The organism is Saonia sp. (genome assembly GCF_056326165.1).
The window spans coordinates 20,396-135,738 of record NZ_JBWFBN010000007.1 but is presented as its reverse complement, the minus strand read 5'-3'; the positions used below and the strand labels follow the sequence as shown (position 1 = coordinate 135,738).

The following is a 115,343-nucleotide window of genomic DNA, read 5'->3' as shown; positions in this document are numbered from 1 at the left end:
TTTAATTCCGGCAATTACAATGAAAAGCTTTTCTGAAGAGAAAAAACAAGGTACCTTGGAATTGTTGTTTATAAAACCTCTAAGTCTATGGCAGACCGTTCTCGGTAAGTTTTTTGGTTCGGTCACTTTAACAGTTCTAGCAGTAATTCCAACTATTCTATATGTGTACAGTATATCTCAATTGGGTACCACAATTGGTAATTTGGATATGGGTGTGGTTATTGGCTCTTATTTTGGACTCCTATTTCTAATTACTAGCTATACAGCCATGGGGCTTTTTGCATCTACCTTATCAGAAAATCAAATTGTAGCTTTTATTATTGGGGTATTGCTCTGCTTTGTATTTTATTATGGGTTTGAAGGAGTCTCTACCTTATTTCAAAATGACACTAACTGGCTTACCATCCAGAAAATGGGTATGAAGTTCCATTTTGATAGTATTGCACAAGGTGTTTTAGACACAAGGGATTTAATCTATTTTATTGGCCTGACACTATTTTTTCTTTATCTGACTGTTGTTCAACTTAAAAACCACAATCGATAATGAAAAAGAACCTAGTATCATTTCTAAAGGCTTTGGTAATTCTTGTGGTCATTAATATTCTGGCAGGATTTGTCTATACACGTTTTGATTTAACCGAGGACAAACGCTACACCTTAACCGAGCCAGCAATTCATACTATTGAGGATTTTAATTCCCCTGTAATTATTGATATTCTTCTGGATGGGAACCTACCCCCAGAATTTGCCAAACTTAAATTAGAGACCAAAAACATTTTAGAAGAATTTACCGCTAAAAACAACAATATAAAATTCAGCTTTGTAAACCCATTGGAGGATACGTCCCAAACGGAAGCAACAATAGCAGAGCTGCAAGGTCTTGGATTAACGCCTGCCAATATAACGGTAGAAGATAATGGTAAAGTATCGCAAGAAATTCTGTTCCCTTGGGCCATGGTCACTTACAACAATACCACGGTAAAAGTTCCCTTGCTAAAAAATAAGCTGGGAGCCTCTTCCGAAGAACGCGTAAATAACTCCGTACAGAACTTGGAATATGCCTTTGCCGATGCTTTTACCAAAGTCAATATAAAAGAGAAAAAACAGGTAGCAGTTATAAAGGGTAATGGTGAATTGGATGATATTTATGTGGCCGATTACCTAACCACTATAAGGGATTATTATAACATTGGAGCCATTACCTTGGACTCAGTTGAAAGTAACCCCCAAGAGGTGCTAGAACAACTCAAGGTATTTGATTTGGCCATTATTGCAAAGCCTACGGAGACTTTTACAGATGCAGAAAAATATGTGTTGGACCAGTATATTGTAAATGGTGGTAAGTCCATGTGGCTTATAGATCAAGTTGATATAGAACTGGATAGTCTTTTTAACGAGAAAGGTAGTGCAATGGCTTTTCAGAGAGATTTAAATCTAACTGATTTCTTTTTTAAATATGGCATACGCATCAACCCAGTTTTGGTGAGCGATATGTATTTTACTCAAATTGTGCTGGCCACTGGCGATGAAAACAATTCGCAGTACAATCCCGTTCCATGGTTGTACAACCCAATGGTCTTTTCAAGGAACAACCACCCTATAAACAACAATCTAGAAGCACTAAGATTCCAATTTACAAGCGTAATTGACACCTTGCCAAACGCAAATAAAAAGACAGTTTTATACTGGAGTTCTCCTTTATCAAAAACCGAAGGAGTTCCAAAGGAAATAAACCTAAATAGTATTAATTCCCAACCTAACAAAGAAACCTATAACAATGGCAATAAACCTTTGGCCGTATTGATTGAAGGTGAGTTTAAATCGGCTTTTGAAAATAGAATAAAACCTTTTAAATTAAACGGTGCTTTGGAAAAAGGAAAGGCAAACAAGATGTTGGTAGTTGCAGATGGTGACATCATTAAAAACCAAACAAGAAATGGCAGACCGTTGGATTTAGGGTATGATAAATGGACCAATAACTTTTATGGCAACAAGGAGTTTCTACTAAATAGCATAAATTACCTTTTGGACGATGATGGACTTATAAACATTCGCAATAGGAAAGTATCTATTCCATTATTAGATCAAGAAAAAATTGTGAATCAAAAAAGTAAGTGGCAGTTGATTAACATTGGTGTTCCAATAGCCTTGACCCTTATTTTTGGGCTTGCTTTCAATTACATAAGAAAGAAAAAATACGGAGCTTAGGTGTTAATAAGTTTGTTTCCTTAAAAAGGTCAATTAAAATATCTTTGTTTCTAGGACTTAACATTAATAATGTTGTGAAGCAGGAGAAGAAATAGGTCCTTTTCTAACTCAGATTTATATAAAATAACTACGAATGAAATTTATAGTATCTAGTACTTATCTTTTAAAGCAATTGCAAATTTTAGGTGGCGTTATAAACAATAGCAACACCTTACCTATCTTGGATAATTTTTTGTTTGATTTAAAAAAGAACAAATTAACAGTTTCAGCATCAGATTTAGAAACAACCATGAGCTCTGTTTTAGATGTAGATTCTGATAATGAGGGAACTATTGCCGTACCTGCCAGATTATTATTGGAAACCTTAAAAACATTCCCAGAACAACCGCTAACATTTGTTGTGGAGGAAAATAGTACTGTAGAAATTAGTTCTAATCATGGAAAGTATGCCTTGGCATATGCAGATGGAGCGGAATTCCCTAAAGCTGTAGAACTTTCCAACCCAAGTTCTACAATTATTATTGGAGATATATTGGCAACGGCCATTAACAAGACCATTTTTGCCGCAGGTAATGATGATTTAAGGCCTGTAATGAGTGGGGTCTTCTTTCAATTTTCTCCAGAAAATTTAACGTTTGTTGCCACTGATGCCCATAAATTGGTTAAATACCAACGTACGGATGTTACGGCCTCTCAAGTAGCAGAATTCATTATGCCCAAAAAACCTTTAAATCTATTGAAAGGAATTTTGGCTGGCAGTGAAGATAATGTTACTATTGAATACAATGAAAGCAATGCTAAATTCACCTATGGCGATACCGAATTGGTATGTAGGCTAATTGATGGAAAATACCCCAACTATGAAGCGGTAATTCCAAAAGAGAATCCAAATAAACTAAGTATTGCCAGAAACCAATTGTTAGGTTCTGTAAGAAGAGTTTCTATCTTCTCAAATAAAACAACACACCAAATTAGATTAAAAATTGCTGGTGCAGAATTGAATATTTCTGCTGAAGATGTAGATTATAGTAACAAAGCAGAAGAGCGTTTAACGTGCTCCTACCAAGGAGATGATATGCAAATAGGCTTCAACTCAAGGTTTTTGGTAGAAATGTTAGGTAATTTAACTTCTGATGAAGTTTCGCTAGAAATGAGCTTACCCAACAGGGCTGGTATTCTTACTCCAGTAGATGGATTGGATGAAGGTGAGTATGTTACAATGCTAGTAATGCCCGTTATGTTGAATAACTAATTATCATAAGACATAAAAAAAGGGCAATGTTAAAAACCATTGCCCTTTTTTTATATTCTATTTTTCTAAACAAATTTTATTGATAATGGGTAATAGGGTGATTCTCCATTACTGGCCCTAACTGCATTTACAATTGGGAAAATAAAACCAATAAGACAAACTCCCAGTAAAGTCAATAATCCCAAGCCTAGCAATAAAATTGCAGGAATACTTAGTATGGCATATAACAACATACTCAATTGAAAGTTAATAATAGACTTTCCATGTTCATCCATATTTGCGATAGAATCTTTAGATGTGGCCCAAATAACCAAAGGAACTATAAGGCCTCCAAATCCTGTTACGTAATCTATTAATTGTGTAAGGTGCGCAATTGCAATTGTTTGATTGTCAACCCGCATTGATTTTTGATTGATGATTTCCATTTTCTATTATTTTAAGGGGTTATACTTATATGTAGCTATTTTATCCAAAATGTTACACTAAATAGAAAGAATTCAATCTAAATATTATTTCTTCAAAAGCTTTTTCAACTTTTCATTTTCCTTAACTAACGTAGCTTTTGTTTTAATGATTTTACTATTCAGTTTCTCAATGGCTACAGGAGATAGTTTTCCCTTAGCTTCACCACTCACTAATTTCTCCTCTAGTTTAGCCAATTTCTTTTCATTTTTGGAAATGGACTTCCTTTTTTCAGAAATAGTATTATTCAATTTTTCTTCCTTTTTGAGCTCTTTTTCTAATTTTTCTTGTTGTTTTTTAGCTTTTTTTGCCTCTTTTTCGGCTTTTTCAACCTTTTTCTCAACTGCTTCTTTCTCTTTTGTTTCTGCAATTTCCTTTTCAACCTGTATTGAATCTATAGGTTGCTCCATTTCTTGAGCATAAGAGAAATGCAGTACACATAAAAGCATTCCTAAAATGATAGCTGATTTTTTCATAATAATATTTTTATTTATAGTTAATGGTTAGACAATATATAAAATTAACAATAATGCATATTTGCCTATTTTTGCACTTAAACCGTCTGCATGATTCTTAATGACACTATTGTGGCCTTGGCTACCCCATCTGGCGCGGGGGCAATAGCTGTAATCCGAGTTTCTGGTGAAAATGCAATCTCCATATCGGCCTCTTTGTTTAAGTCCGTTACTAATAAGAAACTAAAAGAGCAAAAAAGTCACACCATTCATTTAGGTCATATCATTGATGGAGGTAGAACAATGGACGAAGTTTTGCTGTCCATCTTTAAAAACCCAAATTCGTACACAGGTGAAAATGTAGTAGAAATTTCATGTCATGGTTCTCCATATATTCAACAAGAAATAATCCAATTGTTTATTCGTAATGGTTGCAGAACTGCAAATCCAGGGGAATTTACCTTAAGAGCCTTTTTAAACGGAAAATTAGATTTGAGCCAGGCAGAGGCCGTGGCAGATTTAATTTCCAGTGATAATGAAGCTAGCCATCAAATTGCAATACAACAAATGCGGGGAGGGTTTAGTAATGAAATTAAAAAACTACGGGAAGAACTGCTCAATTTTGCTTCTTTGATAGAATTGGAGCTCGATTTTTCTGAGGAAGATGTTGAGTTTGCAGACAGAACCCAATTCAAAAACTTACTAAAAAGGATTCAAGAAGTCCTAAAAAAATTGATTGACAGTTTTGCCGTTGGCAATGTCATAAAAAATGGGATTCCAGTAGCCATTGTAGGTGAACCCAATGTTGGTAAATCCACACTTTTAAATGCTTTATTAAACGAAGAACGAGCCATTGTAAGCGAAATAGCTGGTACCACTAGAGACACAATTGAGGATGAAATATCCATTGGAGGTATTGGCTTTAGGTTTATTGACACTGCTGGAATACGTGATACCCAAGATGTGGTGGAGAGTATTGGTATTAAAAAAACATTTGAGAAAATAGAGCAAGCGCAGGTTGTTATTTATTTGGTTGATGGTTCTGATGGTGAGAAACTGAAACATGTACAGTTTGAAATTGAAAATTTAAAAAACCAATACCCGCAAAAACCACTTATTATTATCGCCAATAAAGTAGATATGCTTTCAGACAATGAAATAGAGAGCTTAAGAAATAAGATTGAAAACATCCACATCTTATCTGCAAAAACTGGTTTGGGAGTAGATGAATTAAAGAACAAACTACTATCCTTTGTAAATACGGGGGCTTTGAGGAACAATGAAACCATTGTTACCAATTCTAGGCACTACAACTCACTTTTAAAAGCCTTAGAAGAGGTAGAAAAGGTACAGTTTGGATTGGATGAAGATGTATCTGGTGATTTATTGGCAATTGATATTCGGCAAGCGTTGTACCATTTTGGGGAAATCACTGGAGAAATATCCAATGATGATTTATTGGGAAATATTTTTGCTAATTTCTGTATTGGGAAATAACGTATTAATTTCCGTATAGCTTAGGCTCCAACCACAAATATCCCATGCTCAATAAAAACAAAAGATAGAACCATATTGGGTTTATTTCTTGTTTGACTTTTACCTTTTTTATTTCGGAAATAGGTTTGTTAAAGTGCCTTCTATTTTGATTAATGGTATTATATGCGTACAGTGAACGCCACTTAGTTGAATCCATCACAAAAAACTCAAATACTTGTGAAGTATCATTTTGCAAAACCAGTTTGTTCCACCCCATATTTCTAGGATAGGTAGTTCCTTTCCATAAACTGGTAATATCTACATCCCTAATCAAAGGAACTCTATATTTGTCATTAATCATGACTTCCGGGTTTTCAATTTCCGTTCTAACATTAAAATGAAAGGGCTGGTCTTTGTAAGCAAATATTGAATTGGTATTCCATTGAGCTGCAGAAATAGTTTTCTTACTTACATCTTCAATAATACTCTTCCACAATTGCTGATAAACTTCTTTTTGGCCCTTTAGTACCAACTCATAGGTATTCTCCAAAATTGTAGTGCCAATTCTGCCTTTTCGCATTCGTTTATATCCCGCAAGAGTTTGTTTTGAAGAGCTATAACTTGTTTGAAGAGTTATATCATCTGCAAATACAAAGGGATGTTTATTAAATTTAGTGCCTGTATCATTGGCATTTACCTCAACGCTTTCATTTCTTCTAAAGTTAAAATGCGAAGTATTTCTGGGCAAACTAAAGTAATTAAGGTCTGGTTGAACAAATAGTCCCAAACCTGTTTCCCTAATTGATGTATTAAGTGCAGCTAAAGATTTTGAAGACAGATTCTTATATGAACTTGCATCAATAATCAATAAATCAAAATCATTTAAATTATCTTCTGAAAAGGTATAAATTGGCGTTCTATCTCTATTAAAATATTCAAATTTATATCGGTTTTTAGTAATCTGGCTTCTTACCAAAACCTGATGCCCCATCTCGGCTAGATAATTTTTTAAATATTTGGTTTCAAAAGTTGGGAAATTGTTTACTATCAACACCTTTAATGTATCTCTAGCCATCACTTTTATGGGCAAAGGTTCTGTGGAGAGGGTTTCCCCTAAAGAATCTTTTTCTTCCAAAGTATAGACATATTTTCCCTTTACCGATAAATTAGCTTCTAAATGAAATCTTTGTTGGTCTTCATCATTGAGAGTTATTGAATCCAATTTAGAACCTCCTACCTCCTTTAAAATAAGTCTATTTCCTATTTTGGGTTTATTATATAGGCCATCAACCACCAATTTGGAGCCAATCCTATTTTCTTGGTTATACTTTAGTCTGGAAATTCCTTTAGACACCCCTTCACCCAAATACACCGTAGGGATTGAATCTAGCTGCCACAAGTCAAACGATTTTAGTCCTTGACCTAAAACAAATAAAGAACTTAAAGAGTCCGTGTATTTTTTTAGTGGTTTGTTTGCTTGGTACTTAATTAATTTTATGCCTTTATGGGCACTTATAAGGCTATCGAGTTTTTTGGAATTATATCCTTTGGCTGTTATAATTCCCAATTTAGTATTCATCTCCTTTAACATTGTTGGCTTTAATGCAATTGCTGCTAAAGAGATTAACGCTAAAAATGATATAAGCACTTTAATAAGGAAACGAGGTTTTCCAGATTGTGACCATTCTTTCCATAAAAAAACAACCCAGAGTAATATGGAACAGATAACTACGGGCCAAAATACATTTTGGTTTAAAAAGTTGATTCCCATAATCATTCCAACTCCTTTAATACCAGTTCGTTTATTGATCCCATGGCTGTTTTACCTTTTCCAGGATTGGGGTTTTGTCTTTTAATTGCTCCCAGCAAGCCTTGCTGTACTTTTCTAAGTATTTCTTTTGACACATCAATATCTTCCGTGAGCCATTTTAGGCGTTGTAAAGTCTTTAAATACTTTCCTGGTTCTTGTATAGCCAAACTTGCCAATTCTGTTCCTGCTTGTTCAAAAAGAATTTTATCTTGCTTGGAAATTATACGCTCATTGCCCGTTAATTCTTCCAATCTTAATATAGTTTGGCGCATAAACGAATTTTCTTCTTCTACACCTATATTTTCTCTTTTTTGAAAATTATCTATCTCATCCAAATCTCCTGTTAAACGTACTTCCTCTTTTATAGGTGGAGGGTCAAAACCAATACGGTGAACATAAATACGAGCACTGTTCTTAATTTCCTGAATCAAATTCAACGCCCTATACTGGTATGGTAAAGATTCTTTGGGTGTATACAGACGTAAATAGAGTTCCGCATCCCACATTTCGCTCATAGCTTGCTGTAGCTTACTTTTTAAAGACTGAGTAAAAAGTGTGGATTCTTCTGGGTCATCATGGTTATGAAGGAAATCACTCAATGGGTCATGAGCTTCTTCTTCATTTTCTTCTTCTTCTTCATGCTCATGGTCAACCAAATTATGCTCATTATCACCATCATGGTCATGGGTATATTCAGACAAGGGGTCTTCAGAATCATCTGTAGTTTCATCCACAGAAACTTCTTGCGTTACCTGAATACCAGAATCAGCTTCATCACCCATAAACTCACCATATTTTAAGCGAAGCGCTTTTTGGTCAAAGCCCAGTTCATTACTGGTAGAATTAAATTCTTTTTTAGTTAGCTTAGATTTATTGGCAATGAGTTTTTCTGTATCTATAATGAGTTGACGCTGGCTTCTAAAATAATCGGGCATTAAATCCACCCCCATGGTCCCTTCAACGGCATACTGATTGGACACAGTATCCTTAATAACTGCAAAATAGGTTTCCCCTCTTTCAATATTTGGGTTCGGTTGTTTTGTATCAATAGCTTCCACATAAAAGTACAGCTCATCTCCGGGTTCCATTTTTAAATCATTCAAATCAATTTTCTTGGATAACTTCAAGTTTTTAGTCCCTCTAGAAATTTTATTATCAAAATTTAGTTTCTCTTCCCGGAATTTTACAGATTCTCCTTGACCTTTACTAACCGTAGCTATAATATGAGCCTCATTAATTCCATAATCATCGGAAATCAGGGTTATAAAGGATAACTCTTTTTTGTTATCAAAAGAAAAGGTAGTAAACTGATCCAAGTCTTGGATTTCTATAACTGGGCTTTGGTCCTTTGTTGCTACCATTGCATATAAGTCTGATATATAAGACCCTCCATCAATATCTGTAAACCTAAAATTATAAAAGCCAGATTCTTTTAAAGTCGCATTCCATACATACCCATCATTCTTTAATTGCATAGGAGAACTTTTTCCTGCACTTTCCAGAGCAACATTTTTAACCTCTCCCTTAAACTTTATTTTCCATGACAACTGCGAACCTTCTAAGGCTTTTATGTCCATTTTAGAAGTTGAAGTTGAAGGAATATTTGTGTATTTAGGATAAGAGATTGTAAGTTCTTGACTTTCCAATTCTGGTGGGGTGGCTTTCAACGCCAAAGAATCCGCAGGTTGTACTATGATGGTATTTTGTTGTTCAGAGTTTATAACTGAATTATTACCAAACCAATTAAAATAATATCCCAAACATCCAATGAGCATGAGCAACAAGGTCCAAATTGAGGCTCTTTTTAAATGATTAATGGGTTGAACATGCTTTATCTTGGCTCCAAGTTCTTCTGTTACCTTATGCTGCTGTAGAAGACCCAAAACGGACAGTTGTTCTTTTGGTTTGAGCAAAAGACCTGAACTATATTCCATGGTTTTTATCCTAGTATCTAGATAATGGCAAATTCTGTCCAAACTTAATTTCCATGGTTTAAGTAAAAGTGTTATTAAGCTTACTAAGCCAAAAAACACCATCAAAGAAATTGAAAGATTAGATGTTAAAAAGAAAATTAATACAGACGGACCAATGGCATACAAGAAAATCTCCAATCCTTGTGTCAAAAGCCATCGCTTTTTAAACCTCATCAATATATTCTTCCCTGTCACCATCATTGCTTTCTATATCTCGCTAAGATTCGTTCAACTATTAAAGTAAGAAATAGCATTATCCATAACAAAGGGGATAAGTCCATTCTATTAGAAAAACTTGCTTCATTCTTTATTCTAGATTTTATGGGGCGTAGCTCTTCAACATCAACTATACGTTTATCATAAAGCTTTACTTTTTCGTTAATGACAGGGTGTAAATTTAAAAGCCCGATCAAATGTTCAGCCAAATGCTCTTCAATAATATTCTCTGTTGTAATAGGCTTTGTCAAGTAGTATATATTTGGTGAAGCTCCCTGTTCAATCAATCTGCTAGAAAGGCTATCTTGCTTGTACTCCAACACATTAACCTTTGTTTCTTTAATTGATTCTTCACTTAAAGAAATAAGAGTATTAAAAGAAGATAGGTCCAGTTCACCAATCTCACGGACTTTTTTCACAATAATTTCCCTACCCAGATACTTTGAAATTGCCCTATATGTAGATTCTATATAGGTAACATTATTAGAAAGGCTATCATTATAAATCAATAGTACTTCCAGAGGTGTTAACGTACTTAGGGGTACCGTTTCCTTATTTCCATTGAATTGAATATAAACGCTATCCTTCTGTTGATTAAATTCAATCTGGGTATGGTCTGCCGGCATTATTTCCTTCTTAAAAGAAAGTTGTTTGCCAGAACTAATTATACTTAGCAATTGAACATCTTCTCCATTTAAATTTGCTTCTAGAATATTTTCAGATTGATTCTGAGAACCTATCACTATCCAATGTGTATTAGAATCTGTTCCTGGTCGCATTCCTTGTATTCCTGTCACCAATCCTTCACTAAAAACGACAATACTATCAGATTGCAAAGAGCCCATTTCCTGTGCTAATTTCCAATAATTAACAGAAGTAAGGCTTTTTTCTTTATATGTACTTCCGTCCCATTCTGGAAATCCTGATTGTAACAATCTTACATCTACTTCTGATAAAGAATCCAACACACGTACCATATTTTCATTGGAAAGAATGGAAGGCTCAATTAAGTACGTAATAGAACTGCTATTTTCTTCGGTTTTTATACTAGAACCAGAGATAATAAAAACAAGCAAAAATACTACTAGCAATCTTAATGCTAACAACCAAAGCTCATTAAGATTTATATCGCTTGTTTGTTTAGGATTGGTGTCCTTAATAAACTTAATACTACCTACTTTAATAGTCCTCACCTTCTTCTTACTCCACAGATGAATGGCGATTGGAATACCCAATCCCAATAAAGCCCATAGATATGTTGGGTGCAGCAAAGTCATACTATAATAACTTAGTTCGTTTTTTTAAAAATAATCGTAAAGCACTTTCTATAGGCTCATCTAGCCTAAACATTTCATAACTTATGTTGTTGGATAAAAGCATATTCTTTGTTTGTTCCATTGTTGCATTAAAAGCTTCCAAATATTGCTTCTTTGCTTCTCTAGGGTCAATTTTTAATTTGGCACCAGTTTCTAAATCTTCAAATACAACTTGTCCCTTATAATCAAATTCCAATTCGCTTTTACCCATTATATGAAGAACCACAACTTCGTTCCTTGAAGTCTTCAATTGTTTGATTATTTGCGTCAATTCATCATTGTACTCATACAAGTCCGTAATAAAGAATATCAATTCTTTATGGTTCCGATTATGAATTTCATTTAAAGAGTTAGAATTGTTTGGCCATTGCCCAGTAGATTCAATAGCTATCAATTCATGCAAAAATCGTTGGAAATGTTGTTTTTGAATCCTAGGATATAAATTTTTAATATACTGGTCATTTAGAGCTAGAAGCCCAATTGCATCTCCTTGGTTCTGAGCCAAATGTGCCAAAGAAGCTACCAATACCTTTGTAAAATCCATTTTTGTGAGTCCATCCTCTTTATGGAGCATAGACTTACTTGCATCTATTATAAACTTTACACCGATATGAGTTTCTATTTCTGATTGTTTGATATAGTATCTTCCTGATCGAGCCAGCATTTTCCAATCTAACAATCGCATATCATCCCCAGGCTCGTATCCCCTATATTGACTAAACTCCAATCCCAAACCCACTCTCCTACTTCTATTGAGACCAGAAAGATACCCATCCACCAGTACTCTTGAAATAAGAGCAAGCCCAGACACACTATTAATGATCTCTGGTTTAAGGATTTGATTGTAGTCTTGTCTCACTTAAAATGCTATTGCTTGCAAAAGATGTTGAGTTACTTTATCGGAAGATATTCCTTCTGCTTCTGCTTTGAAATTTACAAGTACCCGATGTCGCAATACTGGTAATGCAACATTTTTAATATCATCCATGGTCACGGACAAACGTCCTTGAGACAAGGCCCTAGCTTTTGCGGTTAATATCATTGCTTGCCCGGCGCGTGGCCCTGCTCCCCAACTTACCCATTCTTTTACATACATATTTTCTGTATTTTCTGGTCTGGTTGCACGAACTACTTTACTGACAAATTGTATTAAATCATCACTAATAGGTATCTCTCGCACCAAATGTTGCAATCTTAAAATTTCCTTTCCAGAAAGGATGGGTCTTATGGTTTCCTTTTTTATACCAGTGGTACTCTTCAAAATTTGAGCTTCTTCTGACTCATTGGGATAACCAATTTTTATATAGAAAAGAAAACGGTCTTGTTGTGCTTCTGGTAAAGGGAACGTTCCAGATTGTTCAATAGGGTTTTGTGTAGCAAGGATAAAGAAAGGTTTATCCAATGAATAGGTTTTACCAGAATAAGTCACCTCAAACTCTTGCATTGCTTCTAATAAGGCAGCCTGCGTCTTTGGAGGAGTTCGGTTAATTTCATCTGCCAAAATAATATTGGAAAAAATGGGCCCTTTATTAAACTCAAAAAACTTCTTTCCCGTACTATGGTCTTCTTCCAATATTTCTGTCCCAATAATATCAGAGGGCATTAAATCTGGTGTAAACTGAATCCTTCTAAATTTTAAATCAATGGCTTGGGCCAAAGTTCTAATCATCAATGTCTTTGCCAATCCCGGAACACCTTCCAACAACGCATGTCCGCCAGCCAAAAAAGTAATTAACAGTTGTTCAACGGTATCTTCCTGCCCAACGATAACCTTGCCAATTTCCCTCTTTAAATCTTCTAATTTTAATGTTAGTGTATCAACTTCTTGTTGAATCTCCATTAATTCTTTTTCCATCTATCTAAACTATATTTTATGATGTAAGTGCATACATCACGATATTTACACCAAAGCGTGTATTATCAATCTTATACCATCGTTTATTTCTAAAATCATAGTCCCATTCGCAACCGTAATCCTTATTGCTATACAAAACCCCTATTCTACCATTTACAATAATGGCCTTTAAGTATTCATGAACCAAATCATCTCCCCAGCCGTTAAGTTCCTGTGAGGTGGTAGGTGGACCATCTTCAAACTTAAAAAACACATTGTATATCTCATGATTGTTAGGGATTTTTTTAAGTTGTCCAACTCCAAAAATTTCTTCCATTTGGCGTTCAAAAGACTTGGCAAATAAGCCATCAATATCATGATTACAATCGTCAGCAAAGACAAAACCGCCATTTTCCACATATTTTTTAAAATTCTCCCTTTCCTTTTTTGTAAACTGAACCAATTTGTGGCCAGACAAGTAGCAAAAAGGGCACTTAAATATATCATCGCTACTTAGACTAATGATATTCTCCTTTTTATCCACCGCCAAGGTTGTATATTCTACCAGTGAATTTAAAAGGTTGGATGGCATGCGCTGGTCTACATCCCAATCACCAGATTCGTACTGTAACCTTGTAAAGAAAAATTCATTGCTCACCCATTATATTTTTTCATACACTTCATCTGTTATAAAAAAACTGGCTGCTTTGAATAAATCACAACAACCAGTTTTTATATTTTACCTACCTGCTATACAGCATCAGACAAGCTAGTAAAGGTAAAGTCCCTAATTTTCATATAAGGAATCAAATCACCATCTACCCTAGCTTGTTGCCCAAGAGTTTCCAAATTATTAAGCATAATTATTGGGCTTTCATTAAATCTGAAATTCTTTACAGGGTATTTTATTTCACCATTTTCAATATAGAAAGTTCCATCACGTGTAAGACCAGTATAAAGTAATGTTTGTGGGTCTACTGAACGAATATACCATAGTCTGGTAACCAGAATTCCCTTTTTAGTACTCTTAATTAAATCCTCCAAAGATGCATCTCCTCCTTGCATTATAACATTACTAGGGAAAGGAACAGGTTCTATTCCTTTTTCTTTTGCCCAAAAACGGCTGTATGCAAGGTTTTTTACAACTCCATTTTCTATCCAGCTCATTTTCTTTAAGGGTTGACCAGCACCATTCCATGTGGAGGTTGGAGCATCTGGATTTAATGGATCCGACCATATATTAACTCTCTCATCAACAATTTTTTCACCCAATTTAGTACCACCTCCTTCTTTGGACATAAAGTTACGCCCTTCATCCGCCGATCTTGCATTTAAAGCACTGCCCATTCTTCCCAAAAGACCACTGGCAGCAGCAGGCTCCAATATCACAGTATATTTTCCTGGCTCAATAGCCTTTGCCTCTTTAGACATTACGGCCTTAGTTATAGCGACATTTGATGCTTCAGAAGCATCAAACTTAGAAATATCATTGTAATCCCTTGTCACCCATCCTGACCCAGTACCATCATTTGTACGCATAGTTACCGTAAAACTTGCGTCTGTGGATTTATTATAAGCAAATAACCCATTAGAGTTAATCATTGCTGAAAAACCAGCAGAATCATTTAAAAATCCTGCAGCCGTAACATCTTTCTCTATTGCTGGTTGAATACTACTATTGGCAACTTCTGCCCTGTACTCAGGAGTAATATTCGCTGTTGCTTTAACAAAAGTAATAGATTCATCATAAGATTGTGGGCCCAAAGGATCCATAAATTCAGGATTTTCAGGAGAAAGTTTTGCAAGTTCTTCTGACCTAGCGACTACTCTTTTTAATGACTCATCGTCAAACTCATCAATAGTTGCGGTTCCAGAACGTTTGCCAAAATTGGATTGAACAACCATCGTTTGGTTAGATCTGTGTCCAGATGTAGAGACAGTATTCCTAGCATATCTAATATTGCCACTTTCACTACCACTTAAATTTATTTCGCAGGCATCGGCAGTGGAAAAGCCTAACGCCTTTTCCATAATTTTCCGTGCCTCTTCTTCTGTATATATTGCCATTTTAATTTCTTTATTTTATGAGACTTATTATACGGTTCTACCTGTATTAATTACATTAATATCATTGAATCTGGTAGTGGAGCTACCATGGGAAACTGCACTTATTTGAGAAGGTTGCCCTTTACCATCAAAGAAAGAACCAAACAAACGGTAATCACTTTCATCACAAATTTTTGCACAAGAATTCCAAAACTCTTGAGTATTAGATTGATATGCAACATCATTTAACATTCCAACAATTTCTCCATTTTTAATTTCATAAAAAGCTGTGCCCCCAAATTGAAAGTTATATCGTTGTTGGTCAATAGAATACGACCCTCTACCTGCAATGTAGATTCCTTTCTCTACATCCTTTATCATTTCAGCTACAGAATATTTGTCCTTACCAGCTTCAAGAGAAATGTTAGGCATTCGTTGGAACTGTACATCGTTCCAGCTTTGAGCATAACAACAACCATGAGATTCATTTTGATCAATCATATTTACTTGATCACGAATAGCCTGATAGTTTACCAAAACCCCGTTTCTAATAATATCCCACTGCTTACATTTTACTCCCTCATCATCATAACCTACTGCTCCAAGTGAACCAGGTTGAACTTTATCAGCAACAATATTAACAATATCACTACCATACTTAAAGTTTCCAGATTTCCATTTGTCCATAGTAGCAAAACTTGTCCCAGCGTAATTAGCTTCATAACCAAGTACACGGTCCAATTCCGTTGGGTGACCAACAGATTCGTGAATGGTAAGCCCTAAATGATTGGGTTCTAATACCAAATCATATTTTCCAGGGTCTACTGATTTAGCAGTGAGCATTTCTTTCGCCTGTATAGCCGCTGTTGCCGCATCTTCAACTATATCGTAGCTTCCTCTGTATAATTTAAGCCCTGCTGCTCCTTCTAATTTTTCAGAATCCAGTCCGTCCATATACTCATAACCCATTCCCATAGGGGCACTCATTGCTTGTCTTGTCTTAAATTTACCTGCAGCGCGATCTACGGCTGTTACTCCAAAAGTGGGCCATATACGATGTATATCTTGGTCAATATAAGACCCTTCAGTAGATGCAAAATACTTTTGCTCATTCACCATAAAGAGTGCAGAATTAACAAAGTTTGCACCATTTTCAAGAGCTGCAGCATTGGCATTTAATAAAAGGTCAACTTTTTCTGAAACAGGAACATCCTTAAAATCCTTCTTAATAGGAGTTTTCCAAGATACTTCTCCATGGCCAGATACTGGTGCAAGCTTCACAGGGTCTTTCTGAAATTTGGAATTAGCTTTAGCAATTGCCACAGCTTGTAATGTTGCTTTTTTAATCCCGTCCTCAGAAACATTATTAGTAGAAGCAAAACCCCATGTTCCGTTCGCTATTACCCGGATTCCAATTCCAAAGGACTCAGTGTTAACCACATTTTGCACCTTATCTTCCCGTGTAAATACATATTGATTAAGGTATCTTCCAATTCTGGCATCCGCATAGGTTGCTCCCAAGGACTTAGCAGTGTTCAATGCAACATCTGCCATTCTCTTTTTAACTATAACATCCATTCCTGGTTCAAGCAAAGCTTCTACCGGAATTATGTTTCCCATCATTGATGAAGGCACCATTAAAGCACCAGCCCCAAGACCGGATAATTGAACAAAATCTCTTCTTTTCATTTAAATATATTTAGTTCTCTATAATACTGTTCTTTTCGATATGATTATATTGACATTTGACATAAATAATCAAAACACAAAATAGTGATTTTTAACTTATTCAACTAATTTTGTTAGTTAGTTATGATTCTTATTATTAAAGTAGCACAAAAATCCCTTCTAGAAAATGAATAATGTATTTAAGCAAATAATATTATTATAAGATTTTGTTTTGAAATGATTATCCTCGGATATTTGCATTTCATTCCTACACGATGGATATTAGAGCCAAACAAAGAACCGCATTAAGTATTTTCTTTTTCCTTTCAGGATTTTGTTTTTCAACATGGGCTTCAAGGATTCCTACTATTAAGGCATTTTTTAATTTTAATGAAGCTGAATTGGGAAGTGTTCTTTTGGCAATGCCTATAAGCTCAATGATAGGCTTACCTATTTCTGGTTGGTTGGTATCAAAATTTGACAGTAGAAAACCCTTGTTTTTCTCTTTTATTTTATTTTCAGTCTCGTTGATTTTTATAGGGTACGCCAAAACACCTTTTTCTTTAATATGTGCCATTGCAATGTTTGCGTTTTTTATGCGAATATTAAATATTGCTGTAAACACCCAATCTATTACATTGCAAAGAAAATTTGATAAAAAAATAATTGGCTCATTTCATGGTCTTTGGAGTACAGGTGGTCTTTCTGGTGTAGTGTTTTCAACCCTAATGGTGAAAATGAAGATTGGGATTGAATTGCACTTATTAATAGTATCACTTGTAACATTGATTATTACCTTTTTTGCCTATCCCTTCTTAATTAAACATGACAAAGCTCCTTCGGGAAATAAACTTATTTTAGGCAAACCAGATTTATTTATTCTTTATTTGGGAATTCTTGTGTTTTTTGCTGCCGTATGTGAAGGTGGTATGTATGACTGGAGTGGTGTTTACTTTAGAGAAGTCGTAAAAGTTGAAATATTCACTTATGGGTATCTTATTTTTATGGCCTGTATGGCACTTTCTCGCTTCTTTTCTGATAGAATTATAGAACGTATTGGTATGCAAAAAACTTATATTATTAGTGCCTCATTTATTGCATTGGGTGTTTTAACGTCCATTATATTTCCATATTTTTGGTCTTCTATGATTGGGTTTTGTTTGATTGGTTTTGGAACCTCCTCAGTATTTCCTATGACCTTTGCGTTGGCAGGGACTTCCAATAAGTATTCTCCTGGCATGGCCATGTCTATTATTGGTACATATGGTATTTTAGGCATGCTCATTGGGCCGCCATTAATAGGTTATTTAGCACATGCATTCAACCTAAAAGTGTCTTTTATAACCTTTATAATTTCTGGGTTGATGTTAATTCCCATTTCCCAGCTTTTTTTTAAACTTCAAAAAAAACAAAATAGCCAATAGATTAGGAAAGACTATTTTTGTCTTGAAATTTTGTATTCTATGTTTCAGTTCTTTAGTAAGAAAATATACCTTGTTGATTACCTAGAAGGTTTTATTGATATTCATAACCATATTCTTCCAGGAATAGATGACGGGGCCAAATCGGTTGACGAATCAATAGATCTTATAAAAGGTTTTGAAGAGTTTGGAGTGAAATCATTTGTTGCCACACCACACATTATGAATAATTATTACCCTAATACTCCTAAAAGCATTCAAGATTCTTTAACTTCTTTAAAAACAGAGCTCATAAAGCAAAATATGAAAGATGTTTCCATTGAAGCCGCGGCCGAGCACATGATAGATGATAATTTTGAGAACATTTTGGACAATGGACAAATCATGCCAATAAGAAACAGTTATTTGTTGGTTGAAATGTCATATTTACAACCCTCAATAAATTTTGATGACGCTATTCAACAAATAGCCTCAGCTAGGTATTTTCCTATTTTTGCCCACCCAGAAAGGTATGGTTACTTACATAATGATTTTGAAAAATACTTAAGATATAAGGAACAAGGACTTTTATTTCAAATGAACTTATTATCTCTAAGTGATTATTATGGAAAGGAAGTTCAAAAAATGGCTTATAAATTATTGGATAAAGGTTTGATTGATTTTTTAGCTAGCGATGTTCATAATACGGGGCAGTTAAATAGTCTAAAAGAAGTGAAACTTCCCAAAAAGGCGCTGGAATTTATTTTTCCAATTATTGAAAAAACAATTGTCAATTTTTATTAAGACTTAATATTTCCTCTATTTTTTAATACTTTATGTTTTAAGGTATATTGTATAACAAAAAGCATAAATCTTTCTTTGAAAAAATCTATGCTTTTTATAACCTACATTGTTCTGGTTTTTTTCTATTTCTATTAAGTTTAACTGTTTATTTCATAACAATTAATTGTCTGAAATATGCCTTCCCACCTTTGGTCAAAATTCCCAAATGATATACACCTTCTTGCAAACTATCAATTGGTAGGGTATAAACATTGTTTCCAACTAGAAATTCATAAGGATTAAAAACACTTACCAGCAATCCTGAGGAATCAAAAATTCTTATTTCATTCAAGTCTGAATTAATTAAATTAGTTGACAGTGTAATTTCTGTTGCCCCAGGATTCGGGAATAACATAATTTCAAAAGGAACAATTGGCTCCTTACTATCTATAGTTGACGTTGCATAATCCATTATCCGAGCCGTTAGACCTAGAGAAGACTCTGTTACAGTAATATTGTCAATGAAATAAAATTCTGGGTTCCCGCTGACAATCATCTCTATGACAATCTGTAGGGTTGAGCCCGTAAGTCCGTCCGCTGTAAAGGTCTGTGGGGATATATCATCCGATACAAATCCAAACTCCACAGGGGAACCACCGTCCAAAATGTAAAGGGCACGGACAAAATCATCGCCTTCCTTATTATCCCTGTCATCGTCAACATCGACCGAGACCGAGACGGTTCCCCCTATCGAAATTACCTCAGAGGTCCATATCCCAGGGGTATCACTATCGCCTCTGGCCATGAATCTGCCATCGGATACCTCAAAAGTACCACCGTCACGCACCGAAGTCCAGGCTGTGGAACCATTGTCCACAACTGCTCCATTCAATAAATCCTCAAAATCCTCCAACCATATCGTTCCCCCAGAGGAAATTGGACTATAAGTAGCCGTAAGATTCACATCTGAAGATGGCATCGTAACCGTGGTCGAGGCACTGTTGATATTTGAAACCGAGGCCACATCACCGGTCCAGACCTCGAACTGCTGACCTGAAGGTGCTGCATCGGCCAAAATATTGACAACTTCACCTTGCTCATACGTTCCATCACCGTTTCCATTGTTCACTGTAAGCGCATACGTTGTGCCACCGATTGGGCTGTAAGTTGCAGTAAGACTGACATTGGAGGGTGGCATCGTAACTGTGGTCGAGGCACTATTGGTGTCCAAGACCGAGGCTACATCACCCGTCCAGGCCGAAAACTCCTCACCTGTGGGCGCTGCATCAGCCACAATGTTGACCACTTCACCCGATTCATAGGTTCCGTCTCCGCTTCCATTGTTTACCGTGAGCGCGTACGTTGTACCACCTGTTGACTCGCCTGTTACAGTAATATTGTCAATGAAATAAAATTCTGGGTTCCCGCTGACAATCATCTCTATGACAATCTGTAGGGTTGAGCCCGTAAGTCCGTCCGCTGTAAAGGTCTGTGGGGATATATCATCCGATACAAATCCAAACTCCACAGGGGAACCACCGTCCAAAATGTAAAGGGCACGGACAAAATCATCGCCTTCCTTATTATCCCTGTCATCGTCAACATCGACCGAGACCGAGACGGTTCCCCCTATCGAAATTACCTCAGAGGTCCATATCCCAGGGGTATCACTATCGCCTCTGGCCATGAATCTGCCATCGGATACCTCAAAAGTACCACCGTCACGCACCGAAGTCCAGGCTGTGGAACCATTGTCCACAACTGCTCCATTCAATAAATCCTCAAAATCCTCCAACCATATCGTTCCAGATACTTCCCCTTGGTTCCCTTCCAATCCTATTGTTAATGTCTCCCCTATACCATAATCAATAACCAAATTTGCCATAGCGCCATTGGATGAACCTGTATAAATTAATGCAAATTGATGTGCTGAATTGGCTTTAATAAACCCGGGATTGAGAACCCCAGATACTATGGCAAAATCAGATGCATCTGGTCCTGTAATGCTCATTTCTACAACATATACACCCATATTACCACCAGAGGCATCTATATCTACCAACACATTACTACCAGAAACAAATTGTACAGTGGTAGGTCCGCTTAAGGTACTCAATGTTCCAGGTACTCCGATTGGGCTATCATTGCCGAAATATTCCATATTCTTTTGATTACCTCCTCCACGACTTGGAGATCCAGCAGTTACATACACCCCACTACCCGATACAATGGCTTGGAAGCCATGACGCTCAAAATTCATATCTTCCAATCTTGTCCACACACCTGTGGAAGGATTGTATGATTCGGTTATTCTTAATGCATCGTCAATATTTTCACCATACACAATTTCATTTCTAACTTCTCCACCCATAACAAGTAAATTACCATTGAAATTTGCCACGGCCGGAGCTGCTCTTGGGGTAGGGAGATCAGCTTCTAGGGTACTCCAAGAACCGCTTGAGAAATTATATACATCAACTTCTGGCAATACAGGCTTAAAACCACCCCCATCACCACCAGATTGCCTTCCTCCAACAGCATATAAATTATCGTCAATGACCACTGCATGGAAATGATCTCTTGCCCTAGGAGCATCTAGATTATCGAGTGCGGTCCAAACTCCCGTAGCAGGGTCATACTCATCAAACCAAGACACATAACCGCCGGCATGGCCTAATGTATTTCCACCTATTATATAGAACTTATCATTGTACACTACTAACCCAGCAGATCCTCTTTTTCTATTTTCCGGTATTTCAGGTCCTTGTATCCACTCTTCATATACAGGATCAAAAGCCCATATATAATCAGCGGGAGGCTCTGGCCCCGAATTGTCCTTAAAAGCCCCTATAATCCATATAAGTCCTTGATATTCTGTTGCTTGAAAGTGATTAAACTCAAAAGGAGCTGAATCGACAAGAGAAGTCCATGAATCATTTGTATAATCATATATATCTATTGTTCTGGCATTTTCACGACCACCCATAAGGTAAAATTTATCGCCTACCTGAACGAATGAACATTCATGTCTTGCCGTATAATTTTGATCCTCATTTTTAAGGACCCACTCCGTGCCAATTGATCCAGTATTCACTATAATGATTACCGTATCGGTGTCTGTTTGGTCATCCCCATCCGTCACTGTCAGAACCGCATCATAGGTGCCAGCAACTGAATAAATATGCATGGGCTCAGCTTCATCAGAGAATGGGCTTCCATCACCAAAATCCCACTGGTATGCTACAACTCCTATGTCATCTGTTGAGTTACTTCCTGTGAAATTTACCTCAAGAGGGCTATTGCCACTTAGAGGATTCGCCTCTGCCAAAGCATCGGGAGGTGAACTTATCGCTACACCACCACTAATCTGTATGGCCGACAGCTTAGGTTGGTCCACTCCTCCATCGGAAGCCAATGCGGACAAGTATAAATTCAGCTCACCGTCAGATATCGTAACTGGGAAGCTTTTCACTGTAGCAGTCTCCGGGCCAACGTCCGCTGTAATGTCGTAATTATCAAGCACTAAAGAGTCTTCTAGGGTTACATCGAATACTCTAAGCCCCTCGCCGCCTTCACCACCTCCGGTGGCACCCCAGTATAGTTCAGCCATATGAAGCTGCACAATGTAACTTCCATTGGGAACTGGAATATCATAACTGTAGAATTGATTACTTGAACTACGTTCTGTCTGATATAGCTCTGGAAGTTGAGCCTCAGAGTTTGAATAGGTGTCCCCACCAACAAAAAACTCATCTGCTTGGTAGTCTACCCCATTGTGTGTAAGGGCGGGCCCTCCAGCGTTAATGTTCAACTCAAATACTCCTTCTGGCAGTATCACCCATTCAAAAGACATTGACTCTATATCTTCAGTATCTCCATCATTATCATCAACAATAATGGTTACATTATAAGGTGAACCGGCTGCTGCCCCCATTTCTACTGTTCCTCCTATTTGACCATTTGTAGGTTCAATTGTTACTCCCGACGGAAGACCGATTGCAGTGTACTGAAGATTGCCATCTCCTCCTGATGCTTGAACAAACAAACTACCATTTAAAGCTTCCCCTTCTTGGTTTGTTTGATTTGCCAACTGCTCTATGTTTATAGGATTGCTGGTGTCAAAAGATTCTATGATTTCAATACCACTAATAACAGCATCACCGTCATTGTAGTTAATTAAAGAAATATTGATGAAGTCATCCAATACCTCAATAGTTTGTGAAAGAACTACACCTGTTCTAAAACCATAATCTCCGGACAAATCAATATTATCCATGTTGGGGTAAATGTTTCCTTCAACCTCAACATCAAATACTCTTTCCCCTGCTTCGGAAGTAGCATTTACACCATCTCCCATATAGAGTCTTATTTCGTAAATTCCAGAAAGGCTCACTGGGAATGAATAGGTGACATGGGGAATGGATTCAAAAGTATCGTATCGTGATGTGTCGAAAATATCTGTAGGAGTGGTTGACAAATCCACAGAAGCATCGAAAGATTGCATGGACAGTACATTTCCAACCGTATTGGTTTCAAGTTGAATGAGATATTCATTTGGGTTGCTGTTTGTGTCCGCTGTCCAAGAAATACCTCCGTCCAACGCCGCTATTTGAGGACCACCAGCGTTCACCCTATATATCACAGGAGATAAAGCCACGTTAACATTGAAAGTAAATTCTGTAAAATTCGTGTCTTGGTCCGTAGCTCTTATGGTAATATTACTATTTGCAGCCGTAGCTGGATAGTTGAGTGTTAAAATACTTCCATTGATTTGAGCGCCAATACTGGGGTCAGTATTGCCCGATACTGAATAAACCAAATTTTGATTTCCATTATCATCATCAAAATAATTGTTCAAATTGAACGTGTCAGATCCAGAATTAATGTAAGTATGAATATCCGAGATCATACCGGTAAGCGTGGGTGCTCCTCCAATAACATTCAAATAATCCCATGTTCCCTCCAATTCTACACCAGAAGTATTAGAGCTTCCAATAAGTCCTACCGCTAGTGGATTTCCGATTTGTTGGATTGATTCAAGTACCGCTCCTTGGGCTGTAATAGAGCCCAAGAGTTGTCGCAATCCTCCATCAAAGGCATATTCCAATCCTATTTCTCCTGTGGAAGGATTCACCAAAAAATAAAGAATAGCACTGGCCCCAGGACGATTGTTAGTAGCAATGGTCAATTCCAAAGGTGTCTGCGCCACATCACCAATTTCCTGAAGCACCGACAACCCTGATGGGGTAATTACAAATTTTATATAGTTACTCTGGGTTCCATCACCCATAAATATGCCCATTTCACCATTGGTAGGGCTGGATGCATGGTATAACTGTAAGTTGTCCGTAAAGTTGATAAGTCTAGTGACAATCGTGTAAGATGTAGTTGTAATATCAGATTCCACACCGTATTGGAAGGCTTTCTCTTGGTTATTGGTATTTCCTAAAGCAGTCCCAGATGTCAGCTGCATTGTCATAGCCCCAATGGCCCCTCCAAGAATATCATTGGGGTTTGGATCGTTGGGATCATCCCTTCGATCTAACCATTGTAACCAATTGGGATTGTTATCTCCATTGTTCATTAAACCAGTGAAGCCCAATCCCAAATATCCTTTGAGTTCAGTATTGCTAGAAAACATTTGGTTGATTACCGGTATGCTAAAGGCATCTGTCCCAGAATCTTGGGGGTCTCCCAATTGAAATGGATCCTGAGCATCAGGAATACCATCATTATCATCATCAGTGTCATTTAAATCAGAAACCAAGGTTCCTCCAGCTGATTTATCAAAATCGTTTGGTTGGGATCCTCCATTACAAGGGTCTGACCCATTCTCGTCTTCATCTTGATTTGTATACCCATCAAAATCGTAATCATCCGTTGCATAACCAGGTGTACTAGGTGGGTTACAAACTATGAAATCCTGTGGTTCAAATACGTAAATACCACCTTCTAAAGTTACTACCCATATAGATCCTGGAAAAATATCTGTATCAGAATTACATGTTACACCAAGAGCGTTTCCTTCCAGCCCTGATAAAAAGTTGGATGTCAAATTTTGTAGTGATCCATCTGTATTCAACTGAACACGTCGCAGTCTTCCAGTATTCACTCCAGCAATTAAATCACCTTGCATAGCCCCACCAAAATTACTTGCCGTGTACTCATCAATACCATTGGTGTTGGTGCCCCAAAGTGTAATAATTTCTGCATCATCACCGTCAGGATTATTTATGCCAGGTCCCCGCCAATCTCCTTCAACAGGATTTGCCATGGCTACAGGTACAGGAGGCCAATTTGCCGGTAATCCTAAATCTGGATCAGTGGTGGAATTTGGAGTTGAGCCGTCTGGATCAAATATTTGTGTTCTAAATACTGCTCCATTGGTTGTTCCATCACTCGATGGATTGGTGTATAAGCCTGCTCCAAAAGGATTGGCTCGGGATGGGTTAGCATGTCCCCCGTAAAAACTTCCAGGAACATAGCTATTAATATTATTGGTGACCATTTTGAGGTTGTCGCGGTTGTTAACTGATTCACCTCCAGAATCTGAACTACTTCCTGGTTGTGCAGGATTATAATCATTGGTGACATTACCTGTTCCTTCTTCAAAAGGAAATCCTCCCCAACCTTGATTGGCTCCATTGTCTGTAATATAAACGGCACCACTTTCGGTAACAACAAAATCGTATATGTTTCTATGCCCAGGTGAAAAAATCTGCACAGGTCCTCCAGGTACTATAACAGCTTGATTCAATCCATCGTTACCACCAAAAGGATCATTAACATCTACACCATCGTATCCAGATGCATTTGGATCAATTATACCATTTACATTAGGTCGGCTAGGGTCATCCAAAGTAGGTAAATCATATATATAACTACGTCCATTATCATCAAGAACAGGCATACTTCCCAAGGCATCTAAATCAACCGATAAGAGTGCGGCCGTAAGTGCATATTCACCAGTATATGCAAAGTTTCTAGAAGGTGAACCTGCATTGGTATGTCCACCTTGACCAATCAATAGATAATTCTGATCGTTAATCTGAGCCAATTCCAAACCGTTTGAGGCGTGATTCTCTTCAGATCTAGGCAATCCACGAACAATATCCACAACATCCCAATTGGTACCTGTCCAAGAAATACGAGTTATTATTCCTGAATTTGTGTCGAGACCACTGTCGCCATTTCCTCCACTTCCAAAGCCACCAATCCTAAAATCACTTGAGGCAACATATATTATAGGGTTTTCCGCAGTACCTCCCACTTCAATACCCAAGGTTTCCCTTGAGGAGCTAAAAAATAAAGACCCATCGTCATTATGGTCCTGTATTGTGGTTATGGCATCCAATTCTTCAGTAGCTGTAACCATGTAGTTTCCTGGACCATTCCTTTCGATAGTGAAAATTTTGATAAGTCCACGATAATCCGCAACATACAATCTTCCATCTGGTCCATATTTTAAAGAGGTTCCATTTGTAATGGATGTAAATCCATTCATATTAAGCTCGTTCAATGAAAAACTAATCTGAGCAAAAGTTGAAAAACTTTGAAAAAATAAAAAAGTTGTAAATAAAAATTGAATAAACCTATGTGTTGAAGGGTGGTAAAATTGTTTCATGTTCATCTTTGGTTTAGAAGAAAAAAATATTGTGTAAAAAGGAAAGGGGAAACCCCAAAATTATATACTTTCAAAAATTGGTTTTGATTAGCGTTTGGGGAACTGTACGAATATAAATCACAGAGTCGAACCAGCATAAATACATTGCATCAATTAGACCAATTACCATTAAATTCGTTGAATGCCTTTTACCACCATTAACCTAACTATCAATAGATTAGACATTGTATTACTTTTCTTATTAATATATCAAATCTCCAAGAGATTGATAGCTATTTTTAACTTAATTATTATGACTACAGTATTGCATTAAAAGTGCTCATGTCAAAAAACCTATATAAAATGGTTCCATTAAAACAGTTTGAACAATGTAGTCACTGCATTGAAAAAAAAGAGGGCGATATAATCGCCCTCTTTTTATAAAACATTTTTTAATTTATTAATTCTTAACCAATAACTCAATACCTATTGAATCACCTTGACTTACTTCTATTGTTATATAATACAATCCATCTCTAAGTCCGAATATTGGAATTTCATACAATCTTTCTACTAATAATTCTTGAGGTTCATATGATTCCATTAATCTTCCTGTAGAATCGTGCAGATTAATTCTGGTTACTACCACACCATCTGGTAAATTCATTACTTGTAGGTTGGCATATACGCTCGCTGGGTTAGGAGCTAATATGGCCTCCATTTCCAGTCCTAAAGTAACATTATCTATTACTTCTATTGTTATGGATGTAGAGTCAGATAATCCTTCCGCGTCTTCAACTGTTAATGTGGCTTGATAAGATCCCGCCGTTTCATAAGTATAGGTTGGATTAGGTTCTGTAGAACTCCCTCCATCGCCAAAATCCCAAGCATAGGTAATGATACCTACATCATCCGTTGAGTCAGTTCCTGTAAATTCAACTTCTAAAGGTGCGTCCCCTGATTCTGGAGTAGCCGTTGCTACTGCAACAGGCGCCTGGTTTCCACCAGGTTCAGTAACTTGAATGGTCACTATTACTGTATCTGTCAATCCACCCCCATCTGTCACTGTTAAGGAAACATCATAGGTTCCCGGTGTTGTGAATGTGTATGTTGGGTCAGCCTCATTTGAAGTACCTCCATCAATAAAATCCCAAACATATGTAATAATACCTACATCATCTGTTGAACCACTTCCAATGAAAGAAACCTCCAAAGGTGCGTCCCCTGATTCTGGGGTAGCCGTTGCCACTGCAACAGGTGCTTGGTTAGGTTGATTTACTGTAATGGTTACTACATCTGTGTCCGTAAGTCCTTCTATATCCGTAACAGTTAATTGTACCTCATAGACCCCTGATGTAACAAAAGTATATGTAGGGTTTGTTTCTGCAGAACTTCCTCCATCGCCAAAATCCCAAGCATAGGTAATGATACCTACATCGTCCGTAGAGCCACTGCCAGTGAAAGAAACCTCCAAAGATATGTCCCCTGATTCTGGAGTAGCCGTTGCAACAGCAATAGGTGCTTGGTTCCCGCCAGGTTCAGTAACTTGAATGGTCACTATAGTAGTATCTGTCAATCCACTTCCATCTGTCACTGTTAAGGATACATCATAGGTTCCCGGTGTTGTGAATGTGTATGTTGGATCTGCTTCATTTGAAGTACCTCCATCAATAAAATCCCAAGCATATGTAATGATACCTATATCATCTGTTGAACCGCTGCCAGTGAAAGAAACCTCCAAAGGTGCGTCCCCTGATTCTGGAGTAGCCATTGCCACTGCAATAGGAGCTTCATTAGATGAAACAACTATAGTTACAATATCAGTATCTGTCAATCCACTTCCATCTGTCACTGCTAAGGAAACATCATAGGTTCCCGGTGTTGTGAATATATATGTTGGGTTGGCTTCTGCAGATGTTCCTCCATCTATAAAATCCCAAGCATAGGTAATGATACCTACATCATCCGTTGAGGCAGATCCTGTAAATTCAACTTCTAAAGGTGCGTTCCCTGATTCTGGGGTAGCCGTTGCCACTGCAATAGGAGCTTCATTAGATGAAACAACTATAGTTACAATATCTGTACCTGTCAATCCACCCCCATCTGTCACTGTTAAGGAAACATCATAGGTTCCCGGTGTTGTGAATGTGTATGTTGGGTTGGCTTCTGCAGATGTTCCTCCATCCATAAAGTCCCATGCATAACTTATAATACCTACATCATCCGTTGAGCCACTTCCTATGAAAGAAACCTCCAAAGGTGCTATTCCAGATTCTGGAGCAGCCGATGCCACTGCAACAGGTGGTAGATTAGGTTGGTTTACTGTAATGGTCACTACATCTGTATCTATAAGTCCTTCTATATCCGTAACGGTAAGTTGTACCTCATAGACCCCCGGTGTAACAAAGGTATATGTAGGGTTGGCTTCTGCAGATGTTCCTCCATCTATAAAATCCCATTCATAGCTTACTATCAATAAATCATCCGTAGAAGCACTTCCATCAAAAGTAACTTCTAAAGGAGCATCGCCTTCCGTTGGAATAGCGGACGCTACAGCTGTAGGAGCTATACCAGTACCAGTTACCTCAATGGTAATACTCTTTGTATCTGTATTACTATCAGCATCACCAACTGTCAAATCCACTAGATAAGTACCAATTTCTGTAAATTCATGAGTTGGGTCAGCCTCAGTTGAGGTTGTACCATCCTTAAAGTCCCATGAATAACTGGTTACACCTATATCATCCAAAGAATTACTTCCAGTAAAGTTCACGGTCAAAGGAACTAAACCGTTAGTAACATCAGCTTGTGGAACCGCAATCAAATCACCTGGTTCGCCTATGTACCATATAAAATCCACAGTTTCATTTCCAGCTGGATCTCCATCATCGGTCACTGTAACAGAGACGTTATATGGGCTATTATCAGCAGCTCCTGGACCACTTACACTACCACCTTGTTGAGATTCAGGTGCATTAAGCACCGCATTAGTGTTATTATTGTATCCCCAATCGTCCACTTTATACAACACCATTCGATCAATGGCATGGCCCAAGGAACGTTCTGAAACTTCCATAGTATAGGTACCTGGATTTACAAACCAAACAAAAATTTCATGATTATCATTATCATAGGTTCTAGCCTGCCAATCATAGGTTTCAGAACTTCCTCCACTTCGATATACTTTGAAGAATCCATCGGCACCAGCACCGTCAGGAGTGGTAGCCGGTGTTACTCTTGAGCTACCTATTGGGAATACAATTTCTGATTGTGCTCCCTGAAGATTAGCAATAATATCAGCCTCGGTTCCTGGGTTACCAACTGTACCATCAATAGCAAAAAACCAAACATCATTATTATTAGGAAAACGCAACCAACTGTCATTTTCATCCGCTGGCACAGGACCTGAAAAGAAGTTTTTCCAATTGAAACGATAGACGCCAGCCTCAGTAATAGTTATCTCATAAGGTATTGTACTACCATTTATATTGCTAAAACTGTTGGTATTGGCAATAATGCCCGTTGCTCCATCCAAATTAGTTATGTCCCATCCTGTAGTATCACCTGATTCGGCCTCAATGACTACCAATCCATTCTCTTCAATAAAATTATCACCACTACCACCGCTAACAAAGCCATCATCAATAGTACCTGTTATGATACCTGTAGTTGTATTTATGGTTAAATCAGGTGGCAATCCTGTAGCGCTATATGTAGTATTATTTGGACTAGTTGCCTCAATTTGTAATGATACAGAGTCTCCTTCGTAATTGTATTGATCTCCAGGATTTGTTACCCCGAATGTAGCATCAGGATTATTGGTCAAGGCAATGTTCAACGTACTTGAATCATTATAATTAATGGTCAAGGTAGCTGTTCTATCTGCCCCGGTACCCGACAATAATACACTTAATATATGGGTTCCATTTGCATTAATCAAAGCATTTGATAGCTCTCCTAATTCTATGCTAAAATCACCAGCATTGGCACCTGTTATTTCCATAGAACGTATGAACATTGCAACATTACCATCAATAACATCCAAGTCAATATCAACGGTTTCTCCATCGTTAAAAATAACCGTATTTTGAGAAGATAACACACTAACAGCACTAGGAGACCCCACAGGGTTGTCTTCCCCTAGAAACTCCATATTCTTTTGATTGCCCCCTGCTCTATTAGGAGAACCTGCCAAAATATGAACTCCTGGACCCGAGACGATTGCTTGTGTACCATGACGCTCAAAATTCATATCGGCCAGTCTATCCCATGATTGGGTTATTGGATCATATTCTTCCGTAACCCTTAAAGCATCATCTGTATTAACACCGTAAACCAATTCATCCTCTACTTCACCACCAATAACAACCAACTTATTGTTGAAATTTACCGCAGAGGCACCTCCACGTGGTGTTGGTATATTTTGTCCACTGGGCAAGGTGCTCCATGTACCAGAAGTAAAATCATAGACATCAACCTCTGGTATAACAGGTTTGAATACACCGCCAGTACCCCCAGAAAGTCTTCCTCCCGCAGCATATAATTTGTCACCTATTACAACCGCAGCAAAATGATCTCTTGCCCTAGGTGCATCCGTTAGCGGTGTCCAAGTTCCAGTTGCAGGGTCAAACTCATCAAATTGTGCAACAAATCCTCCATCATGTCCATCATTGTTTCCACCCACTATATAAAATTTATCATCATAAACCACCAAGCCAGTAGAACCTCTTCTCCTATTGGCTGGTATTTGTGGGCCTTGAATCCACTGTTGGTTTGCCGGATTGAACATCCAAATGTACTCCGTAGGCACTTCGTTAGGAAAAGCATTGTCCTGGAATGCACCGATAACCCATATTAAACCTTGATATTCGGTAGCCTGAAAGTGATTAAACTCCTTAGGTGCTGAATCTGTCAGAGAAGTCCATGAGTCGGAAGTATAATCATAAACATCTATTGTTTGTGCATTTTCACGACCGCCCATCAAATAAAACTTGTCTCCAGCCTGTACGAAAGAATTTTCATGTCTAGCCGTATAATTTTCATTTTCGTCCTTGTCACTCCATGTAAACTGTGTTTCGACTGTCCAAATAAAAACTTGACTAGATGGGGCAGACAATGGTTTTACAGCAGTTACCACAACTGTATGGGTGCCATTTCCATTTGGACCACCAGTTGAAGCCGCTACATTTATAGTACCTGATATTTGACCTGTCGCTGAGTTAATGACTATGCCTTCAGGTTGTCCTGAAATATAATAAATAACCTGTTCTCCAGAATCTCCACCAGTTGCTGAGGCCATAAAATCAACCACATCAAGAATTCCATTACTTTGGTTTGGAATGCTTGCTAATGTCAATGTTGGGCTACCAGTATCCACTAAATACACCTCAATAGCATTGATTAGAGGGTTTTCAACTTCATGACCAAAAGAAATGTTCAATTCGCCATCATTAACTGATACAGGATAGGAAATCATTCCCCCAATCTGGTGACCAAATGTTTCAACTAAATCTAAATCATTTTCTACCAACACCCCTTCGAGTGAAATATCAAAAACACGATCACCAACACCAGCAGTATCCTCAAAACTATTCCCCATATAAAGATTAACCACATAGTCACCATTTTCAACAGTTAAGGTATATTCCATTTCTGGTGAAGCAGACACGTCATAGCGTTCTTCATTAAAAATGCTTAAGTACGTACCATTGTCTATATATGCTGGTATAGAAGCATTTTTAGTGTTAAAAGACATTACTTCGTAGTCCTCTGTGAGTCCTGTATTTACTGTGTAATTATTTCCAGTCTGCGCTCCATTACCCAAATCACCTTCCCAATTGGCGCCAATATCAGAGGCATCAACTTGTGTGCCACCAGCATTAATCCTATACATAAATGGCTCAACAATTTCCCATGAGAAATTAATTACCACTTGGTCACTGGTTAAACCATCACTATCATCTACGGTAATGGTAACATTATAAGGGCTACCAGCAAAGGCATTTTCGTCTATACTACCAAAAATATTCCCATTTGTAGGCTCAATGTCCACACCTGGTGGTAAACCTGAAGCCATAAAATTAAGATTGCCATCACCACCCGAAGCGTATAATGCAAAACTTCCATCAACATCATCACCAGCGAAACTTAATTGATCAGCAATAGAATTCACATAAATTGGTGTATTTGAATCTGAAGCATCCAGTATCTCAATACCATTTACCAATGGGTTCTCTTGAAGCCCATGTAAAAACTCAATATTTATGACACCATCACTAACTTTCACTATATGACTAATCATTGTACCCGTATTATGCCCATAGGTACCTGATAAATCTATATTGTTGAGCAAAGGCAAAGTCACTCCTTCAATAGCTACATCAAAAATTCGTTGTTCAGCCTCTGAAGTTCCAGAAAAACCATTCCCCATATATAAACGGACTTCATAATTTCCTGGCTGTGGAGATACTGGAAAAGAATATGTTACATTGGGGCTCCCTGGTGTATTATCATATCGTTCTGAAGCAAAAATCTCCAAAGGTGTCGTAGTTGTATTTACGGAACCATCGGCACTTGTAATTGTTCCGCTAAAAGTACTGTTACTCCCTGCCATTGATAAATAAACTGAATTAGCGTTATTCGTATCTTCTTCCCAATCGATATCACCGTCAATATTGGCTACCAAAGAGCCTCCTGTATTCACCCTATATAGAATAGGTGGAGTTTCAGTTACAGTTACCGTAAAAGTATCATCAACAAAATTAAGATCTTGGTCTGTTGCCCTAATCGTAATATTTGATACCTCTGCTGTTGGAGGAAACGACAATGTCAATATATTTCCTGCAATACTAGCTCCTATAGCATTGTTTGAATTGTTCTGAACTTCATAAGTAAGGTTAGCTGCACCATTGTCATCATCAAAATAAGTATCCATGTTGATATTTTCATCAACCGAATTTATAAGTTTTTCAATATCAGGTATTCCTTGAACCACCGTAGGGTTTTCTGCCTTAGCATATAAAAACTCCCAAGTACCTTCCAATTCAAAACCTGAAGCATTGGATGTACCGATAACTCCAACAGCCAAATCTGTGTTTGCTTGCTGAATGGCATTTAATATTGCTCCTTGTGCTGCTATGGTACCCAAAGTTGTTCGAGAACCACTATCTAGTTGATATTGTAATGTAACATCCCCTGAAACAGCATTGACTATAAAATAAAAGTCAATGCTTGCACTAGGTCTGTTTGGTACTGGAATAGTAAAACTTAATGGAGTTTGTGCACTATCATTTATTTCTTGTTGTGCAACAAGACCTGAAGGAGTGGCCACAAACTTAATATAATTGCTCTGCGTACCGTCACCAATATAAATGCCCAATTCACCATTAGGTGTGTCCGTATTATTGTATAATTGATTTTGACCCAAAGTAAAGCCTCGAATCTGACCATATACAGTAAAGCCTCCCATGGATTGATCAACTTGAATCCCATACTGAAAACCTTTTTCTTGATTGTTATTAGATTCAAATGCAGAACCATCATTCATTTGCATGGTCAATGCTCCAATGGCACCACCCATTAAATCATCAGGATTTGGGCCGGGTTTATCCAACCAATCCAACCAATTGCTGCCAGTATCTCCATTGTTCATCAAACCAGTTAAACCTGTACCTAAATATCCTCCTAGCCCAGTATCTGAATACAGATCGTTGGTAACGGGTAGTTCAAAAGCATCGCTTCCTCCTGTTGCCGGATTACCTAGTTGAAATGAGTCACTGGCATCCAAGATTCCATCATCATCATCATCATCATCATTAAGATCAGAAATTGAATCATCATCAAAATCACTAGGCTGTGAACCTCCATTACATGGGTCAGTCCCATTATCTTCCTCATCTTGATTGGTAAACCCATCAAAATCATAATCGGCATTGGCATCATACTCTGGATCACTCGAATCCAAACATTCTGTAAAATCTTGAGGTTCCAATACGATAATACCACCAGTTGAGGTATTAAAAAGACCTACCCAAATTGTACCTGGAAAAGGATCTAAATCCCCATTACAGCTTATTCCTAAAGCATTAGAGGCTCCCCCAGCATTTAAACCAGAACTCCATGATTCGTCAAGTGTATTCAAGCTTCCATTAGAATTCAAAGCAACTCTATGTAGTATTCCATTATTTTTACCAACAATTAGATTCCCTTTGTAGAAGTTATTGCCATTACTCGCAGTATACTCATCAATACCATTAGAATTTCTTGGAAAAATTGCGATGGGAATATCATCTGGACCATCTGGGTTGGTAACCGACGGTCCTCGCCAATCGCCTTCAACTGGATTTGCCACCTCAACCGGCGGCCAATCAGCAGGAAGCGCAAAGGAAGGATCATCTGTATAACCAGCTTGTGGATTTGAAGGGTCATAAATTAAAGTTCTATAAGTAGCATTATTGGGATTAGAATCTGGAGAAGTCAACAGACCAGAACCATTAGGGTTTGCACGCGTTGGATTGGGATGTCCCCCATAGAATGTATTAAATGTATAATTCTGAATATCAGTGGTTACCAGTTCCAAATGGTCTTCGTTATCCATACCCTCCCCATTTTCTGGAGTTGCTATATCACCTCCAGGCTCACCAGGGCGGTATGCGTTAGTAGCATTGCCCCCCATGCCTTCATTTTCAGGAAGCCCTCCCCAACCTTCATTGGCTCCATTATCAGTAACATAGAGCGCACCACTTTCAGTAATTACCAAATCGTATGCATTTCGGTAACCTGGAGATAAAATTTGTACAGGACCACCAGCAACAACCTTGCCCTGGTTTAATCCGTCATTACCTCCAAATGGGTCATTTATATCAATACCATTATAACCAGGGGCATCTGGATCGATAATACCATTGGCATTAGCCCGTGTTGGATCATCCAATGTAGGTATGTCGTATTTATATATTCTTCCATTATCAGACTTATCAGTCATTGCTTCAATAGCAGTTAAGTCTATCGCCAATATAGCGGCTGAAAGTGCATATTCTCCTAACAATGCAAAATTAATGGAAGGAGAGCCTCCATTGGCATTACCCCCTTGAGCCACTATAAGATAATCTATACCTCCAATAGTTACAAACTCTAAACCATTTGTGGCATGATTCTCTTCAGAGCGCGGTAGCCCCCTGACCAAATCCGCCACGTCCCAAGAGCTTCCATTCCAATAAAAACGAGTGATAATACCAGAATTAGTATCTAAGCCTGTATCTCCCTGACCTGTTGTAGCCCCACCTACTCTGATATCACTTGAAGCAACATAAATTATCGGATTTGTTGCTGTACCAGCAATTGCCAAACCTGTTGTTTCCCTTTGAGTACTGGAATTATTTGTTCCATCATCATTGTGGTTTTGAATTCCTTGAACACCAGTTAGTGTTTCCATGGAAGTAACCTTATAATCATTAGCACCATCACGTTGAATGGTCATCACATGAACCAAACCTGTATATTCGGTAGCATAAAGTCTTCCATCAGGTCCATAGGTTAGTGACGTAATCCCTGAGGTAAACGTACCTTGACCATTAAGATCTAAATCACTATCCAAAAAACTTAATTGTGCTTGAGCTTTACTTAAAAATATTGTTGTAATCAATATGCACAACAATAAGAAATTGGGGTAATTTTTTTTCATAACGATAAAAATATTTCTAGTATTTTTTTTTATAAACTAAATTGACCGTACTAGTTATCAAAGATACTTTAATGTGCATGAAGCCAGTTGGTTGAAAGAGTAATATTCGTTTAACTCAATTTCTTTATCGATAAAATACAATGACACGTACTTCGTAGTATAGAAGAAGAATAAAAAACAGAATTTACTTACAATTTTTAACGATAAAAGATATGCTGGAATGGCTAAATAAAGTAACCTTTAAAAGAAGAGAATCAAAATTTCCACCATTTTTTTGTTGCTTTTCCATAACCATAACCATACTTGCCACCATATCCTAAATTGGTTAATTTAACATCATTGACTACAAGTGATAGCCCTTTTATTTTCCCTTCGTCCTGCAATTTTTGAGGAAAATCTAGCGCCTTGGTCTCAGTAACACCAGCCCTGGTTACATAAATCAATTGGTTGGCATTTTCACTTATTAATAAGGTATCGGATACCAACATCATAGGTGCGGTGTCAACAATGACATAATCATACTGTTCAGATACCAATTGAAAAAGCTCTTTTAATCTATTACTCATAAGAAGTTCCGATGGATTTGGAGGAATTCTACCTGAGTAAATTACATCAAAAGTATTGTCATGTACCAACATAGAGTTAATAATATCCTTATAGACTATATTTTTATCATGTAGGTAATCCGTCAACCCGTAATCCGATTTATTATTTCCTACCGAAAGTTTATCAATGTTTTTACCGGTAAAAAAATTTTTAAATTTCGGATTACGAATATCAGCTCCTATCAATAAGACTCTTTTATGGGTATTAGCCAAAATCATAGAGAGATTAACTGATAAAAAAGTTTTTCCCTCACCAGGCACACTTGATGTTATAAAAACAATGTTATTCGATTTATTAGGTTTCGATTTTATTAAATAATCCAGATTTGCTCTGATAATGCGTAATGCTTCTGCCAAAACAGAACGGTCATCTTTTGTTATAATTTTTTTCTCTTTTTTAGAAAGTCGAGGTAATTCTCCTAAAATAGGTATTCCATGAACCGCTTTTTCTAAATTATACATGTTATGCACTTTATTATCCAGTAAATCTCGGGCATAGATTATAGAGAAGGGCAATAAAAGACCTAAAATTCCGAAGGCCATATAAATTACTTTGTTTCTAGGTGATACTGGAATATCACTGAAATAAGCACTGTCAATCAATTTAGACTTTGGTGCTGTTGAAGCCACAGTTATTTGAGCTTCCTCTCTTTTTTGTAACAAATAGAGATACAATGACTCTGTGGTTTGTTGTTGTCTTGTGATATCTCTAAGGGCCCTTTCGTTCTTTGGTGCAGAATAAATCTTTGAATTAATGATGGCTTGTTGCCCGCTCAATGTATTCACTTGTAGCCCTAAATTATTCACTGTACTACTTAAACTTGCCTGCATAGTTCTTTTTAAGCTACTTAATTGCTGATCAAGGTTAACAATAACCGGGTTCTTCTCATTAGAACTCTTAAGCAAACGATTTCTTTCTTGTACTAATTGGTTATATTGCTGAGTGGTGTTGGCAATGGTTGGATCGGATAATCCTAAGTTAGCTGGAAGCACCTCAAAACCATCTTGCTGATCCACCATATCTTTCATTGAACCAGCTATATTTAATTGAGTTTTAGCATTGGCCAAATCTTGGCGATTAGCTACCCCTACATTTAAATTTATATTGGCTTCTGAAGCAATATCAGTTACTCCCCTACCAGTCTTAAAATCTTCTGCTGATTGATCAACTGAAGATAAACTTGTTGAAATATCTGCTATTCTTCCTTCAATAAAACTAGACGTTTTATCAGCTATCTGTTGCATGTCTTCAATAGCATTCTTGTTGTAAATAGTAACCAATGCATTAATAATGTCTCTAGCTTTCTCTTTCACAGGGTCTTGCATGCTTATGTCCAAAATATTTGAAAAATCTTGAGGCTTAGAAATAATAATATTTTTTTGATAAATAGTTGCAACTTCTGAAAGAGGAGATACTTGCACTTTAAGTCTTTTTCCCAAGTGATTGACTATATATTCTGTATTGGGTGTAATAACTATGTCACCAATTAGAGTTGTAATATTCTTGCCAAAAGCATATTTCTTGGGGACATCATCTTCTTCAATTGAAAAGCCAAAACTTGTAGTTGAAGAATCTATGTTCAAGTAAAATTCAAAATTTGCTTTATGTATTGTGGAATCAGGAGCAATTATATTAAGGGTTATTGGTGAGTTCTCATAAAGTTCTGTACTTCTAATATTACCTAAGGAATATACTCTAGTATTCAACCCAAGTTTCTTGGTAACTTCAATTAAATTTGATCGGGATGAAATAATTTCAACTTCATCTTCAACATTGTTCTCCATATCTGAAAAAACATCAATGTCTTGTAAAAGATTGATTCCAGGACCTGAACTTTTCTCTTTAAGAATTTGTATTTTTGCTTGTGCCAGATATTTAGGGGTTGAATATCGTACAAAAAGTTGGGCAACAATAATACAGATGATTAATGATAAAACAAACCACTTCCAATGTTTGGTATATTTTCTTATTTCATCGCTAAAATTAAAGTCACTAAAATTGTTTTGACTCATTACCAAGTGGTGTAAATAGTGTTATAATCTAATTTCTAATGAGAATTAGAGTCGATGTAATTAGGATTGATGCGATTGACACGTATATTCCAGCTCTGTTATCAAGGCGTGAGGCTGTAATTGCTGATTGGTTGGGTTCCACATAAACAACATCATTTTGTGTTAAATAATATACTGTAGAACTCAGAACCTCCTTGTCTGTCAAATCAACCTTTGTGTAAACTTTGGTGCCATCAAAATCTCGAATGACCATTACATTATCACGCTTACCTTTTATGGTTAGGTCTCCCGCAAGCCCAATAGCTTCCAAAATTGTAATTCGCTCTCGTTGAATTGAATAAGTTCCAGGATTATTAACCTCACCCAAAATTGTAACAGAAAAGTTCTTTAATCTGATATTGATAATTGGATCTTTTAAATAATCATTCAACCTTTCGCGTAAAAGTATTCTGACTTCTTCGGGTGAAAGACCCGCTATTTTAATTTTACCAATTACAGGAAAATCTATTTCACCATCTTTATCCACCAAGTAATCTACCTGTTCAGGACGCATACCATCTTCCTGTGATCCCCTGAAAAGATTAAATGGCACACTTGCTTCTGGATCAAGGGTTGATATATGGATACCAAGCAAATCGTCAACCTTAAATTTTGGTGAAAAAGTATTTTTATCCACCAAAGTTTCAAAATTATTTGAATTCTGAAAATAAACTACGTCCTTTCTTGAAGCACATGAGGTTATAAACAGAATAATTGTGATTAAAAATATAGAATTAAGGCTCTTTTTTTTTATAATACCCATTGAAACTAATTTATTTGTGTTGATTGAGTTTGTATAATTTTTTTGTTTTCAATCTTGTATTCATCGTTAGTTTTGGACTTGTCAAATTTACAAAGATCCGAGTTATTGGAAATATACTCTGGTACAATTTCTTTCATTAATTGCACAATATTACTATTAAATAACATATTGGACACAAAAAGTTCGTCTATTTTAGATTTTGATAGTTCGTAGTTTAGTTCCCTAACCTTACTTATCATTATTTTTTTATTGTAAGTAGGCAATGTATTTTCCCCATTTGCCAATAGCTCTTCATATAATTTTTCGCCAGGTCTCAAACCAGTAATTTTTATATCAATATCTTCTGGATATTTAAGACCTGAAAGCTTTATCATATTCTTGGCTAGGTCAAATATTTTGACCGATTCTCCCATATCAAAAATGAATAACTCACCACCTTTTCCCATAGCCCCAGCTTCCAAAACCAATTGTGATGCTTCTGGAATGGTCATAAAATAGCGTGTAATATCTTTGTGAGTTACAGTAAGAGGGCCTCCCTTTTCAATCTGTTTTTTAAACAATGGAATAACAGAACCATTTGACCCTAAAACATTACCGAACCTAGTAGTAATGAATTTTGTTTTCTGTTTTTGCTGCATACAACTAATATATATTTCAGCAATGCGTTTGGTCGCTCCCATTACATTGGTCGGGTTTACTGCTTTATCAGTGGATACAAAAACAAATTTTTCTACATTGTGACTTATTGCCAAATCAGCAATAGTTTTTGTCCCCCCAACATTTATTTTAATGGCTTCATAAGCATTATACTCCATTAGAGGTACATGTTTATATGCTGCAGCATGGAATAAAATATCTGGTTTGTGCTCCCCAAAAAAATGGTTCATTCTATTTTTATCCCTAATATCTGCAACAATGGATACAAAATTATGATGCCCAGACTGTTTCAATTCTTGTTGCAAGTCGTACAGTGCAGACTCAGCCTGATCAATAATTATTAGAGAATTATAGTCATAGTTTGCAATCTGCCTAACTATTTCACTTCCAATTGATCCAGCACCCCCAGTTACCATAATGGTTTTACCCTTTAATTCCTCGCAAACTTTAGATTTTTTAATGTTTATTGGCACTCTATTGAGTAAGTCCTCAATCTGGATATTTTTAATCTGTGATGCCTTAAACTCTCCATTAATCCAATCCTGTACTGGTGGTACAATTTTAACTTGGACAGGTAATTCAACCAATCCTTCCACTAATTTTCTAAGTTTGGCATTATCAATCTTATGTATGGCTACAATAATTTCAGAAATATTGTGCTTGTCAATAAGGTACTCTGTTAAATCAGACCTAGTATGCACAGGAAGGCCATTGATACGTTTCCCTCTTTTTTTCTTATCATCGTCTATAAACCCAATTACCTTAGAGTTAGTACCTGTATGATTGGTAAGGGTATTGTATGTGAGAATACCTGATTCTCCTGCCCCATAGATAAACACATTCTTAAAAACCTTAAACTTTGCCACCATATTATGATACATTGCTTTAAAAATATATCTAGAAGTCGTAAGCCCTACCAAGCTAAGAAGGCTATGAATAATTATAATGGAAAGAGGTATAGTGAAACCGTCTATATAATCAAAATGTCGATTGAGAATAATCACAAAAATAATGATGATACTCGAAAGACATATAGCGTTAAAAACATTGTAAATATCTTTGATTCCAGTATGCCTAATAAAGCCCTTGTGAGATCCAGTCATCACAAAAGTCACAGCACCCACAATCATTACAATAGGCAATTGTACCATGAGCTTGGATACATCAAAGTCAAAAGAAAGATTGAATCTGATAATATAAGATAGCACAAATGAAAATGCAATAATCAAAATGTCAATGGTCAACACCAGCCACTTTGATGCATATCTGTTCGAATTTTTTATTAGGTACTTTTTTAGCATTAGCTTAAATTATTTAAGATTAGGGAGGTTATTCTATTTATATCTTCTTCAAGCAAGTTTGATCCACTGGGCAAACAAAGTCCTCTTTTGAACAAATCTGAAGAAATTCCATTGGTGTAACTTTCAAAACATTTGAATACAGGCTGCTCATGCATAGGCTTCCAAAGTGGCCTACACTCTATATCTTCCTCTTGTAAGGCAAGTCTAATCTTTTCCCTATATTCAAAAGATGGTGTAAGTATACAGGTTAGCCAACGATTGCTATAAAACCCTTTAGGTTCTTCCAAAAAATCAATCTCTTCAATGTGATTTAATCTTTCTCTGTAAAAGGCATAATTTGCTCTTCTAGCCTTGACTCTTTCATGCAAAACTTCCATTTGCCCTCTTCCTATACCTGCCAAAATATTGCTCATTCTATAATTATGCCCAATAGAGGAATGCTCATAATGTGGTGCATTGTCCCTAGACTGTGTCGCTAGAAAAACTGCCTTTTTCTTTATATCATCATCTTTCGTTAATAATGCCCCACCACCAGAGGTCGTAATTATTTTATTTCCATTGAAGGATAATATTCCTATTTCTCCAAAACTTCCACATTTTTTTCCATATACTGAACTGCCAAGAGCTTCTGCACTATCTTCCACTACAGGAATTCCATACTTCACCGAAACTTCAGAAATTTTTTGTATTTTATAGGGCATACCGTATAAGTGGACTGCCACAATGGCCTTTGGTTTTTTTCCTCTTTTAATTCTATCCAAGATGGCTTGCTCCAATAGTTCTGGAGAAATATTCCAAGTATCTTTTTCACTATCAACAAAAACAGGATTTGCTCCCAAATAAGTAATTGGATTGGCAGAAGCTGAAAAAGTAAAACTCTGACAAATGACATCATCATCTCTAGAAACACCTAAAAGTTTCAATGCCAAGTGAATGGATGCAGTACCAGAACTAAGTGCTGCAGTACAAACCTCATTATCATAGAAATCTGATATGGCGACTTCAAAAGCATCAACATTTGGTCCCAAAGGCGCTACCCAATTAGTATCAAAAGCTTCTTTAATATATTGTTGCTCAGTTCCTCCCATATGTGGAGAGGACAACCATATTTTGGTTTTTGTTATCAAAATATTGAAACTTGTTTAAGGTTATTTAAAAATCAAATGTAGCCATACTGATTTCCAGTCAAGGTCATAATTCGTTCAAGGCATAAAATTAACGATTAAAGGAATATTAAAAGTGAAATTTGTATGAATATGCTAATTTAGCGTGTCAGTTAACGAAATAAGTAAGTCGTATGTCTTTTTTTGTGGACAATAATGCATAGTTTTTAAAGTTATTATAACATTTGTACAAAAGAAACCTAAATCTATAATGAAAAAAATTAAAAAAATTTGTTGTATTGGTGCTGGTTATGTTGGTGGACCTACCATGGCAATAATTGCGAAAAATTGTCCAGAAATTGATGTCACCGTAGTCGATATTAACCAAAAAAGAATTGATTTTTGGAACCATGACAACCTAGATTTACTTCCTGTATATGAGCCAGGTCTAAAGGAAATTGTTAAAGAAACAAGAGGTAGGAACTTATTCTTTACTACCGGAGTAGACAAAGCTATAGATGAGGCTGAAATAATATTTATTTCTGTAAATACCCCAACAAAGACCTTTGGCAAGGGTAAAGGTCAAGCTGCTGACCTTAAATATATTGAGCTTTGTGCCAGAAACATTGCCAAAGTAGCCAAAACAGATAAAATTGTAGTCGAAAAATCCACGCTTCCTGTTCGGACAGCAGAAGCCATTAAGAGCATATTGGACAATACTGGAAAAGGAGTTAAGTTTGAAATTCTTTCAAATCCAGAATTTTTGGCAGAAGGTACGGCTGTAGATGACTTACTAAATGCTGATAGGGTATTGATTGGTGGTGATGAAACCAAATCTGGCCAAGAAGCCAAAGACACCCTTAGTTGGGTATATGAACATTGGTTGCCCAAAGAAAGAATATTACAGACCAATGTTTGGTCTTCTGAACTTTCAAAATTGGTAGCCAATGCATTTTTAGCACAACGTGTTTCTTCAATAAACTCAATATCAGCACTTTGTGAAAAAACAGATGCCAATGTAGCCGAAGTATCCAAGGCAATTGGCTTTGATAGCAGAATAGGATCAAAATTTTTGAGTTCTTCTGTTGGTTTTGGTGGTTCATGTTTCCAAAAAGACATCTTAAATCTTGTCTATATTGCCAAAACTTATGGGCTGAACGAAGTAGCAGACTATTGGGAACAGGTCATTATTATGAACGACTACCAAAAAAGACGTTTTGCCGACAATATTATTTCTACACTTTATAACACGGTTTCGGATAAAAAAATCTGTTTCTATGGTTGGGCTTTCAAAAAAGATACCAATGATACCCGAGAATCTGCTGCCATTTATGTTGCAGATGCACTTCTGGATGAACAAGCCCAAATAGTTGTTTATGATCCAAAGGTTTCTGAAGAAACTATTTATACAGATTTAGATTACTTGGGAACAAGAAGTCCTGAGGAAAATAGAAAACTCCTTAAAGTGGTCAATAATCCTATGGAAGCCTGTAAAGATGCTCATGCAGTAGCTCTAATGACAGAATGGGATGAGTTTAAAAACTATGATTGGCCAACCATATTTGAGTTAATGTTAAAACCTGCCTTTGTCTTTGATGGAAGAAGAATTCTTGATAGGGAAAAAATGAATGCAATCGGATTCAAATTCTATAAAATTGGACAATCATGAAAATATTGGTGACTGGTGCAGCCGGTTTTATTGGATATCATCTTTGTGAAACTTTATTAAAGAACGGGCATACTCTTGTAGGTCTTGATAATATCAATGATTATTATGAGGTAAGTCTAAAGTATGATCGCTTAAAACAACTAGGGATTAGCAACAAAGAGGCAAGAAAAGAAAATGTACAGTGTTCCAGTGGTATATATGGTGAACAAATGCTCTTTGTTAAAATGGCTTTGGAAGATAGGGAAGCCCTTCCTGCACTTTTCGAAAATCATGATTTTGATGTTGTTTGTAACTTAGCTGCGCAAGCTGGGGTTCGTTATAGTTTGGAGAACCCTACCTCCTATATTGATAGTAACATAGTTGGGTTTTTGAACATTTTAGAATGTTGCCGGCACCATAATATTAAGCACTTGGTTTATGCAAGTAGTTCTAGCGTTTACGGCTTAAATGAAAAGATTCCATTTTCAGTACATGACAATGTGGACCACCCGATTAGTCTATATGCTGCAAGTAAAAAAAGCAATGAACTTATGGCGCATACTTACAGTCATTTGTATGGAATTCCCACTACAGGACTACGTTTTTTTACTGTATATGGTCCATGGGGAAGGCCAGACATGGCTATTTATCTGTTCACAAAAGCGATAACTCAGGGGCAGCCAATAAATGTTTTCAACCATGGGCAAATGGAACGTGACTTCACCTACGTAGATGATATAGTTGAAGGGGTTGAGCGCATCATTGAAAAACCGGTAAAAGAAAGAAAAGACTTATACAAACTCTACAACATTGGTAACAATAGCTCTGTAAAGTTGATGGATTTTATAGAAGCCATTGAAAAAAGCCTTGGAGCCAAAGCCGAGAAAAATATGATGTCCATGCAACCTGGTGATGTATCTAGAACATGGGCCAATGTGGATGATTTAATTACCGATTACGATTATCGCCCCAATACGCCCGTAGCAGATGGAATTCAAGCATTTGTGGATTGGTATAAGGGTTATCATAATCTATAAACTCTCAATTGCTTCCGTAATTAAGTTAGTTGTTATAAATTCTAAAAAAACCAATGTTAATAGGTGTTTTAGTTGAAGTTAAATAAGGAAAAACTGATGGATAAGGATAAAAAAATTAAGGTACTTTACTTCGCTGGATCAGGAAGATCTGGATCTACAATTTTAAATATAATTTTAGGAAATCATCCAAAAGTTTTTGGAGGTGGGGAATTGCAAAATATGGGACAAGTTTACAATGCAAGTAAGATTTGTTCTTGTCAAAGCACATTGATTAATTGTGAGTTTTGGTCATCTGTAGTAAATGATTGGGCATTCAAAATTGAGGAAGATAACATTGAATCTGGCTTTAAAAAATGGAATATGGTTGAGGGGGTTTTTTCACTAAAATCTTGGATAAAGATATATTTTGGGATTGGAGAAAAAGATGCCGAATTCAAAAAGTATTTAAAGAGCACATCAGAATTTTACCGTGCTGTTCAACGACATAGCAAAAAACCGTTTCTAGTTGACATATCCAAAAACCCACTTCGCGCATGGGCACTCGAAAAAAACCCTGATATAGATTTAAGAATGGTTCATCTTGTTCGAGATGGCAGAGCGGTGGCTTGGTCATTAAAAAGGACCGCTGAACGTCAAAATAGAAAAAGACCTACTTGGAGAGCTGCCATGTTCTGGGCATTAATAAATAGAATGACAAATTTAGTAAGGTCTAAGGTGGAACATAAAACTTTAGTACGATATGAAGATTTTATTGAGAACCCTAGAACGGTTTTAAATCAGATTGGTAAAATGGCAAAAATTGATTTTACAGATATCATCAACAAAATAGATAAAAATGATGATTTTAAAATTGAGCATGTTATGGCAGGCAATGGTATTCGAAAGGCCGACACTATAAAATTTGAGACTACAAAAACGGACAGTTGGATTAAGAAGCTAAAACCTGGTAGCAAAAAACTTTTCAAAACTCTTTCATACAGTTCTCTAAGAAAATTTAACTACGCTTGGATACTTTTTTTGATTGACTACTTTCAATAATATTTAAGAAGCAGTTTCAAGCAGCATCGAGAATATTTTTCATTTATCCCGAAGCCATTAAATCAATGGTCTGTAAAAATATTAAATGTCACAAATCTATGACTACTAGGTTAGATCATTCTAACTTAATTCAAAAAGATCAAGAAGCCCCTTTCTTTCCTTTTCTGAAAAGAAAGTTTCATTCCTCTTGTTTTGATTAAATATTTTGTTCTTTTTAAAATAGTCAAAACATGCCTTATCTTGGCTAAGATTGGCATAAGAAAGAATTTCTTGAATTGTACTTTCAGGGTTTTCAATAAAATTGGAATACCCAACCTTTAATACCTCTACCTTCAAAGCATCAATCTCACTTTCAGTAACCTCGACAACTCTTTTTATCTGATAGGCCGTGACTTGAACACTATTTGACTTATTGGCCTCCAACCAATTATAATCATAATCACTATAGGCCCCTTGCCACCAAAATTTGATTATACCCCTATCCTTCCAAAAAGAGACTCGCATAAGTGAATTTACCACAGCAATGGGATCTCTGGTTATATGAACAACCTTTGCATCTGGGAAAATACTTAACAAATAATTTAAACGTGAAGGGCCTGTTATTTTAAACGCTAATCTCTTTTTCCCTTGTTTCTTAACAAGTTTTGAAAAAAAAGAAATAATACGCTTTTTCTCTTCTAAAGTTGCTTTTTCATTGATTAAAAAATCTTTCGAAAAACTTATCCCATCTCTTACCAAGTAATTCCACATTGGATATGCTTCCACCGATCGAAATATAAAATAATTTAATGGGGCCACCCTATTCAGCTGCTTTTTTTGCCCATGAAATCTCCATAATGAGTTATCTGTCAACCTTCTCAAATAATTGATATTTGTATTCCCTATAACTCGAGATTGATATTGGGACGGGTATGCCAATTCTCTGTGCCTCATTACGATTTCAGAAATGACCGATGTCCCTGATCTTGGTGCTCCTAAAAAAATAATAGGTTGTTCCAAATAATTAGTTTGCATATAATCAAATATTTTAATTTCCGTCAGATTTTTTAAATCGTTAGGAAGGTTTCATTAAAAACAAAAAAAGTTTTGGTAATAATAGGCATAGAACTCAATATCGATGGCTAGAATACCCTCTTGTAACATTCAAAGATAGTAAATATGAGATTTGAATATAATATCAATATTTTTTTTAATAAAGCTAAAGAGAAACAACTTTATGAGTTGCAAAATGAATTAAAAGAAGTATTTTTAAGTTGTCACAAGGTGGTAAATGGATAAAAGTCTGTTTTAAAAGTAAGCAGGAAATCATATCTATATAAAACTCAAATAAGTATCACCTCTCTTAAATATAAAATTAAGTATCTATTTATAAAGTATCAAAGAGTTTAATATCTAAGTTTCTATTCATGTTAAAACATTTCTTGCTTTTTTAAAATAAATTGATTGTATTTTACACTCAAAATAATAATATTCTTTGATTACTTCTCTTCAGTTTGGCATTGACAATGTAATTAGGTCTTTAAACAAAAAATGTTTTTATCTTTCTTTTTGTTGCTAAACGAAAGATTAGCTAAATCATAAAAAGAATCAATCGTTAATCTTTAAGTTGTTAGTCCCATCGATTAATGTTTCAAATCCCCCCGCATAGTATTCAGCACATATTTCAAGATTTGTATAACCTGCATTATTGGTAACAGCATAGCCATCCGAAAACATCCAATCTACATGGGTCTTCGACATATCACTTGGGTCATTAGGGTTTAGGTGGGAGTGTTGGTTTTCAAACCAATCGGGCATGTAATCTCCATCTGTATCTGTATATAATGAAGTACCTGGAAAAGTACTTTGCGTCCACGATCCAGTTGCACGATACAAACTTTCTGTGGTATTGTTTTTTGTCTTTGTAAAGTACGATTTATCCAAATCATCAGAACCATAATAAGGTGTACCATCCGTATTAATACCTCGATTATGACCAACACTTGCCATTACTTTATTTGGAACATCAACTGCATCCCAATAACCCTCTGGTGGTGGGTTAAAAGAAAATTGCTGGATGGTAGTAAAAAATTCAGTAGGAACAGGTCCTTTCTCCTGTACAGGCACTCCATAAAAGGTCTTTGCCGATGTTTTAAACCACGTATAAAGGTCAGATTGTAAGTTGCTAGTATTGTCTACATTAATGCCTTCCGCTATATTGAAAGCAGAATAGATGCGGGGTTCACCATTACTCCAATCGCCACCATAATTTAGTTTATTGCCTCTTCTATCTATTCCACTTAAACCACGAGTTACATTCCCTTGTTTATTATAATTTCTATGATAATCAACATTAGGAGTAATATTATATCGAGATAATCTTGCTGACCAATTGACAATAAAATTATTGTAATTTTCAAAATCACCATTGGCATTCAAATTTGGGAACCTATGTGATATATTATAAGTCATGTTTCGTGACCATGTATGATTTCCTATATCAGTTGATGCTGGTGTATCTCCTTGTTTGTTCAATATAGATGCTGTACTATGGTCTGGGTCTGCTTCTGCCAATAGATTATATACAAACGAAGAACGATTCAAAGATGCATCACCTCCTTGTGAATGGGTATTGATATTGAGCGTCCAAGTTTGGTCAAGCCCATACCTTAAACTACAATGGTCAACATAATTACTTGTTTCATTTTCAATTTGCAAATAATTGAGGGCATCAAAACAATCTACGTTAACCGTACATGGTTTTCCTAAATCTGATTGAAGGGTCAAAAATCTAAATATTAGATTACCAGCTCTTGTAAATGTCATTCTAGGGTGGCTTACGGTCAATCCCAATCCTGGTGCCATTTGGCCCCAAACTGCAACATCACCACTAGAAGTGTCATATTCAGCATATGCATTTGAATCTGACACTCTACCCTCTACTTTGATTATTACTATACGTGAACCACTTGCTTCAAAAGCTTCTCGAAAAGAACCAGGCCCAGAAGTGTTTAAGTTTGTTACTTCATAAATTTTAGCAGTAGTAGGGTCCACCCGTGCAAAAGCCCCTGCACCAATAGCAGAAGGAAAGGCTTTTAGTGTATTCAGCGTAATTACATTATCAATTATACTAGTATCATCATCCGTATCTTCATTTCCATTCGTGCTATTTTCTTGGGTGTCCTCATTTATTTTACCAATAAATTCAACAACGAGTTTAGGTCCAGGGTTGTTAGGGCTTTCCTTGGAAGATATTGAAATATCGTCTCCCGATTTTATATTCAAAACAATTGATATTATAGAAGAGTTCAAGTCTTCACTTTCTAAAATTACTCTTTGACTACGGCCAACTTCATAATCTCCATTAATTTCACCTAATAACTCTCCTTTATCAGGGGCATTTTCAAGCGTCAAATTTTCTTCGGTCCAATCATTATTCAACCCTTTAAAAACTTCCAAATGACCATAACCTCCATCAGAATCAGTTGTGAATTCAAGATAAGCCCCAATTATAGTGCCTTCAATAGATGACAGATTAAATTTTAAGTAAGTGGTTCTTGTGTTGTTCTCAACTCGGACAGTGTTCTCATTATATCCCTTGCCATCTTGGAGATAGGCGTCATCGATGGCATTTAACGTTATTGTAGACAATTCTACTTCCGAATCTTCTGAATCATCAGCTTTTTTTTCGTCTATTGATAAAGATCCCGATTCATTTAGAATTATTTCTGCAAACAAATCTGAATCTTTTTGACATGAGCAGAAAAACAAAAAGATAATTAAAATAAAAAGAAAGATAAACGCAGAATTGGGGATACGCATCATAAGTTAGGTTTAAATATAGTAATTCAAGATTCAGTATGCAATATTAAATCAAAAACGCAAAAAATCGACAAGAAGTTGTTTTTTTTCGACGAAATGCAGTCTTTATGTTTTTTATTGGTTCACAATCAACAAAGTTTGCTAAACTTCTCTAAACTAAATTTTTAAGGTGTTTGACTTTTTACTATAGAAGTACGTGGTATATCCTAATCTTGGATCATTAAAGGTGAAATTTTTAACATTAAATTAGAGTATTCTTACCATTTAAAGTGATAACTCTAAATACACTGTTATACGTCTTGTCTGTATTGTGGAAGTATTCTTAACTTAAATAATTTTTTTTACTCTCTTTATATATCCTTGATGTTACTAAAATTTAATTTTTTGCAAAGTACTTATAAGAAAACGGTAATTTACATAATGATCTCCAACATATCCTATAAACTTCTGCTAAATAACTACAAATTGGTTCTGCCGGCTTGGTGAATATAATATCTGCGTATATTTCCATAATCGATAAATGGGCCTTAATATGAACCAAAACCACTGTCACATTCCATTGTACTATACGAGTCCACTTTCTTTTAATCTTTAAAAATAAAAAATTGGCTAACAGGTTATATTTGTGATAAAAGATTACTTATATAACCTGTTCTGTATTTTGATAAAGTTTCATTAATTCGAGCCTGTCCGCGGTAGATAGGTGAATTTGGCCTTTGTTGGCATAAAATTAATATTGAGAATAGAATTTTATGTTTTATAATTGTTCTCAATACAATTTCCAAATGAAAATTACTCGAACAGATGTAGAAATTAGCTTAAAAATACAAAATGCACAATTGGTTTATGTGCTATCTTATGCCCTTTTTTAGTTGTAAAAAGAAGTGGGCACACGCCGAAGTGTAAGTTAACTGCGTTAACAAACTAGAAAAAGTTCCTTATGGCACTTTTTTATCTAGTGGGGGCTACTATTTTCATAAGTCCCATAATCAAAGAAAGGCAAGTTTTATTATTGAAAATTGGAACAAAAATTTTATTGTAAAAACGACCGGTCTTACCCTCTCCAATACCTCCAACCTTGGGGTTCATTGGATATACTTCATAGGTGTTTAACCTAGACAGTATTTTTTTCAAATCCTTAAAACTAAGAAGACGATATTTCAAAGTCCTTATAATAAGGGCAAAAACAAACGCTTGTTGTCTACCTCTAAGGTTCTTTACCACTTTGTTATAATCCACATGAGAACTGTCCAAACCTTTTATTAATCCGTGGAAATGTTCAATGGCATTGACCATCCCATGAATAAACTTCAGGTTATGTGCTCGGTCCTTACTGGTCACAATTGAATTTTCAACTACAATGTACCGATGAACATCCATATCCACTTTAGCCATTCTATGAGCTGTAAAAAAGAGACTGGCCGTAAAAATGGCATCTTCATATAGTGTCCCTTCAATAAATTTTACTTCAGCATCAATTAATAGGCTTCTTTTGACAATGTATCGCCATGCTTCATTTCTGAAACTGTGCTCTGCAACATAACTGATGCCATCCAATACATGAACAGGTAGGTCTTGAGGGTTTTGTGTCAAAGAATCAAAATCAAGTGCTGAACTTTCTGCTATTTGCTTGGTATTGAACTCCAATATTTCCAAGTAATTTTCTACGGCCAGTGTTATAACCATGCCCAAGACATTGGTGGCCAAATAATCATCGGCGTCCAAAAAGTAAACATAATCCCCACTGGCTGATGCCAAACATTTATTTCTTGCAACACTAGGTCCTTGGTTTTGTTGCCTAATTAGTTGAATATTCGAGTGCTTTTCGGCATACTCCTTTACAATTGCAGCGCCTGAATCTTTTGAACCATCATCAACAATAATAATTTCATATTCGGTATGTGATAGGTCTTGGTCCAGAAGACTTTTAAAGCAACGCTCAATATATTTCTCTTTATTGTACAGAGGAATTAGTATACTTAATTTCATTATATTCTTTATTGACTTGTGCTATTATTTTTTCAATGATTACTGAAAATCATTCTTAATTTGAAAGATTCCAAAGTATAAATAAAACTAACGTAACATTCCAAGTAATGCTTTATTTCCCTTAAAATCAGCATAAAACTAGGACACTCTCCTGTACGGACAAATAAAATTGATTTAGAACAGTTTTATTGGGTAAATTACTTCTTATACCGAGAATACGACTTAATGAAATCATTTCGACTTAAGTGCTTTTCTACATTAATAATCGTCTTCATTGAAAGGTTTTAACCATTCCAAAATCATATTTTCTCCATATGTATTGTTTATTTTCAATAGATTTTTAAAATCATTGATTTTGGTATTGACTTCGGCAATGTTGTCGGCCACCACATAAATTCTGGAGTACACTTGTCTTTCGGTTCCCAGCCATTCCTTTTGAACGGTATCTCCTTCTTTAAATCTTTCCAAAACAAAAACTGTATTTGGGTCTGCTTTTATCTCGTCCACACCGTGAATGGATGCAATCTCTCCACCTGTCAACAGTATCCAAATAGTACAGGCCACCTTTCCTTTGAACCAATAATCGTTTTTATCGGCAAAGTCATCCTTCCCCAAAACTCCTGTAAAAGCGTAGTTTACCAACATTTCCCTATGATCAAATCCATTGATATGATCAATGTGGATGTGAGGAGCTTCACCTTGCAATCTAAACCCTGGATCATAGGCATAAACAATACCGTTTTCAACAAAAAACTGAATATTGAGTATCCCGTTTTGTATTTTTAATCCTTTGAAGAGCTCGCACAATTTTGGATGGACTTGTTCTATAAATAGATTAGAGTGTTTGGAAGGATAAACCGCTCCTATACAAACCGGACTAGCATCACCTTGTTTTTTTGTGGTAATTCTATCCGATATGGCTGAAATGTAAGGAACACCATTTCTAAAGGTATAATAGGCCGCCATATCATCACAGTCCATATATTTCTCTACCAAAACCACCCCTTTTTTTGAAAACTTTAATGCTGTTTTGACAGATTCTTTGTAATCCCTATCGTCTCTGCAAATTTTCATTCCTACCCCTCCTCCACTGTCAACAGGCTTAATCATCAAGGGGTAGTCTAGATTCTCAGGTTTATCAATACCTGATGTTTCGTCTAGATAAATTCCTGGAATGTCCTGTATATCATACTCAAGGCAATACTTTTTAAAGCCATCTTTACTACAAAAGGCTTCCACAGCTTCTTTGGTTGCATAGCAATGTATATTGAGTTTTTCACAAATCTCTCGATAAGGCTTCACCAAAATATCTGCGACTCCTACCAGTACTGCATCAACATCACGGTCTTTGGCCAGTTGGACTATTGCATCAACATTAAAGCCATCTATGTCATGTGCCTCAGATGCATTTTTTTTTGCTGGTGCATTGGGATTTGGATCAACCACAATGGTATAAATACCCATTGATACGGCAACATCCACCAAAACACCTGTTTCAGGATTTCCTCCTAATATTATAAGTTTTTTCATATATCAAGTTATTACAACATTGTGCTATTTCAATGTCCATGTCATGTCTATTTCAAAGGCTCATTATTAATTTTTTGATACTCAAATCGGTCATTAAATCCCAAATTTATTAATAATTGTTTGATGTCCTTTTCATTGGTGTTTAATTCTACTATTTTATTTTTATCAATACCCATAAGTCCAAGCTCCTCCTTAATTGCTTTATAATTTGTTGGATTAATGGTTGCTATGATTAAATAATCAAATTCATTATTGCCTACATCACTAATGGATCTTACATCGTTTCCGCCAGCATTCAGCGGGTGATAGTCAAGGTCTATCCATTTTACAATTTCAAAAAAGTTAGATTTGGTATTGGTAGATAAGATATGCTGTCCAAAAGAACCCGAGCTATAGACCACCACTTTTGACTTGGCTTCAACATTCGTGAAAGGATTAAAAATCAGATTTCCATCTTTATCAAAAATCAACCCACCGGAACGAACCAGAATTTGAGAATACAAATAGTACCTGATCTGCTTGTTTAGGTTTTCATCATCAAGCACATTGCTAAGTTTTGATTTTAGAAAACTCATCAACAATCCCAATCTAAAATATTCTATTTGTGAATCTTCAATAGATTTCACTATGGAATCATGTCGTTGCCTGTAATAATAAATTGGAATTCTGCTAATGGTGATTTTTTTAGAAATAGATAGGTAGGTATAGGTTATAGCGGCATCTTCCCCCATAATTATTTCATTGGGTACATCATACAAAACTATACTCAACAGAGACCTTTTAAATAATTTGTTCCACACATAAGTTGATATGCCATGCTCACAGAAATGTCCATTATATATGGCATTTGGAAGTATTTCTGATTGCAGTTCATTATGACTGTAATTACCTGCGGATTTTGGTTTTATTGTTTCTATTTTTCCATCGAATTCTCTGAAATGACCGGTAACAACAAGGTCTGAAGCATTTGCCTCGGCTAGCTTATATAAAATACCCAAATAAAATTTATCTACCCAATCATCACCATCAACAAATGAAATATATTTCCCCTTTGCATTTTCTAATCCCGCTTTCCTTGCACTTAAGAGTCCCCCGTTTTCCTTATGAACAACTTTTATCCTAGAGTCTAGTTTTGCATAATCATCACAAATTTTTGGACAATTGTCAGGGCTTCCGTCATCTACCAAAATCAATTCAAAGTCTGAAAAAGATTGATTTAAAATACTATCAATACATTTTGGTAAATACTTTTCAATACGAAAAATTGGAACAATAACACTTATTTCAACAGTATTCAATTGGTTCATAGTCATTTCAATTCAAGTATAAAACAAACCTAAACAATAAATATTGTTTTTTATTAAAAACAGAGCCTTCTAAAAGTTTGATTACAGAATAAAAAAATAAAAATGAATTCATACAAACTATATATATTCTCCACCGGTAATTCTTATCAAAGAGCCTGTAGTCATGGCTGATTCATCGGAAATAAAATACATTACCGCTGGTATTGGGTCAGAAGTATTAAGCATTCTACCCATCGGGATTATAGCTGATGCTTTTTCTTTTAATTTTTCTTCACTTACACCTTCTTTTGTTCGTAGCTCAATTTCTCCCTCAGTATTTGTCCAACCCATGACCAAATAATTTGATCTTATCCCATATTTTGCATAATGATGGGCAATATGGTTGGATAGAGTATACAGGCTACTTTTTGTAAGGGCATAAGGAGCTCTGTCAATTTCTCCATAATCCATATGTGCTGATCCAAAAAAGATAATAGAACCAGCTTTGTGGTCAATCATAGATTTTAATACATGTTTCAACAAAAAGAAAGGTGCTTTTAGGTTGATGTTGAATACACTGTCATAAATATCCTCTTCTGTATTAACAATAGAAGAAACAGGAGTGATTCCAGCATACAGAACCAAAGCATCTATTTTTTTGAATCGTTTTATGGTCTGCTTATAAAAATTTTCGATTTCTTCAATATTGTTCAAGTTTAATTTATGAAAATACAGTTGATTTTCAGCTTGTGAGGATTTGATGATATCTTCGCCCGTTTCAGAATTTCGTCCGCTAAATGACACATTATAGCCTTTCTTCAAGCAGGATTTGAGTATTTCTTTACCCACTCCCTTGGATCCTCCCAAAATCATTACAGTTTTCATGTTTATGTCTGCTTTCATTAATTAGCAATTCATCAGTTGTCCAAAACTAGGCATTTATTTCTATGTCTATGTTTTTTCTCTATAAAGTTGTTTAAACCTTCTTTTAACTGTTAAGTTAGCCAAGTTTTATTTCAACTTGGTAAATTTATTGTTTTACATATTTTGTTGAATATTGCTCCAAGAAGATTTAATTGCTAGCTAATTAGTTCCAGTGAACCGTTCCATGGTATTGTCTTCACTAGCCGATATTCCATCCCGCTGCAATACCTTTTGGACTGTTTTTATAAAAATTTTCATGTCGGTAGCAAAGCTTATGTTGTTGACATACCAAACATCCAATGAAAATTTTTCTTCCCAACTTATTGCATTACGGCCATTTACTTGTGCCCAACCCGTAATTCCAGGTTTTACATTATGACGCATAGCCTGTTCGGAGTTGTACAGTGGAAGGTAAGCCACCAAGAGAGGCCTTGGGCCCACAATGGACATGTCTCCTTTAATTACATTGATAAGTTGTAAAAGTTCATCGAGAGAAGCTCCCCGTACAAATTTACCCAATTTCGTAATGCGTTGTATATCAGGTAAAAGATTACCATTGCTATCTTTTTTGTCATTCATTGTCTTGAACTTGATGATGGTAAAGATTTTTTTATTTTTTCCCGGTCTTTTCTGAAAGAAAAAAGGTTTTCCATTATTTGCCAGTGCAAGTAGAACAGTCAATAGCAATAGAAAGGGAGATAACAAAAGTATTGCAGATAAAGAAAGTAAAAAATCTATTCCTCTTTTAATAAACTTTGAATAAATCATTCTATATTTTGATTAATAATCTTTAATAATTCAGTATTTACCAAGCGAACATCAAACTTCTGTTCGGCAAGCTTTCTACTTTTCCTTCCCATAGGCTCAATTTTTTCGGGCTTATCCAAAAAGTAATTTACGGCCTCTATGAGTGGGTTTAATTCTTTTGGAGGAATTAAAAAGCCATTTTCTCCCTCAATGACGGTTTCTCTACATCCAGGAGTGACTGTGGTTATTATAGGCATACCCACTGACAAGGCTTCTAAAATGGATCTTGGAACTCCTTCCCTGTAGTACGTTGGCAATACAAATATATCCGCAGCATATAAAAAAGGCCTAACATCCGCCTGTCTACCATGATAAATGATTACTCCTTCCCCATGTAGTTTTTGTAATCTTGATGCCAATGCTGTCAAATCCTCAGGCGGGCTACCTACGACATGGAATTTTGCGTTGCCATTTTTTTTATGAACGGATAGTGCAGTATCAAGAAACAGTTCTATTCCCTTTTCAACCATCAATCGGCCTACAATTATAAAGTTTACAACTGACTCTTGACAAAATTCATTTTCATTCTTGAACCTAAATCTATCCAAGTTTATTCCAGAACCATTAACAACAAATGATTTTTTCTTTTTGGAGAGAATACCTTGTTTCAAAAAAAGATCTTGGTCATCCACATTTTGAAAAATTGCAATATTGTTTTTTTGAAGCGCAAGTTTGTATAGCAATTTAGAGACTTTCCCTAAAAGCCTTGCTTTTAACGAAACTCCACTAAAAGTAAAGCCTAGTCCCGTAATAAGAGAAAAAGTCTTGATATTTAATTGCCGAGCAGCAAAAGATCCATAGATGACAGGTTTTATGGTGTAGGCAAACACAAAATCTATCCCTAGCTCTTTCATTATTTTTTTAAGTTCCCTGATACTTTTATAATCTTTGACAGGGTTTAGTCCTTTCCTTTGCAAATTAAATTCTACAGGACAAGCACCCATTGCTTTGACTTTTTTAATACTATCGTTATAGAAATCAGGGGCAGCGCACCAAACTTCATAACCAGCTTGTACAAGCTCCTCTATAAAGTCTTTTCTAAAGTTCAACAAAGAATAGGAAACAGAACAGATGATTAAAACTCTTGGCTTTGTCATTTAATATGCGTTTATTTTTTATTTTTAAATAGCATCTCTATAGAGTTGTAAATACCCAGTGACCATATCATTGATATCAAAATTTTTAGATCTTTCCATACACTTAGCAACAACTTCATTATAAGTACCTTCATCTTCCAACACTTTGGTTATCTTCAAGGCCAAAGTTTCATAATCTCCTTTTGGAAATAAGATGCCGTATCCATGGACCACTTCTGTAAGACCGGGTACATTAGACGCTAAAAAGGGTTTTCCAGATGCTAGCCCTTCTACGCATGAAAGTGAAAGGCCTTCAAAATTTGAAGAAAGAATAACTACATCAACAGTTTTCAAAAGGCTTGGAACATCACCACGTAAGCCATAGAAGTGAACTCTTTCTGACAAGTTTAAAGAACTGGCAAATTTTTTGTTCTCAGTTTTTAACGGGCCTTCGCCTACTAAAATAAGGTGTGTTGTCGCTGGAAGGTAAAGCAAGCTATGAATGAGTGTTTTTTGATCTTTTTGTGGGGTAAAACTAGAGACCTGTAGTAAAAGGTTTGTACTTTCATTAAACCCTAGTTCAGCTTTGTTAAGTTGTTTTGCAGAGCTTATTTCATTAAGGTTAATTCCATTATTGATTTGAAAAACCATTTTTTTTAATTTTCCAAGATGTTTTCCAAGATTTTGGTGCACCGCATCTGATATGGAAATAATTTTTGTATACCGCTTATAAACGATTTTATCAATGTGTTTTAATATGGGGTGGTTTCTTCTTCGGTTTGTAGTGTTGTGTTCTGTGTAAAAAAGTTGTGCACGGACATTACCCAAAAAACTTGCAAAACCAACCCAATAAAAGGAAGGAAAAAGATGCACATGCACTATATCATATTGATTCAGTAATTTTCTTAGTTTAAAAATGTGCTTTGGGCTATACATATCTTTGCCTTTGCCCAGAACATGAATTTTTAATTGAGGGCTGATTTTTATCAAACGCTTCATGAATACTGTTTTTTGGCCATTCAGGACAGCCAACTCAACGTCTACCCCTTGCTTTAGATATTCAATACATAAATCTGTGACCAGCTTTTCTGCCCCACCCGAGCTTAAAGAATTAATTACCTGTAAAACCTTCATTAAATTGAAATTCTCTACTACATAACGTAGCAAATTAGATTATTTTATTTTTTCCTTATTTTTTTTTGGAAAGGTTAGCTCTAAAAACAGCTTTTCATAGCTAGATAAGATATTTTCTTCTGAATATCTTGAATATACAGACTCCCGTATTGCGCTTGGATTCCAGTCTTGACAAATGGACAGCTTTAATTTTTCTAAAAAATCTGTCTGATTTTGTGCTATATAACCATTTAGCCCTGGTATTATTATTTCATTGATACCACCTGGCGCATTAAATACCACAGCAGGTGTGCCTGTAGCACAACTTTCCAATAATGCATTTGGAAAACCTTCAACATAAGACCCTTGTAGATACACATGATTCTGAGCCAGATAATCATTTACTTTATCTGTATATGAAATGAATGTAACTTTTTTAGTTAGTCTAAGTTCATCAATTAAATTGATTAGTACTTCCTTATAGTCCCCAGAACCAATAATGGTATAATGAAAAGGTTTGTCAAACTCCGCCAAGACCATTAAGATTCTCTGAAATCCTTTCCGCTCAGTCAACCTACCTATAGTAATAAATTTCAACAATTTATCTTTGGAAAAAGCGTGTACTTTTAATTTAAATTTTGAAGTTACTGGGTTGTTGATAACCAACATTTTTGAAGTTGGTAGACCAAAGTTGGCAATCAAATCGTTTTTCATGTCATTGGATTGACATATAATTTTGTCCTGTAGTTTTAATGCCAAACGATAGGGCATTGCAGGTTTCTTGTTTTCAGCCCCCTCACTTTCCATACTAAAACTTGATATAGTGGTTTCCCTGGCTACAAATTTTGTCTTAGGAAAGAAAGGCTTAATAAAGCCAGTAACTGTATTCACATGACCCATAGCACTAATTACAATTTTTGGCCTGTTCTTAATCAAATGCTTAAGAATTGCTGGTATGGCGTGCTTAACACGACTTTTGTTTAAAAAGGTTACAGGTATATTCTTAACTTCATATTTCTGATCTTTATTGAAACCTGTAATCAGCAAATGAGAATTAAAAATAGTAGAATCAATGTTTTGAGCCAAAAACGACATAACCCGCTCAGCACCACCTGAGCGCAATGACGGCAATATAAAAAGAACCTTTATTTTTTTTTTCAATTTTAAATATGTTTTAAGTATTGTATTCTTTGATTTTTTTATTGGAATACCCACCAATTCCAATATTTTCTTAATTAAATTACTCCTGAACTGGAAGCTATAGAAATATTACTAGCAATTTGATTTTGTTCAAATATTTTAAAATATTGTTTTCTAGTTTGTTTCATTATCATAAACAGTAATTTAATCAAATAGTTGATTAAAGTTTTCAGTTTTTTTCCGAGTTCCAGAAATGAGTCCTTGGGATTCTTGCCCCAACAAAATAAGAATCATCAAAAAAGGATAATCTGCGCTAAGAACAATATTATTATGAAAGCTAACATGAACAGCATAGCCCAACAGACAAAGGATAAAGAAAACTCTCATTATAGAATTCGAATTTTTATTGTGTTCCAACAAAAATTTAACAAACAAGAAAAATAACAAATACCCAAGCAATGAATAATAAATACCAATATTGATGATGCCATTATGGGATGGTAGGTGCAGTATTGCAGTCTCTCCGTATTTATTATACATATCTTGCTTTACATTTTGGTAGTCTTTTTTTGACACTCCCAAGGGATAGGTCACAGCCGCTGTAATACCAGTTAGCCACAATAAAGGTCTACTGTCCGAGTGACCTTGGGAACTCAATTTGGTAAGTCTTGAGTTTTTAGGCAAAAAATATTCTTGGCCTATAACAACAAAGAGGGAGAGAACCAAACCAACAACAACAATAGCGGTTTGATACAAAGGTCTTTTCTTGTGGGGAACCAAAAAGAAGTAACCGCCTACAATTACAAGCTCTCCAAGTAGCAATGAACGGGTCTGACTTAGAGCCGAACATATAAATACAGCACCAAGAACGGTTATGTAAAATTTCCTTTTGGTTTTTATGTACATGAAAAACGCCAGACAAAAGCTGGTAATTGCAAAATAAGTAAATGAAATAGTTGACACAAAAGGTCCTGCCATTCTAAACCTATCAGCATGTCCACCAGATATGTACATGCTTTCATTTTCAAGACCTTGTGATATTCTACCCTCTAGGGGAGTAGATAATAGTGTTCTTTTAATTTCAAGCATTTGTTCAGCAATAGGGGATAAAGGGTGCTGTAACAACGAGAACATACATATGGTGAGATGTCCTATTAATATAATGTTAACATATTTTAAGTTCTTTTGAGCGGTCAAAAAAAACAAAGATGAAAAAACAATAAAAGAAACACCCTTGAATAAGTCTATTATCATATCCCGTATTTCTATTTCGTTCAGGACCAAAAAACGTAAGTTAACTATAAGCTGCAATGCAATAAAAGCAACTAAAAACCTATTCCAACCTTTAAAAAAGCTATTTTCCTTCAGAGCAGTCAAATAAGGCTTAAAGAGCAAAAAAAAGAAAAAAAACTCCAAGACTCTATCTATGCTTATAATCCCTCCCAAACGAAAACGAATAAAAACATTGTCAAAAGCCAGCAAAAGAGCTATCAGTATATAAGAAAATTTAAGATTCATGGGAATGTTGAGTGAAAAAATCTTTGAATATACTTACACGACCCATATATTTTTTGATTCTTTTTGGGAGTGAATTTGAAACTATAATAAACATAGGCAGATTATTAGGTGTAAAAATGATATTTTTTTTACTCTTGAAATATAGTACAAATATGGGTAAATATACTATCGCAGTTATAGACAAGTGAATCCATTTTGATTTAATTCCAAAATAATACAATATAGCCGTGATTAAAACAAAAATTAAATGGAAAATTAAATTTTTGAATAAGTCCTTTATTAATTTAATGCCTGAAAAATCTAAAAGTTTATAAAGTCTATATGCCATCTGCACATAATTTATTATTGTAGCCAAAAGTACACCGGCTGCAACTCCAGGTAAAGAATAAATATAACTGCCAATATATGTGCAAACGAACATTAAAGTTGCAAATATTAGCTGATAATATGCTCCTCTATAAACAATCCCCATTGATTTGAGGTACGACTTATTTATTCTGGTTCCAAATCGAAAAGACAAACCTAATATTAACAATTGCAGTGGAAGCACTGCTGATTTCCATTGATTTCCCAAGAAAGAGTCAATAATAAATTCTGCGTTAATCAAAATTAATACACTTATAGGTACCAAAAATCCAAAGCATAAGGTTGTGCTAAAAGTGTAAAAGGAAGACATTTTTTTTATGTCACTTTGTTTTTGAGAAAGAATTGGAAATAAGACTTTATCAAAAATACTCCCAAAAAAAGTAGCGGGTATAGCATATAACTGAAAAGCTTTTGAATAAAAACCCAATAAAGCTGTTCCTAAAATTTTACCAACAATAATGTTGTCTGCTTTCTCGCCAAAAAAATTAAATATAATTCCTAAGGTATGTCCAGAACCAAAAAAAAATAAATCTTTTAAAGGTTGTTTTTCTAACCTGAATGAAAATTTGGGTAGCTCGTAATAAATTGTCAAACAAATAGTAATACAAAGCGTTATAAATTGCCCCCAAATGAGTGACCAATAGCCAAAACCAAAATAGGCCATGGTTACTGAAACGATACCTGAACCAATTAAATAGGATATCACCCCAATTTTTACACCAACATCAAATCGAAATTTTCTACTAAGAAGGGCTCCGCCAACACTACCAAAACTTACTAAAGGAAAAAAAAATGAAAAAAATCTAAGCGCTTTGATATCCTCTTGAATATTAAAGAAGTTGGCAAATACCGGAGTCATTGAATAATATATAAACCCTAAAACAATCCCTAAAACAATGGATAAAGTATATGCTAGCGAAATATGTTTAGTTGTCACTACGGGTAATTGAATCAGTGAACTTGCAATGCCCATTGTAGTTATTTGCTTTGTGAAACTGACTACTATCATTATTATGGCAACAACACCAAATTCTTTAGGAGTAAGTAGTCTGGATAGAATACCTATAACCAATAACTGTAAAACAATTTGAACAACTGAACCAGAAAAGTTCCAAAAAAAACCTACAATTCCTTTTCTAGCAAGTGATTCATTTTTTATAATATTCATAAAAATTATACAAGAATCAATTATTTAATAAATAACAGCGGTTAACTTATTTAGTATCAACTAGTCTATAATTTCATAGTAATTATAAGGTCTAGCTCCAATAGCAAATTATTTTATTTCTCTTTGCATTTTAGGTTTGCACCTATTCAGTATCCTTTAAATTTAAAAAAATCATATGATTGGGAAACCAGTTGCAATTAGTAATTATAAATTACTACATAGATAGGAAGAAATATCCGATTTTCTCAAACAATAATCATCATACTTTTGTAGGCTTTAATCAAAAAGGACTTCATAATGGACTTTCATATTCGCTTCAATAAATCAATTGAACAGTATTCAGAAATTTTATTCTATCGATAGAAATTTTTGAATTCTTCTGTTCATTATTGAAATCTAATCCCACAAAACTTCAAATTCTGACCTTCTATTTAACTTGTGCTTGGCTTCAGAACAATACACACCATTTTTACAATCATTTACTAGTTGTTTTTCTCCAAAAGCCTCACTAGAGACTCTTTCAGGATTAGCTCCTTTTTCTGTTAGATAATCTATTGTCCTTCTTAATCTTTTTTCAGAAAGCCACTGATTATACTCATCTGAACCTCTTGAATCTGTATGTGAAGTAATTTTTATGTTGAATGTTGAATCGTCTTTCATAATATATACTAAACTATCCAACACATTTTTATATGAATTTGTAAGATAAGATGAGTTAAGATTAAAGTATACCAATCCCAAATCTTTTATCTTACCTTCTATTAATTCTCTTTTTTGCTTTTCTGCTTCCAATTTAGCTTTTTCTTCAGCAGCTAATCTTGCATTTTCTTTTTCCTTTTCAAGTCTTTCTGCCAGTATTTTGGCTTGTTCCTCAGCTTTTTTAGCTACGGCTATAGAGTCATTAATACGTTGCTGTTCTTTCTCAATTTCTTCCATTAAAGCTAGCTTCTCAATTCCTTTTTGGGACAATCCTTTCTTAATATCAAATTGATATATCAATCCAGCGGCATGTTGTATGTGATTTGTGGCACCATTTCCCATAGACCATTTACCCGTTGAATTAAAATCGACTCCTAATCTTTCAGAAAACCATGTTCTAAATCCAACAATTGCATTGTACGTTCCTCTAGGGTTATTATTTGCATCAGTATAACCAGCTCCTATTCCTAAATAAGGATCAAACCAACCTGTCTCACCGATTATCTGATTTAAGTCGTAGGATATTCTGGCATCCAGACCCAAATAATCTATTTCTTCATCATTGATATTCCCATCTATAACTTTTCCAACTTTATATTTGTTATAAGTACCTATAGCTTCAATTCCTAGACCACTCTTAAAATATTTGCCAATACTGATTCTTGAGGGATGAGAAACAATGTTCCACTGCTCTTCAATTGCAAAAAGGTCTCCAAATACATCACCTGAATCATCAACTATATTGATTCCAAGACCTACAATCCAAGAACCTTGGACAATACTGTCTTTGGATGTTATTTGAATATCCTGAGCTATTAAGGCTTGATTGAAAAGACCTACTAGAATAATAAATTTGAATACTTTAGTTTTCATAAGAATTAAAATTGGGAAAAATTAATACCGCAAAAATACCCTTGAAAATGAATTTCTCATCACATAGTACTGTGAACGACACCAAAATTCGGTATAAAGTAAAGATTCAAAAAAGCTAAGTTTTTTTAATCTACATGCTTCTTTTTTAATCTATAAAAAGACCCCTTTTGTCTTAACTATTAGCTATAGGAAGTATTAAATTTTCCTTTATGGGCCTTTTCATATATAGCTTCATACAAAGGAAGTATGTTTAAAATATCGAAGTTTAATGCTGTTCTGTACGCATTTTCTTTAAACTCTTCAAGAATGTTTTCATCACTCAAAATATGTAAAGAGTTATCAGCCATTTCATCAACACTTCCTACATCACTTAAATAACCTGTAACACCATGCTTATTAACTTCTGGCAAACCTCCAGTATTTGTAGATATTACTGGAACTTTATTAATCATAGCTTCCAAGGCTGCCAATCCAAAACTTTCAGTTTGTGAAGGCAGTAGGAACAAATCAGAAAAACATAATATTCTATCTATTTCATTACTATTACCTAAAAACACAACCCTATTGGTAATGCCAAGTTTTTCACACAATAACTCCGCCTTTTCCTTTTCTGGTCCTTCTCCGACCATTATCAATTTAGCAGGTAATTTTTTATTTATTTTATGGAAAATCTTTATTACATCTGGAATACGTTTGACCTTTCTAAAATTACTGATATGAGTGACAATTTTTTCATTGTCATCCGCCATTAATGACCTTTGGCAATCCGTAAAATGTACACTATATTTTTCTTTGTCAATAAAATTGGGAACAACCTCAATATTTTTTTTTATATCAAATAAATCCAAAGTACTTTTCTTTAAATTCTCTGAAACTGAAGTAACAATATCAGATTTATTGATGCTAAAAGTAACTGCTGGTTTATAAAATGGATGGTTACCCACCAAAGTTATGTCTGTACCATGTAATGTAGTTATCATGGGAATATAAATTCCTTCTTCCTCTAAAATTTTCTTTGCCATATACCCCGCATAGGCGTGTGGAATTGCATAATGCACATGTAACAATTCTATTCCAAAAAGTTTAATGGTATCTACTAACTTACTAGATAAAGCTAATTCATATGGTTGGTAATGAAATAGAGGATACTCAGGCACATGAACCTCATGAAAGTATATTTTATTACTCAAAAGACCAAGCCTAACGGGTTGTTTATATGTAATAAAATGTACTTCGTGCCCCCTATCAGCAAGGGCAATTCCCAACTCTGTTGCTACTACTCCACTTCCCCCAAATGTTGGGTAACATACTATAGCTATCTTCATTTTTAAAGTAAAATAGATTAGTCGAAAAGTCTTTAAAACATTTCAAAAAAAAAGTTTACAAATGTAAAACTACCAATTAATTTAGAATAGACTCGTATATGGCTTTCTGAATCCTTGTTCTTAACCCAGATTTAACTAAAAGTGTGTTTGAAGCAGTTGGATATGTTCTATTGGAAAGGAAAACATATACTATTTCTTCATCTGGATCAGCCCATGTATAGGTCCCTGTAAAGCCGCTGTGCCCAAAACTTTTTCTGGAGACACATCCACAAGTGGGGCCAGTTTCATGAAGTTGTGGTTTATCAAAACCAACTCCCCTACGAACGTCCTTATCACAAAAATAGCATTTATTAAACTTCTCAACGGTTCTATCATTAAGATACCGCTTTCCTCCATAATATCCTCCTTGCAAATACATTTGCATAATTTTACCTACATCATTGGCATTGCTAAAAAGACCTGCATGGCCTCCTACTCCTCCTTGCATGGCCGCTCCCATATCATGAACATATCCCTGAACAGTTTGATATCTATAATATGTATCTTCTTCCGATGGAACAATTTTGTTTTTAGAAAACTTGTTTAATGGATTATAGCCAGTATTGGTTGCTCCCAATGGCTTATATAAAAAATCCATTGTTATTTTATCTAACCCTTTTTTCTGAACATTCTCTATGTATTTTTTAAACACATAATAGGCTACATCACTATACCGATATCGGTTCGATTTTAAGTCTTGCCTACCAATTCTATTGTAAATTGAATCTTGGTAAACATCTGCCAAGTACATCCCATCTATTACTTTAATAGAAAAGCCATCGGTTGGACTGTTTCTATAAAATTCTGATGATGGTTTTCTGTTCTTGTTCAAAGTATCAATATAGAAGGCTATCCAAGCTGGTAATCTTCCGTAATGGGAAAGGGCCTTAAGTACCGTAACATCTTTTAATTCGGTTTCGGCGTAATCTGGAATCAACTCTTCAAAAGTATTGTTCAATGCAATCTTTCCTTCTTCCTCCATTTTCATAATGGTTGGTAAGGTTGCCAATATTTTTGTTAATGAAGCCAAATCATAAATATGTTCCGTTGTTATACTATCGTTTGAATCATAGGTTGGTTTTCCGAAAGCCTTGTTGTAAATAACCTTTCCCTTTCTTGCAATCAAAACTTGAGCTCCTGGAAACATTAACGAATCCAATCCATTTTGCATAAGTCTATCGACTTCAGCCAGTCCCGTAGAGCTCATTCCAACCCGTTCAGGAATACTATAACCCAATCTGGATAATGGCTTGGTTAAAACACTAGTATTCACAGGGAAAATAGAATCAACAGTAACGGGTAAAACCCCTTTGGCACCTATCGCACCAAAAATAATCTCGGCTGTTTTTTGTTGTGAAATTTCACTATTCTGATATGACATTATCAAACCATCGATACTATTAAAAGAATCAACTTCCAATAAGGCATAGGGCTTTGCGAAAATTGATAGAATAGTATTAGCGCTTCTATTCTTTGCAATAGCATCCAACCAAATTAATTCCTTCTTTGAAAATTTAAAAGGTTTCCAAGGGCTTTCATTACTCTTATGTAACCCAATAATTACTAAATTATAACCTAACAAATTATTCTGTAATGCGGTTAAGTCTTCTCCCTGAACTTGAGTGACAGACGCATATTTATTCAACTCTTTTAAGAACGGTTCATGGTCAGCATTGCCAAACTTAACATATGCAATTTTCTTATTATCTAATTTTCTTATTGGCAGTATAGAAAAATTATTTTTAACCACAGTAATGGCGCTTTCAAAAGCTTCCTCATAAACTAAATCATCTTCTAAAGTATTTAAATCTTCATGAAGATTCTCCAATTTAATAGGTTTATATGTATTGAGTCCAGCTTTGTATTTAGCCATCAAAATCTTTTTTACAGATTCTGAAAGACGCTTCTCGGATATTCTACCCTTTTCATAAGCTTCCATTAACTTAGCCTTTGCTTTTTCAACATCTATTGGCATTAGTAGCATATCATTCCCTGCTAAAAAGGCCGTAAGCTCAACTTCACCTTCTGCTGCATAATTGGAAACCGCTTTCATGTTCAAAGCATCAGTAAAAACAAGTCCGTTAAATCCCATTTCTTCTTTTAGCACACCAGAAACTATTTGTTCTGATAAAGACGATGGATATCCTTCTTTTATTTCTAAACTTGGAACACTTAAATGAGCAATCATTACACTGCTCAATCCCTCTTTAATTAATTTCTTATAAGGGTATAATTCTATACTGTCCAATCTTTTTCTTGAAAAATCAATTACTGGCAAGGCATAATGGGAATCCGTAGCAGTGTCTCCGTGGCCAGGAAAATGCTTTCCAGTGGATAAAACTCCTACACTTTCCATTCCCTTCATAAATGCAATACCAGCCCTCGATACAGTTTCCCTATCTTCCCCAAAGGAGCGAAATCCAATAATTGGGTTTTCAGGATTTATATTGATATCTATATCTGGCGCAAAATTGATATGAACTCCTAGTCTTTTAGCATGTAATCCAATTCGCTTACCAACTTTTTCAATTACAGTACTGTCTTTTATAGCTCCCAATGTTGTATTATAAGGAAATGCATATGTAGAATCTAAGCGCATGGAAAGCCCCCATTCAGCATCTAACCCAATTAATAAAGGTATTTTGGAAAGTGATTGATATTCATTTGTCAGCTTTGCTTGTCTAAGAGGTCCTCCTCTTAAAAAAACAATTCCCCCTATATGATGTTGTTCAATTAATGTTTTTATTTTTTCCGTGCTCTCTTTACTTTCATTGGAAGCAATACTTACCATGAGCAACTGACCTACTTTCTCTTCCAAGGACATAGAAGTATATTTCATATTCACCCAACCCTGCTGCATTAAACTATCCTTGGTAACCAAAGGATTAGTTTGTCCAGAAAGAAACGAAAATGAAAAGAAGAAAATATATAGAAGTAGTTTGTATCTCATAAAATCAATCTATGGTAGAAACCAATAAGATGTAAAATTATTGTATTTCATCGAAAATAGCAGTAATAATGGGATAAAACAACTGTATGACTCGATAAAAACTACATAAATCTACCATGCCAGCTTTCCTCAGCTGGTACTTCCCAATGATTTAGATACTCCTGCTTATTGGTCACCAAATTGTTAAAAACAATAGTGTTTTTAGATACAGACTTGTTTTTTGCCATCTTTTTGAAGTCCTTCAATGTCTTATAAGCAACAAATTCTCCTTGTTTGTACGACACATTCATTTTGTCCAACAAGTCTACATTATATTGTTTTTCCAAATGTTGGATAAAACGTACTGAAGCATCTATTGAACAACCAGATGCTCCATTGATTGTTTGATCCAAGGCCAATGCAATAAATCGTTTATACTTTATTTCATAACCTGCCTTTAGTTCACTTCCATGTGCGGTCCAATCTTGGATAAACACATCCAAACTTTGCCTTATTTCATCCAATTCTACTGGTGTGAAGCTCCTGCTGGATTGATAAATCCATATTCTAGAACTATCTGGCAATTCTTTAAACTCTACTAGCATTTTATAAATTTTCTGCAGTTGCGATTAATTCCGCAATATCCATCACTTTAATTGATGTTTCTTTTTCCTTATGTTTAACACCATCTGTCATCATTGTATTACAAAAGGGACATCCAGCGGCAATAATTTCTGGTTTGGTTTCCAAAGCCTGCTCCGTACGTTCCACATTAATGTCTTTATCCCCTTTTTCAGGCTCTTTAAACATTTGGGCCCCACCTGCTCCGCAGCACAGTCCACGTTGTTTACAGCTTCTCATTTCAACAAGCTCTGCATCCAACTTTCTTATTAAGTCCCGAGGAGCTTCATAAACATCATTGGCCCTTCCTAAATAACAGGGGTCATGAAAAGTTATTCTTTTGCCTTTATAGGTTCCACCCTCTAGCGTAATCTTGCCTTCTTCTAATAAGTTTTTTAAAAACTGAGTATGGTGTAGTACCTTATAATCACCTCCAAGCTCAGGATATTCATTTTTTAGAGTATTAAAACAGTGGGGACATGTGGTAACAATTTTTTTTACCGCATATGCGTTCATCACCTCTATATTGGTTACTGCCTGCATTTGAAATAAAAACTCATTACCGGATCTCTTTGCCGGATCTCCTGTACAACTTTCCTCAGTACCCAAAACAGCAAAACTCACATTAGCCTTGTTCAGTATTTTTACAAAAGCTTTGGTTATTTTTTTTGCTCTATCATCAAAACTTCCTGCACAACCTACCCAGAACAACACCTCTGGTTGTTGACCTGCAGCAAAAAGTTCTGCCATTGTTGGTACTTTTAAATCGGTGCTCATAAAATTTTCTTTCGCTATGATTCAGTTTTCCAATTAAGCCTGTCCATTTGATTAAAGGGCCATGGTGCTCCATTGTTTTCAATATTCCCCATCATATTATTTAAATCTGATGGAGCAGCGGACTGCTCCATTACCAAGTATTGTCTCATATCCATAATGATGGACAAAGGGTCTATGCTTACTGGACATGCTTCTACACATGCATTGCAAGATGTACATGCCCATAATTCTTCTTTTGTTATATAATTATCCAGCAACTGCTTACCATCATCCACAAAGACTCCTTTATTGCTGTCTATGTTTTTTCCTACTTCCTCTAGCCTGTCCCTGGTATCCATCATTATTTTCCTGGGGGATAGTTTTTTTCCAGTTTGATTGGCTGGGCATTCACTTGTGCATCGTCCACATTCTGTGCAGGTATAAGCATTTAATAATTGTACCCAACTTAAATCAGTAACATCTGACGCTCCAAATTTTTCGGGCATTGGTTCATCCTCAGCTGATACGGCAAACGGGTCTGCAGATGGGTCCATCATTAATTTAACCTCTTTAGTGACCGTTTCATTATTATTAAATTGTCCCTTGGGAGTTAATTTTCCATAATAGGTATTTGGGAAAGCCAATAAAATATGAAGATGCTTAGAATAGTATAAATAATTTAAAAAACACAGAATACCTACTATATGCAACCACCAACAAACTCTTTCAATTATTATTAAACTTGAGATTGACAACCCATTAAAAAATCGAGCAATAAATTGACTTACTGGAAAAGCTCCAGCTTCCACATAATGTGCAGCACCCATTTGCTGTAACTGGTAATCGGCAGCATTCATGGTCAAGAAAAGAGTCATGAGAACTAATTCAAAATAAAGAATGACATTTCCATCCATCTTTGGCCAACCTTTCATTTCAGCCTTAAAGAAACGCTGTAGTTTTATGATATTTCGTCTTAACCAAAAAACTACAATGGCAACAATCACCAATATGGCTAAAATCTCAAATGAACCAATAAGTATATCATAGAGTTTTCCTAAAGAAGCAAAAATGCGATGGGTGCCAAACACACCATCGATTATGATTTCCAAAACTTCTATGTTAATGATAATGAAACCTACATAAACAATAATGTGAAGTATTCCTGGAATGGGTCTTACCACCATTTTCGACTGACCCAAAGCAATTTTGGCCATATTTTTCCATCTCGTAGGTTTATTATCAGAGACGTCCATCTCTTTTCCCAACTTAATATTTCTGGAAAGTTTTTTTATATTTTTTATGAAAAAACCTATACCAAAAACGAGTATCAGTGTAAATAAAATATTTGGAAGATATTCCATTTATTAGTTTTTATTGGCAGGGTCGTTTTCAGGGAGTTCATACTCCTTTTGCTTTTTACCAAAAACAGATACATTTACATATCGCTTTGGGTTTAATCTAAAATCCTGCAATAGCAAATCTAACTCTTTAGAGGCATTGGCCAAATTATTATAAAGCTCTTCATTCTTCATTAATTTTCCCAAAGAACCATCCCCTTTTTCAATTTTGACAAGTAATGCATCTAAACTAGCAACTGTGGATTGCAAACTTTTCATAGTTTCACCAAGTCCTGCATTGGACAACGAATCTGATATTTTAGCAAAATTATCTGTAATAGCATTGATGTTCGTTATAGAACTATCTAACTGACCTTTATTCTCCGCAAGCAAGCCATTTAAGGCATTGGCACTAGTTTGAAAACTTTTGACTAAACTGTTTAACCCACTTATACTTTCTCTTAGCTCATGCTTTGTTTTGTCATCCAAAACATCGTTTACGTTCATCAATAAAGAATCAGCATTAGAAATAGCGCCTTCAACTTTTAACTGCAAAGGGGCTAATTTTTCTTGTACTAAATCCGTTAATCCAGGCCGTGTACCAGTAACAAGGGTATCATTTTTTTGAGCTGATCTAGAACCGTCAAAAATTGGAATTATCTGCAATCCTTTACCACCAATTATTCCAGTGTCGTACAATTCAACCTTACTGTTCTTTGAAAATTCAAAATCACTTTTAACTGTAAAAGTCACCAATGAATTGAACGAGTTGTCCTTAAACACAATACTATTTACCTTCCCAACAGTAAGTCCGTTTATAGTAACGGGTGTTCCAGGTTGCAGACCGCCTACATTTTCATAAACAGCATAGAGGGTTATGCTTTTATCGAATATTGGATTGGATTTTAAATAACTAAAGCCTAAAATAAATAAGAATATACCTACTAAGACAATTATTCCTGTTTTAAGTTCTCTGGATATTTTCAAAAGAAATCTTTTTCAGTTTCTAACAAAATTAGGTATAATTTTTAGAAGACAGCCTATTATTGAGAAACTGATTTAAGTGCATCATCCAAAGGAATTCTCTTTCCATCTTTATATGCAACAATGTAAGAAGTAGTGTATCCTTTTGCGTCAGCGTTGGACTTTAACAACTTGGCTTGCAAATAAGAATTTGTTTCCCCGTATAAATATCTGTACAAATTATTTACTGGTTCCTTGGATAGTTTGTTTAATCCTCCAAAATTTTCTGGATTCAACGGCAAATTCTTGGAACTAGCCAACAATTGTACTTTATAAATAATATTCTTTTCTGGTTTTATTTCCTTTTCTTCAACTTTTGGAGTGCTTTCAACTGGCTTTTCAACTATTTTAGGAGTGTCTTCAATAGTTTTTGGCAACTCCTTAATCACTTCTTTTTCTGGAGTTGTGTTTACAACGACCTCTTCAATTTTGGTTTCTTCCATTTTTGGGTTTTCTTCAATTTCAATGGAGGTAGGAGAAGTCTCAAGGTCAGTTTTATAATCGCCTTTGTATTTAAGAATGGCATTGGCAATGGCAGTTCCCATATCCTTTTGCCCGTTCTTTGAATTCAAATAGGAACCTTCTGATTTATTTGTTAGGAAACCTGTTTCTACCAAAACACTGGGCATAACTGTTTGGTGCAAAACAATAAAACCAGCTTGCTTTACTTTTCTATCATTTCTTTTAAGGTTGCCGGTAAAATTATCCTGCATCATTTTCGCCAAAGCAATACTTTGATCTAAAAATTCTTCTTGCATTATTGTAAGGCCAATAACAGACTCTGGTGAATTAATGTCGTAAGCCGCATATCTACTTTCATAATTGTCTTCCAAGTAAATTACAGAGTTTTCTTTCTTGGCAATATCAAAATTTTGTTTGTTCGCATGTAATCCCAAAACAAAGGTTCCTGCACCATGGGCATCCGATGAATGAGAATCACAATGCACAGATACAAAAAGGTCAGCGTTGGCTTTATTTGCTATTTCTCCCCTAACAAATAAATCCACAAATGTATCATCCTTCCTAGTGTATATTACTTCTATATTAGTATTCTTTTCTAAAATTGCCCCTACCTGTAAAACAATATTTAATGCAATATTTTTTTCCAAATAACCATTGCCTAAATTTCCAGGATCATGTCCTCCGTGGCCAGCGTCCAAAACAACTATAAATTTTTCAGTATTTTGAGGGTAGATACTATTCTTGCTGAAAGACATTGATATTAGTACCAACGTGATAAAACAAATTTGATAAAGTTTATTCATTTTCATATAATTTCAAAACTGTTCAATAGCTTTGTCTAAGGTTAAATTTATTGTAATGTCCTATAAGAGGAACAAAAAATATATGTAAGTTTGAACTCCATAAATCGAGCCAAACTATAACAAAAATAGGATTTATAGCCTTGCAATCAAATAAACATTTCTCTCTTTTCTTATTGCTGCTATTCTTTGGCATGGTTTCCATGACCGCTCAAGAGGATTTAATACAACCTTTATCAATTAAAGCAATAAAAGACACTATTATCCCCCCTCCTCTCATAAACACCATCATTCGGGACACTATTGCTTCAGATTCTGTCCAAATAGATACTATAAATAAGAAGGACCCCTTATTGCTTGACATAATAAAATATAAAGCTAAGGACTATGTAAAGCTGAGTCAAAAAGATCAAAAAATATATTTGTACAATCAGGCAGAAATCTATTACCAAGATACCGAGTTAAAAGCTGGGGTTATTGTAATGGACTATGTAAAAAATGAAGTGTATGCCGGTAGAATGAGAGATTCTTTGGGCAATTACAGTCAACTTCCATATTTTAAACAAGGAACTAATGAGGTAACCCCAGATTCCATTCGTTTTAATTTTGATACGCAAAAAGCCATTATATGGAACTCCCGAACAGAACAACAGGCCAATCTGGGACAGTTGGGAGGTGATAATATGAAGGTTCTTGCTAAAATCACTAAAAAAGAGAACGATTCCGTTTACTTTCTACATGAAGGAAAGCTCACAACATCTAAAGATACCATTGACCCCGATTATTTTATCAGGATAAAAAAGGCAAAGTTTGTTCCAGGAAAAAAAGTGATTGCAGGGTTTAGCAACCTATACATTGTAGACGTGCCAACGCCTATAGCTATGCCTTTTGCTTATTTCCCCCTAACAACAGGCAGATCTGCTGGTTTAATGATGCCTACCTTTGGAAACGATCCAAACCGAGGTTATTTTCTCCAAAATGGGGGTTATTATTTTCCACTGGGCGACTATGTAGATTTATTGATGACAGGCGATTTTTACACCAATGGAAGTTATGGAATGAGGGGGCAATCCGTTTATACAAAGCGGTATAAGTTTAGAGGGAATGTGAATTTTAGATATGAACGACTCATAAACAGCCAAAAAGGGTTTGATGATTATAGTAGTACCAGAATTTACAATATACAAGTTTCCCACTCTCAAGATGCAAAATCTAATCCCAATTCTAGGTTTTCAGCATCGGTGAACTTAGGGAGCAGCCAATATTATAGGAGTTCTTTGAATGTAATTAACACTCCCAATACACAAAACAATAACCTATCATCCTCTGTATCTTATTCTAAGACGTTTCCTAATTACCCCTCTGTAAATATTAGTTTAACTGCCACTCACAATCAAAACACCAATACACAGGCTATAAATATGACCTTGCCTACTTTTCAAGGAAGTATGGAGCGTATTTATCCGTTCGCCAAAAGAGACGGTATTAAAAAAGGCGTTTTACAAAACATTAATATGCAGTACAATGTAAGTGCCGCTAATCGTATACAAACTACGGACTCTCTCTTCTTTAAACCAGGGATGTTCAAAGATGCAAAAGTGGGCGCGCGTCATTCCATTCCAATAAGCACAAACTTTAAAATTGCTAAGCACTTTAGCGTTTCTATGGGAACCAGTTATGAAGATGTATGGACACTACAGACATTTAGGCGTGGTAGGGACACTGAACTAAACCGAGAAGTAATCTTGGACACTATTAAAGGTTTTGATCGTTATGGAAAATATAATTTCAGCACCAGTCTGGGGACCACTCTATATGGAACTTTCAACTTTGGTGAAGATAAAAAACTACAGGCTATACGCCATGTTATGCGCCCATCCGTAAGTTACAGTACGGCTCCTTCTTTTGACCAGTACTATGAAGATCTTTTAGATGAAAATGGTGAAGAGTATTTAGATTCTAGAACTGGGGAGGTTGTCCGTTATAGTAGATTTGAAGGAACTTTAAATGGTGCTCCTGGACTAACAAGTTCCAGTTCCATGAGTTTTTCCCTTCAGAATACGTTAGAGGCCAAAGTAAAGGATAAGGATTCAACCGTGCTGGAGCCCAAGAAGATTTCCATCCTAAACAGTTTTAACCTTTCTACTTCATATAATTTTAAGGCAGATTCATTAAAACTTAGTACAATTAGATTGACTGGAGGCACCAATATCCTCAATAAAAAAATGAGTATTAATTTTGGAGCCAATCTAGACCCATATGCCATTGACAACAATGGTGTTAGAATTAATACTTTTAACATTGACAATGGTGGAAGCCTCTTAAGATTGACCAGGGCAAATGCAAATATTAGTTATTCCCTTAGTAGTGAAACTTTTGGAAAAAAAGATAAAAAAGATGACCCTGAAGAGTCTGATATTGATGAAAATTCTTATGCAGCCGCAAGTGGTGGCCGAACTGACGGCCTTTTTGGATCTTCAGATGATTACGACTACAGGGCTGTAGATGAAAATGATTCTGGTGATGCGGAAAGCCCCCTCTATGGAAACAAATTACCCTGGGATTTAAGAATGGCCTTTAGTACTGGTTATAACAACAGCAATAGACAAAATGAATTTAGCAGTGCTTCATTAATGTTCAGTGGCAATATTACTTTAACACCTATGTGGAAGGTTGGGTTTAATTCTGGTTACGATTTTAAAAACAAAGGTTTTACTCTAACGAGATTGAACTTTACCAGAGATTTAAAAAGTTTTGTAATGCGTTTTAACTGGACACCCTTTGGTACTTACAAACAATGGAACTTCTTCATTGGAATTAAGAGCTCCATTCTTAAAGATCTTAAGTGGGAACAAAGAAGCCAGCCCCCAATTAGACGATAAAAGTAGTATTATGAAAAAAGTAATTACATCTAAAAATGCCCCCGCCCCTATTGGGCCTTACAACCAAGCGGTTTTAACTGGAAATACCCTGTACATTTCTGGGCAAATTCCAATAAATCCAGAAACGGGTGAATTGGTAGAGGGTGACATTAAAAAAGAGACAAAACAATCCATGGAAAATCTAAAATCTATTCTTTTAGAGGCGGGCATGACGTTTGAAAATGTAGTGAAAGCCAGCATTTTTGTGGCTGACATGCACCAATTCTCAGAAATAAATGAAGTCTACGGAGCTTATTTTAAACCAGAAACTGCCCCAGCCCGTGAAACAGTAGAGGTTGCCAATCTTCCAAAATTTGTAAACGTGGAAATTTCAATGATAGCCGTTAAATAGTTTCCCTGTGAAACTCCACTAAACCATCAATAGGACGTTGACGAATAACCCCAACTATTAAATCATTTCGTTCAAGTACAGTTTTTAGCTCATCCTGTAAGTAATACGCTATACTTCCCACAAAACTAATTGGCACTTTAGTAGCTAGCTCAAATTGCATGATACAATTGTTCACAAACTGCTGAAACCCTTTATCAATAACACCTCTACAATATGGGTGGTCTTTATTTTCAACAATAAAACGAGCAAATTTTGCCAAATAGGTATTCGGGTTTGGTTGCTTATATAGATTTTCCTTGATAACATCTGCTTCCAATTGATATTCTTTAGCAAACTTAATTCCTAAATCTTGCGGCATTTTATGAAAATAATAATCGCGTATCAACTTTCTGCCAAAAAAGTTACCACTACCATCGTCCATAACAATATAGCCTAATGAGGTTACTTTTTGAAATAATTGATGTCCATCATAGTAACTACAGTTGGATCCTGTACCTAAAATACAAACTATACCCTGATGTCCAATTTTAGTTGTTGAATAAATGGCTGCATATGTATCTTCCCTAACTTCATTTTTTGAATTTGGGAAAAAGTCCATAAAAATCTCGCTAAGAAATTTTTTCATACGATCAGTGCCACAACCAGCTCCATAAAAATAGAGATTGGTAACCGCTTCTCTGTTCTTAGAAAGTTCAAAGTTATTTGCTAATCTGTCTTCAATAACTTCTCTAGTTAATACTTCTGGACTTAATCCAAGGGTTTGGGTCAAAAACAATTGCTTTCCCTCACTATCCAGAGCTATCCAATCAGATTTTGTAGCGCCACTATCAACAATTAATATCATATATCAGTATTCAAAAAAAAACCTGAGAACTAACAAATATCACGTAAGCTCTCAGGTTTTATAAATTATTACTACAAATTAAATTATAAGCCAGTTACGTATTCTGCCAAGTCAACTAATTTATTAGAATACCCTGTTTCATTGTCATACCAAGAAACAACTTTAACAAATTTAGAACCTAATTGGATACCGGCTCCAGCATCAAAAATACTGGTGCGAGTATCTCCAACAAAATCTTGAGAAACAACACCTTCTTCTGTATATCCTAAAATTCCTTTTAAAGAACCTTCAGAAGCATTTTTCATTACTTTTTTAATTTCTTCATAAGAAGTTTCTTTTTCTAGCTTAACCGTAAGGTCAACAACAGAAACATCAGCTGTTGGTACTCTAAATGCCATACCGGTAAGCTTTCCGTTCAATTCTGGAATAACTTTACCAACTGCTTTTGCAGCACCCGTAGAAGAAGGTATAATATTTAAAAGAGCACTTCTACCACCTCTCCAATCTTTTCTAGATGGACCATCAACAGTTAATTGTGTTGCAGTAGTAGCATGTACTGTAGTCATTAATCCTTCGTCTATTCCAAAATTATCATTTAATACTTTAGCTAAAGGCGCCAAACAGTTTGTTGTACAAGATGCATTTGATACGATTGAATCTGAAGCTTTAGCTTCTGTATGATTAACACCCATAACAAACATAGGAGCATCAGCAGAAGGAGCAGAAATAACTACTTTTTTAGCACCGCCATCTATATGGTATTGTGCTTTTTCTAGTGTAGTAAAAATACCTGTACATTCTGCAACTATATCAGCACCTACTTCATCCCATTTAAGGTCTTGTGGGTTTCTTTCTGCAGTAATTCTAATAACTTTTCCGTCTACCACCAAATTACCATCTTTTACCTCTATAGTGCCATCAAATTTTCCATGAACAGAATCATATTCCAACAAGTAAGCAAGATGCTCAACATCCAACAAATCATTGATGGCTACAACATCTACATTGTCTCTTTTTACAGTAGCTCTGAAAACCAATCTACCAATTCTTCCAAATCCGTTAATTCCTATTTTTAAATTTGACATTTTCCTTTTATTTATTATTAAATTATACAGTCATTATATCCGAAACCCTCATGAGTTCCTTGTCAATTTTTGTATGGCCTTTTATAGCCTTACTAATGGGTGTTAAAATTAATCTGTTGTCTTGAACACCAACCATAAGATTGCTTTTCCCTTCTAACAGAGATTCTACTGCCTTAACTCCCATTCTACTGGCTAGCACTCTATCATAGCATGATGGCGCCCCGCCACGTTGCATATGTCCTAGTACAGATACTCGTACATCATAGATAGGGAGATGTTCTTCAACATACTCTTTTAGCTCAAAAACATTTTTACCTATTTTATCCCCTTCAGCAACAATTACAATACTAGATGATTTTCCAGATGCTTTACTTCTTTTAAGAGAATCCAACAAACGTTCCAATCCAAGATTTTCTTCTGGGATTAGAATTTCTTCGGCACCAGCTCCTACTCCAGCATTTAATGCTATATGACCAACATCTCTTCCCATTACCTCAACAAAAAATAAACGGTTATGGGAACTGGCCGTATCTCTAATTTTATCAATAACCTCAACTACTGTATTTAAAGCAGTATCAAATCCAAGTGTAAAAGTGGTTCCAAAAATATCATTGTCGATAGTTCCAGGTATTCCAATTACAGGGAAATCATATTCCTCGTTAAATTTTAAGGCACCAGTAAAACTACCGTCACCTCCAATTACCACAAAAGCATCTACACCTTCTTCTTTTAATTGGGCATATGCTTTTTTTCGGCCCTCTTTGGTTCTAAAGTCATCACATCTTGCCGATTTTAATATGGTTCCCCCTTTATTTATAATGTTATTCACACTACGGGCATCCATTGGCTTAAAATCACCCTCTATCATACCTTGATATCCTCTATAAATGGCAACACATTCCACCTTCATGTACGCACATGTACGTACTACAGACCTAATTGCAGCATTCATCCCCGGGGAATCACCTCCAGATGTAAAAACAGCTATTTTTCTTATCTCCAAATTCTGTGAAAATTTTAAGTTGACAAAGGTAATGAACTTACTCTAATTAAAGAATTCGTGGGGCTTGAATTTAATGATAACTTAAACTGCAATCGATTGCATTGATTATTTCGTTTAATTTATAACATACTATTCTTTTAAGCATGTTATAAATAACAAAGAACTATCTAGGGGGATTTGATTTTTGGGTAAATTGAATAAGACTATCTTTGCCCATTATAGCTGATGAAGGCGGAACTACTGGCTTAGGCAACTCTTCTTTTTTGTTTTTCTCCTTTTTCTTAAAAATTTTACCCATTAATTCCTTGAAATTGTTAAAATCCACCTCATACGAAAGTCCTACTCCTTGAGTATACCCTTGCCTATCGCCAATAAATTGTTGAATTTCACTTTCTCTATTAAAAATTTTAGCACTCAATGTACCCTCTTCATTTAAAAGCACCTGTACTTCTACATCACCTGCAACCACAGTTTCGCTATAGCCCCCGACAGGTACTCCAAGCTTACCATTTAATAAGACCCTATCACTGATTTGAGTAGATACCGTAACTCCAATTCTATTTTCAGTTTGAATATCAGAACTTAATCTATCCCCTTGTTCATAAGAAAGTCCCAGGTTAAAATTGTTATCACCACCACCTAGAACCTGATTTAATAAACTGGTTCCTGTTTGAATAAGGTTACCGGTAACTGCTTGTTGATTTATTCCGCTTTCCTCATTTACGAAAGTACCTTGCATTAAAAGAAAAATAGCATTTCGCTCTGCAACCGTTGGATCCTGGAGGCTATATTGCAATTCCGACTTTATAATAGAACTGGTTCCCGGAAACTCAATATTAAAGTCTATGGTTGGGCTTTCCAGTTCTCCACTAAGTCTAACAACTACATCCGTTGGAATTTTTCTTCTATAACTTCCGTCTGCCAACAAAGGTGCAGGGTTTGCATTCAATGAATATACTGCTTCCATATTAAGTTGGGCAGCCAAAGGGTCTTCATCCCATATTATACGACCGTCAGGCTTTACCTTAAAAATTTTATCGATAACTCCTCCATACTTATAATGGTATTCACCCTCCACCACAACAAACTCTCCAAACATATTAAACTTCCCATTGGTGTTGATTTCAATAAACAAAAGACCTTCTCCCCTACCTTTTAAAGAACTTCCAGTATTTTGATCCACAACAATTTCCACCTCTGCATCACTGGTAACATTCAAATCAAACTCCAATTCCAAGCCCTCATAATTTTCCAGAACCCGTTGCTGTTCAATGGTTTTTATATTTTCTTTTTCAATAAAATTAATAAAAGAATAATCCCCAACACTGGCTACATCGCTAATCGGTATTTTTAATGAAGTACCTCTTGCGGTGGAACCATCTACTGTAATGGTCAGTGCGGTAGTGGGTCCATAAATTCTACCTGTACCATTTAGAAAACCCTCACCATAATATAATGCCTCCTCTTCAAAATCGGTATTCAATATCAAAAACCGATTACTGTTGGTGTCTACGTTTAAATCCAAGTTCCAATCCCCAAAAGCAACATGGTTTATGGTGCCATCCAAGATAGCATTGGTATTATGATCAATATCTGTGAGATAGATATTTTCAAAATAAAAACTTTGGTCAAATAATCTAACTCTGGAATTAGGTGCAAAATCATAGTCCACATTTAAATACGGTATTCCAATTCCCCCATCATTGATTGTGAGTAATCCACTAATTTCTGGATTATTAACCTCGCCAACAATTTTAGCATTCCCACTGATACTTCCTCTAATATTGGATATAACGCCATCTCCTAAAGGATTAAATGGCATTAAGTCAAAATTGTGAAAATTTGCCAGTAAGTTGGCTTTGGGAATTTTGTCATTATTGGTAACATTGCCAATAACACTGAATTTCTCTACTCCATTATCGGTAATTTGAGAATTCACAACAAAATCTGTCAAATCCTTATTCCCAACAATCCCAATAGCTAACTGCCCCAAATGCATATCATTGATAGAAAAATCGCTAATATTTAAATTAGAAGAAGGAAGATACACTCCGTCTTTTTGTAACACATTTAGTGTACCATTAACTTCTCCACCCAATTTTAGACTATCAATAGCAGGTGCAATCTTATTAAGGGACACTATTTTAAACTGAAGCTCTAAATCTTTATAGGTAGAATCTGCCAATTGTCCTTTTAACCGAATTTGCTCTTGAACATCATTGTTCATCACAATTTCCTCTATGGTAATACTGTCCAATGTTCTATTTAGGATAACCTTATTTTTACTGTCGCCCGCTTTATTAAGCACCCATGTATTACCCTTAAAATTAACATCCGAAGTCTTTAAACCAATCACAGATTTATTATCCTCATTAAATGTATGGTAAAAGTTAAGGTTGTAGCTATCATTATATTCGCTACCTCCTTTAAACTCTGTCCTAAAGAATAGGGTATCTTTTAATGTGGTATTAATCAGGCTAAAATCCTGAACATCATAATAAGGTGTAGAAACATCTTCCACTGACACAAAGGTGTTGAACAAAGGATTCTTATTATCAATTTTCACATCAATCTCGTCTAATTTATTGCCATAAGCCTCAAAACTTGGAGATTTAAAAGTGAGTTTAAAATCGCCTTCATCGGCAATAATATTACCTCTCATAAACGTGTTAGGACCAAACACAACCTCAGGGAAAAAGACTTCCACAATTTTGTTGTAAATTTTAAAGTTAAAATCCAGTTTTTGTCCTTCGGAAATATCAAAAGGTTTGTAGTTGGTATAAATGCTTCCGACAGAATTTTGCAACAGTTTCCCTAGTTCATTTACCTTAAAATTACCCTTCATATAGCCCGTGATAATATCAGGGGAATTAATGGCAATATTTCTTATAGAATCATTTTCAAAAACAGATGAAATAGCAAAATCATCAAAATAATAAGTGTCGTTTACGTTCTGATAATTGGTCTTGGAAAAATTAATATCGCCTACAATATTATCTAATGTAGTGCCAGAAATATCCATATTCACATCTCCTTTAAATATGGACACACTATCATTAATAAAATTCAATTTTTTAAAATCGGCATATCCTACTGATGCAATAAAATTAAAGTTGCTCCTATCTTCCCCAAAATCTGCAAGCCCTTTAAAATTGAGTTTTAAATTCTTATCATTACTCACCACAGAACCATCAAATAATTGATCCTTTAGAACGCCTGATACTTTTACATCTTTATAGGTATAACCATTAAAAATTATAGAGTATACTTCACCTATTACCTCCGTATTTAGATTCTCTTGCACAAAACCTTTTCCTTCCACATTAAAATCCAAAGTGGTTTTTCCCAAACTTTTATCATTGGCAAATTTCCCTAAATCAAAATCAATCAAAGAAACAAAGCCTTTATAAGTTGCAGCATCTATATCATTAAAATCTGTTAGTTCAAGGTTGGAATAACTGCTCCCAACAGCAGTGTTCAAGTTGAGTTCTGATATCACGGAATTATCGGTTATGGTTGCCGTACCCCTTGCCGTAAATTGTCCTAATTTTTCCAAAGTGGATGGCAGGGCTTTCCCTAAAATATTAGGCATTAAAGACCTAAGTTCATAATAGCTAGTGGTTACATTCCTCATGTTCGCCTCTAGACTAAACGGCTTTTGCTTGTTAAAAAGCTCCTTAAAATTAAAATTACCCCTTATTCCCGAATCTTCTGAATATAAAAACAACTCTTCTGCTGTCAAATCGTTTAAAACACCTGTAATCTTTGATGAGAAAACAGCTTCTTTGCCACTTCCAAATTTATTGTACAACACATTTACCTCATCAAAAGACAAAATGGACTCCTCAAATTGGGCATCAACCTTCACTTTATTTAAAAAATCACCAAAATCACTACGGTCATAGTTAAAAACTAAATTACCAACCAAATTAGATTTTGGGGTTTTAATGGTTAAAGAATCAAATCGCATTTGATTCAAAGAGTATTTAAAGGATGATGATAAATTTTCAACAGACAACCCGCTTTTGGCTTTTAAACTCAATCCGTCAATAAGTGTTGTCACTTCTGGTCCCAATATTTGAAAATCATCAGCACTAATATTTAAATTTTTAAAATTTAAAGTTTCAGTATTTTCCAGATTGTCATCAATCAATTTAAATTTGCTATCCTTTATGTTTACATGAGATGAAGACAAAAAGAAAGGTGGTGAACCTGCCTTCCTAGGCTTGCCATCATCTAATTTTTCAACAAAAACGTCTAAGTTTGTATCTCGTTCTCCATAATAGGTCCTTAATTTAAACGTGAGTTCTTCAACATCAACATCACCAAATTCTAACTTACCATTTGAGAGGTTTTTTAAATTTAGAATAGAGGTAGTCAACTCATGAATATAGAATAAGGTATCTTTCTTATAATCTTCCACATAAATACCCTTTAATGAAGTGTCCCATGAAATTAGAGATGCTTGTAATCTATCTATATTGATATTGGTTCCATACTCATCGTTAATGGTTTTTGTGGCATAATTTGCTAAACGGGTCTGGACAAATGGTAAGGAAAGTACAAAAGTTCCCAAAACACAGATTAGCAGGATAACCAGCAAAATCCTAAGTAGTATTTTCCGTAATTTTTTGATAGGGCTTTATGTTTTACCTTTGTGCTTCAATTTTTATTCCAAACCTTGGTGTCGAATCAAACAATTTACATTTTAGCTATAGAATCTTCCTGTGATGATACCTCGGCAGCCGTTCTTTGCAACAATAGAACACTAAGTAATGTTGTGGCTTCACAAAAAATTCATGAGGAATACGGGGGTGTTGTTCCCGAACTAGCCTCTAGAGCTCACCAACAAAATATTGTTCCCGTAGTACACCAAGCTTTGACCAAAGCAAATATCGATAAAAAACAGTTATCAGCCATAGCTTTTACTCGCGGACCTGGGCTTATGGGTTCTTTATTAGTAGGCACCTCTTTTGCCAAGTCTTTAGCACTAGGCTTAAACATTCCGTTGATTGAGGTAAACCACATGCAAGCTCATATTTTGGCACACTTTATTGAAAATGAAAATACGCCGCAACCCAAATTTCCGTTCTTGGCCATGACCATTAGCGGAGGTCATACACAAATTGTTTTGGTGAAAAATTATTTTGATATGGAAATATTGGGTGAAACTTTAGACGACGCTGTGGGAGAAGCGTTTGATAAAAGTGCTAAAATTTTAGGGCTACCTTACCCTGGAGGACCTTTAATTGATAAATATGCACAGCTCGGAAATTCCAAGGCTTTCCCATTTCCAAAACCAAAAGTGGAAGGGTTAAATTTTAGTTTTAGCGGCCTTAAAACCAGCATATTATATTTTATTCAAAAGGAAGTCAAAAAGAACCCAGATTTTATCGAGCAAAATTTGAATGATATCTGCGCTTCTATACAATTTACTATTATAAATATTCTAATAGACAAATTAAAACTGGCAGTAAAGCAAACTGAAATAAAAGAAATTGCCATTGGGGGTGGCGTTTCGGCAAATTCAGGTATTAGAGAAGCATTACAAGAAGCCGAAAAAAAGTGGGGCTGGAAAACTTATGTTCCCAAATTTGAATACTGTACGGACAATGCTGCTATGATTGGTATTGTGGGGTATCTTAAATATAAAAATGGTGACTTTACCAACCATAGTATAACAGCGCAAGCACGATACGGAATAACGAAATACTAATCTAAGGGTCCAAAGTACTTTTGCGTTTTCATTATTAATTTATAACTTTTCGTTTTTAATCTAAGCTATGGCCTTTAACGAAGACCTTTCCACCAGAATAGACGAAGCTTTTTATGTGTTTCCTGCAAAAATTTCTAAAAAACATAATTGCCAAAAAAATGTTTGGTGGAATTTGCTATTTGTACAAGGGCAAAATGACGGTAGGTGTTATAAAAAATGACTTAATGGTAAGGATTATAAGCAATAAAATAGATGCTGCTCTAGAGAACCATACAGTACGTCCCATGGATTTTACAAAGCGCCCAATGAAAGAATTTGTCTATGTTTCAGCTGATGGATGTAAAACAGAAAAAGAATTAAAGCATTGGATAGAATTAGGTTTAGAACATGCAAAAAGTAAGTTGTAGATGATTAAATTGATTAGAACCGATTCCACAAACCAGGACTTTATTGACCTTGTTGCCCTGCTCGATGCAGATTTGGCTATCAGAGATGGGGAAGACCACGATTTTTATCATCAGTTCAATAGTATTGACCAAATTAAATATGTCGTTGTTGCTTATGAGAATGATAAACTAGTAGGATGTGGAGCTATAAAAGAGTTTGACGCCTGGGCTATGGAAGTTAAGCGTATGTTTGTATCACCAGAAAATCGGGGGAAAGGTATCGCATCCACAATGTTGACCGAATTAGAAAATTGGGCCAGCGAACTCGGTTTTAAAAAATGTATCTTAGAAACAGGCAAAAAGCAACCTGAAGCCATTGCACTTTACAAAAAAAGCAGGTATACTATAATTTCAAATTACGGACAATATACCGGAATTGAAAATAGTGTCTGTTTTGAGAAATTATTAAAAACGAATTAAGACAATGCAACTCTTTTACAATCCAGATATAGACAATAGTGCAACGCAATTTGTTTTTCCAGCAGAGGAAAGCAAGCATATTATAAAAGTATTACGCAAAGTGGAAGGTGACATTCTCCATATAACCAATGGAAAAGGATATTTGTACAAGGCTGAAATTTTAGTAGCTGACCAAAGGAAATGTAAAATATCCATTATAGATTCAGAGAAAGAACACCCCAAAATGTATTGGTTACACATGGCAGTTGCTCCCACAAAATTGAATGACCGTTATGAGTGGTTTTTGGAAAAAGCTACCGAAATTGGAGTCAATGAAATAACTCCAATAATCTGTGACCATTCAGAAAGAAAGGTTATAAAAAAAGAACGCATGGAAAAGGTGATACAAGCCGCAATGAAGCAATCTAATCGGGCTTATTTACCAAAATTGAATGATGCTATTTCCTATTCGGATTATATGGCGCAAGAAAAAGAGGGATTGCTCTTTATAGCACATTGTGAGGAGGATGAAAAACTAGAACTTAAAAGAAGAGTGGCAGCTGATAAAGATATAACCATTCTAATTGGCCCTGAAGGTGACTTTTCTCCCTCAGAAATTAATACAGCCTATGAAAAAGGTTTTTTGCCAGTTTCCCTTGGGCAATACCGTTTACGAACTGAAACTGCTGCCATTGTTGCTTGTACTACAGTAGTCATGATTAATAATGGTTGATTTTACCATTTCCTCACTTTAATTATTAAATTTGGGTTCAACCCATTTTTAATGAAAAAACATATTGTTTTAGTACTCACCATATGCATTTTAGCATTTTCATCTTTGCAAAGCCAAGAGCTAGCTATTTTAAAATATAGCGGAGGTGGAGATTGGTATTCCAATCCAACTGCACTGCCAAATTTAATAAAGTTTTGCAACGAGAATATAGATACCCAACTAGATTCAAAGCCCGAAACTGTCGAGGTGAGTAGCATCAATATTTTTCAATACCCATATATTCACATGACTGGTCATGGAAACGTCTTTTTTTCACAAGAGGATGCCGAGAATTTAAGAACCTATCTCCTATCTGGTGGTTTTCTTCATGTTGATGATAATTATGGTATGGAACCATACTTAAAAAAAGAACTCATCAAAGTCTTTCCAAATAAAGAATTAGAAGAATTAAGTGCTGACCACCCCTTATTTTCTCAGAAATATAAATTTCCGGAAGGGTTGCCCAAAATCCATGAGCATGATGGCAAACGACCCCAAGCCTTTGGAATTTTCCATGAAGGTAGATTGGTATTATTATTTACATTCGAGTCAGATTTAGGGGATGGTTGGGAAGACCCAGCAGTACATAATGACCCACAGGAAGTTAGAAACAAAGCATTACAAATGGGGGCAAATATTGTTCAATTCGCATTTAATAATTAAAATATGAAATCCAAAACAATAGCAGAAGGGATTATAAAAGCAATAGGCATACTCTTAGGAATTGCATTGCTATTCTACTTTTTATATAAAATACAGGCCGTATTGGTCTATATAGCCATTGCTGCGGTAGTATCATTAATTGGCAGGCCCATTGTTTTATTTTTAAGAAGGAAATTAAAATTCAACAACACCATAGCTGTAATTATTACTATGGCACTTTTAGTCGGAATATTAGTTGGATTAATAGCCCTTTTTATTCCACTTTTGGTACAACAAGGTCAAAATTTATCACTTTTGGACATTGATAAACTACAGGGAAATGTTGAAGATTTGTACAGAGAAGTAATTGAATATTTTGGAATCACAACCATAGATATAGAACAAAGTATTAAAGATTCCAAGGTTTTTGCTAATCTAGATTTTGGTTTTATCCCTAACTTTTTAAACTCATTTGTTGGAGTTTTGGGTAGTTTAAGTGTGGGGCTTTTTTCCGTGCTTTTTATTATGTTTTTCTTTTTAAAAGATAGCAAATTATTTGAGGATGGTCTCATGGTTTTTGTTCCGGACAACAAAGAAAGTCGGTTAAAGAATTCCATGACAACAATTAAAGATTTGTTGTCCAGATACTTTGTTGGTCTTGTTTTTCAGATACTAATTTTGTTTATAATTTACACCATTGTTTTACTAATTTTTGGCATTGAAAATGCTGTGGTAATTGCCTTCCTTTGTGCACTTCTAAATTTGATTCCATATGTAGGTCCCATGATAGGAGGAATCTTAATGTTGGTATTAACAATGACAAGCAATTTAGGAGCCGATTTTAGTACTATAATTTTACCTAAAACCATCTATGTAATGGTTGGTTTTACCATAGGTCAATTAGTAGATAATTTCTTCTCGCAGCCCTTTATTTTTTCCAGTAGTGTAAAGTCTCATCCATTAGAAATTTTCTTGGTCATCATTATCGGTGGACTACTTTTTGGAGTTACAGGAATGATCATTGCTGTACCAGGCTATACAGCAATGAAAGTAATTTTAAAGGAGTTTTTGGCTGAAAATAAGATTGTGAAATCTTTGACTAAAAATCTATAGAAACACTTTGAATAAACATATATTAAATACTGGTGTACAAGAATTTATAAAAAATAATTTAAATACTGACATCGTGTCAGTATTGCTTAAAAAGAGTGATTTTGAAGGGGTTTCGTCAAAAGAGCTTGCAGAACAGCTAGAAGCCAAGAAAAAGTGCAAAAACAAGCTCCCAACTTGGTACGCTACTCCTTTAATTTATTACCCAAACAAATTAAATATTGAGCAAACCTCCTCAGAAATTACAGCGCATTATAAATCAAAAATCATCGATGGAAAATCACTCTTAGATATCACTGGAGGGCTTGGAATTGATAGTTATTTTTTTGCTCAAAAAATCAATCAAATTTATCATTGTGAACTTAATAAAAGTCTATCTGAAATTGCTGAGTATAATTACGGAATACTTAACGTAAAAAACATTAAAACAATTCCTCAAAATGGTCTAGAATTTTTAACTGATTCTAACTTAAAATTTGATTGGATTTTTATTGATCCATCGCGTCGAAGTGAAGCCAAAGGAAAAGTTTTTTTTCTTGCCGATTGTCTTCCTAATGTTCCAGAAAATTTAGAGTTGCTTTTTAAAAAATCTAATAACATTCTAATTAAGACCTCTCCCCTTTTAGATTTTTCAATTGGAATAAAAGAATTACAATTTGTAAAAGAAATTCATGTTGTTGCAGTTAACAATGAAGTAAAAGAATTGCTTTGGGTTTTAGAAAAAAACTACACAGGGAAAATCGAAATAAAAACCATCAACCTAAAAAAAACTGACAAACAGTTTTTTAATTTTTTAATGGAAGATGAAAAAGCATGTAATTCAAATTTTAGTTTTCCTTGTAATTATTTATACGAACCAAATTCTGCGATTTTAAAATCGGGTGCATTTAAATCTATTGGGAATAGATTTTCACTTAAAAAACTACATGAACATACCCACTTATATACTTCGGACACCCTTTTTAATTTCCCAGGAAGGCGTTTTAAAATAAAAGCCACTCTGCCATATAACAAAAAAGAGTTCCAAAAATTAAATATTCCAAAAGCGAACGTAACTACTCGAAATTTCCCAGAATCAGTTTCAAACATTAGAAAGAAGTTTAAAATACAAGATGGTGGAGAAATCTATTTGTTCTTTGCTACTGATTTTAATGGAAGCCTAATTGTTTTAAACTGTAGTAAAGTCTAACATTACTCGCACTCCCATTTAAAATCAGCTACTTTATCATTTGAAGCTGCGGAGAGGTTATAATGCCACCATTCTGTCCTAATAGACCAAAAACCATGCTTCTCCATGGTTTCTTTCAACACTTTTCGGTTATCAAGAATATTTTGAGGTAAATCTAGATTATCATGATAAGCTCGTCTCCCAAAAAAATCAAAGTCTGTTCCCATATCCACTTCCTCCCCATCCAAGGTAACCAAGGTAATATCAACAGCACCACCTTTGTTATGTATTGACCCTTTTACCGGGTTAGCCACATATTGCGGGTTTGGAACCAGCTCCCACATTTTATATTGTACAGAATTGGGCCTATAGCAGTCAAAGAACTTTATTTTATATCCCTGTCTAATAAATTCTCCATTTGCTTTCAACAATGCTTTCGCAGTTTTTACACGGGTGTAACACTCTGCGCAATTATACACCTTGGTTTTTAAGAAGTTATTTTCAGTGGCATAACGCAAATCATAAGCAAAATCGGCGCTGTAGTCAACCAACTTTACAAATGTTGTATCAGCTATACCTTCGAGTGATTTAAACACTTTTACTGGGTTTTTTTTAACTTCAACAAGGGTGTCAGGAATTGCATGTGTTTCCTCAGGCAATTCTTCACCCACTTTTTTCATTTTGGTATCTTTACATCCTATAATAAAAATAAGAACTAAAAACAGTACGGTTTTTTTCATTTTGCCATTGGTTTAGCCGTAATATACCCATTATTTTATCACAAAAAAATAGAAGTTCGATTGAAATTAAGACGGTATATTCACATCTCTAAAAAATGACTACAATTAAATAAAGTATGATACAATTTCCAAAAGATTTTATATGGGGTTCAGCAACCTCAAGCTACCAAATAGAAGGCGCCGCTACTGAAGGTGGTCGTGCATGGAGTATATGGGACGCACATGCCCATATTCCTGGAAGAACAAATAATAATGAAAATGGCAACATGGCCTGTGACCATTACCATCGTTATAAAGAAGATGTAAAGCTAATGGCCGATTTAGGGCTGAAAGCCTATCGTTTTTCTATTTCATGGAGTAGGATTCAGCCTGATGGTCAAGGAGAAGTTAATCAAGAAGGAATAGACTTTTATTCTAATTTAATTGATGAGCTTTTAAAATACAATATTACGCCATGGATAACCCTATATCACTGGGATTTACCTTTAGCACTGCAAACAGAAAAAGACGGCTGGTTAAATCCAGAAATTGCTGATTTTTTTGAAAAATATGCAGATATCTGCTTTTCAAATTTTGGAGACCGTGTAAAAAACTGGATTACCCTTAACGAACCATGGGTTGTTGCTATACTAGGCTATGGCGAAGGCGTTTTTGCTCCGGGAAGAAAATCTAAGGACGAACCCTATATTGCCGCACATCAACTTTTAAGATCACATGGTAAAGCTGTAAAACTTTATAGAGAGAAATACCAGCCAACACAAGGTGGAAAAATAGGAATTACAAATAATTGCGATTGGAGAGAGCCTTTAACAGATAAACCTGAAGATAAAGAGGCCGCGGAAAGGTCATTACTATTCTTTTTAGGTTGGTTCGCAGACCCAATCTATTTTGGTGACTACCCACAGGTAATGCGAGATAGGGTTGGTGACAGATTGCCAAAATTTTCTGCTGAAGACGTAGAAAACATCAAAGGGTCATCAGACTTTTTTGGGCTTAATCACTATACAGCATTATACGCTGCAGATGTTGACCCAAATGCTGACGCGGGCAATGCCGTTTATGGAAATGGCGGGATTTTTGAAGATCAATATGTAGATTTAACAGCCGACCCAAAATGGAAAATGACCACAATGAATTGGGCTATTGTGCCATGGGGCTGTAGAAAACTATTAGAATGGATTAGAGATCGTTACGACAACCCACCTATGTACATCACAGAAAATGGGTGTTCTTTAGACGATAAATTAGAAAACGGAGAAGTTAAAGACACTGTTAGAAAAGATTTTGTTGAAGGTTATTTAGCCGCTTGTAAGAAAGCTATTGATAATGGCGTTAACTTACAAGGATATTTTGTGTGGTCCTTTATGGACAATTTTGAATGGGCCCTAGGCTATTCCAAACGATTTGGTATTCATTATGTGGATTATAAAACACTAGAACGCACTCCAAAAAACTCTGCTTTATGGTTTAAAGATGCCATAAAAAATAACGGTTTTGAGTTTACCTTAAACGAAGACGATATTTAATATGAAAAAGTATGCACTGGTATTTCTAACTATAATTCTAACAATATGCAGCAGTTGCTCTCAACAAAAATGGCTGTTAGGGTTTGAAAAACCGGAACATAACCCCATAATGACAGCTGATTCAACGTTCGTTTTTAACGACCCTGTTTCAGGAGAAAGCGTACAATGGCAAAAGGCTGATGTTTTTAATCCTGGAGCTATCGTTAAAAATGATACCGTTTTCATGCTTTTTAGGGCAGAAGATAATCCAGCAGCTATTTTAGGAGGAAGAACCTCGAGAATTGGGTTGGCATATAGTCTAGACGGACTTAATTTCACTAAATATCCAGAACCTGTATTATACCCGTCAAACGATGAGTTTAAGCAATGGGACCAACCCGGTGGTATTGAAGACCCTCGTGTTGTTGAAACACCAGATGGTAATTACATTATGGTTTATACGAGCTGGAACAAAGATATTGCCCGACTTTCTAGTGCAATTTCTACAGATTTAAAAACATGGGAAAAGTATGGCCCAGTTTTTCAAAAAGCATCTAACGGTAAATTTCTGGATATTTGGAGTAAGTCTGGCTCCATAGTTACAGAATTGATTAATGGTCGCTTGATTGCAAAAAAGGTAAATGGCAAATACTTAATGTATTGGGGAGAGCTCTTTGTAAATTTAGCACAATCTGATGATGGGTTGGAATGGGAGCCTATTTTAGATGAAAAAGGCGAACTTTTACATGTGTTTAAACCCACATTGGGGGAATTTGATAGCCATTTAACAGAACCCGGACCTCCAGCGCTCTATACAGAAAATGGAATACTATTACTATATAATGGCAAAAACTTAAGTGGTGAAGGGGCTACCGATAAAGTTGCAGAAGGCACCTATTGTGGTGGTCAGGTTCTCTTTGATAAAAATAATCCGACCAAGTTATTAGCACGTATGGAAACTCCTTTTATTTGTCCAAGTTTACCACATGAAACTTCTGGGCAATATAAAGCAGGAACTACTTTTATAGAAGGTTTGGTTTACTTTAAAGAAAAATGGTTTTTATACTACGGTACAGCAGATTCCATGGTCGGTGTGGCAATAAAATCAAAAAAATAACAAACCATAATCCCAAATACAAACTTAAAATTATAACACCCTCTTAATTCCAGAAAAGTCTTGTCTATAATTTGTAGGTGTTCTACCCTTACTTTTTTTGAAAACCCTATTAAAATTGGCAATACTATTAAAGCCACACATGAATGCAATTTCTGAAATACTATAATCCTTCTCTATCAACCAGCGGGATGCATAACCAATCCTAACATCGTTTAAATACTCAACAAAGGTTTTACCTGTTCTTTTTTTAATAAACCTATTAAAAGATACATTGCTCATACTAACCAGCTCAGAAACTTCAGCTAAAGTGATTTTTGAAGGATAATTATTTTGAACATAATCATACAACAGTTTTAACTTATCACTATTTTCAAAATTCTCTAAATGAACTGTTGAAGTCGACAACAAGCGTTGATTTCTAGAAATTGATAAATCATACAAAATAGATAATAATTCCATAAAATAATCGATTCCATCCAGTTTAGAAACCCTTAAGATTCTGGGCATTATACTTATAATCGTTGCCTTTGAAAAAAGTATCCCATGTGAAGACCTTTCAAACATATCTTTCAAAGGTCTCATTATACTTCTTCTTAAAAATGCTTGATCAAAGAGATCTTCATGAAATTGAATAGTTATTTCATGTATTTTGTCATTTACACAATTATGTTGTTCCCAACCATGGTATAAACTAGGGCCAACCAAAACAAGCTCTAAGTCATCAATCTCCTCCAAACTATCCCCAACTACACGCCTAACACCATTTCCATTAGAAATAAAGTTTAACTCTATTTCTGGGTGAAAATGAATGGGAAAATCAAAAAAGCTTTTAACTCTATCAAAAACCAAAAAGCTATCTTCTGCAGATAATGGGGTGATTTCCCTGTGTATTTTCTTTAAAATATCCATGAATTATGAAAATAATGAAATTATTTGGGTGTAATTTGACAATATAATATATATGCAATAATACAAAAAAATCAACTTTTTAATTCAAAAACAAAACGTTTTGTAAACTAATAGAAAACAATTCAAAGAAATCACTTGCTAATAATTAAAAAATGAGAATTTATTATGAAATTATTCTATGTTTATATGACAAAATAATAACGCTAAAGCGTTAGTAAATATCACATATTTTACAGTAAAAGTTTGTCCTAAAACAAAAAATAGACTTCCAATCTTTTTTTCCAACAAAACACCCCACATTTTATGCCAGATTTTTAAAAATTACAATGTTAATTAATGGTTAAGTATGAATCACTTAGGGGTAAATTTTAACATTACTTAAAAATATAGATTATTAAAAACCCCTTGTTCTAAGATGCATATTCGTTGATGAATTCTAAAAAATAAGTTAAAAAAATTATATGTTATTAATAAATTATATTATAAATTAGCGACTTGTTCTATTTATAGGGCTTGTATTATTATATTCACATTTACATATTAAAGTATAATAAAGAACTATAACGATTGAATAAAGTACCCATACATTATTATTTAAACAAAAAATTAATTACTAACTTTTTTATTAAAACTAACTAATACCAATTTATTATGATTCAAAAATGCGATTGTTATTCGTTAAAGTCTTATGGCAAGATGTTATCATCTTGGAGTATTGGACTTTTGTCGATGTTACTTTGTTTTGGTACTCAGTTTGCTTTAGCAAACTCTGAAACAAGTTTGATGAAAATTGAAGTAGATGAACTTCAATCAACTATTACTGGTACAATAACGGACTCCGATGGTGTTCCGCTTCCAGGAGCCAATGTGGTCATTAAAGGAACCACAAACGGTACTGTTGCCGATTTTGATGGAAACTATTCCATTGAAGCCAGTGCAGGTGATGTTCTAGTTTTTAGTTATACTGGATACAATGCTGCAGAAAGAACAGTAGGCGTAGATTCAACAATTAATGTGACTTTGGAAGAAGGTCTAGCTTTGGAAGAAGTAATTGTTACTGGTTATGCTACTGAGACTAAACGTGAAACTACAGCAGCAGTTTCTATTGTTAGAGCAGAAGAATTGGCAGCAATTCCATCTGGTAACGTAGAACAGCAATTACAAGGTCGTGTTGCTGGTGTAACTGTTATCACAAATGGTCAGCCAGGTACTACTTCTCAAATTAGAGTTCGTGGTTTCAACGCATTTGGAGGTAATGCACCTCTTTATATAGTTGATGGGGTACCTGTAGGAAATATTGATTTCTTAAATCCTGATGATATAGAAACCACTACCGTACTTAAAGATGCGGCAGCCGCTTCTATTTATGGTGCTAGAGCAGCAAATGGTGTAGTTGTATACACAACTAAGCAAGGAGCAAGAAACAAAGTAAAAACTGAGTTTACCTTAAATGTAAGTTCTGGGGTTACAGATCCTAATGTTGCTGGATCACCAGCAATGCTAAATCCACAGGATATGGCAGCCTACACACATATTGCTTATGAAAACAATGCTGCAGCTAATGGAACAGCAGTAGCCTATACACATCCACAGTACGGGTCTAACGCTACTCCTACATTTCCAGATTATTTGCATGCAGATGGAGCAAATGGTGTGAGTGAAGCGGATATAAACTTAGCGCAAATACAAGCTAATTATGCTGCAGATCCAGAAAACGTTTTCCTAATTAGACCAAATTTAGCTGGTACTAATTGGTATAAAGAAATTACACAAGTTGCACCTGTTACTAGGGTAACTCTTGGTATTAGAGGTGGTACTGAAGATGGACGTTTTTATGTTGGTATCAGTGGTCAAGAACAAGATGGTATTGTATTAGAGCAGAAATTTAAAAGATACGCAGCTCGTATAAATTCTGAGTGGGATATTACACCATGGTTAAGCATTGGAGAGAATTTCCAAACAACTTATCGTAGAACAAACGCTATTTTTGGTGGCGATGGTGGTGTTGGTGTTGCAGATGATGAATCAGAAGTTTTATCTGCATATCGTATGCCAACCATTATTCCTGTTCGTGATGAATTTGGAAGTTTTGCCAGTACAAGAGCCGCAGGCTTTAACAACCCTCGTAACCCAGTAAGACGTCTTACTCAAAATAATGGTGATGACGAAGGGTACAGTATTGGAGGATTTGGAAATATTTATGCATTGTTAAAACCAGTTGAAGGATTAACATTACGTTCAAGTCTAGGAGGTCAGTATAGTAATTTCCATTTTGTAAATTATGATTTTAGATACTTAGGTGATTCAGAACCAGCAGCAAGTAATAACTTCTCTGAAGGTTCTGGTTATGCTTTCCAATGGACTTTTACTAATACTGCTACTTACGAAAAATTATTTGGTAAGCATAAAATTAAGGTCTTAGGTGGTATTGAAGCATTAAACACAGGTGCCGGAAGACAAGTTAATGGTAATGGTATCAACCCATTCTCTACGGATTTGGATTTCCAAAACCTAAGTAATGTACAAAGCCCTAATGTTAACAGCTTCCAATTCAAAGGAGTTAATTTCTATTCTCTGTTTGGAAAAATAGATTATAACTTCGGTGAAAAATATTACTTAACTGGTGTTATTCGTCGTGATGGTTCTTCTCGTTTTGGTGGTAACAATAGATATGGTGTGTTCCCTGCTGTCTCTGCAGCATGGAGAGCTATAGATGAACCATTCTTACAAGATGTTGATTGGTTAACTGATCTTAAATTCCGTGTAGGTTGGGGAGAAATGGGTAATTCCAATAATGTTGATCCTAACAACCAATATTCATTATTTGCATCAGACAGAGGAAATACATTTTATCCAATTGCAGGACAGGCAAGTGGTGTAAGTGAAGGGTTTGCTCAAAGTCGTATTGGTAACCCAGATGCAAAATGGGAAACTTCATCAACAACCAATATTGGTTTTGACGCATCATTCTTAAATGACAAACTATCTATTGAATTGGATTGGTGGCAAAAAGACACAGAAGACCTATTATACCAAGTACCACTTGCTGGTGTAACTGGTAACTTTGCTTCTGCACCATCTGTAAACGTTGCTAGTATGAGCAACAAAGGTTTGGATTTCTTAATTACCAATAGAGGTGATATAAACGAAGATTTGTCATATGAAGTTAGATTGAGCAACTCTTTCTTGTCAAATGAAATTACATTCTTAGCTGACGGTATTGAATTCTTTGATACTGGAAACTATAGAGGTATTACTCCTGTAAGAAATGCAGTAGGTCAATCAATTTCATCTTTCTTCGGATATAATGTTATTGGATACTTTAACACACAAGCTGAAGTAGATAGCTCTCCAGCTCAAGATGGAAAAGGTCTTGGTAGATTTAGATATGAGGATGTTAATGGTGACGGTGCCATTACTCCAGATGACCGTACATTCATTGGTAGTGCTGTACCAGATTATACTGGTGGTGCTACTCTTAATCTACGTTATAAAAACTTAGAGTTTGAAACATACTGGTATGCTTCTGTAGGTAATGAGGTATTTAATATGTCTAAATGGTTTACTGATTTCTTTGGAACTTTCGAAGGTTCTGCTAAAGGAGAACGTGCAAAACAATCTTGGACTCCAGAATTAGGAAATGCAGCTTCTGGACCTATTTGGGAAAGTGCTTCTAACTTAAGTACTAGTGGTGCTTCTAATTCTTGGTATGTTGAAGATGGTTCATATTTAAGACTTCAAAGATTGTCATTTACTTACAACTTTGATTCTAGCCTATTGGACAAATGGGGGCTATCAACTTTTAAGTTAGGTTTAGCCGCCAACAACATTTGGACTATGACAAAATATAGTGGATTAGATCCAGGAGTTGCAGGTCCTGATACCAACTTTGGTATTGATGTAGGTAACTTCCCAGTTACTCCAAGTTACTTAATTAGTTTAGAATTAGGTCTTTAATTATGAAATTGAAAATAAAAACGATATCTTTAACATAAAAATAAACTATGAAAACATTGAGTAAATTCAAAAAAATGACAGTCGCAGCGATGGCGTTCCTAATGATGGGCGTATCGTGTAGCGATGAATTTTTAGAAGTTCTTCCAACGGGATCCCTTGCGGATGCCCAGGTAAGTACCAAAGATGGTATTGAAGGACTTTTGATTGGTACTTATGCCGCTCTTAACGGTGTATTTGGTAACCGCTTTGAAGGACCTAACCATTGGGTAACAGGTTCTATTATGGGTGGCGAAGCAAATAAAGGAACTGATGCTGGGGATTATTCTGCTATTAACCCATACCAACGTTATGAGCATGATCCAACTTCAGGAGACATTAACAACCTGTGGAGAGCACGTTTTGAAGGTGTATCTAGAGCTAATTCTGTATTAGCTGCTGTTGCGGCTTCTGAGGATATTTCTGCTGGTGATGCAGCTGTATTGGCTGGGCAAGCAAGATTGCTTAGAGGACATTTCTATTTTGATCTTACAAAGCACTTTGGACAAGTTCCATATATAGATGAAACTGTATTGGCTGCTGATGTTCCAACAGTTGCTAAATCTGATGTGTGGGCTCAAATCGAAGCTGACTTCCAATTTGCTGCAGACAATCTTCCTGCTACTATGGGTGATGCTGGTCGTGTAAACAGTTGGGCTGCTAAAGCGTATTTAGCTAAAGCATTATTGTTCCAAGGTAAATTTGGAGCAGCTATTCCAATTTTTACAGATGTAATAGACAATGGTGTTACCACTAATGGATTATCTTATGATTTATTGGATGACTATGCACAAATCTATAACGCAGAAAATGACAACCATGCAGAAGCTGTAATGGATGTTGAATCTGCTAATAATTCTGGTAGTACTCAAAACGCTAACTGGTTTGATGATTTGAACTATCCATACAACACAGGTCCTGATGGTCCTGGTAACTGTTGTGGATTCTTTCAACCAAGTTTATCAATGGGTAACTCATTTAGAACAGACGCAACAGGTTTACCACTTTTAGATGGTTCATATAATGATGCTGCTAATGAATTGGTTCATGATTATGGTATTGAAAGTGATGCAGCATTTACACCAGATGCTGGTAACTTAGATCCACGTATTGATCATTCAATTGGTAGAAGAGGTATTCCATATTTAGATTGGATTCCTCACCCAGGAAAAGCTTGGATTAGAAGCCAACCTTATGCAGGTCCTTATTCTCCTAAAAAGTATATCTATTACAAATCTCAAGAGAATAGTTTTACAGACGGTAGTTCTTGGACTCGTGGTTATGCTACAATGAACTATACAATCATAAGATTTGCAGATGTTCTTTTAATGGCTGCTGAAGCAGAAATTGAAGCTGGATCATTAACAACTGCTATGGGTTATGTTAATAGAGTTAGAGCTAGAGCTGCAAATTCTGATTACTGGGTAAAAACAGAATTCGGAAACCCAGCTGCTCCTAATGCTGCTAACTATGTGATTTCTGAATATCCTGCATCTCAATTTGCTGACCAAGCATCAGCGAGAACTGCAGTTCGTATGGAAAGAAAATTAGAATTATCAGGTGAAGGACATCGTTTCTTTGACTTGGTAAGATGGGGAGTTGCTGCTGATGAGTTAAATACTTATTTACAGTATGAGGCGCAAATTCTAACGACCAAATTTGGTGGAGCTAGTTTTACTACTGGTAAAAATGAATTGTACCCAATACCACAATCACAAATTGACATCCAAGGTTCTGATCTTTTATCTCAAAACCCTGGTTACTAAGAATTAATTTTTTCTTAATATATTTAACAAAAGGCCACTTTCAAAAGTGGCCTTTTTATTTGCTTGTTTGTTAACCATCTCCCATATTTGTAAGTCATACCAATTATATATTAAAAGCTATATGAAGTCCTTAAAAATATCAGTCTATGGTATTGTATCTCTATTTTTTGCTATTAGCTGTAAAAATGACAAAACCTTATTTAAAAAAATAAACACTACCGAATCTGGCCTTACTTTCAATAATCAAATAAAAGAAAATGATACACTGAACATTCTAGACAATGAGTTTGTGTATAATGGTGCTGGATTAGCAATTGGAGATTTAAACAACGATGGATTAGATGATGTTTTCTTTACGGGAAACCAAGTAGATAACAAACTATTCTTAAACAAAGGGAAGTTACGTTTTGAAGATGTTTCATCCACCGCTAAAATTGGTAAAACCAACCCGTTATATTGGTCTTCCGGGGTATCCATAGTGGATTTAAACTTAGACGGAAAACTAGATGTCTATATATGTAATACATTACACAAAAGTTCTGTCAATCGAAAAAATTTATTGTACATAAACCAAGGAAACAATGAAAATGGCGTTCCTCTTTTTAAAGAAATGTCTAGTGAATATGGTGTAGATAATGACAGTCATTCCTCACATGCACAATTTTTTGACTATGATAATGATGGAGATTTGGATTTGTTTATTGGGGTAAATAGAATAGAAGGAATTAATCCCAGTCAATTCCGTCCTTTAAGTAATGACAACATGGCTATGAGTAGGGATATTCTACTGGAAAATACGTGGGATAAGAGTTTAGGACATCCAATATTTAAAGATATAACCATTGATGCTGGCATACGATACAACGGCTTTAGTCATAGTACTCTTATCAATGATTTCAATGAGGATGGTTTTATGGACATTTATGTCGCTAATGACTATTTAACCAGTGATTTAATATATATAAACAATCAAGACGGCACATTTACCAACAAGGCTGGTGAAATTTTCAAGCATTTTAGTCTTTCTTCAATGGGAAGTGATATTGCCGATATAAATAATGATGGGCGATTTGATGTTTTTACTTCAGAAATGCAACCTTATTATAATAAACGAAAAAAACTTTTTCAAGGCCCAAGTAGTTATCAAAGAGAGGTTTTAACTCGTAGATATGATTATGAATACCAATATACCAGAAATACGTTACAAATAAATTTAGGAAACAATCCAGAGTCCGGGCTTCCTATTTATGGTGATATCGGAATGTTTTCTGGTGTTCAAGAAACCGATTGGAGCTGGGCTCCATTGTTTGCAGACTACAATAATGACTCTTGGCGCGATCTCTTGGTTGTAAATGGTTTTCCAAAAGATGTAACTGATAGAGATTTTGGGGATTTTAGATCTACCGCCAGTAGGTTGGTTAGCAAAGAAAAATTATTGGCTGCAATTCCAGCGGTCAAATCTCCTAATTTCATATTCAAAAACAATGGCGATTTAACATTTAGTGATGAAACCAATAATTGGGGTCTCAATTTTGCCACATTTTCAAATGGAGCAGCTTATGGTGATTTAGATAATGATGGTGATCTTGACCTAATTTTCAATAATATCAATGACTCTGCAACTTTAATGGAGAATAAAGCTTCCGAACTGTCAAACAAGAATAACTACCTAAGAATTAAGTTAAAAGGCAGCAGCAAAAATCCGGATGCTTTTGGTGCTGTTGTAGAAATATTTATAGATAGCCTAAAATTAAAGCATTCTCTAATGTCTGGTCGTGGTTATTTATCAAAACCAGAAAGCACATTGCACTTTGGCCTAGGTACTATTTCTTCTATAGATTCAATAAAAGTAATTTGGCCTGGTGGCAGTGTTCAAAAGTTAGAAGAAACCAATGTTAATCAAACTATTCAAATAGATTATGATATAAACTCCTTGTATGAGAATGAAATCGAAAAAACAAAAAGCACTCCAATCTTTAAAGAAATATCAGAAGAATACAATTTAGCATACAATGACTGTGATGCTGATTTTATTGACTTTAATTTTCAGCGTACCCTTCCCCATAAATTTTCTCAATATGGACCTTCTATATCTGTTGGTGATGTTAACAACGATGGTCTGGATGATATGTTGGCGGCCGCAAGTAGAGGTTTTAAGGAAAGATGGTTCATACAGCAGCCTAGTGGGCAATTTGTGCAAAACGAAGTTGTTTACAAAAACAGTCCCGGTTTAGAAGAAGAAGATGCTGGTACATTGTTATTTGATGCTGACAAAGATGGAGATTTAGACTTGTACATTGTTAGGGGCTCTGCCCAATATAATGAAGGTCATGAATTTTATGAAGACGTTTTAATGATTAATGATGGAAAAGGAACATTTTCCAAAAGTATGGGTATCCCACAAATACGTTCCAATGGGTCGTGTGTAAAAGCTGCTGATTATGACCATGATGGAGATTTAGATTTATTTATTGGTAGTAGAGTGAAGCCTATGTCCTACCCTATTGCTGATCGTTCCTATATATTAAGAAATGAAAGTACTCCCAATAACATAAAATTTGTAGATGCAACCGATGAAGTATCACCAGAACTATCTAACCCTGGAATGATAAGTGATGCTATCTGGACCGATTTCAACAATGATTCTTGGCCAGATCTTATTTTAGCAGGAGAATGGATGCCAATACGAATTTTTGAAAACAAAAAAGGCACGTTAGTAGAAATAACCAGTAAAACAGGTATGCAAGACCAAATAGGTTGGTGGACCAGTCTTACTTCTGCGGACATGGACAATGATGGTGATATAGACTACATTGCTGGTAATTATGGTGAAAACCTATATTTTAATGGCACAGAAGAGGAACCTTTAAAATTATATGCCAAGGATGTAGATGAAAATGGGATGATGGATCCTTTTATTTCATATTATTTAAGAGACAGTATTGGTGTTAAAAAAGAATATTTATACCATCCATGGCAAGATGTTGTAAAGCAATTTGTTGGTATTAGAAAAAGGTACAATTCTTTTGGTGCTTTTGGTGAAGCTACTACTCAAGAACTATTTTCTGATGGTATTATGGACGATGCAATAAAACTCACCACCAACTGGATGAAATCTTCATGGATAGAGAATAGAGGAAATGGAAAGTTCCAAGTCCATGCTTTACCTCTTGAGGCTCAAATGGCTCCTGTATATGGAATACGTCCAATAGATTATAACAATGACACTCTAATGGATATTGTTATAGTAGGAAATGATTTTGGGATTGAAGTTCAACAAGGAAGGGCAGATTCATTTATTGGACTTGTTTTAAAAAATAAAGGAAATGGAGAATTTACTTCTGTTCCAATCAAGGAAACAGAGTTTTATGTGCCTGGCGATGCCAAAAGCCTTGTATCATTGAATATAAATAATCAAAAATCTCTTTTAGTTGCTTCACAAAACAATGATGCCTTAAAAGTATTCGAAAGAAAAACAGTCAATGACAATATTGTTCCCTTGAAGGGCAATGAAGTAATTTGTAAAGTTTTATTTAAAAATGGTGAGAAAAGTATTCAAGAATATTATTGGGGAAATACATTTCAATCACAATCCAGTCGTTTTGTAACAGTAACTAGTAAAATAAATGAAATATCATTTTATGATGGTCAAGGCAAAAAAACAAGAACGCTTAATTTTTAACTAAAAATTATTTAACTGTATCATTGCATCTTCTACAGTAGTTACCGGTAGCTTACAAGCATTATTCTTGCATACATAGATAAATGTATCATTTTCTTCATATCTATTCTTAAACAGTGGCAAATTGCTTTCTTCTATACTTCCAACAGTTAGTGTGTTTGGAGTAAATTTTTTATTCAATTCTCTAGTCAAAGTGTTAGCGTTCTCACCAACCACAGCAATTTCATAAAATGGATAGGTTACATTCAATAACAAGGCATCCCATTTAGCATAGCTATCCGCATATTCTATTAATATAGGTTTCATAGAAGTGAGCATATCTTTAGCCTTATTAAGAGCTTCAGTATCATAATTAATATGCCCAAGTTTAAACAGATTATGTGCCATAACAGCATTTGGAGAAGGCATATCTCCATCATCGGTTCGAATTAGGGTAGCTATAAGACTTTCTTCTTTATTATATCTATACATTCCAGAGGCCTCATCAATAAAATCTTCTTGAGCAATTTTATTCAATTTTTGAGCAAATTCAAGATAGCCGCTATCAAGAGTTGAACTGTATAGGTTTAATGCCGCATTGACCATAAAAGTGTAGTCTTCTAGGAATCCTATATTTTGTTTTCCTCCTTCTTTATATGAATGCTGTAACTGATTTTCTTTAAAACTGTTCTCATTGATAAAATCAAAAATTGAAACCGCTCTGTTCAAATATGCATCATTTCCAAATGCTTTATATGCATCTACATAACCATTTATTAAAAGAGCATTCCATGAAGTAATTATTTTATCATCTATCCCTGGGCGTAATCTTTTTGCCCTTTCAGTCAGCAACAACCTTTTCCATTCTTCTTTTTTCAATTTAAAAATAGCTGGCTCTATGTTTTGTTTCTTATAAAAATCCGTATCCAGTGTGGATTTTCTTAAAACAAGCTTCCCATCTTCCCATAGATTTTCTTGCTTTATTCCAAAATAGGAAGCAAACAGTTCAAAATCATCCTCTAAAATGGTTTTGAGATCTTCCACCGTCCAAACATAAAATTTTCCCTCTTCCCCCTCACTATCCGCATCTAAAGTTGCATAATAAGCCCCTTCTTCATTCTTCATTTCTCTATCTAAAAAGGAAATGGTTTCTTCTACAACATTTTTATATTCTGGCTCCTTATAGACTGTATATGCTTTAGAGTATAAGCTCAATAATTGTGCATTGTCATATAACATTTTTTCAAAATGAGGTACTTTCCACTCATTATCAACACTATATCTATAAAAACCTCCAGCTATATGGTCATATACCCCACTTGTTGCTATTTTATCAAGGGTATTCTTTACATGTTTCTTTGTTGATTCATCTCCAGACAAAATTGAATAATCCAATAAAAAACTTAAGCTAACAGGTCTTGCAAATTTTTGAGAACCTAAATTGCCTCCCCATTCATGGTCCCATTTAGGTTTCCATTTTCTAACACTCTCTTCCACAACATTCTTAGTAAGATTTTCATGATCAGAAGAAGGTTCCACAATATTTACATTTTTAACCCCTTCCGCTATACTATTTGCAACTTTATGTGCTTTTTCTGGGTCCGTTTTATATAAATCACTTATTCTGGTCAAAACATCTATCCATTGTTGTTTGGTATGGTATGTATTGCCATAAATAGGTTTTCCATTAGGCAAAGCAATTACGTTTAAAGGCCATCCTCCACTCCCAGTCATTAGTTGAACAGCTGTCATATACACATTATCCACATCTGGACGTTCCTCCCTGTCCACTTTAATACTTATAAAATTTTCATTCATCATATTAGCTACTTCCTCATCTTCAAATGTCTCTTCTTCCATTACATGACACCAATGACAAGAAGAATACCCAACGCTAATCAATACAAGTTTGTTTTCTCTCTCTGCATCATCCAATGCTTCTTGGCTCCAGGCTCTCCAATCCACTGGATTGTGTGCATGTTGTAATAAATACGGGCTTGTCTCATCAATCAAAGCATTAGTATATTTATGCTTTTCTTGTTCCTTATTTTGCGCTTTTTCTTTACATGAAGAAAAAAATAAAAGGCTTATTATAAGTGCTTTAATGAAAATACTCTTAATCATAGTAAAAATAGAATTGACAGCTAAAATACCATAATTAGCCACAAAAATTGTTAAATAAATATCTAAGGTTTATTCGCTGACAAAACTTGAAGTGGGTAAATTAGCTCCATTAAAAAGGTTAGGTAATGCCGTATTACTCCATGCAAAACGTACTTTTTTTGGTTCTTTCACTTCTTTGGAGGAAACAATGACCTTGTCGTCTTTTATAATTGCTTTTGCTGGGTAAAATACACCATCGTCCCCAGCAATTTCAAAATGAGTGACTTTTTTACCTTTTGAGTATAATTCATCAGAATGCTCAAAAACCACTGTTGCTTTTTTACCCTTAATTTTTAATTCTTTATAAAGTGGACCATGCGCTTCAGTATTCAAAGTCTTATAATGGTCTTTTAAAGCCACATTTGCCAAACGATTACCAACATCCAACTTATTTCTAGGATGAATATCATCTACTGTACAAACATCACTTATAACCACCATTCCAGTATTTTTGAGCTCTAAAGTTCTTCGTTGGGCATCCCTTACCTTCACCCCTTGTTCGGGTTCACCATAATTAAAAGGAGCTATTTGCACAAAATAGAAGGGAAAATCATATCCCCATTCTGTTCTCCAGGAAGTAATCATGGATGAAAACAATTCAGTATACGTTTCATGATTAGCAGTATTACTTTCACCCTGATACCAAAGTCCCCCAGCTATTTTAAACGATGTGATTGGTGAAATCATAGCATTGTACAATTCTGACGATTTATTGGACACCCATTGGTTCTCCCCTATTTTTTTAGCTGATTCTTTTAAAGTTTCATTCTTGTCAAAAATTGATTTTGGTGTCCACACCTCAGCAGCAGATGCACCCCAAGAAGAATTTATAACACCTATAGGAATATTTAACTCCCCATGAAGTCTCTTAGCAAAGAAATAAGCCACTGCACTAAAATGCTTCATGCTTTCTGGAGTACACACTTTCCAAGAACCAGAGAGGTCATCTTGCGGGTATACAGCTGTTCTTCTATCAACATTAAATAAACGAATGTCAGGAAAGTTTGCCATATCAATTTCTTCCTTGTGGACAATACCACTGTTAGCACTCCATTCCATATTAGATTGTCCAGAAGCTAGCCATACTTCTCCTATCAATATATTTTTTAAAACAATTTCATCTCCCCAACCTTTAAAACTAATTGTATATGGCCCACCTGCTTCTGGCGTAGTAACATCTATTTCCCATTTGGCATCTGTAGTTCCTTTGGTTTTATACTCTTTACCGTCCCAACTGGTAACTACGGTAATATCCTCAGAAACATTTCCCCATCCCCAAAGGGTAACTTCAGAATTTCTCTGTAATATCATATCATCAGAAAAAATACTTGGTAGTACAACTCTAGCTGATACTAATTGTATTGATGTAACACATAGAACTATATAAACTATTGATTTTAATTTCATGATTATATTTTTAATTAGTAGCTAGTAATTTTTTATAAAAAGGAGTTAAAACCTCTGCCATTTCTTTATGGTCTTGTATCCCTGGGTGATATGAACAGCCATTAACATAAAGCTTTCCATACTTATATACTTCAATGGGTTTCGTTGAGTTTTTTTCATTAAAATGAGCCTGTACCCTTTCTAAACAATCAGCCAAAAGCACATCATTATCACCAGAAACCATTGGGCTGGTTAATAGCGCTATTTGAACATTGGGATAATACCCATAAATAGATTCCACAAATGCAATATACCGTTCCACGTATAAATTTGGATTAAAAGGTTGGCGTTCTTTAACACCATCTCCATTGGATAAATCATTAGTTCCTAAGCAGATACTCACAACATCTGGCACAAAAGATTTAAAATCCCAAGGTTTAGAACCTATATCATTTAAATACGTATTTGCATAAACTACAGGTACCGCCTTTTTTGCATCTTCCTCTGAATTCCAACCACGATACATACCCCAACCCGAAATGCTAGATAACATATAATCAGCATTCAAAGCTCTGGCCACATTTGGGCCGTAACTTAAATAGGCATTATGGTGGTCATGGTAATCCCCTTTGTTACAGGGGCCAAACAAATCGTCCATAGCTGCGCCACATGTAATAGAATCTCCAATAAATTCAATTTTCTTACTATTGGTTTTGGCGACAGCTTGTATATCATCAGCTTTTATACTATTAAAAATAACGGGGCCGCTAGAAGCTTCGGTTGCCTTCACTATTTCCAATTGATGAATCTCAGCCTGATTTTTAAATTTAACAGGAAGTGAGAAATCTTCTGTAGTTTCTATTTTAAATCGTCCTAAATGCTCCCCATCCACAACGAGAGTTACAAAATTATGAGCACGCCCTCCTCTTATATATATTGATGTAGAATCTCCAATAACTTGAATTTTTATGGAAGATGCCGCTCCTATGAGCACTGCTTCTTTATTGTCTAAAACATCTATTCTGCCTGTATATTGAAAAGCATTATTATCAGCCGTAAAAAGATTGTTTTTGACTTCTGTTTTACAAGAAACCACCAATAAGGCTATAAATACTAATACTAGGTTGACAAAATTTAGCTTTCTCATCTAATACTCATTCATATGTTTGTAGTCTCCAAAACGGTATTTAACGGTCCGTTTTAACGGGATGTTCATTCCGTTTGTTTCCTCTAACCATTTATAAATAGCTTCGGACATGGATTTTGCAATTTCTTGTTTATTTGGGTCGGCTATTAAATTGTACATTTCATCAGGGTCATTTTTTAAGTCATACAACTCATTTCTATCCCATATTCCCTGATATTTAATGTATTTATAATTATCCGTTCTCATGCCGAAAACTGTTGGTGTCATTGGGAAATCATACTCCCAATAATATTCATAGAAAACTTCTTCCCTAGCCTTGGTTACTTCGTTTCCTGTAAGAATAGGAATAAAAGAAACTCCTGGCATATTTTCAGGCTGCTTAATTCCTGCTTCAGATAAAATAGTTGGTGCAATATCAATATTTTGTACCATTTGAAGCGGTTTTTTTCCTCCCTCAAAAAGTTCTGGACATCTTACTAATAAAGGTACTTTAACTGATTCTTCATAAAAATGTCTTTTATCAATCAAACCATGTTCTCCCCAACTAAAACCGTTATCACCCATATAAATGACTAGAGTAGATTCATCCAAGCCTTCCTTTTTAAGATACTCCATTACGGATCCCACACTTTCATCTACACCTAAAAGAGTTTCACAATAATCCACTACCATTTCGTGCAAATCCCGATTTTCATGGTACATATAATCTACACCATGCCAACTGGTTCGTTGGTCGGCTACCCACTGTGGCCATTTTAAGTCTCTATATTTTCCTGTCTTTGTTTGATCATAAGTAGATGGCAATGCAATACGTTTTCCCTTATATTTACCTTTATGCCTTTTAGCTGGTTGAAAACCAGCATGCACTGCCTTGTGTGATAAATACATGAAAAAAGGTTTGTCTTCATCACGCTTTTCTAGCCAATCCAAAGCATGCTCTGTGAGTAAGTCAGTAATATAGGTCGAGTCTTTATAAGCCACCCTTTTTCCATTGATATTTAAGGTAGGGTTATAATATACCCCTTGTCCAGGAAAGCTCTCCCAATGTGTAAAACCTGGTTGAGGCTCATCCCCATGGTCACCCATATGCCATTTCCCAAAAAAACCGGTCTGGTATCCTGCCTTTTCTAAATACTGCGGAAAATAGGTCAAGTTCCCAGGGTCTGGTGCCTGATTATCAACAATAGTATGGCTGTGCGAAAACCGTCCAGTTAAAATTGAAGCCCTACTTGGTGAACACAAAGAAGTGGTTACAAAAGCATTGGACAGATAAGCACCCTCACTGGCAAGTTTATCCATGTTTGGTGTTTCTAGCCATGGGACTTTTCCTGTAAAACCCATATAATCGTATCTATGATCATCGGTTAAAATAAAAATAACATTCCGCGGTTTCTTCTTTTTAGTAGGTTCTGGATTTACATCAAGATTTGGTTTAATACCAGCAGCATACACAGAACATATTAACAACAAACAACCGAATAGACTTATATGTGTTTTCATAGATTAAATTCTTTAGTTTGATTCTTGCTCTAAAAACCCAAGCACATAGGTTAATGGAGAATTCCAGTTTAAACAAATTTCATTACTTGCGTAACTTGGCTCTTGGTCTACCCAACTTTTCATTGGAGAAGGGTTTTCTGGGTAAGTAACTCCACTAGAAGCATCCTGCAATCTACTATTTGGTCCTCCTGAAAGCAATCCGGGTACTGGTTCCACTACATCATCCCCAGCACTTTGCCTGTGGTGTATATACATTGGCGTTTTATCTCCGAATCCTGTTAAATAACTATACCCATTTGCATTGTTTCCAAAAATATAGTCTGTTGCTTGTTGTGCGCCCCTTAAATATTCAGGTTTTGGGTCTAGTCTATATGCCTGTGCCATTATAAGTGCAGAATTCAACACATCACTATTGGAACCCCATTGAAAATCATCCATAGGTTGAAAATAATCTGTATTGTTCCCCCTAGCTACCAGTTCATCAGCCAATTTAAGCACTCCAATTTTTAAACTTTCATACATTTTCTCTGGTACCAAATCTTTATTGTTTAGAAGTGTAAATACTCCCGTATAACGCATAAAACTAGTCCAATTATCTCCTGGATTAAATTTATAGCTAGTAGCATCATCTAAATTATTTAGATATTTTTCATCCTCAGTGGAAACAAACAACTCAGCACTTGCCCAAAAAAATTCGTCATCAAAATTAGAATCACCATATTGACCAGTACTCACATCTGGTGGATTCACAAAAGCTGCATCAGGATTATCCAACGCCCAAGTATATGCACTCTTAGCTGCTTCCAGGCATTTATGAGCAAAAGCCTTATCAATATCATTAAAAATACGGTGTGCCTGTGCAGCGCTTCCTGCAAAATCTAAAGTTGCCGCTGTTCCTTTCCCGACAATATATCGTTGCGCGGTTGCCAAATGTGGCATAACCATTCCTTCAAAATTTTTGGTAGTTAATTTATGGTACAACCCTCCATCATCATCTTGCATCGTAAGCACCCATTCCATTTCATATCTTAATTCATCCAAATAATCACTCACACCATTATTGCTTTCAGGAATGTTTAAATCACCATCTTTTACAATATCTGGGTACTGCTCTTCCAAAAGAAAAAACTGACCTAATGGATAACTTGCATTTACAATGTACTTGTTATAATCCCCAGCATCATACCATCCTTTTGGAGAAACCAATACATCTTTTGATATTTTACTTGAAGGGTGGTAAAGTACACTATCATCTGGGTGGCCAGCCGGTCTATGCCATTTTCCAGCGTGCTTTTCTTCCAGTACCATTCCGGCTCTTTGATAATACAATCCTTTAATTGAACCCAAAAAGGCATCATGATATAAGTTCTTCTTTATTTCAAAAGGGTACGAATAGCCTTTTCCCGGAACATATACATTATAATTACCTTCTTCTATAACTTCACTAAAATCAGCTGTTCTTACATGTTCCCCTGCCAATTCCCAGTTTTTATTTTCTGAAAGTGTTCCTATATATACAACCTCGGTAGAATCTTTTACTACAAGAAAAACCCCTTCTTCAGCAGCTACAGCAACAGCTATTTTAGTAGCATTGGGATAATATCCTAATTGGTTTAATCTAATTTCTTCACTGAAATCACCTATCATTGGTGGTGCTGACTCCTTACACCCCATTACCATAAAAACAAGTGCAAGCAATACACAAACAATACTTTTTTGCATGATTTATTATTAAGTTAGTTGAATCTGAAAAATAAGGAAAATACTAGAAAAACCAATGTTTATTGGTCCATTCTTTTTTGTTCCACAAACCAATCATAAAGTTCTGGGGTTGTGTACGCCCGGTCCCATGCGTTGTGCCCCACTCCCTCATATTTGGTAAACTTAACGTTGTGGCCCGCTGCTTTCAATTTCTCTACCATATCAATGGACTCTGATATTGGTATGGACTTATCTTCCTCTCCATGGAAAACCCAAATAGCCAACTCTTTGTCTATCCAAGAAGCATAGGGTAAGGGCGTCATACCACAAACAACGGCCATAGCGGCAAACTTCTTTGGGTATTGCACTGCTAATTCCCAAGCGGCTCCACCTCCCCTACTAATACCCGTTAAATAAATTCTATTTTTATCAACATTATTATCAGCTACTACATTGTCCAACAGTTGAATAACCGCCCGTGTGTTCCACCATTGTTTAATATGTGGGTTTTGAGGAGCAAGAATTAAAAATGGAAACTGTTTCCCTTCTGCAATTAGTTTTGGTGGACCACCTGCATTCAACTCATTCAAATTTCCACCAGACTCGCCACCTCCATGCAAGAACAAAAGCAATGGAAATTTATCATTGCCATCTACTTTATAATCCTTTGGGTAATAGAGATAATATTTTAGGTTCTCTACAGTTACCGTCTCTAATTCATCTTCCACCAATTGAGACTGTGCTGTACATCCTTGGAACAAAAGGGTAAAAACAAATAAAAACGCATATATGGTAATTCGCTTCATTATTTAGTAGTCGTCTTAATTCTTTTCTAAAATATAAAAAATGAAACTAGGATGGGGTAGATAAATAAAAAAGCTTCAGAAAATTCAGAAGCTTTTTGGGTAGTTTGGTTAAGAAAGGTATTTAAAAAAATCTTGATGAAATGATTCTTTTTTTGCCACTAAACAATTCAAACCTTAATAGAACCTCATAGGATCCGTCGTTGAAGGAAGTATTTCCTAAGTCTGTAACTTCCTTATCAAATGCCATCCCTATCATCATTCCATCAGTTAGCTGAAATCCTATCATAGCACTCCATGCCGCACTCCATCTATATGCGGCGCCTAAAGTAAGTTTTTCGTTGAACAAAAAATTAGCGGAAAGATCTACCTGTAAGGGTGATCCTTGTACCATTTTACTAAGCAGTGCAGGTTTAAATTTCCATGATTCGTTTAAATCAAAAACATATCCTGTTATAAAATAAAGGTTAATGCGTTCTGTTGCAATAAAAGTTGAAGCCTCATTGGAATCTGATGATTCATCAAAATGTTCAGTTTTTAAAAGATTTGGTGCGGATAAACCTGTATAGAACTTATTTGTTCTATAGTAAACCCCTGCCCCAACATTTGGAGAAAACTTATTATCAATATTACTTGCAGTAGTAAGTTGATTCACATATTGTGTAAGGCTGGCAAAGTTCACATCCAATAAATGCCCACCACCTTTTATACCAAATGAAAGCCTACCATTATCTGATACTGGAACTGTATAAGAGAATGTAATATCAAAATATGTTTCCTTTGTTGGTCCAATCTCATCATCTACTATTGAAAATCCAAGGCCAACATTTTTACCTACTGGTGAATTTGCACTAAATGTTTGTGTCGTTGGAGCTCCATCCAAACCAATCCATTGCGCGCGGTACAAACCAGACATACTTAAAACCCCTCTTGAGCCCGCATATGCCGGGTTTACACTAATAGTATTATACATGTATTGAGTGTATTGTGCGTCTTGTTGTCCGTAGTTTACAGTTGGTACCAGCAACACAAAAAATAATACAATTATAAAATATTTCTTCATTTTTAATTTATCTGTTTATGTAAATAAATCCTGCCTTATCTTTTGCTCCATTGCCTGTTTCAAATTGAATAACATAGAAATAAGTTCCTACTGGCAATAATTCATCTTCATTAATTGTAACTCTTCCATTGGACTTTCCAGTGAAGTAATTAGATTCAGGGTTATACCCTTCAGTTTGCCATACCAGCACTCCCCATCTATTGAATATTTTGACTGTATTGTCAGGGAAATTTTCAATATTTCTGATAGTTAGAATATCATTTACGCCATCATCATCTGGAGTTAATAATTGGTATATTTCTATATCGTCTTCTGAACTGACATCCGAATTATTTGTTTCTAAATAATCTGGTGTCCCATTTCCATCACTATCAAAGGCATCACTTGGGTTGCCATCTTCATTTGGGTCAGGGTTTTCATCCATGGTTGCTATTTCATCTCCATCATCATCAGTATCCAAATAGTCGGGCACACCATTACCATCTGTATCATCTGGTCCAAATCCATCATCATTAGAATCTAATTCGTGTTCTGTTAAAACGCCATCATTATCATCATCAACATCTCTATAGTTAGGTTCATCCATACCATCAGAATTATAAGTATCACTTGAACCCATGTTTAATTCATCATTGCTGTCATATCCATCGTTTAAATTAGCTCCTTCATAAGCATCATCTAAACCATCATTATCCTTGTCAGAACCTATAGGCATTTCATCTGGCACACCATCTCCATTAAAATCCCATGCTTCAACAAAATCGAACAGACCATCATTATCGCTATCATCATCAAGAAAATCTGGCAAATCTGTACCATCAGTATTTACAGGGTCTATTCCCTCGTCTCCAATTCCTTCATAGGCATCATCTAGTCCATCATTATCAGAATCATTGCCAGAAGGTGGGATATATCCACTTGTGGTCTGAGCTTCAACATTGTCGGGAATACCATCATTATCAGCATCAATATCAAATGAATCGATAATACCATCTCCATCAAAATCCCCAGTTCCTTCTAACACATCTAAAATTCCATCATTATCATCATCAATATCAATAGAGTCAATTATTCCGTCATTATCATTATCACTTGTATTTCCAGAAACTACAGTAATAGTTACCGTTGCCGTATCACAGCTTGCCGGTGTATCATCATCACATAAGGTATAGGTAAAGGTATCAGCACCTACATAACCTGATGGTGGTGTGTAATCAAATGTACCATCGCCATTGTTTACAACAGTTCCACCATTAACACTTGTTGCATCAAAACTTGTAATGGTTGCTCCATCGACTACGGTATCGTTGGTCAATACATTTCCGGTAGTGACCAAAGTATCTTCACTAGTACTTGCACTGTCATCTACGGCTACTGGGTTCCCTGCATCACCGATTGTTATTGTCACCGTTGCCGTATCACAGCTTGCCGGTGTATCATCATCACATAAGGTATAGGTAA

At 35.4% G+C, this 115,343-nt stretch carries 73 protein-coding genes (1 of these 73 cut by a window edge); 23 read left to right on the top strand and 50 right to left on the bottom strand.

Going from position 1 to position 115,343, the window contains the following annotated elements; translation table 11 throughout:
- The 3 genes from gldF to dnaN form a co-directional block, all read left to right on the top strand.
- Positions 1-544: the 3' portion of a gliding motility-associated ABC transporter permease subunit GldF gene (gene gldF / locus AC000W_RS08250; RefSeq protein ID WP_474747482.1), read on the top strand. Its footprint begins 188 nt before the window's first position; only the last 544 of its 732 coding nucleotides appear in the window; the start codon falls outside the window, past its left edge; the stop codon is at positions 542-544.
- Positions 544-2,208, top strand: coding sequence for a gliding motility-associated ABC transporter substrate-binding protein GldG (gene gldG / locus AC000W_RS08245; RefSeq protein ID WP_474747480.1), 1,665 nt, complete (start codon positions 544-546; stop codon positions 2,206-2,208). Before gldF ends, gldG begins: the two co-directional genes overlap by 1 nt.
- A gap of 133 nt (positions 2,209-2,341) precedes the next feature.
- A complete protein-coding gene (dnaN, locus tag AC000W_RS08240) occupies positions 2,342-3,460 on the top strand; it encodes a DNA polymerase III subunit beta (RefSeq protein ID WP_474747479.1) in 1,119 nt (372 codons plus the stop codon).
- Positions 3,461-3,525: 65 nt separating this feature from the next.
- Here the strand turns inward: dnaN and AC000W_RS08235 are convergent, their stop codons facing one another.
- Together AC000W_RS08235 and AC000W_RS08230 are read right to left on the bottom strand one after the other, a co-directional pair.
- A complete protein-coding gene (locus tag AC000W_RS08235; RefSeq protein ID WP_474747477.1) occupies positions 3,526-3,885 on the bottom strand; it encodes a DUF4870 domain-containing protein in 360 nt (119 codons plus the stop codon).
- An 84-nt stretch (positions 3,886-3,969) separates the two neighbouring features.
- Positions 3,970-4,398 carry a hypothetical protein gene (locus AC000W_RS08230; RefSeq protein WP_474747476.1) on the bottom strand — a complete coding sequence of 143 codons (429 nt, stop codon included), beginning with the start codon at positions 4,396-4,398 and terminating at the stop codon, positions 3,970-3,972.
- Between the two features lie 90 nt (positions 4,399-4,488).
- Here AC000W_RS08230 and mnmE point away from each other — a divergent pair, with 90 nt between their 5' ends.
- On the top strand, positions 4,489-5,874 hold the full coding sequence (gene mnmE, locus AC000W_RS08225; protein ID WP_474747475.1) for a tRNA uridine-5-carboxymethylaminomethyl(34) synthesis GTPase MnmE: 1,386 nt from the start codon (positions 4,489-4,491) through the stop codon (positions 5,872-5,874).
- Positions 5,875-5,878: 4 nt separating this feature from the next.
- Here the strand turns inward: mnmE and AC000W_RS08220 are convergent, their stop codons facing one another.
- The 8 genes from AC000W_RS08220 to AC000W_RS08185 form a co-directional block, all read right to left on the bottom strand.
- A complete protein-coding gene (locus AC000W_RS08220) occupies positions 5,879-7,630 on the bottom strand; it encodes a hypothetical protein (RefSeq protein ID WP_474747473.1) in 1,752 nt (583 codons plus the stop codon).
- Complete coding sequence (locus AC000W_RS08215) at positions 7,627-9,810, bottom strand: tryptophan-rich sensory protein (RefSeq protein ID WP_474747472.1); 2,184 nt, start codon at positions 9,808-9,810, stop codon at positions 7,627-7,629. Before AC000W_RS08215 ends, AC000W_RS08220 begins: the two co-directional genes overlap by 4 nt.
- A gap of 23 nt (positions 9,811-9,833) precedes the next feature.
- Entirely contained in the window at positions 9,834-11,129 is a 1,296-nt protein-coding gene (locus tag AC000W_RS08210) for a BatA domain-containing protein (protein ID WP_474747471.1), read from the bottom strand.
- A 1-nt stretch (position 11,130) separates the two neighbouring features.
- A complete protein-coding gene (locus AC000W_RS08205) occupies positions 11,131-12,027 on the bottom strand; it encodes a DUF58 domain-containing protein (RefSeq protein ID WP_474747469.1) in 897 nt (298 codons plus the stop codon).
- Complete coding sequence (locus AC000W_RS08200; RefSeq protein ID WP_474747468.1) at positions 12,028-13,023, bottom strand: AAA family ATPase; 996 nt, start codon at positions 13,021-13,023, stop codon at positions 12,028-12,030.
- 16 nt (positions 13,024-13,039) lie between these two features.
- Positions 13,040-13,660, bottom strand: coding sequence for a DUF4159 domain-containing protein (locus AC000W_RS08195; RefSeq protein ID WP_474747466.1), 621 nt, complete (start codon positions 13,658-13,660; stop codon positions 13,040-13,042).
- A 92-nt stretch (positions 13,661-13,752) separates the two neighbouring features.
- Positions 13,753-15,069 (bottom strand): TldD/PmbA family protein, encoded by a 1,317-nt coding sequence (locus tag AC000W_RS08190; RefSeq protein WP_474747465.1) that lies wholly within the window; start codon positions 15,067-15,069, stop codon positions 13,753-13,755.
- 27 nt (positions 15,070-15,096) lie between these two features.
- Positions 15,097-16,737 (bottom strand): TldD/PmbA family protein, encoded by a 1,641-nt coding sequence (locus tag AC000W_RS08185; RefSeq protein ID WP_474747463.1) that lies wholly within the window; start codon positions 16,735-16,737, stop codon positions 15,097-15,099.
- Between the two features lie 254 nt (positions 16,738-16,991).
- On the opposite strand from AC000W_RS08185, the gene AC000W_RS08180 reads away from it, so the two are divergent.
- On the top strand, positions 16,992-18,140 hold the full coding sequence (locus tag AC000W_RS08180; protein ID WP_474747462.1) for an MFS transporter: 1,149 nt from the start codon (positions 16,992-16,994) through the stop codon (positions 18,138-18,140).
- 39 nt (positions 18,141-18,179) lie between these two features.
- Positions 18,180-18,920, top strand: coding sequence for a tyrosine-protein phosphatase (locus AC000W_RS08175; RefSeq protein WP_474747460.1), 741 nt, complete (start codon positions 18,180-18,182; stop codon positions 18,918-18,920).
- Between the two features lie 145 nt (positions 18,921-19,065).
- On the opposite strand, the gene AC000W_RS08170 is transcribed toward AC000W_RS08175, so the two are convergent.
- The 6 genes from AC000W_RS08170 to AC000W_RS08145 all read right to left on the bottom strand — a co-directional run bounded on the left by AC000W_RS08170 (position 19,066) and on the right by AC000W_RS08145 (position 42,650).
- Positions 19,066-26,523, bottom strand: coding sequence for a malectin domain-containing carbohydrate-binding protein (locus AC000W_RS08170; protein WP_474747459.1), 7,458 nt, complete (start codon positions 26,521-26,523; stop codon positions 19,066-19,068).
- 439 nt (positions 26,524-26,962) lie between these two features.
- Complete coding sequence (locus tag AC000W_RS08165) at positions 26,963-36,184, bottom strand: PKD domain-containing protein (RefSeq protein WP_474747457.1); 9,222 nt, start codon at positions 36,182-36,184, stop codon at positions 26,963-26,965.
- A gap of 254 nt (positions 36,185-36,438) precedes the next feature.
- Positions 36,439-38,802 carry a GumC family protein gene (locus tag AC000W_RS08160; protein WP_474747456.1) on the bottom strand — a complete coding sequence of 788 codons (2,364 nt, stop codon included), beginning with the start codon at positions 38,800-38,802 and terminating at the stop codon, positions 36,439-36,441.
- A 28-nt stretch (positions 38,803-38,830) separates the two neighbouring features.
- Positions 38,831-39,604, bottom strand: a complete 774-nt coding sequence (locus AC000W_RS08155; RefSeq protein WP_474747455.1) for a polysaccharide biosynthesis/export family protein — start codon at positions 39,602-39,604, stop codon at positions 38,831-38,833.
- A gap of 5 nt (positions 39,605-39,609) precedes the next feature.
- The gene (locus AC000W_RS08150; RefSeq protein WP_474747453.1) at positions 39,610-41,562 is read right to left on the bottom strand and encodes a polysaccharide biosynthesis protein; all 1,953 of its coding nucleotides are present in this window, start codon (positions 41,560-41,562) and stop codon (positions 39,610-39,612) included.
- Positions 41,562-42,650 (bottom strand): DegT/DnrJ/EryC1/StrS family aminotransferase, encoded by a 1,089-nt coding sequence (locus tag AC000W_RS08145; RefSeq protein WP_474747525.1) that lies wholly within the window; start codon positions 42,648-42,650, stop codon positions 41,562-41,564. The genes AC000W_RS08150 and AC000W_RS08145 overlap by 1 nt, the downstream gene beginning before the upstream one ends.
- Positions 42,651-42,936: 286 nt before the next feature.
- Between AC000W_RS08145 and AC000W_RS08140 the strand changes: the two genes are divergently transcribed.
- From AC000W_RS08140 to AC000W_RS08130, 3 genes are all read left to right on the top strand, one after another.
- Positions 42,937-44,334: a nucleotide sugar dehydrogenase gene (locus tag AC000W_RS08140; RefSeq protein WP_474747452.1), complete on the top strand. Its 1,398-nt coding sequence runs from the start codon at positions 42,937-42,939 to the stop codon at positions 44,332-44,334.
- On the top strand, positions 44,331-45,350 hold the full coding sequence (locus tag AC000W_RS08135; RefSeq protein ID WP_474747450.1) for an NAD-dependent epimerase: 1,020 nt from the start codon (positions 44,331-44,333) through the stop codon (positions 45,348-45,350). The genes AC000W_RS08140 and AC000W_RS08135 overlap by 4 nt, the downstream gene beginning before the upstream one ends.
- Positions 45,351-45,422: 72 nt before the next feature.
- A complete protein-coding gene (locus tag AC000W_RS08130; protein ID WP_476658670.1) occupies positions 45,423-46,388 on the top strand; it encodes a hypothetical protein in 966 nt (321 codons plus the stop codon).
- Between the two features lie 120 nt (positions 46,389-46,508).
- Here AC000W_RS08130 and AC000W_RS08125 read toward each other — a convergent pair whose 3' ends face one another.
- From AC000W_RS08125 to AC000W_RS08030, 20 genes are all read right to left on the bottom strand, one after another.
- A complete protein-coding gene (locus AC000W_RS08125) occupies positions 46,509-47,402 on the bottom strand; it encodes a sulfotransferase (RefSeq protein ID WP_474747448.1) in 894 nt (297 codons plus the stop codon).
- A gap of 573 nt (positions 47,403-47,975) precedes the next feature.
- Entirely contained in the window at positions 47,976-50,192 is a 2,217-nt protein-coding gene (locus AC000W_RS08120; protein ID WP_474747446.1) for a CBM96 family carbohydrate-binding protein, read from the bottom strand.
- Between the two features lie 948 nt (positions 50,193-51,140).
- On the bottom strand, positions 51,141-52,178 hold the full coding sequence (locus AC000W_RS08115; protein ID WP_474747445.1) for a glycosyltransferase: 1,038 nt from the start codon (positions 52,176-52,178) through the stop codon (positions 51,141-51,143).
- Positions 52,179-52,436: 258 nt separating this feature from the next.
- The gene (locus AC000W_RS08110) at positions 52,437-53,708 is read right to left on the bottom strand and encodes an ATP-binding protein (RefSeq protein WP_474747444.1); all 1,272 of its coding nucleotides are present in this window, start codon (positions 53,706-53,708) and stop codon (positions 52,437-52,439) included.
- 47 nt (positions 53,709-53,755) lie between these two features.
- Positions 53,756-55,015 carry a glycosyltransferase family 2 protein gene (locus tag AC000W_RS08105; protein ID WP_474747443.1) on the bottom strand — a complete coding sequence of 420 codons (1,260 nt, stop codon included), beginning with the start codon at positions 55,013-55,015 and terminating at the stop codon, positions 53,756-53,758.
- Between the two features lie 117 nt (positions 55,016-55,132).
- Complete coding sequence (locus AC000W_RS08100; protein WP_474747442.1) at positions 55,133-55,897, bottom strand: SDR family NAD(P)-dependent oxidoreductase; 765 nt, start codon at positions 55,895-55,897, stop codon at positions 55,133-55,135.
- Between the two features lie 180 nt (positions 55,898-56,077).
- Complete coding sequence (locus tag AC000W_RS08095) at positions 56,078-56,683, bottom strand: sugar transferase (RefSeq protein WP_474747523.1); 606 nt, start codon at positions 56,681-56,683, stop codon at positions 56,078-56,080.
- Positions 56,683-57,822 carry a glycosyltransferase family 4 protein gene (locus AC000W_RS08090; protein WP_474747440.1) on the bottom strand — a complete coding sequence of 380 codons (1,140 nt, stop codon included), beginning with the start codon at positions 57,820-57,822 and terminating at the stop codon, positions 56,683-56,685. The genes AC000W_RS08095 and AC000W_RS08090 overlap by 1 nt, the downstream gene beginning before the upstream one ends.
- 24 nt (positions 57,823-57,846) lie before the next feature.
- Positions 57,847-58,968 carry a glycosyltransferase gene (locus AC000W_RS08085; protein ID WP_474747439.1) on the bottom strand — a complete coding sequence of 374 codons (1,122 nt, stop codon included), beginning with the start codon at positions 58,966-58,968 and terminating at the stop codon, positions 57,847-57,849.
- A 6-nt stretch (positions 58,969-58,974) separates the two neighbouring features.
- A complete protein-coding gene (locus AC000W_RS08080; RefSeq protein ID WP_474747438.1) occupies positions 58,975-60,075 on the bottom strand; it encodes a glycosyltransferase in 1,101 nt (366 codons plus the stop codon).
- Between the two features lie 183 nt (positions 60,076-60,258).
- Positions 60,259-61,572 (bottom strand): O-antigen ligase family protein, encoded by a 1,314-nt coding sequence (locus tag AC000W_RS08075; RefSeq protein ID WP_474747436.1) that lies wholly within the window; start codon positions 61,570-61,572, stop codon positions 60,259-60,261.
- A complete protein-coding gene (locus AC000W_RS08070) occupies positions 61,562-63,106 on the bottom strand; it encodes a lipopolysaccharide biosynthesis protein (RefSeq protein ID WP_474747435.1) in 1,545 nt (514 codons plus the stop codon). The genes AC000W_RS08075 and AC000W_RS08070 overlap by 11 nt, the downstream gene beginning before the upstream one ends.
- 396 nt (positions 63,107-63,502) lie before the next feature.
- A complete protein-coding gene (locus tag AC000W_RS08065; RefSeq protein ID WP_474747433.1) occupies positions 63,503-64,678 on the bottom strand; it encodes an OmpA family protein in 1,176 nt (391 codons plus the stop codon).
- 179 nt (positions 64,679-64,857) lie between these two features.
- Complete coding sequence (gene bshA, locus AC000W_RS08060) at positions 64,858-66,003, bottom strand: N-acetyl-alpha-D-glucosaminyl L-malate synthase BshA (protein ID WP_474747432.1); 1,146 nt, start codon at positions 66,001-66,003, stop codon at positions 64,858-64,860.
- A 76-nt stretch (positions 66,004-66,079) separates the two neighbouring features.
- The gene (locus tag AC000W_RS08055; protein ID WP_474747431.1) at positions 66,080-68,992 is read right to left on the bottom strand and encodes a glycoside hydrolase family 3 N-terminal domain-containing protein; all 2,913 of its coding nucleotides are present in this window, start codon (positions 68,990-68,992) and stop codon (positions 66,080-66,082) included.
- Between the two features lie 101 nt (positions 68,993-69,093).
- Positions 69,094-69,576, bottom strand: a complete 483-nt coding sequence (locus AC000W_RS08050; protein ID WP_474747429.1) for an ABC transporter ATPase — start codon at positions 69,574-69,576, stop codon at positions 69,094-69,096.
- A gap of 1 nt (position 69,577) precedes the next feature.
- Positions 69,578-70,369: a (Fe-S)-binding protein gene (locus AC000W_RS08045; RefSeq protein ID WP_474747428.1), complete on the bottom strand. Its 792-nt coding sequence runs from the start codon at positions 70,367-70,369 to the stop codon at positions 69,578-69,580.
- 14 nt (positions 70,370-70,383) lie between these two features.
- Positions 70,384-71,709, bottom strand: coding sequence for a 4Fe-4S dicluster domain-containing protein (locus AC000W_RS08040; RefSeq protein ID WP_474747426.1), 1,326 nt, complete (start codon positions 71,707-71,709; stop codon positions 70,384-70,386).
- Between the two features lie 3 nt (positions 71,710-71,712).
- Complete coding sequence (locus AC000W_RS08035; RefSeq protein ID WP_474747425.1) at positions 71,713-72,672, bottom strand: MlaD family protein; 960 nt, start codon at positions 72,670-72,672, stop codon at positions 71,713-71,715.
- 56 nt (positions 72,673-72,728) lie between these two features.
- Positions 72,729-73,979, bottom strand: coding sequence for an N-acetylmuramoyl-L-alanine amidase family protein (locus tag AC000W_RS08030; RefSeq protein ID WP_474747423.1), 1,251 nt, complete (start codon positions 73,977-73,979; stop codon positions 72,729-72,731).
- Between the two features lie 185 nt (positions 73,980-74,164).
- Between AC000W_RS08030 and AC000W_RS08025 the strand changes: the two genes are divergently transcribed.
- The gene (locus tag AC000W_RS08025) at positions 74,165-76,852 is read left to right on the top strand and encodes a putative LPS assembly protein LptD (RefSeq protein WP_474747522.1); all 2,688 of its coding nucleotides are present in this window, start codon (positions 74,165-74,167) and stop codon (positions 76,850-76,852) included.
- 10 nt (positions 76,853-76,862) lie between these two features.
- Positions 76,863-77,243 (top strand): RidA family protein, encoded by a 381-nt coding sequence (locus tag AC000W_RS08020; protein ID WP_474747422.1) that lies wholly within the window; start codon positions 76,863-76,865, stop codon positions 77,241-77,243.
- Here AC000W_RS08020 and AC000W_RS08015 read toward each other — a convergent pair.
- From AC000W_RS08015 to AC000W_RS08000, 4 genes are all read right to left on the bottom strand, one after another.
- Complete coding sequence (locus AC000W_RS08015; protein WP_474747421.1) at positions 77,236-78,087, bottom strand: N-acetylglucosamine kinase; 852 nt, start codon at positions 78,085-78,087, stop codon at positions 77,236-77,238. The genes AC000W_RS08020 and AC000W_RS08015 overlap by 8 nt on opposite strands.
- Positions 78,088-78,170: 83 nt before the next feature.
- Positions 78,171-79,172 carry a type I glyceraldehyde-3-phosphate dehydrogenase gene (gene gap / locus AC000W_RS08010; protein ID WP_474747419.1) on the bottom strand — a complete coding sequence of 334 codons (1,002 nt, stop codon included), beginning with the start codon at positions 79,170-79,172 and terminating at the stop codon, positions 78,171-78,173.
- A gap of 22 nt (positions 79,173-79,194) precedes the next feature.
- Positions 79,195-80,169, bottom strand: a complete 975-nt coding sequence (gene pfkA, locus AC000W_RS08005) for a 6-phosphofructokinase (RefSeq protein WP_474747521.1) — start codon at positions 80,167-80,169, stop codon at positions 79,195-79,197.
- Positions 80,170-80,338: 169 nt separating this feature from the next.
- The gene (locus tag AC000W_RS08000) at positions 80,339-84,778 is read right to left on the bottom strand and encodes a translocation/assembly module TamB domain-containing protein (RefSeq protein ID WP_476658669.1); all 4,440 of its coding nucleotides are present in this window, start codon (positions 84,776-84,778) and stop codon (positions 80,339-80,341) included.
- An 81-nt stretch (positions 84,779-84,859) separates the two neighbouring features.
- On the opposite strand from AC000W_RS08000, the gene tsaD reads away from it, so the two are divergent.
- The 7 genes from tsaD to AC000W_RS07965 all read left to right on the top strand — a co-directional run bounded on the left by tsaD (position 84,860) and on the right by AC000W_RS07965 (position 90,449).
- A complete protein-coding gene (gene tsaD / locus AC000W_RS07995; protein WP_474747416.1) occupies positions 84,860-85,891 on the top strand; it encodes a tRNA (adenosine(37)-N6)-threonylcarbamoyltransferase complex transferase subunit TsaD in 1,032 nt (343 codons plus the stop codon).
- 113 nt (positions 85,892-86,004) lie between these two features.
- Entirely contained in the window at positions 86,005-86,298 is a 294-nt protein-coding gene (locus AC000W_RS07990) for a TfoX/Sxy family protein (protein WP_474747415.1), read from the top strand.
- On the top strand, positions 86,299-86,757 hold the full coding sequence (locus tag AC000W_RS07985; RefSeq protein WP_474747413.1) for a GNAT family N-acetyltransferase: 459 nt from the start codon (positions 86,299-86,301) through the stop codon (positions 86,755-86,757).
- A gap of 4 nt (positions 86,758-86,761) precedes the next feature.
- Positions 86,762-87,469 (top strand): 16S rRNA (uracil(1498)-N(3))-methyltransferase, encoded by a 708-nt coding sequence (locus tag AC000W_RS07980; RefSeq protein ID WP_474747412.1) that lies wholly within the window; start codon positions 86,762-86,764, stop codon positions 87,467-87,469.
- Between the two features lie 51 nt (positions 87,470-87,520).
- Complete coding sequence (locus tag AC000W_RS07975) at positions 87,521-88,171, top strand: DUF4159 domain-containing protein (RefSeq protein ID WP_474747411.1); 651 nt, start codon at positions 87,521-87,523, stop codon at positions 88,169-88,171.
- A 3-nt stretch (positions 88,172-88,174) separates the two neighbouring features.
- The gene (locus AC000W_RS07970; protein WP_474747409.1) at positions 88,175-89,263 is read left to right on the top strand and encodes an AI-2E family transporter; all 1,089 of its coding nucleotides are present in this window, start codon (positions 88,175-88,177) and stop codon (positions 89,261-89,263) included.
- A gap of 7 nt (positions 89,264-89,270) precedes the next feature.
- A complete protein-coding gene (locus AC000W_RS07965; protein WP_474747408.1) occupies positions 89,271-90,449 on the top strand; it encodes a class I SAM-dependent methyltransferase in 1,179 nt (392 codons plus the stop codon).
- 2 nt (positions 90,450-90,451) lie between these two features.
- Here AC000W_RS07965 and AC000W_RS07960 read toward each other — a convergent pair whose 3' ends face one another.
- Positions 90,452-91,168: a M15 family metallopeptidase gene (locus tag AC000W_RS07960; protein WP_474747407.1), complete on the bottom strand. Its 717-nt coding sequence runs from the start codon at positions 91,166-91,168 to the stop codon at positions 90,452-90,454.
- Between the two features lie 116 nt (positions 91,169-91,284).
- On the opposite strand from AC000W_RS07960, the gene AC000W_RS07955 reads away from it, so the two are divergent.
- Entirely contained in the window at positions 91,285-92,694 is a 1,410-nt protein-coding gene (locus AC000W_RS07955) for a GH1 family beta-glucosidase (RefSeq protein WP_474747405.1), read from the top strand.
- Between the two features lies 1 nt (position 92,695).
- The gene (locus AC000W_RS07950) at positions 92,696-93,790 is read left to right on the top strand and encodes a glycoside hydrolase family 130 protein (protein WP_474747404.1); all 1,095 of its coding nucleotides are present in this window, start codon (positions 92,696-92,698) and stop codon (positions 93,788-93,790) included.
- Positions 93,791-93,820: 30 nt separating this feature from the next.
- Here AC000W_RS07950 and AC000W_RS07945 read toward each other — a convergent pair whose 3' ends face one another.
- Positions 93,821-94,699, bottom strand: a complete 879-nt coding sequence (locus AC000W_RS07945; RefSeq protein WP_474747402.1) for a helix-turn-helix domain-containing protein — start codon at positions 94,697-94,699, stop codon at positions 93,821-93,823.
- 783 nt (positions 94,700-95,482) lie between these two features.
- On the opposite strand from AC000W_RS07945, the gene AC000W_RS07940 reads away from it, so the two are divergent.
- The 3 genes from AC000W_RS07940 (at position 95,483) to AC000W_RS07930 (ending at position 104,140) form a co-directional block, all read left to right on the top strand.
- A complete protein-coding gene (locus AC000W_RS07940; protein WP_474747401.1) occupies positions 95,483-98,656 on the top strand; it encodes a SusC/RagA family TonB-linked outer membrane protein in 3,174 nt (1,057 codons plus the stop codon).
- Between the two features lie 47 nt (positions 98,657-98,703).
- Positions 98,704-100,458, top strand: a complete 1,755-nt coding sequence (locus AC000W_RS07935) for a RagB/SusD family nutrient uptake outer membrane protein (RefSeq protein WP_474747400.1) — start codon at positions 98,704-98,706, stop codon at positions 100,456-100,458.
- Between the two features lie 121 nt (positions 100,459-100,579).
- Positions 100,580-104,140: a VCBS repeat-containing protein gene (locus AC000W_RS07930; RefSeq protein ID WP_474747398.1), complete on the top strand. Its 3,561-nt coding sequence runs from the start codon at positions 100,580-100,582 to the stop codon at positions 104,138-104,140.
- Here the strand turns inward: AC000W_RS07930 and AC000W_RS07925 are convergent, their stop codons facing one another.
- From AC000W_RS07925 to AC000W_RS07890, 8 genes are all read right to left on the bottom strand, one after another.
- Positions 104,141-106,243: a thioredoxin domain-containing protein gene (locus tag AC000W_RS07925; protein WP_474747397.1), complete on the bottom strand. Its 2,103-nt coding sequence runs from the start codon at positions 106,241-106,243 to the stop codon at positions 104,141-104,143.
- A gap of 69 nt (positions 106,244-106,312) precedes the next feature.
- On the bottom strand, positions 106,313-107,689 hold the full coding sequence (locus AC000W_RS07920; RefSeq protein WP_474747396.1) for a sialate O-acetylesterase: 1,377 nt from the start codon (positions 107,687-107,689) through the stop codon (positions 106,313-106,315).
- A gap of 10 nt (positions 107,690-107,699) precedes the next feature.
- On the bottom strand, positions 107,700-108,815 hold the full coding sequence (locus AC000W_RS07915; protein WP_474747394.1) for an SGNH/GDSL hydrolase family protein: 1,116 nt from the start codon (positions 108,813-108,815) through the stop codon (positions 107,700-107,702).
- Positions 108,816-110,315: a sulfatase family protein gene (locus tag AC000W_RS07910; RefSeq protein WP_474747392.1), complete on the bottom strand. Its 1,500-nt coding sequence runs from the start codon at positions 110,313-110,315 to the stop codon at positions 108,816-108,818. It lies immediately after the preceding gene.
- A gap of 12 nt (positions 110,316-110,327) precedes the next feature.
- Positions 110,328-112,037 (bottom strand): glycoside hydrolase family 9 protein, encoded by a 1,710-nt coding sequence (locus AC000W_RS07905; protein ID WP_474747391.1) that lies wholly within the window; start codon positions 112,035-112,037, stop codon positions 110,328-110,330.
- Between the two features lie 59 nt (positions 112,038-112,096).
- Positions 112,097-112,822 (bottom strand): carboxylesterase family protein, encoded by a 726-nt coding sequence (locus AC000W_RS07900; protein WP_474747390.1) that lies wholly within the window; start codon positions 112,820-112,822, stop codon positions 112,097-112,099.
- A 121-nt stretch (positions 112,823-112,943) separates the two neighbouring features.
- Entirely contained in the window at positions 112,944-113,882 is a 939-nt protein-coding gene (locus tag AC000W_RS07895) for a PorP/SprF family type IX secretion system membrane protein (RefSeq protein WP_474747388.1), read from the bottom strand.
- Positions 113,883-113,889: 7 nt separating this feature from the next.
- Positions 113,890-115,343, bottom strand: a 1,454-nt coding sequence (locus AC000W_RS07890; RefSeq protein WP_474747386.1) for a T9SS type B sorting domain-containing protein, incomplete at its 5' end; no start/stop codon positions are given.

Excerpts from the sequence above, each read along its gene's own strand:
- AC000W_RS08160 (WP_474747456.1), bottom strand. The coding sequence starts at position 38,802 with ATGAGTCAAAACAATTTTAGTGACTTTAATTTTAGCGATGAAATAAGA.
- AC000W_RS08105 (WP_474747443.1), bottom strand. The coding sequence starts at position 55,015 with ATGAACCAATTGAATACTGTTGAAATAAGTGTTATTGTTCCAATTTTT.
- AC000W_RS07985 (WP_474747413.1), top strand. The coding sequence starts at position 86,299 with ATGATTAAATTGATTAGAACCGATTCCACAAACCAGGACTTTATTGAC.
- AC000W_RS07905 (WP_474747391.1), bottom strand. The coding sequence starts at position 112,037 with ATGCAAAAAAGTATTGTTTGTGTATTGCTTGCACTTGTTTTTATGGTA.
- AC000W_RS08145 (WP_474747525.1), bottom strand. The coding sequence starts at position 42,650 with ATGGGAGGAACTGAGCAACAATATATTAAAGAAGCTTTTGATACTAAT.
- AC000W_RS08090 (WP_474747440.1), bottom strand. The coding sequence starts at position 57,822 with ATGACAAAGCCAAGAGTTTTAATCATCTGTTCTGTTTCCTATTCTTTG.
- AC000W_RS08055 (WP_474747431.1), bottom strand. The coding sequence starts at position 68,992 with ATGAGATACAAACTACTTCTATATATTTTCTTCTTTTCATTTTCGTTT.
- AC000W_RS08030 (WP_474747423.1), bottom strand. The coding sequence starts at position 73,979 with ATGAAAATGAATAAACTTTATCAAATTTGTTTTATCACGTTGGTACTA.
- AC000W_RS08025 (WP_474747522.1), top strand. The coding sequence starts at position 74,165 with ATGGTTTCCATGACCGCTCAAGAGGATTTAATACAACCTTTATCAATT.
- AC000W_RS08100 (WP_474747442.1), bottom strand. The coding sequence starts at position 55,897 with ATGAAAGCAGACATAAACATGAAAACTGTAATGATTTTGGGAGGATCC.
- AC000W_RS07935 (WP_474747400.1), top strand. The coding sequence starts at position 98,704 with ATGAAAACATTGAGTAAATTCAAAAAAATGACAGTCGCAGCGATGGCG.
- AC000W_RS08150 (WP_474747453.1), bottom strand. The coding sequence starts at position 41,562 with ATGCTAAAAAAGTACCTAATAAAAAATTCGAACAGATATGCATCAAAG.
- AC000W_RS08170 (WP_474747459.1), bottom strand. The coding sequence starts at position 26,523 with ATGAAACAATTTTACCACCCTTCAACACATAGGTTTATTCAATTTTTA.
- AC000W_RS08135 (WP_474747450.1), top strand. The coding sequence starts at position 44,331 with ATGAAAATATTGGTGACTGGTGCAGCCGGTTTTATTGGATATCATCTT.
- AC000W_RS07900 (WP_474747390.1), bottom strand. The coding sequence starts at position 112,822 with ATGAAGCGAATTACCATATATGCGTTTTTATTTGTTTTTACCCTTTTG.
- AC000W_RS08115 (WP_474747445.1), bottom strand. The coding sequence starts at position 52,178 with ATGAAATTAAGTATACTAATTCCTCTGTACAATAAAGAGAAATATATT.
- gap (WP_474747419.1), bottom strand. The coding sequence starts at position 79,172 with ATGTCAAATTTAAAAATAGGAATTAACGGATTTGGAAGAATTGGTAGA.
- AC000W_RS07960 (WP_474747407.1), bottom strand. The coding sequence starts at position 91,168 with ATGAAAAAAACCGTACTGTTTTTAGTTCTTATTTTTATTATAGGATGT.
- AC000W_RS07950 (WP_474747404.1), top strand. The coding sequence starts at position 92,696 with ATGAAAAAGTATGCACTGGTATTTCTAACTATAATTCTAACAATATGC.
- AC000W_RS07930 (WP_474747398.1), top strand. The coding sequence starts at position 100,580 with ATGAAGTCCTTAAAAATATCAGTCTATGGTATTGTATCTCTATTTTTT.
- AC000W_RS08040 (WP_474747426.1), bottom strand. The coding sequence starts at position 71,709 with ATGGAATATCTTCCAAATATTTTATTTACACTGATACTCGTTTTTGGT.
- AC000W_RS08110 (WP_474747444.1), bottom strand. The coding sequence starts at position 53,708 with ATGAAAAAACTTATAATATTAGGAGGAAATCCTGAAACAGGTGTTTTG.
- AC000W_RS08200 (WP_474747468.1), bottom strand. The coding sequence starts at position 13,023 with ATGGAAAAAGAATTAATGGAGATTCAACAAGAAGTTGATACACTAACA.
- AC000W_RS07980 (WP_474747412.1), top strand. The coding sequence starts at position 86,762 with ATGCAACTCTTTTACAATCCAGATATAGACAATAGTGCAACGCAATTT.
- AC000W_RS08175 (WP_474747460.1), top strand. The coding sequence starts at position 18,180 with ATGTTTCAGTTCTTTAGTAAGAAAATATACCTTGTTGATTACCTAGAA.
- AC000W_RS08140 (WP_474747452.1), top strand. The coding sequence starts at position 42,937 with ATGAAAAAAATTAAAAAAATTTGTTGTATTGGTGCTGGTTATGTTGGT.
- AC000W_RS08220 (WP_474747473.1), bottom strand. The coding sequence starts at position 7,630 with ATGATTATGGGAATCAACTTTTTAAACCAAAATGTATTTTGGCCCGTA.
- AC000W_RS08065 (WP_474747433.1), bottom strand. The coding sequence starts at position 64,678 with ATGAAAACTAAAGTATTCAAATTTATTATTCTAGTAGGTCTTTTCAAT.
- AC000W_RS08155 (WP_474747455.1), bottom strand. The coding sequence starts at position 39,604 with ATGGGTATTATAAAAAAAAAGAGCCTTAATTCTATATTTTTAATCACA.
- mnmE (WP_474747475.1), top strand. The coding sequence starts at position 4,489 with ATGATTCTTAATGACACTATTGTGGCCTTGGCTACCCCATCTGGCGCG.
- AC000W_RS07925 (WP_474747397.1), bottom strand. The coding sequence starts at position 106,243 with ATGATTAAGAGTATTTTCATTAAAGCACTTATAATAAGCCTTTTATTT.
- AC000W_RS07940 (WP_474747401.1), top strand. The coding sequence starts at position 95,483 with ATGAAAATTGAAGTAGATGAACTTCAATCAACTATTACTGGTACAATA.
- AC000W_RS07915 (WP_474747394.1), bottom strand. The coding sequence starts at position 108,815 with ATGAGAAAGCTAAATTTTGTCAACCTAGTATTAGTATTTATAGCCTTA.
- AC000W_RS08230 (WP_474747476.1), bottom strand. The coding sequence starts at position 4,398 with ATGAAAAAATCAGCTATCATTTTAGGAATGCTTTTATGTGTACTGCAT.
- AC000W_RS07975 (WP_474747411.1), top strand. The coding sequence starts at position 87,521 with ATGAAAAAACATATTGTTTTAGTACTCACCATATGCATTTTAGCATTT.
- AC000W_RS08190 (WP_474747465.1), bottom strand. The coding sequence starts at position 15,069 with ATGGCAATATATACAGAAGAAGAGGCACGGAAAATTATGGAAAAGGCG.
- AC000W_RS07920 (WP_474747396.1), bottom strand. The coding sequence starts at position 107,689 with ATGAAATTAAAATCAATAGTTTATATAGTTCTATGTGTTACATCAATA.
- AC000W_RS07990 (WP_474747415.1), top strand. The coding sequence starts at position 86,005 with ATGTGTTTCCTGCAAAAATTTCTAAAAAACATAATTGCCAAAAAAATG.
- AC000W_RS08020 (WP_474747422.1), top strand. The coding sequence starts at position 76,863 with ATGAAAAAAGTAATTACATCTAAAAATGCCCCCGCCCCTATTGGGCCT.
- AC000W_RS08120 (WP_474747446.1), bottom strand. The coding sequence starts at position 50,192 with ATGATGCGTATCCCCAATTCTGCGTTTATCTTTCTTTTTATTTTAATT.
- AC000W_RS08050 (WP_474747429.1), bottom strand. The coding sequence starts at position 69,576 with ATGCTAGTAGAGTTTAAAGAATTGCCAGATAGTTCTAGAATATGGATT.
- gldG (WP_474747480.1), top strand. The coding sequence starts at position 544 with ATGAAAAAGAACCTAGTATCATTTCTAAAGGCTTTGGTAATTCTTGTG.
- AC000W_RS07945 (WP_474747402.1), bottom strand. The coding sequence starts at position 94,699 with ATGGATATTTTAAAGAAAATACACAGGGAAATCACCCCATTATCTGCA.
- AC000W_RS08045 (WP_474747428.1), bottom strand. The coding sequence starts at position 70,369 with ATGAGCACCGATTTAAAAGTACCAACAATGGCAGAACTTTTTGCTGCA.
- AC000W_RS08075 (WP_474747436.1), bottom strand. The coding sequence starts at position 61,572 with ATGAATCTTAAATTTTCTTATATACTGATAGCTCTTTTGCTGGCTTTT.
- AC000W_RS07910 (WP_474747392.1), bottom strand. The coding sequence starts at position 110,315 with ATGAAAACACATATAAGTCTATTCGGTTGTTTGTTGTTAATATGTTCT.
- AC000W_RS08070 (WP_474747435.1), bottom strand. The coding sequence starts at position 63,106 with ATGAATATTATAAAAAATGAATCACTTGCTAGAAAAGGAATTGTAGGT.
- AC000W_RS08015 (WP_474747421.1), bottom strand. The coding sequence starts at position 78,087 with ATGATATTAATTGTTGATAGTGGCGCTACAAAATCTGATTGGATAGCT.
- AC000W_RS08125 (WP_474747448.1), bottom strand. The coding sequence starts at position 47,402 with ATGCAAACTAATTATTTGGAACAACCTATTATTTTTTTAGGAGCACCA.
- AC000W_RS08165 (WP_474747457.1), bottom strand. The coding sequence starts at position 36,184 with ATGAAAAAAAATTACCCCAATTTCTTATTGTTGTGCATATTGATTACA.
- AC000W_RS08235 (WP_474747477.1), bottom strand. The coding sequence starts at position 3,885 with ATGGAAATCATCAATCAAAAATCAATGCGGGTTGACAATCAAACAATT.
- AC000W_RS08180 (WP_474747462.1), top strand. The coding sequence starts at position 16,992 with ATGGATATTAGAGCCAAACAAAGAACCGCATTAAGTATTTTCTTTTTC.
- AC000W_RS07955 (WP_474747405.1), top strand. The coding sequence starts at position 91,285 with ATGATACAATTTCCAAAAGATTTTATATGGGGTTCAGCAACCTCAAGC.
- bshA (WP_474747432.1), bottom strand. The coding sequence starts at position 66,003 with ATGAAGATAGCTATAGTATGTTACCCAACATTTGGGGGAAGTGGAGTA.
- AC000W_RS08215 (WP_474747472.1), bottom strand. The coding sequence starts at position 9,810 with ATGAGGTTTAAAAAGCGATGGCTTTTGACACAAGGATTGGAGATTTTC.
- AC000W_RS07895 (WP_474747388.1), bottom strand. The coding sequence starts at position 113,882 with ATGAAGAAATATTTTATAATTGTATTATTTTTTGTGTTGCTGGTACCA.
- AC000W_RS08210 (WP_474747471.1), bottom strand. The coding sequence starts at position 11,129 with ATGACTTTGCTGCACCCAACATATCTATGGGCTTTATTGGGATTGGGT.
- AC000W_RS08185 (WP_474747463.1), bottom strand. The coding sequence starts at position 16,737 with ATGAAAAGAAGAGATTTTGTTCAATTATCCGGTCTTGGGGCTGGTGCT.
- AC000W_RS07970 (WP_474747409.1), top strand. The coding sequence starts at position 88,175 with ATGAAATCCAAAACAATAGCAGAAGGGATTATAAAAGCAATAGGCATA.
- dnaN (WP_474747479.1), top strand. The coding sequence starts at position 2,342 with ATGAAATTTATAGTATCTAGTACTTATCTTTTAAAGCAATTGCAAATT.